84 protein-coding genes (1 of these 84 cut by a window edge) are annotated in these 115,343 nt (G+C 41.9%); 37 read left to right on the forward strand and 47 right to left on the reverse strand.

Annotation, left to right across the window (positions count from 1 at the left end; all coding sequences use genetic code 11):
- Nucleotides 1–571: 571 nt before the first annotated feature.
- A complete protein-coding gene (locus AK823_RS07765; protein ID WP_068328004.1) occupies nt 572–1,777 on the forward strand; it encodes a transglycosylase SLT domain-containing protein in 1,206 nt (401 codons plus the stop codon).
- Between the two features lie 122 nt (nt 1,778–1,899).
- On the opposite strand, the gene AK823_RS07770 is transcribed toward AK823_RS07765, so the two are convergent.
- The 3 genes from AK823_RS07770 to AK823_RS07780 all read right to left on the reverse strand — a co-directional run bounded on the left by AK823_RS07770 (nt 1,900) and on the right by AK823_RS07780 (nt 7,359).
- A complete protein-coding gene (locus tag AK823_RS07770; RefSeq protein WP_068328005.1) occupies nt 1,900–4,896 on the reverse strand; it encodes a LysM peptidoglycan-binding domain-containing protein in 2,997 nt (998 codons plus the stop codon).
- A gap of 299 nt (nt 4,897–5,195) precedes the next feature.
- Nucleotides 5,196–5,690: a hypothetical protein gene (locus AK823_RS07775; protein WP_068328008.1), complete on the reverse strand. Its 495-nt coding sequence runs from the start codon at nt 5,688–5,690 to the stop codon at nt 5,196–5,198.
- A 364-nt stretch (nt 5,691–6,054) separates the two neighbouring features.
- Nucleotides 6,055–7,359: a hemolysin family protein gene (locus AK823_RS07780; RefSeq protein ID WP_228138830.1), complete on the reverse strand. Its 1,305-nt coding sequence runs from the start codon at nt 7,357–7,359 to the stop codon at nt 6,055–6,057.
- A gap of 512 nt (nt 7,360–7,871) precedes the next feature.
- Here AK823_RS07780 and yajC point away from each other — a divergent pair.
- The 6 genes from yajC to AK823_RS07810 all read left to right on the forward strand — a co-directional run bounded on the left by yajC (nt 7,872) and on the right by AK823_RS07810 (nt 14,487).
- Nucleotides 7,872–8,150: a preprotein translocase subunit YajC gene (gene yajC, locus AK823_RS07785; RefSeq protein ID WP_068036063.1), complete on the forward strand. Its 279-nt coding sequence runs from the start codon at nt 7,872–7,874 to the stop codon at nt 8,148–8,150.
- 345 nt (nt 8,151–8,495) lie between these two features.
- Nucleotides 8,496–10,373: a protein translocase subunit SecD gene (gene secD, locus AK823_RS07790; protein WP_068036066.1), complete on the forward strand. Its 1,878-nt coding sequence runs from the start codon at nt 8,496–8,498 to the stop codon at nt 10,371–10,373.
- Between the two features lie 9 nt (nt 10,374–10,382).
- Nucleotides 10,383–11,666 carry a protein translocase subunit SecF gene (secF, locus tag AK823_RS07795; protein ID WP_068328011.1) on the forward strand — a complete coding sequence of 428 codons (1,284 nt, stop codon included), beginning with the start codon at nt 10,383–10,385 and terminating at the stop codon, nt 11,664–11,666.
- A 209-nt stretch (nt 11,667–11,875) separates the two neighbouring features.
- Entirely contained in the window at nt 11,876–13,276 is a 1,401-nt protein-coding gene (locus AK823_RS07800) for an MATE family efflux transporter (protein WP_068328014.1), read from the forward strand.
- Between the two features lie 217 nt (nt 13,277–13,493).
- Entirely contained in the window at nt 13,494–14,135 is a 642-nt protein-coding gene (locus AK823_RS07805) for an AzlC family ABC transporter permease (RefSeq protein WP_227514154.1), read from the forward strand.
- Nucleotides 14,128–14,487: an AzlD domain-containing protein gene (locus tag AK823_RS07810; RefSeq protein ID WP_068328017.1), complete on the forward strand. Its 360-nt coding sequence runs from the start codon at nt 14,128–14,130 to the stop codon at nt 14,485–14,487. Before AK823_RS07805 ends, AK823_RS07810 begins: the two co-directional genes overlap by 8 nt.
- A gap of 111 nt (nt 14,488–14,598) precedes the next feature.
- On the opposite strand, the gene purF is transcribed toward AK823_RS07810, so the two are convergent.
- From purF to AK823_RS07865, 11 genes are all read right to left on the reverse strand, one after another.
- Nucleotides 14,599–16,134, reverse strand: a complete 1,536-nt coding sequence (gene purF, locus AK823_RS07815; protein WP_068036077.1) for an amidophosphoribosyltransferase — start codon at nt 16,132–16,134, stop codon at nt 14,599–14,601.
- 352 nt (nt 16,135–16,486) lie between these two features.
- On the reverse strand, nt 16,487–16,984 hold the full coding sequence (locus tag AK823_RS07820) for a CvpA family protein (protein WP_068328020.1): 498 nt from the start codon (nt 16,982–16,984) through the stop codon (nt 16,487–16,489).
- 36 nt (nt 16,985–17,020) lie between these two features.
- A complete protein-coding gene (locus tag AK823_RS07825) occupies nt 17,021–18,055 on the reverse strand; it encodes a quinone-dependent dihydroorotate dehydrogenase (RefSeq protein WP_068328022.1) in 1,035 nt (344 codons plus the stop codon).
- A gap of 194 nt (nt 18,056–18,249) precedes the next feature.
- On the reverse strand, nt 18,250–18,768 hold the full coding sequence (locus AK823_RS07830; protein WP_228138831.1) for a hypothetical protein: 519 nt from the start codon (nt 18,766–18,768) through the stop codon (nt 18,250–18,252).
- 198 nt (nt 18,769–18,966) lie between these two features.
- Entirely contained in the window at nt 18,967–19,533 is a 567-nt protein-coding gene (gspM, locus tag AK823_RS07835) for a type II secretion system protein GspM (RefSeq protein ID WP_068328024.1), read from the reverse strand.
- Between the two features lie 165 nt (nt 19,534–19,698).
- Nucleotides 19,699–21,024, reverse strand: a complete 1,326-nt coding sequence (gene gspL / locus AK823_RS07840; protein WP_068328025.1) for a type II secretion system protein GspL — start codon at nt 21,022–21,024, stop codon at nt 19,699–19,701.
- 52 nt (nt 21,025–21,076) lie between these two features.
- A complete protein-coding gene (gene sixA, locus AK823_RS07845) occupies nt 21,077–21,535 on the reverse strand; it encodes a phosphohistidine phosphatase SixA (protein ID WP_068036087.1) in 459 nt (152 codons plus the stop codon).
- A 43-nt stretch (nt 21,536–21,578) separates the two neighbouring features.
- On the reverse strand, nt 21,579–23,033 hold the full coding sequence (locus AK823_RS07850) for an NAD(P)H-dependent glycerol-3-phosphate dehydrogenase (protein ID WP_082785673.1): 1,455 nt from the start codon (nt 23,031–23,033) through the stop codon (nt 21,579–21,581).
- A 95-nt stretch (nt 23,034–23,128) separates the two neighbouring features.
- Nucleotides 23,129–23,782, reverse strand: a complete 654-nt coding sequence (locus AK823_RS07855) for a nitroreductase (protein WP_082785674.1) — start codon at nt 23,780–23,782, stop codon at nt 23,129–23,131.
- Nucleotides 23,783–23,968: 186 nt separating this feature from the next.
- Nucleotides 23,969–25,075 (reverse strand): cell division protein ZapE, encoded by a 1,107-nt coding sequence (gene zapE / locus AK823_RS07860; RefSeq protein WP_068036089.1) that lies wholly within the window; start codon nt 25,073–25,075, stop codon nt 23,969–23,971.
- 81 nt (nt 25,076–25,156) lie between these two features.
- Nucleotides 25,157–25,810 (reverse strand): alpha/beta fold hydrolase, encoded by a 654-nt coding sequence (locus tag AK823_RS07865; RefSeq protein ID WP_068036091.1) that lies wholly within the window; start codon nt 25,808–25,810, stop codon nt 25,157–25,159.
- A gap of 339 nt (nt 25,811–26,149) precedes the next feature.
- Here AK823_RS07865 and AK823_RS07870 point away from each other — a divergent pair, with 339 nt between their 5' ends.
- From AK823_RS07870 to xseB, 3 genes are all read left to right on the forward strand, one after another.
- On the forward strand, nt 26,150–26,518 hold the full coding sequence (locus AK823_RS07870) for a hypothetical protein (protein ID WP_068328027.1): 369 nt from the start codon (nt 26,150–26,152) through the stop codon (nt 26,516–26,518).
- 188 nt (nt 26,519–26,706) lie between these two features.
- Nucleotides 26,707–28,212 (forward strand): exodeoxyribonuclease VII large subunit, encoded by a 1,506-nt coding sequence (gene xseA, locus AK823_RS07875; protein ID WP_068328029.1) that lies wholly within the window; start codon nt 26,707–26,709, stop codon nt 28,210–28,212.
- Between the two features lie 241 nt (nt 28,213–28,453).
- Entirely contained in the window at nt 28,454–28,699 is a 246-nt protein-coding gene (gene xseB / locus AK823_RS07880) for an exodeoxyribonuclease VII small subunit (RefSeq protein ID WP_068036097.1), read from the forward strand.
- A 7-nt stretch (nt 28,700–28,706) separates the two neighbouring features.
- Here xseB and pncB read toward each other — a convergent pair whose 3' ends face one another.
- The 6 genes from pncB to AK823_RS07910 all read right to left on the reverse strand — a co-directional run bounded on the left by pncB (nt 28,707) and on the right by AK823_RS07910 (nt 37,369).
- Nucleotides 28,707–29,933, reverse strand: coding sequence for a nicotinate phosphoribosyltransferase (gene pncB / locus AK823_RS07885; protein ID WP_068328031.1), 1,227 nt, complete (start codon nt 29,931–29,933; stop codon nt 28,707–28,709).
- Between the two features lie 312 nt (nt 29,934–30,245).
- Nucleotides 30,246–31,574, reverse strand: coding sequence for an erythromycin esterase family protein (locus tag AK823_RS07890; RefSeq protein ID WP_068328034.1), 1,329 nt, complete (start codon nt 31,572–31,574; stop codon nt 30,246–30,248).
- A gap of 4 nt (nt 31,575–31,578) precedes the next feature.
- A complete protein-coding gene (locus tag AK823_RS14150) occupies nt 31,579–32,229 on the reverse strand; it encodes a protein-L-isoaspartate(D-aspartate) O-methyltransferase (RefSeq protein WP_068328037.1) in 651 nt (216 codons plus the stop codon).
- 221 nt (nt 32,230–32,450) lie between these two features.
- On the reverse strand, nt 32,451–33,401 hold the full coding sequence (locus AK823_RS07900) for an ATP-binding cassette domain-containing protein (protein WP_068328039.1): 951 nt from the start codon (nt 33,399–33,401) through the stop codon (nt 32,451–32,453).
- Between the two features lie 106 nt (nt 33,402–33,507).
- The gene (locus tag AK823_RS07905; RefSeq protein WP_082785675.1) at nt 33,508–35,451 is read right to left on the reverse strand and encodes a glycine betaine ABC transporter substrate-binding protein; all 1,944 of its coding nucleotides are present in this window, start codon (nt 35,449–35,451) and stop codon (nt 33,508–33,510) included.
- 439 nt (nt 35,452–35,890) lie between these two features.
- Nucleotides 35,891–37,369, reverse strand: a complete 1,479-nt coding sequence (locus tag AK823_RS07910) for a coniferyl aldehyde dehydrogenase (protein ID WP_068328041.1) — start codon at nt 37,367–37,369, stop codon at nt 35,891–35,893.
- 325 nt (nt 37,370–37,694) lie between these two features.
- Between AK823_RS07910 and AK823_RS07915 the strand changes: the two genes are divergently transcribed.
- From AK823_RS07915 to AK823_RS07930, 4 genes are all read left to right on the forward strand, one after another.
- Nucleotides 37,695–38,579 carry an octanoyltransferase gene (locus tag AK823_RS07915; protein ID WP_068330229.1) on the forward strand — a complete coding sequence of 295 codons (885 nt, stop codon included), beginning with the start codon at nt 37,695–37,697 and terminating at the stop codon, nt 38,577–38,579.
- A gap of 236 nt (nt 38,580–38,815) precedes the next feature.
- Nucleotides 38,816–39,346, forward strand: coding sequence for an inorganic diphosphatase (locus AK823_RS07920; RefSeq protein WP_068036108.1), 531 nt, complete (start codon nt 38,816–38,818; stop codon nt 39,344–39,346).
- A gap of 360 nt (nt 39,347–39,706) precedes the next feature.
- The gene (locus AK823_RS07925; RefSeq protein ID WP_068328043.1) at nt 39,707–40,174 is read left to right on the forward strand and encodes a hypothetical protein; all 468 of its coding nucleotides are present in this window, start codon (nt 39,707–39,709) and stop codon (nt 40,172–40,174) included.
- 123 nt (nt 40,175–40,297) lie between these two features.
- On the forward strand, nt 40,298–40,711 hold the full coding sequence (locus AK823_RS07930; protein WP_228138940.1) for a DUF1622 domain-containing protein: 414 nt from the start codon (nt 40,298–40,300) through the stop codon (nt 40,709–40,711).
- Nucleotides 40,712–40,756: 45 nt separating this feature from the next.
- Here the strand turns inward: AK823_RS07930 and dusB are convergent, their stop codons facing one another.
- From dusB to AK823_RS07945, 3 genes are all read right to left on the reverse strand, one after another.
- Nucleotides 40,757–41,794, reverse strand: a complete 1,038-nt coding sequence (dusB, locus tag AK823_RS07935) for a tRNA dihydrouridine synthase DusB (protein WP_082785676.1) — start codon at nt 41,792–41,794, stop codon at nt 40,757–40,759.
- A gap of 136 nt (nt 41,795–41,930) precedes the next feature.
- On the reverse strand, nt 41,931–43,976 hold the full coding sequence (locus AK823_RS07940; protein ID WP_068328044.1) for a BCCT family transporter: 2,046 nt from the start codon (nt 43,974–43,976) through the stop codon (nt 41,931–41,933).
- Between the two features lie 283 nt (nt 43,977–44,259).
- On the reverse strand, nt 44,260–44,703 hold the full coding sequence (locus tag AK823_RS07945; RefSeq protein ID WP_068328045.1) for an HIT family protein: 444 nt from the start codon (nt 44,701–44,703) through the stop codon (nt 44,260–44,262).
- A gap of 244 nt (nt 44,704–44,947) precedes the next feature.
- On the opposite strand from AK823_RS07945, the gene AK823_RS07950 reads away from it, so the two are divergent.
- The 3 genes from AK823_RS07950 (at nt 44,948) to AK823_RS07960 (ending at nt 49,310) form a co-directional block, all read left to right on the forward strand.
- On the forward strand, nt 44,948–45,694 hold the full coding sequence (locus tag AK823_RS07950; protein WP_068328046.1) for a hypothetical protein: 747 nt from the start codon (nt 44,948–44,950) through the stop codon (nt 45,692–45,694).
- Between the two features lie 217 nt (nt 45,695–45,911).
- Nucleotides 45,912–47,798 (forward strand): dihydroxy-acid dehydratase, encoded by a 1,887-nt coding sequence (gene ilvD / locus AK823_RS07955; RefSeq protein ID WP_068328048.1) that lies wholly within the window; start codon nt 45,912–45,914, stop codon nt 47,796–47,798.
- 261 nt (nt 47,799–48,059) lie between these two features.
- Entirely contained in the window at nt 48,060–49,310 is a 1,251-nt protein-coding gene (locus AK823_RS07960; RefSeq protein WP_068328051.1) for a cation:proton antiporter, read from the forward strand.
- A 7-nt stretch (nt 49,311–49,317) separates the two neighbouring features.
- Here the strand turns inward: AK823_RS07960 and AK823_RS07965 are convergent, their stop codons facing one another.
- The 4 genes from AK823_RS07965 to AK823_RS07980 form a co-directional block, all read right to left on the reverse strand.
- A complete protein-coding gene (locus AK823_RS07965; protein WP_068328053.1) occupies nt 49,318–50,715 on the reverse strand; it encodes a serine hydrolase domain-containing protein in 1,398 nt (465 codons plus the stop codon).
- Between the two features lie 149 nt (nt 50,716–50,864).
- Complete coding sequence (locus AK823_RS07970) at nt 50,865–51,380, reverse strand: sulfur transferase domain-containing protein (protein ID WP_068328055.1); 516 nt, start codon at nt 51,378–51,380, stop codon at nt 50,865–50,867.
- A gap of 51 nt (nt 51,381–51,431) precedes the next feature.
- Entirely contained in the window at nt 51,432–52,346 is a 915-nt protein-coding gene (locus tag AK823_RS07975) for a MaoC/PaaZ C-terminal domain-containing protein (protein ID WP_068328057.1), read from the reverse strand.
- Between the two features lie 328 nt (nt 52,347–52,674).
- Nucleotides 52,675–54,075, reverse strand: coding sequence for a 3-oxoacyl-ACP reductase (locus AK823_RS07980; RefSeq protein WP_068328058.1), 1,401 nt, complete (start codon nt 54,073–54,075; stop codon nt 52,675–52,677).
- A gap of 848 nt (nt 54,076–54,923) precedes the next feature.
- On the opposite strand from AK823_RS07980, the gene AK823_RS07985 reads away from it, so the two are divergent.
- Nucleotides 54,924–56,387 (forward strand): acetyl-CoA C-acetyltransferase, encoded by a 1,464-nt coding sequence (locus tag AK823_RS07985; protein WP_149031898.1) that lies wholly within the window; start codon nt 54,924–54,926, stop codon nt 56,385–56,387.
- A gap of 263 nt (nt 56,388–56,650) precedes the next feature.
- Entirely contained in the window at nt 56,651–57,664 is a 1,014-nt protein-coding gene (ppk2, locus tag AK823_RS07990) for a polyphosphate kinase 2 (RefSeq protein WP_228138832.1), read from the forward strand.
- 38 nt (nt 57,665–57,702) lie between these two features.
- Here the strand turns inward: ppk2 and AK823_RS07995 are convergent, their stop codons facing one another.
- The 10 genes from AK823_RS07995 to rsmG all read right to left on the reverse strand — a co-directional run bounded on the left by AK823_RS07995 (nt 57,703) and on the right by rsmG (nt 67,845).
- Complete coding sequence (locus AK823_RS07995) at nt 57,703–58,050, reverse strand: PilZ domain-containing protein (protein ID WP_068036132.1); 348 nt, start codon at nt 58,048–58,050, stop codon at nt 57,703–57,705.
- 84 nt (nt 58,051–58,134) lie between these two features.
- On the reverse strand, nt 58,135–59,247 hold the full coding sequence (locus AK823_RS08000; RefSeq protein WP_068330235.1) for a DNA polymerase III subunit delta': 1,113 nt from the start codon (nt 59,245–59,247) through the stop codon (nt 58,135–58,137).
- Nucleotides 59,248–59,368: 121 nt separating this feature from the next.
- Nucleotides 59,369–60,196 (reverse strand): 3-deoxy-manno-octulosonate cytidylyltransferase, encoded by an 828-nt coding sequence (kdsB, locus tag AK823_RS08005; protein ID WP_068328062.1) that lies wholly within the window; start codon nt 60,194–60,196, stop codon nt 59,369–59,371.
- A 74-nt stretch (nt 60,197–60,270) separates the two neighbouring features.
- The gene (gene lpxK, locus AK823_RS08010) at nt 60,271–61,428 is read right to left on the reverse strand and encodes a tetraacyldisaccharide 4'-kinase (protein WP_068328065.1); all 1,158 of its coding nucleotides are present in this window, start codon (nt 61,426–61,428) and stop codon (nt 60,271–60,273) included.
- A gap of 133 nt (nt 61,429–61,561) precedes the next feature.
- The gene (msbA, locus tag AK823_RS08015) at nt 61,562–63,343 is read right to left on the reverse strand and encodes a lipid A export permease/ATP-binding protein MsbA (RefSeq protein WP_068328068.1); all 1,782 of its coding nucleotides are present in this window, start codon (nt 63,341–63,343) and stop codon (nt 61,562–61,564) included.
- Nucleotides 63,344–63,457: 114 nt separating this feature from the next.
- Nucleotides 63,458–63,889 (reverse strand): biopolymer transporter ExbD, encoded by a 432-nt coding sequence (locus AK823_RS08020; RefSeq protein WP_068328069.1) that lies wholly within the window; start codon nt 63,887–63,889, stop codon nt 63,458–63,460.
- A 50-nt stretch (nt 63,890–63,939) separates the two neighbouring features.
- Nucleotides 63,940–64,674, reverse strand: coding sequence for a MotA/TolQ/ExbB proton channel family protein (locus AK823_RS08025; RefSeq protein WP_068036143.1), 735 nt, complete (start codon nt 64,672–64,674; stop codon nt 63,940–63,942).
- Between the two features lie 159 nt (nt 64,675–64,833).
- Entirely contained in the window at nt 64,834–65,979 is a 1,146-nt protein-coding gene (locus AK823_RS08030) for a ParB/RepB/Spo0J family partition protein (RefSeq protein WP_068036144.1), read from the reverse strand.
- Between the two features lie 138 nt (nt 65,980–66,117).
- On the reverse strand, nt 66,118–66,897 hold the full coding sequence (locus AK823_RS08035; RefSeq protein ID WP_068328072.1) for a ParA family protein: 780 nt from the start codon (nt 66,895–66,897) through the stop codon (nt 66,118–66,120).
- A gap of 231 nt (nt 66,898–67,128) precedes the next feature.
- A complete protein-coding gene (rsmG, locus tag AK823_RS08040) occupies nt 67,129–67,845 on the reverse strand; it encodes a 16S rRNA (guanine(527)-N(7))-methyltransferase RsmG (protein ID WP_068330236.1) in 717 nt (238 codons plus the stop codon).
- Between the two features lie 315 nt (nt 67,846–68,160).
- On the opposite strand from rsmG, the gene AK823_RS08045 reads away from it, so the two are divergent.
- The 3 genes from AK823_RS08045 to AK823_RS08055 all read left to right on the forward strand — a co-directional run bounded on the left by AK823_RS08045 (nt 68,161) and on the right by AK823_RS08055 (nt 73,061).
- Nucleotides 68,161–70,959 carry an ATP-binding protein gene (locus tag AK823_RS08045; protein WP_068328075.1) on the forward strand — a complete coding sequence of 933 codons (2,799 nt, stop codon included), beginning with the start codon at nt 68,161–68,163 and terminating at the stop codon, nt 70,957–70,959.
- A 262-nt stretch (nt 70,960–71,221) separates the two neighbouring features.
- Nucleotides 71,222–72,358: a WYL domain-containing protein gene (locus tag AK823_RS08050; protein WP_082785677.1), complete on the forward strand. Its 1,137-nt coding sequence runs from the start codon at nt 71,222–71,224 to the stop codon at nt 72,356–72,358.
- A 43-nt stretch (nt 72,359–72,401) separates the two neighbouring features.
- The gene (locus AK823_RS08055) at nt 72,402–73,061 is read left to right on the forward strand and encodes a TerD family protein (RefSeq protein WP_068328077.1); all 660 of its coding nucleotides are present in this window, start codon (nt 72,402–72,404) and stop codon (nt 73,059–73,061) included.
- Between the two features lie 101 nt (nt 73,062–73,162).
- Here the strand turns inward: AK823_RS08055 and AK823_RS08060 are convergent, their stop codons facing one another.
- Entirely contained in the window at nt 73,163–74,143 is a 981-nt protein-coding gene (locus AK823_RS08060) for an ion transporter (protein ID WP_068036150.1), read from the reverse strand.
- A 938-nt stretch (nt 74,144–75,081) separates the two neighbouring features.
- Here AK823_RS08060 and AK823_RS08070 point away from each other — a divergent pair.
- Nucleotides 75,082–75,717 carry an OmpW family outer membrane protein gene (locus AK823_RS08070; protein ID WP_068328081.1) on the forward strand — a complete coding sequence of 212 codons (636 nt, stop codon included), beginning with the start codon at nt 75,082–75,084 and terminating at the stop codon, nt 75,715–75,717.
- A 242-nt stretch (nt 75,718–75,959) separates the two neighbouring features.
- On the opposite strand, the gene AK823_RS08075 is transcribed toward AK823_RS08070, so the two are convergent.
- Nucleotides 75,960–77,714, reverse strand: a complete 1,755-nt coding sequence (locus AK823_RS08075; RefSeq protein ID WP_068328086.1) for a 2-oxo acid dehydrogenase subunit E2 — start codon at nt 77,712–77,714, stop codon at nt 75,960–75,962.
- 41 nt (nt 77,715–77,755) lie between these two features.
- The gene (gene aceE / locus AK823_RS08080; RefSeq protein WP_068328088.1) at nt 77,756–80,575 is read right to left on the reverse strand and encodes a pyruvate dehydrogenase (acetyl-transferring), homodimeric type; all 2,820 of its coding nucleotides are present in this window, start codon (nt 80,573–80,575) and stop codon (nt 77,756–77,758) included.
- Nucleotides 80,576–81,577: 1,002 nt separating this feature from the next.
- On the opposite strand from aceE, the gene AK823_RS08085 reads away from it, so the two are divergent.
- The 8 genes from AK823_RS08085 (at nt 81,578) to AK823_RS08120 (ending at nt 98,068) form a co-directional block, all read left to right on the forward strand.
- Nucleotides 81,578–83,209, forward strand: coding sequence for a hypothetical protein (locus AK823_RS08085; RefSeq protein ID WP_149031852.1), 1,632 nt, complete (start codon nt 81,578–81,580; stop codon nt 83,207–83,209).
- Between the two features lie 375 nt (nt 83,210–83,584).
- The gene (locus AK823_RS08090; protein WP_068328092.1) at nt 83,585–84,049 is read left to right on the forward strand and encodes a hypothetical protein; all 465 of its coding nucleotides are present in this window, start codon (nt 83,585–83,587) and stop codon (nt 84,047–84,049) included.
- Between the two features lie 60 nt (nt 84,050–84,109).
- The gene (locus AK823_RS08095; protein WP_068328095.1) at nt 84,110–86,167 is read left to right on the forward strand and encodes a DUF11 domain-containing protein; all 2,058 of its coding nucleotides are present in this window, start codon (nt 84,110–84,112) and stop codon (nt 86,165–86,167) included.
- 449 nt (nt 86,168–86,616) lie between these two features.
- Nucleotides 86,617–88,713, forward strand: a complete 2,097-nt coding sequence (locus AK823_RS08100) for a hypothetical protein (protein WP_149031853.1) — start codon at nt 86,617–86,619, stop codon at nt 88,711–88,713.
- A gap of 217 nt (nt 88,714–88,930) precedes the next feature.
- Nucleotides 88,931–89,395, forward strand: a complete 465-nt coding sequence (locus AK823_RS08105; RefSeq protein ID WP_068328099.1) for a hypothetical protein — start codon at nt 88,931–88,933, stop codon at nt 89,393–89,395.
- A gap of 53 nt (nt 89,396–89,448) precedes the next feature.
- Nucleotides 89,449–91,557, forward strand: coding sequence for a DUF11 domain-containing protein (locus AK823_RS08110; RefSeq protein WP_068328101.1), 2,109 nt, complete (start codon nt 89,449–89,451; stop codon nt 91,555–91,557).
- Nucleotides 91,558–91,705: 148 nt separating this feature from the next.
- Complete coding sequence (locus tag AK823_RS08115; protein ID WP_068328102.1) at nt 91,706–97,009, forward strand: SdrD B-like domain-containing protein; 5,304 nt, start codon at nt 91,706–91,708, stop codon at nt 97,007–97,009.
- A 111-nt stretch (nt 97,010–97,120) separates the two neighbouring features.
- Nucleotides 97,121–98,068 (forward strand): hypothetical protein, encoded by a 948-nt coding sequence (locus AK823_RS08120; protein ID WP_203226553.1) that lies wholly within the window; start codon nt 97,121–97,123, stop codon nt 98,066–98,068.
- A gap of 87 nt (nt 98,069–98,155) precedes the next feature.
- On the opposite strand, the gene AK823_RS08125 is transcribed toward AK823_RS08120, so the two are convergent.
- The 4 genes from AK823_RS08125 to glpK form a co-directional block, all read right to left on the reverse strand.
- Nucleotides 98,156–98,848, reverse strand: a complete 693-nt coding sequence (locus AK823_RS08125; RefSeq protein ID WP_068036176.1) for a TetR/AcrR family transcriptional regulator — start codon at nt 98,846–98,848, stop codon at nt 98,156–98,158.
- Between the two features lie 221 nt (nt 98,849–99,069).
- On the reverse strand, nt 99,070–100,098 hold the full coding sequence (locus tag AK823_RS08130) for an endonuclease/exonuclease/phosphatase family protein (RefSeq protein ID WP_068328103.1): 1,029 nt from the start codon (nt 100,096–100,098) through the stop codon (nt 99,070–99,072).
- A 386-nt stretch (nt 100,099–100,484) separates the two neighbouring features.
- Nucleotides 100,485–100,955, reverse strand: a complete 471-nt coding sequence (locus AK823_RS08135; RefSeq protein ID WP_068330238.1) for a hypothetical protein — start codon at nt 100,953–100,955, stop codon at nt 100,485–100,487.
- A 570-nt stretch (nt 100,956–101,525) separates the two neighbouring features.
- Entirely contained in the window at nt 101,526–103,118 is a 1,593-nt protein-coding gene (gene glpK, locus AK823_RS08140) for a glycerol kinase GlpK (RefSeq protein WP_068330240.1), read from the reverse strand.
- Between the two features lie 556 nt (nt 103,119–103,674).
- Here glpK and AK823_RS08145 point away from each other — a divergent pair.
- From AK823_RS08145 to AK823_RS08165, 5 genes are all read left to right on the forward strand, one after another.
- A complete protein-coding gene (locus AK823_RS08145) occupies nt 103,675–105,405 on the forward strand; it encodes a TolC family protein (protein WP_068328104.1) in 1,731 nt (576 codons plus the stop codon).
- Nucleotides 105,406–105,544: 139 nt separating this feature from the next.
- Nucleotides 105,545–106,408: a YihY/virulence factor BrkB family protein gene (locus tag AK823_RS08150; RefSeq protein ID WP_068328106.1), complete on the forward strand. Its 864-nt coding sequence runs from the start codon at nt 105,545–105,547 to the stop codon at nt 106,406–106,408.
- 154 nt (nt 106,409–106,562) lie between these two features.
- Nucleotides 106,563–107,717, forward strand: coding sequence for an efflux RND transporter periplasmic adaptor subunit (locus AK823_RS08155; protein ID WP_082785679.1), 1,155 nt, complete (start codon nt 106,563–106,565; stop codon nt 107,715–107,717).
- A gap of 3 nt (nt 107,718–107,720) precedes the next feature.
- Nucleotides 107,721–109,010, forward strand: coding sequence for an ABC transporter permease (locus AK823_RS08160; RefSeq protein ID WP_068328108.1), 1,290 nt, complete (start codon nt 107,721–107,723; stop codon nt 109,008–109,010).
- Nucleotides 109,010–110,218, forward strand: coding sequence for an ABC transporter permease (locus tag AK823_RS08165; RefSeq protein WP_068328117.1), 1,209 nt, complete (start codon nt 109,010–109,012; stop codon nt 110,216–110,218). Before AK823_RS08160 ends, AK823_RS08165 begins: the two co-directional genes overlap by 1 nt.
- A 78-nt stretch (nt 110,219–110,296) precedes the next feature.
- Here AK823_RS08165 and sthA read toward each other — a convergent pair whose 3' ends face one another.
- The 3 genes from sthA to AK823_RS08180 all read right to left on the reverse strand — a co-directional run bounded on the left by sthA (nt 110,297) and on the right by AK823_RS08180 (nt 113,456).
- Nucleotides 110,297–111,946, reverse strand: a complete 1,650-nt coding sequence (gene sthA, locus AK823_RS08170; RefSeq protein ID WP_068328119.1) for a Si-specific NAD(P)(+) transhydrogenase — start codon at nt 111,944–111,946, stop codon at nt 110,297–110,299.
- Between the two features lie 126 nt (nt 111,947–112,072).
- A complete protein-coding gene (locus AK823_RS08175) occupies nt 112,073–112,477 on the reverse strand; it encodes a DUF4377 domain-containing protein (RefSeq protein ID WP_068036191.1) in 405 nt (134 codons plus the stop codon).
- Between the two features lie 82 nt (nt 112,478–112,559).
- Nucleotides 112,560–113,456, reverse strand: a complete 897-nt coding sequence (locus AK823_RS08180; RefSeq protein WP_068036193.1) for a pyruvate, water dikinase regulatory protein — start codon at nt 113,454–113,456, stop codon at nt 112,560–112,562.
- Nucleotides 113,457–113,975: 519 nt separating this feature from the next.
- On the opposite strand from AK823_RS08180, the gene ppsA reads away from it, so the two are divergent.
- Nucleotides 113,976–115,343, forward strand: partial view of a phosphoenolpyruvate synthase gene (ppsA, locus tag AK823_RS08185; protein ID WP_068036195.1) — the 5' portion only. It continues 1,017 nt past the right edge of the window; 1,368 of the gene's 2,385 nt are visible here — the first part of the coding sequence; it begins with the start codon at nt 113,976–113,978; the stop codon falls past the right edge of the window.

Genomic DNA, 115,343 nt, shown 5'->3' on the forward strand with positions numbered 1-115,343 from the left:
TTGATACGACAAAACTCATATGGTTAATGATCAACATTGCTGGACATTAGTGTATTAGCAATATGCTGCCTTATCAGTTATTCATAGGCTGCTGAATCTGCTAGTGATAGTACAGTAGAATTAATTTTGGTTAAGATCAATATAGCCGCTTACTTTTACAACAATATTATTACTTATGCATTTGTCTCAATAACTTATTCATGACCTTACCTATGTTCAATATAGTATTTTAGTCATATTTTAGTCCGTTATCGGTAAAGGTGACATAACAGTCATTACTTGTTACCTTTATTTATGCTGCTTAGTTTATGTTACGTCTATAGCTTAAGCATACGGTTTATAAGGCTTTTTATGGGTTTATTATTAAACCTTATATGGAAAGCCTTTATGATAATAATATCTATATTGATACAAGATGCGGTAGTGCTTGTGCTATTAAAGAGCCTATCATCATTTAAGATGCAATCTTATCGTCTATCTGCTGTTTAGTTATTTAGAATAGCTGTTTGGATAGTCATGACGATAATTGCAGCTTTACGGTAAGTAGGATGGCTAAAATCAGGAGACATCCATGCAGCGTATTACTTATCGTGTCAAAGTATCTGCGCAAGGTGCTAAACGCCGTATTTCTTATTTACTGCGTCCTAAGCGCACACTTAGCACCAAAAGTAACATCGTTTCATCCGTTACCCCTACTAAGTCAAACCGTTTTGCCAAGACGAAAAAAATGGCACAAGTATCGAGTATTGCCCTACTCTCTTTGCCCGCTGAGAGTCTAACAATGATGGACCCAAAAGTGCCAGCGTATGATCACGTCATGCTGGAGGAGACGCTAACTATCGCAGCTGTCCCTGGAGATAGCACCTATTTTGCGACCGATGGTTTCCAACATGGCTTTGGTTATGATCTGGTACGTAGCTACGCTGATGAGCTGGGAGTGAAGGTTGATCTAAAGGCTTATGCGAGCGAAGAAGCAGCATTGCGAGCGCTAAAATCAGGTAATGCTGATATGGCATTAACCACGGCTAGCACGCAGCTAAAAAGTCAGCTTAATCTATCGTCGGTCAATGTCAGCTGCGGTTATGATACTAGCCTGACTAAAAATGGCTTGCATCCAAAAGTCAGCTGGACGTTCAACCAAGCTGATGATCCATTGTCACAAAAGGCCAGTTACTTTTTATGTGATAGCATCAAGCTCGAAAATACGCAAAAGCTTGCAGCATTCTATAATCAGAACTTGCTAAAAGATGCGTACAGTCAAAACCATTTTAAAAAGACTCTGACAGAAAAGCTGCCTGACTATCAGTCTTCTTTTAAAGAGCAAGCGCGCAACTACAATCATGACTGGGAGTTGCTGGTGGCAATGGGTTATCAAGAGTCGCATCTTGATGCCAATGCAGTATCGCCAACAGGTGTACGTGGTTTGATGATGTTAACCAACAATACTGCAAAAGCCATGGGGGTCTCAGATCGTGTAGACCCTTATCAAAGCATCGGCGGTGGCGCTCGTTATCTAGAGCAGATGAAAACTGACTTTGCTGATGTGCCAAAGACCGATCGGATTTGGTTTGCACTCGCTGCTTACAATATGGGTCCTAATGCTATTAAAGGTATTCAGCGCAAACTTAGTGACGCAGGTATTGATGATAAAAACTGGGCGAACGTCTATACCTATCTATCAGAAAATAGAGCCTCAAATAGCCGATATGGTCAAGCGATGCACTACGTAAGTAATATCAGAAGTTATCTTGAAACCATTAAAACTCGTATGGTCTAGGCCTAACCTCTGAGTTGATAAAAGGCGTAAACATAAAAAAAGCTGCTCTTAATAATAAGAGCAGCTTTTTTTGGTTAACATTTTGCCAATAGTACTTACTATTTAGTAAGTACTATTTAAAATCAACGATTAGGTACTGTCAAACGCTGACCACGTTGTAACATAGTATCTGCCGAGATTTTATTCATATCAGCAAGCTCTTGAGTTGAGACTCCATATTTACGTGCCAGCCCAATTAGACTATCGCCAGAGCCAACCGTATATCTAACTGTCGCCTTAGGCAATTTGATTGTCTGTCCACGCTGTAACTGAGCATTAGTCGCTAGGTTATTAGTTGCCGCTAAGTCTTCTACTGAAATACCAGAACGGCGCGCTAGAGCGATCAAACCATCACCTGACTGTACTTTGTAATTCTCAGTGTTACCAAGTTTTTTGCCAGTACTGGTGCTACTGCTGCTAGAAGCGGCACTACTACTGTTACTAGAGGTACTGACACTACCGCCACTAGCAGGAATAGTAATAGTGCGACCAAGTATCAAGTTTGAAGTCGTACTCAGACCATTCGCTGAGGCCAAGTCACTGACACCGATATTGTAGCGGCTGGCAACGCCCGTTAAACTATCTCCAGATTGTACTTTGTAGCTTATTGGCTGATCATTTAACTGACGATTCACTTCTGCCTTAGATACTGGTACTTTAATCGTCTGACCGCGTTGCAAGCGAGCTCTAGCATCAAAGTTACTATTAACTGCTGCAACTTCTTCTGCACTTACGCCGATGCTATTAGCAATCCCAATTAACGTCTCACCTGACTTTACGGTATAGCGACTAGTAGGGGTTGAGCTGCTAGCACTACTATTTGTACTTGTGCTACTAGAGTTGTTGCTAGCAGAAGTAAAGTCAACACTGGCAGGTATTTTCAACGTCTGACCCACGTATAACGAGTCTGTCGTGCGTATCCCATTGAGGCTAGCTAGAACATCAGTTGAGATATTAAATTGACGTGCTAAGGCAATCAAACCATCACCAGATTTAACTTTATAGTTCTTAGTTGCAGTGGTAGATTTACTAGGCTTAGAAGACGGCGCAGCAGGTGTGCTAGTCGGCGCTGTTACTTTACCGGGTATCAACCATAGCTTCTGCCCTCTCATTAAGTCAGAACGGCTACTTAAATTATTGTAACTTGCTAGCTGTGTCACGGATAAACCAAAACGATTAGCCGTACCGATGAGCGTATCGCCTGACTGCACTACATAGCTGTCTGGCTGGCTTTCAGTCGTTATATTAGCACTACTTAATGGCTCAATAGTCTTCGCATTATATAAATACAGGGTGCTACCAGACAATAGCTTTGCCTTGGCATCTATTTGATTCCACTCAGTGATATCGCGCCAGCTTACCCCAGCACGACTAGCAATATTCGATAAGGTATCACCACGTTTTACAGTATAAGTGGTACGTGTGCCTTGAGGTTTTGGCTTACTCACTGGCGTTTTTGCAAAGCTAAGTTTTTTCTCTTCCCCACTCGCTTCTAAGATAGACTGCTGAGTCTGTACCGCTGATAGATTGATATTACCGTCAGCATTGATTACATTGGTTTCAGTCGTTTTAGTTCGAATCTGATTGGCAATGAAATCACGCTCTTCTTTACTAAGAGGCGGCTCTTGAACAATGGTATTATTTTGTGTAATTTGAGCTGAAGTAGTTGGCAAGCTATTACTGCTTTGTAGCTCAGCATTAATCTTGCTGGTCTCTTTACTAGTAATAGGTGGTTCATTACGGATAGATGAGTTGCTGTTATATCCAGAGCTGCTAGTCGAGGTCAGCGTTGGCGAAATATAACTGGTTGTTTGCTGTGGCACGCTAGCAGTGGCAGCATAATCAGCCAAACCGCTACCAGTAGAAGGTAATGATGAGCTGGTGTACGGCTTGCCATTATAGCTTGGCGTCGTAGTGGTACTGCTTGAGCTACTCGTACTGCTTGAAGCAAGTATATTACCTGTACCATTCCCTCTCAACGATATCAGCTTAGCATCAAGGTTGGTATTAACATCATTAGGAATAATAATACGCTGCGGGCCTGATGAATCGATACGTCCTGACGTTAGCGCAGTATTCAATCTTTCTAGTTCGTCATAACTAACCCCAGTAACTTGGGCTACTTCAGCCAAGCTTACGCCGTAGTTAACTGGCACACTGCGAAAATGCTGACGGTTGGCAATGGCGGGTAAATAAACACCATATTGCTCAGGCTTAGCAACGATTTCGGCAACAGCCAAAAAACGCGGTACATAGTTCATGGTTTCAGTAGGCAGTCTGAGTGACCAGTAGTCAGTTGGTAATCCGTTTGCCGCATTGGCATCAATTGCCCTTTGCACACGACCAGGACCAGCATTGTAAGCGGCTAATGCTAACTCCCAACTACCAAACTGATTATGTAACGCTGTCAAGAAGTCATAAGCTGCACGTGTTGATTCAATGACATCACGACGACCATCGTAGGTGCTACTTTGATTCAGACCATAGATACGACCAGTACTTGGAATAAACTGCCACAAGCCTGCTGCTGCTGCACTACTTGTACCACTTGGATCATAGGAGCTTTCGATGACTGGCAGCAAAGCAAGCTCAGTGGGAATATTACGGCGCTCAGCTTCACGTACCGTATGATAAATATAACGACTTGCACGCGCAGTTAAGCGGTTTAGATAGTCTTGTCTGCTGGTAAACCAACTTTTCTGTCCTTCAATCCGTTGGTTATAGATAGGCTGACCACCATTCATACGATAACCAGCACGCAAGCGATTCCATAAATCACCGTACTGTTGAATAGCAAGTTTGTTATCTTCCACCATCGTCATGTCAGTAGCTTCTAATAAGTCCGCCAACTCATCTAAGCTCTCTGCATCCAAAAATGCAGTCGAGTAATCATCACTTGTGGTTGGCCGAGCAGCTCCAGACTGATTAGCTGGACGCTTAGTCACAACAGGCGAGCTATTGGTAGCGCCTGTACCTTTCACTGCTGACGTATTACTACATGCGCTAATAAGCAAAGTCGACACCGCAAGCGTCAGTGGTAAAGCAATAAATGAGCGGGATTTTAATGACACAGTAGACATGATGATAGAATTTTCCTAACGACAAAAAGTGATAAAAATAAAGTTAATCGACAGTATAGTATGCAATGCAAACCAAAAACTATACTTCTGTAGAAGATTGTCTATAAAATTTAGAATAATACGGTTAGATGTCTTATTTTTGGCTATATTTTTAGCGCTTACACTTTACTAGTGACGGTAATCACTAGTGACAATAACTGGCTTATTAAACAGTTTTTCAGCTAACGAATGCTAGTTGAATAATTACCTAGCCATTATTTACTGTAATAAATTAACAGCTATTTTAATAGATGATTACTTCAATCAATAGTTACCTGTGATACTGCACGTAATAACACAGCATTCCCAGTAGATAAAGTAAGCGTAACTCTTGATGTGGTCACAAACGAAACGTTTTTGCCGTCTTTTACCCAACTCTCAACCGTCTTAACGTTTGCTTTAGCTTGTGAGCCAGTAGTGACAATGTTATCAACGCTGATATCATAGCGATAGTTTGAAGTTTGATTCCAACTATCTTGCAGTAATTTTAAGTAAGCATTTTTGTCAAGGCTAGTAGATTTTCCTTTTCTAGATAATGAAATCAATGCATCATCAGACACTAGGGTAGCAACTTGGTTGATGCTTTTATTATTAGCAGCTAATTTCATTGCAGCTGCATAGTTCTGCACCAAGCCTTCACTCATCGTTGCTGCTTGGGCATTAATAGCAACCGTACCAACTACAGCCGCTAGCGTAGCTACGCTAGCACTTTTAATAACTAGAGCTAATAGCCCTTTATTCCATAATCGTTTCATTGTGATCCTTAGCGGTATCTCTTTTATTATCTAGTTTTTGTTAAGTAGATCTATTCTATTGATATTTTTATAATCGAATGAACTGTTTGACATATCAACTTTGATATATCGGCATAGTCATTATCTATACTTATTTGACGTCGTACCTGGTAAGAAATAATAGGTTGCCATGACAAGCTACACAGTACAGTTAATCCACTACTCAAAGTCAATTTAAGCTTTTTAAGAGGCAGTTTTAGCCTAGCATTAAATCCTCACACCCATGTAACGTCATGTGTAATTATTGCGTGCATACCTGCCTATTCTCCTACTACATATAGCCAATAACTTTTTTCAAAAACTTTCAGTAGCTTATCAATGAGTTTTAAGGTTTCGTATTATCATCTATCGTCTGTTCATCATCGTTAAGCTTCATGCCCAAACGCTCTACTCGTCTGTCCATCATTTGTCGTGCTAATGCTTGCATATCTTCAACACGATCTATCTCATCGACAATCTCAAGCCCTAATAAAGTCTCGAAGACATCCTCTAAAGTCACTAGACCTTTAACCTCACCATATTCGCCTACCGTGATTGCAATATGAATACGGTTTTTTAGCATTAATTCTAATAAATCGAATAGCTTCATTTTTGAGAATACAAAAGTAATCTCGCGTTGAAACTGCGTTAACGGCTTATGCATAGCATGATTGACTTTCGCTAACAACATATCTGTTTTTAATACAAAACCAGTAATATTATCTAGATCACCATCATAAATAGGTAACCGCGAAAAAGTCAGTTTTGGACGATCAGCCAGTACTTCGGCGACTGTTTTGTTCTGCTCAAACGCCAGCATCACCGAACGCGGTGTCATGATATCTTCGACTTTAATCGCGCCAAACGCGAGTAAATTACGAATGATTCGTGATTCTAATGGATCGATTTGACCTGATTCTTCGCCAATACTAGCAAGAGCTGCAAACTCGCGACGACTAAAGACATGAGTCTCTTTACCGCGCACAAGCAATTTGGTCAAACGCTCTGAGAACCAAATGAGAGGATATAGAAGAAGAATAATACCACGTACAAAGTAAGCCACCATACCGCTTAACTGACGCCAATATACTGTTCCTAATGTTTTTGGAATAATCTCAGATAAAAACAAGATTGCCAAAGTCATAATCGTAGAAAACAGTCCAAACCATGCGCTACCAAAGACAATCGTTGCCTGTGCACCAGCGCCAATCGAACCTAATGTGTGTGCTACAGTATTCAACGTCAAAATAGCCGCTAGCGATTGATCAATATTATCAATCTTCAGACGTCTTAGCATATTTGCTTTTTTGGGATTGCTTTCTTCAACATCAGCAATATATGAAGGGGTCATACTGAGTAATGCTGACTCTGCTAAGGAGCAGACAAATGACACACCAATGGCAATAGCAACAAAAAGTATTAACAGGGCAATGCTTGCAGCAGTTGGATCAGCGACGGCCGAAGCTTCAACAGCCAATGCCGAATGAGGTAAAAAAACCATTGGTACAGCTATCAGCGCTGATAAACCAAATGCGGACTTATTGCTAGGACATGTGTAATCATGTGTCGTCGGGGGAGGTTCAGCAGACGCTTCTTTACGATAAGCGCGCGGACGACATAGACGAGGTATAAACGAAAAAGTGGTGAACAAGTTAGGTAACCTAAACAAAAAAAAGAATGAAAAAGGATAAAATACAATGAGTTTTATTGCTAGTAAATATAATGACTGGTAGCGGTTAGCTCTCATCTAATAAAAATAGCACTGTGTAATAGAGCTACAAACCAGCTACTATCAGCATTAACAAGAAACATAATCAACAATTTGATATTAGCACCGATGCTTATATTTAACAATAAAATGTCATACTATCTACCTGTCTAGAAAAAATCCATTATAAATAAAAAGTTGTGCGATTAGCATGGCTATTCATGGTGTTAAACAGATGTAACTTCAATATCTGGTTACGTAATATAGTCTTATATACAGCCGCTTTTATTTTTATAGATAATGCTTTAAAAGGATTGTCGTAATAGATATCGGCTGCTAGTATGCCAGTGCGCCAAGGAAAATACACTCATCCCATGATTAACAGTTACCAAGCTTGGGATTTTTTGTTACTATGCGTTTAATTTTACTATTATCTATAATTTATTGAGAGAGATATGGAAGCATTTGGTCAAATATTATTACCAGTCGCCTTTTTTGCTATTTTTTACTTTTTAGTGATCCGTCCACAGTCTAAACGTACCAAAGAACATCGTGCCATGGTAAATGCTTTGACCGTTGGTAGCGAAGTGATTTTTGCTGGCGGACTTATGGGTCGTATCAAAGGCCTTGAAGGCGACTACGCTATTGTAAGCTTAAACAACAATACCGACATTAAAGTACAGCGCGCTTCTGTTATTTCAGTATTGCCTACAGGTACTATAGAGAGCGTATAAATGTTAATGGTAAAGCTTCACGCCTAACATTCATTATCTTAGTATCAACCAGTATATTGATAAAAATGGCCGTTAACGTTTTACGGTCATTTTCTGCTACTAGATTGTCAAATTAGTTACCTAACTGACTGACGATAGCGGACTTACCTTCTATCGTATATATTACGATTCATAGTGTAGTCGTTTTATGATGCTTAGCTTTACGTTCTCTTATCATAGCGGATGATCTCAATGGTGAATGATTACTCATACTAATTGCGGTAGTTATCCATTGTAATCACGAACGTCCCATCTGCTGACTTGTGGCCTGCGTCGCCAGTACTTTATCAACTTAAAGAAGTGATTATGCAATATCCCGCTTGGAAATACTTACTCATTACCGTCGTGCTGATCATTGCTGGTCTGTATGCTGCTCCCAACCTTTATCCTGATGAACCTGCTGTGCAGATTACTAGTGCTGCAGCGGGTACTCAGCTATCTGAAGGCATTTTGACCGAGTCAGAAAGCCTGCTAAAAGAAGCTGGTATAAGCTACCATGATGGCACTTTTGAGGGCAACAGCGCACTGGTACGCTTAGACAATCCAGTCTCTCAGCTCAAAGCACAAGAAGTCCTAAAGAAAAATCTTAGCGATGATTATGTGGTTGCGCTTAACTTAGCACAAACAACACCGCAGTGGCTCCGTGATATCGGCGCAAAGCCGATGAAGCTGGGTCTAGATCTACGTGGCGGGGTACGTTTCGTTCTAGAAGTGGATATGGACAAAGCCTTAGAGCAGCGTCTGACCAGTGCGAGTCGTGACGTGCGCCGTGAGCTAAGGGCCGAGCGTGTCGCAGTCAAAGGCATTAAAACTGAGGCTCAAGGTATCATATTGCATTTTGCTGATACCGACGCGCGTAACCGTGCGCAAAATGTTTTACAAGGCTCAATGGGGTTGAATTTTAGTTTGCAGTCCTCTATCGATGACCAAGGCCCTGCGCTAATCATGGCATATAACGATGCGACGCTGGATGAGATTAATAGCTATGCAGTTAATCAAAACTTAACGACCCTACGCAACCGTATTGCTGAGCTTGGCGTTACCGAAGCCTTAGTACAGTCACAAGGTGCTAGCCGTATCGTTGTCGAGTTACCTGGTGTACAGGATACCGCTGAAGCCAAACGTGTACTTGGTCGTACTGCAAACCTTGAGTTCCGCCTAGTCGCTAAAGACAGCGAAAACTTCATGGGTGGTATACCTCCTGCTGGTACTGAATCGTTCCCGTTCGAAACGCTTGATGGTCCGCCAGTATTACTAGAGCGTCAAGCTATCGTCACTGGTGATAAGGTCACCAATGCCCAGACCAGTCTTGATGAAAGCGGTCGCCCTGAGGTCAATATCACTTTAGATAGCGCTGGCGGGAAGCTCATGCAAAACGCTACCCGTACTGCTGTTGGTGACCAAATGGCGGTATTGTTTATTGAAAATAAGCAAAGAATCACTTACGAAGAAGACCCTACTACTGGTGAATCTGTCGAAGTACGCACTCCTTATGCTGAGACCAAAGTCATTAACCGCGCTAATATTCAAGCGGTATTAGGCTCATCATTCCGTATTACAGGGCTTGATAGTAATGCTGAAGCTGCTGAGCTTGCACTACTATTACGTTCAGGAGCACTGGCTGCACCGATGTATTTCGTTGAAGAACGGACGATTGGACCTTCATTAGGTCAAGAAAACATTGCTAAAGGTCTGTTTTCTACTCAGGTCGGATATCTATTAGTATTCGCCTTTATGATTATTTTTTATCGCTTGTTTGGGGTAATTGCCAACGTAGCGCTAGCAGTTAACGTCATCATTATCATCGCGATTATGTCAATTTTAGGCTCATCGCTTACTTTACCGGGTATTGCTGGCGTGGTCTTGACCATCGGTATGGCGGTAGATGCCAATGTACTAATCTTTGAGCGAATCCGAGAGGAGCTGGCGAACGGGGTGCGGCCAAAATCTGCAATCGTAGCAGGCTTCGACCGTGCTTTTAGTAGTATTTTCGATGCCAACATCACCACGTTGTTGGTCGCATTTATCTTATTTGCGATTGGTACTGGTCCGATTAAAGGCTTTGCGATTACTTTAGCTATTGGTATCGTCAGCTCGCTGTTTACCGCGATTTTGGTAACACGTGCACTGGTACAAATTGCTTATGGTAAGCGTAAATCTATCAAACGTTTGAGCATCGGCTAGGAGAATAACATGGCGATTGAACAGAATAATCCCCCAAAGAATGACAACACGCCGACATCTAGCAGCTCAGGTGGCGGTGCAGGTGACAGTCCTAACGAAAACAACAAGCGTCGTCGCCGTAACAAGCCACGCCGTGATGGTAAAGGTAGCAATACCCAAGCTAATAATCCTACGACTGCAAAAACTGGCAAAGATAAGTCTCGTCGTAGTGGACAAGGCACTAAAGATAATCAGGCATTGAGCACCCAAGCATCTAACGCTGCTGTTGATAACGATCATAACCACCTGATTGATAGTGCTGCTGATGACGCTGCTGTAAAAGAAGGCGGCATTAAAGCGGTTGGTAATCAGCGCATTATTCCATTTATGAAGATAGAAAAGCCTATGGCAATTTTATCTCTATTGATGGTGATTGGTAGTATCATTGCGATTGCTGTGAATGGACTTAACTTAGGTTTAGACTTTACTGGCGGGGTTTCAGCAGACGTGCGTTATGAGCAGCCTGCGGAGCAAGTCGAAGTCGTACAAGCGCTGGCTGATAATGGTTTTGATGATGCTGTCGTACAGTATCTAGGCACCCGTCAAGAGCTATTAGTACGTTTGCCACCACAATCTGATAATATTGACGGACTAAGCGCAAGTCTGACTCAAGCACTAGCCCTACCCAATAATAATGCTGATATCAGTAACGTTAATATTATCGGTAGCCAAGTCGGTAATGAGGTGTACTTAAACTCAGTAATGGCTTTAGTGCTGGCACTGGTTTGTATGCTTGGTTATGTGGCCCTACGCTTCCAATTTAAGCTATCGCTTGGCGCAGTAATGTCATTATTTCATGATGCTATCGTCACCATCGGTGTCTTTGCATTATTCGGCTTTCCATTCGACTTAACCGTATTAGCAGCTATCTTGGCATTGATTGGCTATTCATTGAACGATACTATTGTCGTCTATGACCGTATTCGTGAAAACTTCCGCCGTGTCCGTGGCATCAGTCCTTATCAGACGGTTGATCTGTCATTAACAGAGACCCTGCGTCGTACTATTATGACTATTTCAACGGTATTGTTAGTTGTATTAGCAATGATGTTCTTGGGCGGTGATGGATTGTATTGGTTCTCAGTAGCACTATTCATTGGTCTACTTGCTGGTACTTATTCATCAACCTATATCGCAAGCTCTATCCCTCTTCGAATGGGTCTATCACGCGATGATTTCATCGTTAAAGTGAAGCCTGAGTTTGAGGAAGAGATTGTTACTTTCAATGACCCAAAGATGTTTGAACAAGATTAATCTTAAAAAGTTGTTTGGATAATGCTGACTTTTAACAATAGCAGCATTGTCCTAAACATAACTAAAGCATTGAATAAAAGCACCTATTAGTTAGGTGCTTTTATCTTTATATAATTACCAAATATATCGAATAGTACAAGCTCATCCCGCACCTATGCAATACACTGACGGGTACTATCATCTGTGTTTTATGCACAAGCGATCATTTTATGCCAACGACTACCCCGCCAAAAGCTATGCCACCTATTGATACTCGCTATACGCGCATTATCGCGATTGCCGTTCCAGTATTACTAGCAAACTTAGCGATGCCACTACAAAGCGTGATTGATACGGCTATCGTCGGCAATATGAATGATGCAGCAAAGCTTGCAGGTATGGGGCTAGCGATACAGCTTTTGTCCCTATTACTCGTTAGCTTTAACTTTTTGCAGTATGCGTCTTCTGGTTTATCCGCACAGGCTTTAGGGCAACTTGCTGATAATAACGACTCTATAAACTTGCAGCATAAAGCATCACCGCTCCTGTCTATTTTGCAGCGTGCGCTCTTACTAGCCGTCGTCATTGGTCTAGTGCTCCTACTAGCGAAGCCTTGGCTCATAGATTTTGGCTTGCAAGCGTTGTCAGCCAATCCTGATAGTGGTGCTGCTGCAAAGATTTATCTAGATGTGCGCTTTTGGGGTGTCATAGCTGAGCTAATGAACTTTGCCTTTATTGGCTGGTTTGCAGGGCAAGGTAAGACTCGCTATATGCTCTATCAGCAAGGTTTTATTGCCATCCTTAATATCATTCTGACGCTATTTTTTGTCTATGGTATGCAGTTGGGAATAGCTGGCGTTGCTCTAGGGACTACTATCGCATTTTGGTCAGGGGTTGTATTAGCGTTATGGCTTAGTCGCCGGAATTTGCAATTGACTTGGATAGCCTTTTTTGAGGTTGATCCACAGCACTTTACTAAAAATAAAATGCTTAGGCTATTCTCGCTAAATAAAGATATTTTTATTCGTACGCTCATTTTAACAGTGAGCTTTGCCTGGATTACTCGTCTATCCGCTCAAAGTGGCGATTTGGTTTTGGCAGCCAATGCAATTTTATTGCAAGTATTGAGCATTTCAGCCTTCGCACTTGATGGTGTGGCAGTGTCAGCTGAGACCTTAAGTGGTCAAGCAGCAGGGCGGCGAGATTGGCCGCGCTTCCGTATTATCGTAAAGCGTACAGGCGTAGTCAGTTACGGTCTCGCCTTACTGTTAAGCGCGGTTTGGTGGCTTGCAATGCCTACCTATCTAGATCTCATGACCAATATTGAAACAGTCTTTACCTTAACCAATGCTTATCAATGTTATGCAATATTGCTACCACTCATTGGTGTGGGCGCTTATTGGCTCGATGGAATATTTTTTGGTCTAACCGCAGGCCATGTCATTCGTAATGCCGCCTTGATATTAGCCGTTATCTTTTTTCCGCTTAGCTGGCTGCTATATCAGCAGTGGGATATGACGGGTATTTGGCTCAGTGTTTGGTGCTTGTTATTATTACGCATGTTTATTCTCAGTGGCTTTTTATACCATGCACATAGAACAGGTAGCTATGAAAAATTACAGCCAATTTGATAGCCTACAAAAGAGGCCTAATTTGAAAGAAGCTTAGCTTGAAGGAAACATAGCTTGACAGTCATGATTTACGTGAACAAAAATTTGTAATGAAAAAATCTTTAATGAATAGCAAAGTCAGACAATCTTAGGATATCTCGTGAACACTTACTCTGAACAACATCAAGACTCTACCTATCAGTGGGCAGAGGGCTTCAAAAAAAGCATTCCAGTTGCAATGGGCTACCTACCTGCAGGTATCGCCTTTGGCGTTCTTGCTCAGGTCGCTGGAGTACCAATATGGGCAACTATTATGTTGAGTGTCGTCTTGTACGCAGGCGCTGCACAATACGCTTGTCTACCGATGCTTAGTGCCGGTTTGCCGATTGGTAGTATGGCGACCAACATTGCAGCCATCAACCTACGTCACGTGTTCTATGGGATGCCACTGCTACAGTATTTTCCTACGCACAAAATCGCTAAAGCTTACTGCTTGTTTGCCCTTACTGATGAGACGTTTTCAGTAATGACTAGCTTACCCAATGAGATGCGGCGCGCACTCATACTACCGATAAGTTTGTTTAACCAAAGCTGGTGGGTATTGGCCTCTATTATTGGAGTAATGATAGGCAGCGCTCTTAGCGACTTGGTGCCACACTTAGACTTTGCATTGGTTTGTTTATTTGCAATTTTGGCTTACGAGCAGTTTCAAAGTATTAAACGCTACTTTCCTATCGGTATCGCTGTCATTGCTTTGGCTATCGCCTCATTATTTACTAGCAACTGGCTGTTGTTAGTAGCAATTACCATTTGTATGCTGATGATTTTGGCACGTGGTTTTTGGGTACAGCGTAAAGTAACAGGAGAGACTAATGAATAGCAGCTATTTGATTGCAGCCACTTTCGCTATGGCCGGAGTTACTTTTATTACTCGTGCTATTCCCGCCTTGATACCCAAAAAGCTTCTTGATACGCCTTGGCTGCATCGACTAAATGAGAGCCTACCGCTATCAGTCATGGTGTTATTAATTTTAACTAGCCTCTCCTATCAAGACTTATCCGCTAGTACCGGGCTAAATAGCGCACAAGTACAATTATTACTGGCTCAGATTGGTGCATTAGCGCTAGTGCTCATTGTGTACCATGTCAGCCGTCAGTTATTGGTAAGCATGGTCGTCGGTATCGCAGCGATTAATGCTCTACTTTGGCTATTAAATAACTTTTTAAGTTGATAGTTTTTTTAAACTAATAACTTAAAATTAGACACAATAAAAAAGGCTGGATTCATAATGAATCCAGCCTTTTGTCTTTAAATATCGTCATCTCTTAAGCTATATAGCTGCTTAAAACTCTTCCACACCCATCATATCGACAGGAGTATCAGCGACAACTTGTACGCCTTTCTTGCCTGTTTTAGCGGTTTCACTACGCTGCTCTTGCAGGTGATCAAGGTAAGCTTCATTGATTTGACCAGTGATATAGCAACCGTTAAATACGGCACAATCAAAGCCTTCCACTCGGCTATGTTTCGTATCTTTTACCGCATCGATAAGATCATCTAAGTCTTGGAAAATCAGACGATCAGCACCGATAATATTACGCACTTCTTCAACACTATGCCCTGAAGCGATAAGCTCGCTACGTACTGGCATATCAATACCATACACGTTAGGGTATTTTACCGGTGGCGCAGCACTGGCGAAAAACACCTTTTTCGCACCTGCATCACGTGCCATTTGAATGATTTCATGACAAGTAGTACCACGGACAATAGAGTCATCAACCAATAAGACATTTTTGTCTTTAAACTCTAACGGTACTGCGCTAAGCTTTTGGCGTACCGACTTTTTACGTTGCTGCTGACCTGGCATAATAAAGGTACGACCGATGTAGCGGTTTTTCATAAACCCTTCACGGTACTTAATATTCATCTTAAGTGCCAGCTCCATCGCTGACGTACGCGAAGTATCCGGAATTGGAATCACTACATCAATATCGTGATCTTCGCCCCATTCATTAAGGATTTTCTGACCCAGTTTTTCGCCCATACGTAGGCGAGATTTGTAGACAGAGATATTGTCCATAATAGAATCTGGACGCGCAAAATAAACGTATTCAAAAATACAAGGCGTGTACTCTTGTTGCTCTACGCATTGATACGTATGCAGCTTATGATCTAAATCAATGAAGATAGCTTCGCCAGGTTTAACATCACGGATGATGCTAAAGCCACAACCTGTCAATGCGACTGACTCAGAGGCAACCATATACTCTGTGCCACCGTTGGCAGCTAAACGTTCACCAAAAATAAGTGGACGAATACCATTAGGGTCACGAAATGCTAATAAGCCATGACCCGTAATCATTGCTACTACGCCATAAGCACCTTCACAGCGAGCATAAACTGCTTTTACCGCTTCAAAAATATCATCAGGCGTTGGATGAGTTTTGCCTAAGTTTTGCATCTCGTGGGCAAGCACGTTTAACAATACTTCAGAATCAGAATCGGTATTTAAATGACGACGATCATCTTGATATAACGATTTAGCCAAGCTCTCTGCATTGGTCAAGTTACCATTGTGTGCCAAGGTAATCCCATAAGGAGAGTTTACGTAGAATGGCTGTGCCTCCGCACTGCTTGACGTGCCCGCAGTAGGATAGCGAACATGACCAATACCGAACTTACCAACCAGTCTGACCATATGGCGGTTCATAAAAACATCACGAACCATACCGTTTTCTTTACGCAAGTATAGGCGCCCATCCTGCAAAGTCACAATACCGGCGGCATCTTGACCACGATGTTGCAACATAGTTAAGGCATCATAAAGAATTTGGTTGACTGGCTCATGAGCTGCAACCCCAACGACTCCACACATAGTTATGTCCTATTTAAAACCATACATTAGTAACGCAATAACGGCAAACTTAGTGGCAGTGATATGTGCCAGTTAACCGATGACCTGATGATATTTATATACTGATAATTACTTCATTGACAGTAGAGTGCTACTATCTTTAAGATTCAATTGATATAAGAATAAAGATACCGTTTAATTTAAGAATATAGCTATTATAATGATGACACATAAGTGGCAATATTTAGATTATGCATTATCAACAATAGAAATTTATATTTTAAATATTGTGGATGCTAAATGATATTGAATGATAATTTATCAAGGTGTGCTATTAACGCTTATCTATCGAAGCTAACTAATTTTATCATAGCTAGGACTGATTTATCTGTTCCCAAGCACCGCCTAACACATCTGATGCTAGCGTTTTAGCCATCGGTGCGTAAGGAAGCAACTCAGGTGCTAATACAGAAGTTTGCCACTGCGGAAGCTGTACCAATAATGGTGCGCTGACACTAAGAACCACTAAAACCACAAGGACGTTTTTGGCAGCACCTAGTACACCGCCCGCCATTTTATCTACCACGCCCAAGCGTAAAGTTTTAAGCACCCCTGAAAATACAAACGCTACCAAATGCATAACAGCTAATACAACGATCACTACCAACAAAAAAGCCGTTGCCATTTGTAGCACAGGATTTTGTACCAATCCTGATAACTGCGGGGCAATCGAACCTGCTAGTCGAGTAGCAACAATCAAGGCAATGAACCAACCTACTAAACCTACTGCCGTTTTAATCAGACCTACTTGAAAGCCGCGCCATAAGCCAATAAGAACAACAATGGCAATTACGATATCTAAACCACTCATATTTACCACCTTATTATCCTATCGAAACTACTTCAATTAACTCTCTTGCGCATCATAATAGCCGCCAATCGCTTGAATACAAGACTGTACTAAGCCTGGGCCACGATAAATAAGACCCGTATAAAGCTGTACCATATCTGCACCTGCTTTAATCTTTTTGACAGCTTTTTCACCACTATCAATACCACCAACACCTATGATAGCAACTTTACCATCCAACTGATCTGAGAACTGTTGCAAAATCTGGGTACTAATATGACTAACTGGACGACCAGATAAACCGCCTGCTTGGTCACCATCAATCAGATCCTCAACACCTACTCGGCTCAAGGTCGTATTGGTCGCAATCAAACCATCAATTTCAAAGTCTAATAGTTGCTGCGAGATATAATCAACTTGTAGCGGGTCTAAATCAGGGGCAACCTTTAGTACTAGAGGCACATAAAAACCATACTCCGTCGCCAGCTGGCTATGGCGGTTTTTGATTACATCTAACAGCTGAGTTAATGCCTCACCACTTTGCAAATCACGCAAATTCTTAGTATTCGGCGATGAGATATTAATCGTAATATAGGAAGCATGCGGATAAACACGCTCTAAACAATACACATAATCATCAGCAGCGTGTTCAACAGGCGTGCTGGCGTTTTTACCAATATTAATACCGATATTGCCTTTATACTTACAGCGTTTAACATTGTCAATTAGATAATCAACACCCTGATTATTAAAACCCATCCGGTTAATAATCGCATCTGCTTGTTTTATTCTAAATAGCCGCGGCTTGTCATTGCCGACTTGTGGTTTGGGCGTCACAGTCCCCACTTCAATGAAGCCAAAGCTTAACTCGGCAAGCGCGTCAATATAGTCACCGTTCTTGTCCAATCCTGCCGCTAGACCAACAGGGTTAGAGAACTGCAAACCCATACAGTCGGTTGGTTGCATAGACTGACCATATACTAAACCTAAAGCACGTGCTTTATGGGCTTTAGCTAATAAAGACAAGGTCATATCATGAGCGTGTTCAGGGTCCATCTTAAATAAAAACGGGCGAAGTAAGGCGTAGGACATAGTGACGATAAACCCTGCTTGGATGAAAATGATGAATGGAATAACATGAGTGAAGCGTTGAGTGTCATAAAATGCTGCGATTATATCAGCTTAACAGGAGTAAAACCAAAGTTTCATACCTGGGATTCCTAACAAGAACTTAATATTAGAGCTACTTTGCCAAGCATCAATGACAGCATTAATAATTAACAAACTTATGGCACAGGACGCTTGTCAGTGAGCGCGATCCAACCTCTTACAATACGGTATAGATGCCAGATGAATGTGAAGGTCATAAGTAACACACCAAACCCAGCTAATAAAAATGAACCAATGGCTATATTACCGCTATCGGCTAACATGCTGACACCAAAGCCACCTAATGCAAAGGTGATGATAATAGTACCAATGACAAAAAAGAAAATGCTATACCAAAAAGTCTTAATCTGCCAGTCAAAATGTGTCGCTAGCCATGTACAATCAGCATCACGACGTTTGCCGTAATTCATTACAATCGGCACAATCCATAGTAATCCTGCAGTAAAATAGCTGACCACGTAAAGCAAATAAGTAATGTGATTATAGGTGATTAATGAGCGCTGCTTTTCTTCACTCAACAGTTGGCCTCGCCCATGCATAAGGCTGTGCGTCGCCTGTGACTCAATAAAAGATTCAGTCTTTTGCGTCCGAGTACCTGAATGCTCATCGAGATTATGATTAGGAGACTGGTTCATAATAAATATCCATAACTGACAGTAGCCATTAACTACTCAATTGTGGCAAATGCGACCGTTTTCAAGATGCAAGTCGTTAATGCCTGAGCTATGCTCATGAATGATCTGATCTACGATGAGCGTTTGATATTGATGAATCTACAAGTAGTTTTTAACAAGAGCTTTCAAAAGTAGTTTTCAGAGTAGCTTTTAAAAGTACTAAGAAGTGACAGTCGCTTGCACTTGCATCTGCTTGGTAGCCAAATCCTGCTGCATCGATAGCTGAGTGAACTGCCACCCTTGCTGTTCAAGCTTACCAAGGGCGGCACTTACAATCGCTTGGCTAGGATGACTAAAGCTCAGTTGCACTCCTTCGCCATTAGCAACCACTTGCGCATTATCGATACCAGAATTATTTAACGTAGCATTCACACGACTAGCTGGTGGCATCGTATCAGCACCATCTTGACTATTGGCAGCATTTAATGCATTTGGATCAATGTTACCTGCCTGCGAGCGTAGCCAAAAATAATCAGCGACCTGCTCTTGGTAATCGGACTTACTGTCTTTAGCAGCTTGATGGACGCTATAGCCACCGTAACCACCAATGAATAATAGTAGAAATAATAGCAAAACAGCTAATGCTAACTGATCACGAGGAGATAATGCCTGCCAGCGCGACCACAGTGCATTTTGGTAGTTACCGACGCGTTCTGATAACGCATTGGTGACTGGCTGATTATGGGTAGCACGGCTAGGTTTAGCACGGCGCTGTAATAGTTTCATTACCTGACCTTGATGGATGGTATAAAATTTGTCTATGAATTCGTAGTTAATAAATGAATAGTAACTGACTATTAAACACAATGGGTAGCAACCAAATTGGCGCATGACTATAACTGTCAAAAACTATGATCGTCAAACCCTCATAAATTTATAAGCTATAAAAACTTAAGATTGAGCTGAGCTATCTATGGCAGCAGGATCATTTTCGATATTAACAGTAATCTGGCCACTAAACTGCCCCTGCTCATTACTATTGACCCGCTCTAAATTAGCAGCGATACCTTGGCCAGTCAATGTGCTAGCAAACTGATCGAGACTACCACGATCTGGCGCTATCAATGTAAAGCTCAGCGCGGTTGGTTCCATAACCAACGCCTGTGCATGTAACGAGGATTGCTTAATAAGCGGTGATATCCGTGCCAATACTGCTAAATGTGAAGCTGATTCTTGGCTGTCGCTACGTAGTTTTGGCTGCATCTGCACTTGCAGCTTAGTACGACTGGTATTGAGCACTTCATCAGGGAACCAAGATTGGTACTGAGCAGCGATTGCTGTCTGCGTGGCATCGGTTGCAATATTATAGCGATAGATTTGCAAGCCATCGGTCGCCATTTGCAAGACTAATGCTGACAGTGCGACCATCATAGCTACCCGCAAATAAGGTGATAGCTGGGTATCTGATGACTTAACAAAGAAATTAAGCGCGTGGCGCTCTGGAGTTTCAATTGGCATGGGAACAGTGGATAGCGGTGTCAATAATATCTGCTGTTCAGTCAATAAAGCAGCTGTTTCTGTCGCGATATTAGAGTCTAGTGTCGATTCTGTTGCTGGCTCTAAAACAGTCTTCTGCAAATCAACATGATTGTCCACCATATTATTAAATGCATCAGCTGGAGAGCTGACAGTTGTCTTAACAGTTGACTGTATCGAGCGTAGTAAACAGACTTCACTTAAATGCGGTAAGCGCTCAAACATTAACGGTAAATAACTGACCGCTAACCCCTGGCGCTGCGATTGTCGCAATAGAGCGGTATATTGATCTTGATATAAGACTACTTGCTGGCCTGCCCCTTCTTCAGGAATAGGCAACAGCAAAAAATCTGGTAGTAACGCATTGATACTTAAGCCAACCAAAGCGGCGCTCTGTTTCCATGCTTCTATATCACTCTCAGCCAATGCGTACAGATGATGTGCATGGGTATCACTAATCTGGCGAACGGCTAACTGCTCAACTGGTGCTAGTGATGTCTCTTCAAATAAATACTGTTTGCCTGTGCTACCGAGCTGCTTAAGCTGGGCTGCATTAAGCTTGGTATCGACTTGTAATAAATGACTGGAAGGAAAATACAGACACAGTGATGTATGGCTACTTCTACTATTGCCGTAGATATCATACAGTTGCTGCCAGCCGCTAACAGATTGCCACTCTTTTGCATCAGCATGCCAAACTGCTAACGGACTATGTTGCGCTCTTATCCAAACATGTAACACCAAGCGTGTCCTTACTTATGAGACTAATTATTAAAATAAAACCAACCATTAATTAATACGGCTGCTGCGGCACAAAACGGTCTATTTCTGTTGCCATACCGGTCATGACAAATTCCATCTCAAAAACGCGCGCTTCAGCCAAAGCAAATGACTCAGGACTATCGCCAGTCAGTAAACTGGCAAGATAGGCGATGATAGACATATGGCAAACCACGACCAAAGATTCTGCTTCAATCTTTGCAATATCTGCTAACGCTACATGGGCATCATCAGATGGGGTAATATTATCTTGTATCGTAACTGGCACTGTAGGAGCGCGCGATTGCAACTCAGCTAACGTTTGCTGCGCTCGTTTGTAAGGGCTCACTACAAAGTGGTCTGGCGCATAACGCCCAATAATATAATCAGCTGTTTGTGAAGCTTGCTGTTGTCCATAGTCGGTCAGTTGACGTGCACTGTCTGGACGAGTCTCATCTTCTGCTTGCCCATGACGCATCAATATAATTTTCATAATATTCCTTTAGCAAAGCTTCTTATGTGCTGTTTTATCGAACTCACTTTTTGTCTTTATTAACATCATCTTTGTTAGCAGTATCTTTTTTAGCAACTTTATTTTTAGCTGAATCATCATCAGTATTAGTAACGTTTTCAGAGTCGTTTTCAGAGTCTCGTTCTTGTTCTTGGTCTTGATCTTGGTCATCTGAATTCTTAGCAGCCGCTTGCATCTGGGCAGTAAGCGCAGCATTACTATAATCATGTGGCATTACAAATTCGACATCGCTACGGAACCCTGCTTCCATCAAATGCAATGCAACACCTAATGCCGCTTTATCTTCATAGATAACAGCATAGAGTGCATGGGTAATCGGCATATATATGCCTTCTTTAGTCGCTTTTTCATGCACTTGCTGAATGGTATTGACCCCTTCAGCAGTTTGTCCAAGTTTCTTTACTGCCGCATCAATGCTCATTCCGCGTCCGAGCATATTACCGATTTGATAGTTACGGCTCAGCTCTGAGCTACAGGTGGCATATAAATCACCAACCCCTGATAAGCCTAAGAAAGTTAATGGATTAGCACCAGTCTCAACTCCGAAGCGACTCATTTCTGCTAACGCGCGCGTCAACAGCATAGCTTTAGTGTTCTCGCCTACATCGTATGCAGCAGCCATACCCATGGCGATCGCATAAATATTTTTGAGCGCACCGCCAAGCTCTACCCCATGAATGTCATCGCTGGCGAATACTCGAAAGAATGCACTATGCAACGCTGCTTGTACCGCATGACGCAATGGCTCTGAATGACTAGCAATTACCGTAGCCGACGGCATATTTTTCATAATCTCAATAGCAAGGTTTGGCCCTGACATAACCCCAAAATTCACTTCTGGCAACTCATCTTTGATGATATCGCTCATCAGAGCAAAGGTATCTTTTTCCATACCTTTAGTTAGAGATACAATCGATTGCCCCGTAATAAATGGGGCGATATTTTTAAGAGTTTCACGGAAAGCTAAGCTCGGTACGGCAAGAAATATAATATCTTTATCTTTAACCGTTGACTCTAAATCATGGCTATACTTAAGGCGATCATCCAACTTGTAACCTGGCAGATATTTTTTATTCATCTGCGATTTAGCCATGGCTTTAACCGTACGCTTATCGCGAACCCAAAGCGTCGCATCACAACCATTACGCGCCGCTAAGTTTGCCATTGCCGTACCAAAACTACCACCACCTAAGAATGCTAAGCGCAATTGAGCTGGATTATCACGTACCTGCTCCATATTCTTAGCGACATCTGCTTCAACGGAACTAGGGTTAAGCTTTCTACGTCCAAGCCCTGATTTGGTAGCACGCTCGATAATGCTTGCCAGCAGCCCACTAGATTTTTCAGCATTGATTTGGTCTGAATCTGTATCAGTGGCCTTTTTATTAGGAACTACTTTATCAATAGCCTCTTTCTTAGGCTTTTTATTAGAAGTATTGTTTTCAGTAGAGCTTGTCATATCTAGTTATCCGTGTTGACTGCTTATTTCATTTAGGCAGATTACACTGTCTGCTTAAAAAGGTATAGCGTTATGTGAGGCTTTGAGTTTGACACTTATGATTCGAAGCGTACTAACGGCTCGATATCAATAGATTTACGTGTAGGTTCATCCTTAGGACTGGTGCCAGTATAAACAAAAGCCGTCACATAATCATCTGGACCTACATCGAAATATGCTTTTACCGCTGGTTCGTTACATAGTAATCCAGTGCGCCACACCGTACTGAAACCTTGCGCTTTTAAAGCTAAAATTAGATTTTGCACAGCGGCGCCCGCACTTAACATTTGCTCAAAAGGAGGAACTTTTTTATGCGCCTGCATGTGGGTGACGACAGTAATGATAAGCGGTGCACGTAACGGCATCGTATGGGTCTTTTTTATGGTTTTTTCAGACAACTCTTCACCATCTTGCAGCGCTTTTGCTTGTGCAGCCTCAACAAGCGCACAACCTAACTCATGACGAGCATCACCTTCAGTCACTATAAAGCGCCATGGACGCAGCTTTTTGTGATCAGGAGCTGTTGCAGCGCACTCAATGGCAGCTTCGATCTGAGAACGAGTCGGCGCTGGAGCATCCAGATTACCCATACTGCGTCTTGAGTTAATCCAGCCTATCATCTCTTCGCTCGTGAGCGGGACGCTATCAGTCGCTATATTCTCAACAAGTATTTTTTTATCGTTTTTATCTTTATTGTCGTCAGGTTCCATTATTTATCCTTGCTTATTATTGTGAAATGCCAGCGCTATTTTATCGATTAAAGCTATTTTTTTATGAATGTAATATTGTTATAGAAATCATTTAAAATACTCACTCATAAATGCTATGAGTTGAGATTAAGACCAACAGTAAACAAAGACAGCCACCTTTAACGGCTGTCTTTCAAAGAATAGTAATTACGCAGCGTCAACATCTTCAACGCGATGCTCCATTCTTAGGTAATCTTCTGATTGCATTTCAAGCAAGCGTGAACGCGTACGTTCAATCTCAAACGCCAGCTTCTCCCCTTGATATAACTCAAGAATTGACTGCTCCGCGCGTACCAACAGCTTGACGCGGCGATCATAAAACTCATCTACAAGATAAATAAAACGGCGAGTAGGATCACGTAAGTCATCATCTAATGCTGGTACTGCATTGACCAATACCGTATTAAATTGCTTAGCGATTTCAATAAAGTCCGAAGCGGAACGCGGCTCCATACATAGATGACGAAAGTCGCAGAACAAGATATCTTCGGTGCGGGCATTGATTTTGATTTCACGACCATTAATGATGATAGGCTCGTTACTGATTTTTTGATTATTAGATAAGCTGGCAAAACGGTTGGCTAACCAATGGTGATTGGCTTTGGTCATAGGCGACTCGTACAACTCCGCTTGCTGCAATACGCGCAAACGATAATCAATGCCAGAGTCAATATTCATTACAGTGGTATGACGCTCAACTTCAGCGATAGCGGGCATAAAACGATCACGATGCAAACCGTCTTTGTACAGTCCTGATGGTTCAATGTTTGAAGTCGCCACTAAAGTAACGCCGCGATTAAACAACATGGTAAACAAATCGCCTAAAATCATAGCATCAGAGACATTGGAGACAAAAAACTCATCGAAACAGATAATCACTGCTTCTGCATAAATAATATCAGCAACTTTTTCGAGTGGATCACTCTCGCCTTGTATCGCATTTAACTCGCGATGCACGCGCTGCATAAAGTGATGAAAATGCTGACGCATCTTGCGATCAATGGTCAATGAATCATAAAACATGTCCATCATCCAAGTTTTACCACGACCAACCCCGCCCCACATATACAGACCTTTTGGTGCGGCAGGCTTGGATTTTAGAAAGCTGAAAAAGCCTTTTTTCTGTTCTGCACTACTATTGAGCTGATGATAAAGCTCATCAAGGTAGCTCATGGCCTGATATTGCTGCTCATCTCGAGTAAACTCATCAGTATTGATAGCTTGCTCATAGCGTTGCAATGGGGATAATCTCATAATGCGACTCATCGTTAGACAAAATAATTAATTGTGTTTGGACTACTCTATACAGTTGACACGGCTTAATTTAAACCATACTTACTGACTAAAACTGTGCTGTTCAAGCAGCTTCTTCAATTCGGATAAGCGTCCATGGAAAAAATGTCCTGCGCCGTCCACGACACTGACAGCAAGCCCTAAGCGGTCAGCAAAAGCCTGCATATTCTCAGGGTCAATAACCTCATCAGCATTACCGTAAATCTCAAAAGTTTTATCAACTGGTAAGCTCAAATCGCTACTGTCGTTCTTTTCTACTGATGGCGCAATAAGGGCAACTTTTGAAATCTCAAAATCACTCAACCCCCAAATATGCGAGGCATCAAGCACCTGCTCAGCAACGCGCGCTGTGACATAACCGCCAAAAGAAAAACCACCAAGCCACAGTTTGCGGGCATTGGTTTGTTCTGCAATCCATTGTAGCACGGTCATTGCGTCCACTACTTCACCTTCAGCATAATCATGCTCACCAGTTGACTGCCCCACACCGCGGAAGTTAAAACGCACCACATGCATGCCATTATCGCGTGCAAAACGGTACATAGTCGTGACTACTTTATTATTCATCGTGCCGTCGAACAGCGGATTGGGATGACAAAGTAGTGCCACCGTATCAGTATTCGCATCATTCGGATTATCTTGTTGCCATAGTGCGTCAACTTCGAGCACGCCAGCAGGAGCAGGAATCAATTGCATAGACTTACTTACTAATTAAGAATGGATACGTTAATTATCCTAGATATGATTTATATTTCAAGTGATTTGCTGTGTACTGGTGGTGTTTGTCTTGTTTTTGCTCTATCACAATTAGCAATCTTATCGCGTTTTCAATTAATTCAACGGCAAAATGCAATATCACTGCAATATCGAACACAATAACCGCCTAGACACTTAAGAGTCGAATAGGTTAGATTTACGCTGTCTATGAATAAACTGATTAGATGACGAGATAGTTGCCTAACTCATATTTGATTTTTATACTTAAGTTTGAATGTTTGATTTTCATGTTTAATTTACAGGAACTAGGAATAATTTATGAATACTTTTAATAAAACCGCAACCTTAACGGCTACTTTAGCCGCAGCTCTCGCATTGAGCGCTTGTCAAAGTACGCCTTCATCTCCTGTTATCCAGCGTGCCAACTCTATTTATGAGACAACTGGCATTGCAGATACCAAAGTAAAAGCTCAAAAAAATGCGATAGACAGTGCGCAAAAAACTTGCCGAAGCAAACAAGTTATTATTGTCGATGACAAAGTCAAATATAACGGTATTTTAGATGAACGTACTGGCCGCATGGTTGGGCAGGCCGGTGCAGTCCTCGGTTCAATTTTTGGTACTGGCTCGCCAGACTTGTCACGTAGCGACGACTATGAGTATACGATCAACTTCCGTTGCCAATAACGTTAACATTGCTCAGAAAAACACTGTGATTTAGCATTTAGCCAATAAGTCTGCGAGAATAATAATATATTAATCGCAGGTTTGTTGGCTTCTCTTTTTGTATGTGCATTTTTAAGTTAAACTATCCTGTTCAATGTTTAGCACCCCCTAGTCAACCTGTAAGTCTTAACTACCTTTGGTCTACTATTATGCGTAAACCCAATCTTTCAAATGTTAAACAAGCTAAGGTCTTAGCGCCCGCAAAAGATTTAGCGACTCTAGAGGCCGAACTCGCTGAGCAAGAGAATAGTCTAGAATTAGAAGACACTGTCTTGCGTTTAAGTGACTACTTGTCAGCGGTTGAGATGGTTATCAAGCAGACCTTTGACCATCGTGTATGGGTAAAAGCAGAAATTCGTAATCTGTCTAGCAAAGGTGGACATTATTACTTTGAATTGGCAGAAAAAGATGACGATGGCAAAGTCATTGCCAGCTGCCGTGGTAACCTCTGGCGCTTTAAAGCCGCACGCGTCTTAGCGAAGTTTGAGCGTGCAACCGGTATGCCGCTTGACCGTGATTTGACGGTACTCCTTAAAGTATCGGCAGGTTTTCATGCGCAATATGGCTTCTCGCTCACCATTGAAGATATTGACCCCAGCTACACGTTAGGAGACTTGGCGCGTCAATATGCGGAGATGGTCGACCGTTTGACGGGTGAAGGACTATTACACCTTAATCAGCAGCTGCCTACTCCATTTGATATTGAGCATGTGCTGGTCATCGCCCCTGAAAAGGCTGCCGGATTGGGCGACTTCCAAGCCGATGCAGATCGCTTAGCGAGTACAAGTGCTTGTCATTTTCATTATCATAACGCCACTTTTCAAGGTAATCATGCCCCGAGCGAGATCCGTCAAGCGATCGTCAGTGCTCAACAGCAATTCCAAGATACTTATCAGCGTTTGCCTGATTTGTTAGTGATTATTCGCGGTGGTGGTGCAGTAGGTGATCTGGCTTATCTCAATGATTATGAGCTCGCCGCCCTAGTTGCTGAGCAGCCTATCCCTGTGTGGGTCGGTATTGGTCACGAGCGTGACAAAGTTATCTTAGATGAGGTGGCACATACTAGCTTTGATACGCCATCTAAAGTGATTGCAGCTATAATGGCGCATTTAGCCCAGCTAGTCACTCAGACGCTGCAATACCAAGCGCAAATCAAACAAGCAGCGCAGCGGCAATTAAACACTGCTGAGCAACAGACGACACGCCAGTTAAGCCAAATACAATCGCAAACTATCGGCCAGCTAACGGCACTGCAAAAAGATAGTGATTATGCGTGGCGTAGTATTCAGCAAAGCGCCCAGCGCCAAGTTAAGCAAGCAGCAAGATTAACAAGTGATCTGCGCGCGCAGACTCAATCCTCTGCTTATCAGCAGTTAACAATCGCTGCTACTTATAGTCAAGACTATCAAAAAACTGTTATGCAAAGTGCTCAGCAACAAGTCATACAAGCACGACGGGACAGCGAACATCTGCGTGATATTGTACTCTTGCATCGTCCTTCTCGCGTGCTCAAGCAAGGCTATACCATGCTTACTGATGCAAAAGATAAGCAAATACTGACCAGCAGTACGCAGCTTTATTCTGAGCAAACGGTACATATTGTCTTAAAAGATGGTAAAGCAAAAGCACAAATTATTGATGTGGTGGCCAAGTAGTTATAGTCTATTTACTATAAAAGATACAGGTCTACTGGGATAAATTTTGCGCAGCCTCTGGAGTGACGAAGTCGCACAGCAAGCAAGGAAAATTTGTACCAGCAGCCGATTACAATGGGTGTGCTTCTTTTATTTAGGATCAACCATAATAAGTAATATCAACAACCATTGAAATCAAAACTTTTAATGACTATTTATCCACCTTTTTTCTTAACCTTAGACTTGAATATTAGGAAACCTTATGACAACCCCTACTCGCCGACGCAAAAAATCCGCCCCAAAAACCTTTAAGGCGGCTTACGATATTCTAAAAACTAATGCTGCTGAACTACAGCAGCAAGATGAGCCGGATATCGATAATTTGATGACCACGGTTGAAGAGTCGATTGCTGCTTATCGCGTTTGCGAAACCCGTATCAATGCCGTACAACAAGCACTAGATGCAGCTTTTGCAGAAGAAGTAAAATCTGAGGAAATAGATAGCTAAATTATATCTACTCTGGCTCATCAACCTCAAAGACTTGGCGCAGATAGGCAAGATAGGTATCATTATTGATCATGGTCTTGCCTGGGCTGTCAGACAATTTAGCGACTGGCTGCCCATTGCACTCAACCAGTTTGAGGACGATATTTATCGGTGTGATGCCCATATCATTGGTGAGATTGGTACCAATGCCAAAGCTGGTCTTGATTTGACCCTTAAAGTATTGATGCAACTCCCAAGCATTTTCAAGATTCAAACCGTCACTAAAGGTCAAAATCTTAGTCTTAGGATCTATCTTTAACTTTTTATAATGAGCAATTGCCTTATCACCCCAGATATATGGGTCGCCGCTATCATGACGCAAACCATCAAATAGCTTGGCAAAATACAAGTCAAAGTCACGTAAGAACGCGTCCATTCCGACAACATCTGTCAGCGCAATGCCTAAATCGCCACGATACTCATGCACCCACGCTTCAAGGGCGGCTTTTTGTGAATCACGCAAACGCACATCCAATGCCTGAAACGCCTGCATAAACTCATGCGCCATGGTACCGATGGGTGTCATTCCTAGCTTTTTTGCCAAATAAACATTTGATGTACCGCTAACGATATTTGGTTCAGCTTTGTGCAAGGTCTCAACCACATGAGCTTGCCAAACTTTACTAAAGCGTCTACGAGTACCAAAATCAGCGACGATAAATGGTGGTGTATCATGACTATACTTTGCTTGTTCCTCTGCATATTGATGCAACAACGCAACTTTTGCGTCCAGTCTACGCTGTCCTTCTTCAATGACACTAGGATCTGATAAGGCATTGAAATATAACTCATTTACTATCGCTAATACAAAAACTTCGAAGAACATCGCCTGAATCATAGGCCCTTCGATATCGATGCATAAACGGCCTTTGCCATCGGTACTGACAGTAATAAAACGACGCTTCAGCTTAAACAATTCCAAATAATCAACGAAGTCTGAACGAATAAAGCGCAAACCACGCAAATATTCCAATTCATCTTCTAAAAATCGTAACTCACACAAGCTATCTAGTTGATGCTCTAACGAGTCTTTGATGTCGGCTAACGGATAAGCCGTGTCTTTATTATTGCGGCAGCGAAAGCGATAAACGCCATGCGTCTGCGGAAACTGATGCAACATGGCTTGTAACATCGTAAATTTATACAAATCGTTATCGAGTAACGAGGTAATAATAGGTGCATAGGTAACGGTCATGCTATGGCCTTAAAAACGCAAAAATAAGAAATAAACGTCACCAATATGTAAAGCGACATAATATAAGGGCGATAAGCTTACAACGCCTACTAAGCGTGAGTTATCAGTAAAAAGTTAAGTATAACGAAGTTTGTTGTTTTTTTCAGAATTCGCTCTTGATTGCAGCAAAATTACTACGCTTGCCTATGGCGGGCTTGTCCTCAATCTGCACCTTAAGCTAGACCTCTTGAAAAAGTAGCACTTCATTGAGCTTTATGAACGAAGCTTCAAGGCTTAGCACTGACTTATGTAAGAGGTCTTACACATTCATATTTATAAACCAAACGGGAAGGTATCGAATGTTCCTTCCCCTATCTCTTTCGTCAAAGCTTCAACCGCACGCGTTTTATCAAACCAGATATACTCATCAAACTGAGAGGGCAAAGAGGCATAAAAATAATGACTCTGTCGCTCAGTTTCAGGTCTATAAATGACGCCTATCGCTCGTTCTAAACGCTCTGGGAGTAATTCTTTACGTAAGTATTCATTCAGTGGATAACGCAATGGTAAAATAAAATTATCAGTAGATACCTCATGAAAAATACGTTCATAACTGTCAATATGTGAGGGCTGTACTTGTTTTACCTCCATTGGCCCTCCCCATCTAGATGCAGCGGCAACGGTACCGTGATCGGTGCCAAAACCTATATTATAGGCTTCGTCGCCATATTCTTGCCGTGCCAATTGGCCTATATTTAATTCGCCACGTGCGCTCATTTGAGTTGCCCGAGCATCACCAATATGGGAATTATGCGCCCAAACGACCGCCTTTGATTTGGAGCCTCTAAACTCAAGTACCGCCTGTAGTGTTTCAAACATATGTTGATCACGCTGATTCCATGAGTTGTTTTCAGCAGAATACTTTTCATCGTAATACATAGTGCGGTAATAACGTTCGGCATTGACTATCAGCTTGGCATTTTGTTCGGCGTCAAAAAATTGTTCTTTATTGGCTATAGAATACTCTAAATATTTCTTCAGTAAATCCTGTAGGTTTTTTAGTACTTCTGCTTCACAACTTTTATGCTGCTCGGTCATCACCGCACGGCTGTACAAAGCAGGGTCATTTGCCCAAGGCATCAGACAGCCATAACGCTCGCGGGCAATTTCTGCAGTCTTAGGATCTACTTGCTGTAAATAGTCCAATACCGCTTCAATAGAACTGTATAAGCTGTATAAATCCAGACCATAAAATCCTACTTTTTCTTCTGAAGATTCTGTTTTATCATTGTATGCATGAAGCCAATGGGTAAATTCAAGCATGGATTGATTGGCCCACATCCAAGTAGGAAATCTGGAAAAAGGCTTATTTTGAAGCAAAGCATCCTGTTCTCTGCCATGAATATAACGATGGATATGCGCGGCATCTGGCCAGTCAGCTTCAGCAGTGATAATAGTAAAACCTTTCTTTTCTATGAGTTCTTTAGTTATACGTGCCCGCATTTCATAAAATTCAGCCGTTCCATGTGATGCTTCGCCAAGCAACACAACACGGCTGTCTCCAATACGCTCCATGAGATTATCTAGATTGACGTCATCAATATTTGCAAAATGTTCACTTGATTGATCAATTAATTCAGGCAAAGTCCTATAATTTTTCATTACTTTACTCTCCCCAACCTGCTGCACCAATCAGAGGTACAAAACGAACGCCTCCCAAATCTTCTGTCTTATATTCATCTTTACTGATACGCCGAATACGTACAAGTTTTTGTGACTTCAAGGACTTACCAACGGGAATGACCATGCGTCCGCCAATGACTAATTGTTCTTTAAGTGTTTGCGGTACTTCAGGCCCTCCTGCTGCCACTATGATGGCATCAAAAGGTGATTTTTCAGGCCATCCAAGGGTACCATCGCCATGCTTGACCTGAACATTGGTATAGCCCGTTTCTTTAAGTTTTACCTGAGCAGTATCTGCCAAAGCTTTGTGGCGCTCAATCGTATAGACAGTCTTACAGATCTCCCCAAGCACGGCTGCGGCATATCCCGACCCTGTACCGACTTCAAGTACGCGGTCATCTGACTTCAACTCAAGTGCCGCAGTCATCAATGCAACAATATAAGGCTGTGAAATGGTCTGATCTTCCTCAATAGGTAAAGGTGAATCTCTGTAAGCAGATTCGATGAGATCGGTAGGCGTAAATGCTTCACGTGGTACCGCATTTAGCGCATTAAGTACTGTTTGATCATGTAAGCCGCGAGCCACAAGTTGGTCATTTACCATTTGCTGTCTTAATTTTTTAAAATTACTCATTATGGTCTCCTTAATTTTCATTTTAGAAGATTCAGTATCACATACAGACACTCCTAAATAAAAAAGGTATAACAATGTGTAACTGAGAAAAATTCATTCGCTGGCTGTACGTCGTCCCAAAGCCTTTAAGTCGTACCAAAGATTGTCAGTTGTACCAAAGATTACATAAAAGAGCTTCTTGTGATTCAAAATTTTTAACGGTTATAAATGTTTAACTCACTCTAGGCTTTAGCACTCATAAATTGCGCCACATAATCATCAGCCGGATTATGGCGTAACTCATTAGGTGTACCCGTTTGCACTAAACGCCCACCATTCAAGATACTGATACGCTGACCGACTTTTACCGCTTCATCGATATCATGGGTGATAAAGACAATGGTCTTATTCAGCCGTTCTTGTAGCTCAAGCAATTGATCTTGCAGCTGGGCACGAATGAGCGGATCAAGCGCGGAGAACGCCTCATCCATCAGCAAGATTGGATTATCTGTTGCCAGTGCGCGTGCCAGCCCGACACGCTGCTGCATACCACCTGACAGCTCATCAGGATAGCTATGCTCTAAGTTTGGCAATCCAACTTCGTTAAGCCAATGTCTTGCAACTTCATGGCGTTCGCTAATACTCATCTTACGCACACGCAGACCATAAGCGACGTTTTGCATGACGGTCATATGTGGCACTAGGCCAAAATGCTGAAACACCATGCTGACCGTTTGCTGGCGATAGTGCTGCAACTCTTTGTCATCAAGCTCTAACACATTAATCGCAGAAGGTGACTTTTCGTTTCCCACTGGATCTTTATTGATATCGGTAGTCGTTGCAGTTGACTGAATGTCAGTGGTAGGTTTTTTCATATTGGCAGGATTTTTTGTATTAGTAGGCTTTTTTGCATTAATAGAAGTATCAACCCATATTTTGCCGCTGGTTGGATCGATTAAGCGGTTAATATGACGTATCAATGTTGATTTTCCAGAGCCTGACAACCCCATAATACAATGTAGTTCACCCGCTTTAATATTTAGATTAATATCATATAGCCCAACCGAATAGCCAGTTTGCTCTTTTACCTTAATGCTGTCCATACCCTCAGCCAATAATGCCAACGCCGACTGTGCTTGCGAGCTATTGGCATTATAAATCTTACTGATGTTTTCTAATTGGATATGATTCATCATTGTTCTCGCTGTTTATATTTTTTTATTTTCGTTATTGTGGTTTTCGCTGTTTGTTACGCTCACTTTTAACTGGTCATGCTCACTCTTAACATTAAGCAAACGACTAACCAATCGGGCGTTTACCTGCGTCAATGGTTTTTTGACGCGCACGCTTGCCCTGACCAAATGCTTGCGTGATACGGTCAATAATAATAGCGACAATGACGATAGCAGTACCTGCTTGTAAACCCTGACCGATATTGAGCGTTTGGATAGATTGCAATACATCTTCACCAAGACCAGGTGCACCAATCATGGAGGCAAGTACTACCATAGCAAGCGACATCATTACTGCTTGATTAATCCCTGCCATGATACTAGGCAGTGCTTGCGGTAACTTAATCCAGATGAGTAGCTGCAGATGCGTACTACCGAACGAGCGTCCCGCCTCGACCATTTCATGGTTGACTTGAGTGATACCCAAAGTCGTCAGACGAATCAGTGGCGGCAGTGCATAAATGACCGTAGCGAATAGCGCTGGCACTTTACCAATACCAAACAGCATAAGCACCGGAATGAGATAAACAAAGCTTGGCATGGTCTGCATAACATCTAGTACCGGAGTTACAACTTTTCGCAGAATTTTACTGCCTGACATCGCAATGCCAATTGGAATACCAACCACTACCGTAACTAACACCGATACGATGAGCAGCGCAAAGGTATCAATCAACGCGCCCCATAGTCCAAACGCGCCAATGAGAAATAACCCTGCTCCGCATGCCAGCGCAAACCATATCTTACGCACGCCAAACCATGCTAACACCGTCACAAGCGCAATAATCAGCCAAGGTGGCATGATAGTTAAGAGACGCTCAATGGGTAGCAATAGATAGGTTAGCGCCATCGTACTGATGGTACGAAACACATCACCGTAATTTTGAACAACGCTTGCTAATGTATTATTAAGAGGGGTTTCAAGTGACCATGAAGGGAAGCTTGATGATAAGCCAAATCGATTATCACCGGCTGCACTTTTATTAACAATACCAGTATTAGCAACAGCAGTACCTGTTAGGCTAATACCTAACTTAGCAGCAAGACTTGTGGCCGCTTCCTCAGACAACCACTGTTGCCAAACGTTGGGGTTATCACGCAAAAACGCTAATGCTTGCTCATCCCCACTACGTTTGCTTTCGCTCATCTCCAAAATAGCACCATTGAGCTCATCAGAGGTGAACTGTATGTTTTTGAAGACATCGGCCAGCTCAGGATTAGACTCAATAAATGGTGTAGATACGGCGATACCTAAAGGTGATACAGGGAATCCAGAGACACAGTCGGCTGTGCCATCAGCTCGTAGCAAATCTTGCCAACAGACGTCATTATGGGCAGGGAATTCTAATGATGCAAAGTCATACTTTGCCATCAAGCCCGTAGGCTGCCAGTAGTAGAATAATAGCGGTTTATGCTGTTCAAAAGCGGAGGCAATCTCGGCATCGAGAGCAGCACCCGTTCCAGGATGGGCGTTGTTAAAAACACTATCCAAACCAGTATTCTTAAGCAAACGAGTGTTAAAAATCTCACACGTCCAACCAGACGGACAATTCATAAAGCGTGACTTACCGGGTTCTTCGGGGTCTTTAAATAGCTCAGCATACTTAGGCAAATCTTGATAACTGCGTAGACCTGGGTTTTCTTCTAGTACATATTTAGGAACATACCAACCTTGAGTTGCGCCGCCCTTGAGCGTATCGCCAATGACCGCCACTTTATTTTGTTCAATGGCTTGTTCCATGATTGGTGAGCGTCCAACCCATTGCTCCCCAATTACTTGGATGTCGTTTTGAGACAATGCAGTTTCAAGCGCAGGACCAGCACCCGGCACCTCTTCGATCGTACAATCATAGCCATCTTCAGCGATGTACTTGAGCACTCCAGAGATGAATTGACCGCTCTCCCATGTCAGTGCGCCAAATTTGATTGGTGATTCGCAAGCTGCTGATGCCGACACCGGCAATAACAACGCGCTCATACACAGTAAACTTAACGCAATCCATTGGCGCATGTTATGTCCTATTTGTCGTTACTTTAGCTGGTCATTATTATTGAAGTTTGTTTCTAATCAGAAATATAAATTTACCACAACTACCGTCTAGTAATATTACGAAGTGTAGCGATTTATAGTATTGATGACAAATGCTTATTTATCAATCACTAACGCTAATCCTTAGACCGTTGTGCATATGGAATCTCAAATACTACTGAGATGAATAACATCGCAAAATCGATACAGCAATCCACGATAAAACAAATACAGTGCTGCTTAAATGAATTTTGCGCAGTCTCTGTCTGGCATAGCGCACAGCAAGCAAGGTAAATTTATACCAATAGCACGTTCTAATGGCTATAGCTTTTTCTTGAATACTGACTGTATTTCAAACAAAAAAATAGCGCCTATGTTAATAGACGCTATGATACTTTGAATGGCAAAACTCAAATATTGGTTACTTTAACAGCAGAGCCATACCTTTTCTAAACAGCTCGCCATAAGGCGGTAACAGCAAGTTCATACCATTAAGTTTAGATTGTACGAAGACAGGCTTCATATGACTTAAGCGCTCAAACCCTGCTTTGCCATGATACGCACCGACACCTGAATGTCCTACTCCGCCAAACGGCAAATCATGCTGGGTCACATGCAAGATGACCTCATTAATACAGACTCCGCCCGACACCGTATGCGTACGCACCTTGTCGATATCGCGATCATTGTTACCAAACACATATAGCGCCAATGGACGTGGACGCGCATTGATAAAATGAATCGCATCATCAAGCGTCTCATAATGCATCAGTGGCAAAATCGGTGCGAAAATCTCATTTTGCATTACTTCACTATCCGCCTCAGGATCAGCAACGACAACTGGTGGCATTAAGCGCGTCTCAGAGCTTGCCTCAACATCAGTAAGCGGCTGCACACTATCAGCTGGCAACTTTTGCAGATAACCTGCTACACGCTTAAACTGCTCATCATTGATAATGTGGCTATAGTCTTGGTTATTGTCGATATTGGGATAGTGTTTTTGCATCCACTCTTTTGCTAGGCTAATAAAGCGCTCGTGATGTTGACGTTGAATCAATACATAATCAGGCGCGATACAAGTCTGACCCGCATTAAGGGTTTTACCCATCATTACCCGATTAACCGCATTTTCAAGATTCACATCATCAAGCACGATGACCGGTGATTTACCACCAAGCTCAAGAGTCACTGGCGTTAAATTCGGTGCCGCAGCCGCCATGACTTTTTTGCCCACTGCAGTAGAGCCAGTATAGAGTAGATGATCAAAAGGTAATTTACTAAAAGCCTCGGCAATATCGACTTCTCCCAGTACCACACAGACCATATCTGGTGAAAAATAATGCGCGACTGCTTTAGCAAAAGCTTCGGCAAATTTGGGCGCGGCCTCACTCATCTTAACCATTACCCGATTACCAGCGGTGAGCGCATCAATCATCGGTCCTATTGCCAAAAATAGCGGATAATTCCATGGCACCATAATGCCAACCACTCCTAATGGCTGCGGCTGAATCTCATTGTGCGCGGGCATATATAATGCTGAAATAGAAACGCGGCGGGTTTTCATCCATGCCTTGCCATGTTTTTTGGCATGACTGATACCAGTAAAGCTAGGGAATAGCTCTGCAAACTGAGTTTCTGACTCGCTACGATAGCCAAAATCTGCACTGATAGCCTTGGCCAAGTTTTTTTGATTATCGCTAAGTAGAGCTTCTAGATTGTCTAACTGAGCCTCACGAGTTGCCCAATCAGTAATAGGATGGGTGCGACTTAGGGTTTGCAGGTGTGAAAATTTCGCCTGTAATTGTTCTATAGTAGTAATAGTGCTCAGCGAGGTATCAGAGCTGCTTGTCATTTGAGTATTTATAGCTTGGTCGTTTATAGTTTGGTCATGATCTGTCATGTGTCGTCCTTGTCGTACACGCTAAAGTGAAAGCACCCTAGCCAGTTGCTATTTAATGTAGCGCATTGATCAATGAATGAAAAGGTCGATTCACATACTGGTAGGTTTGCATAAATTATTTTTTGAAGCAGCATCTGTATTATCTAAGAAGGAAGCATTCGCCTATTTAAGGTTGGGTGATAATAGCAAAAACTGCTAAACTCGTTATTATCATTAATTATTTAATATTCTTACCTATTTAGTATCATTATCTATCTTACCTAAAGCAAATTGCTCATACAACAATAAGATGCTGACCGTCATGCAAAAACCCATACCAGAAACGATGCAAATAACATCATCAGAAACGTCGCAACAAACCTCACAACAAATAAGCGATATGCTCGTCAGAAAATCGTTGTCATCTGCTGACTACAATCCTACTCATGACGCGATGCTAGAGCGCACACTGGAACGTATCGCCTTAAAGAAAGAACAAAGCTTGCGTACGCCTGACGAGTTATGGGTAATTGATCATAACGATGTCTATACCCTTGGGCAGGCAGGTAAAGAAGAACATATTTTGCAGCATACAGACACACCCATCATTAAGACCGATCGCGGTGGACAGGTGACGTGGCATGGACATGGACAACTGGTCGTCTACTGGCTATTTGACCTACATAGTCTCGGCTGGAGCGTCCGCAATCTCGTGTCACATGCCGAGCAAGCGATAGAAGATGTAGTCAACGACTGTTTAAAAAGTCTGGCATCATCTGACATTAATAATGACAATATTAATGGCAATATCAGCGCTCATTCGCGTCGCGATGCGCCAGGTGTCTATTTATATGCCAACATGTCTCATACGCAAAATGGCGATGCTGACGTTGATAGAAATGGTGACAACCAGTCTGTCTCGCCAGCAGAAGACGCCATTATGTTAGGTAAAATCGCTTCACTAGGTTTTAAGATTAAGCATGGCTTTAGCTATCATGGCATTGCGTTAAATCTAAATTGTGATTTATCAGCATTTAATGCGATTAACCCTTGCGGTTATGCTGGCATGCAGATGTTGCGATTGGCTGACTTTGTGGCGATGAGTGAGAAACAGAATAAGCAAACAAACGAAGCATTAAGTTATGAGCAAATTACCCAAAAGCTCATCGATAACATTGCCAAACGTCATGCAGGCCTGATTGAATTACGTCCAATCGCCTCCTATAAATAGCAGCTAGACTTAACGTCTTGAGTTAATTGTCTCATGTCAATTTGCGTTATTGAGTCTTATTTTGCATAATATCGTGCCTTCTTGGACTTAAGCTTAATGAGAAAACTTAAGCCAAACTTGTTATACTGCAGGCGGCACAGATTAGGCATAGCGATAAACATACTACGCCAATATATGACCCTTTAATCATTTTCCGCTAACCAAGCATTTATAACAAAAGCAAATAGGAGCATTCTATGGCAGACTTCAATAAAATCTTAGACGCAGGCGACGTTGATGGCGGCATTATTAATGTCGTAATCGAAATCCCAACTGGTAGCAGTCACAAAATCGAATGGAATCGCGAGTTAGCCGTATTTGAGCTTGACCGTATTGACCCACAGATTTTCGCCAAACCTTGCAACTATGGTTTTATCCCACAAACGCTTGATGAAGATGGTGATGAGCTTGATGCGCTAATTCTTACTGAGCAGCCTTTAACGACTGGTATTTTCTTAAAAGCCAAAGTTATCGGTGTGATGAAGTTCGTTGATGATGGTGAAGTTGATGACAAAATCGTCGTTGTACCAGCTGATGATCGCAACAATGGTAATGCCTACAACAGCTTAGCAGACCTACCTGAGCAAATCATCAAACAGTTAGAGTTCCATTTTAGTCACTATAAAGACCTTAAAAAACCAGGTACTACTGTGGTTGAATCATGGGGTGATGTCGCAGAAGCGAAAGAAGTGATTAAAGAGTCTATCCAACGCTGGAAAGATATGTAAGTTATCGCTTTAGGTGATAAGTAAGCATTATTTAAAATACCGCAATCATCGTTATGACGGCGGTATTTTTTTGTGTAAATTTAGGTCGTATTGAAAAACTATCAAGTTATAAAGGTTTTACCTTATAGTCAGGTCAATACAAAAGAGATTCAGTGAGACTGGGACAAATTTTGCGCAGCCTTTGTCAGCGTAGACACAGCACGCAAGAAAAATCTTTCCCAGTCTCGCGTCATAAGCTAGTGTATCCATTTAATCTAGCATCAACTGTACCATCCAACAATAATTTTATAGAGATAATATTGCTATAATGGTCATCATTCTTTACCAGCGCTTTAACGTCATTAAATAGCAAGGACTACCATGTTTAACTCCGACCCAAACTTAAAACCTATCAGTGCAAAGCTGCCAAAAGCTATCATTATGATGGTCGAAAAAGGCAATTTAGTCATGGCGATTAAGTCTTTAGCGGAAGATGAGAATATCAGTATGGACGAAGCAAAGTTGCGTATCGATGCTTATGAGACTGAGCTTAAGAACAAACAACAGCAAAACCTTACCACTATTGCTAATAAACAAGGCATTCCAAACGAAGCTCTCAGCTTTGATAGAGAGCCAGAAGTAGAAATCGTACCTGAATCATTAATCAAGCATCGCGTCAAAACGACGAAGTCTGAACAAGGATTTAAAAGCTTACAAAAAGGCGTTGATAGTAAATTAGATGATATAGGCTATAAAAAACCGCTCCTCCCTTATTGGGCTAAGCGGCTAATAGTCATTGCGGCCATTATGGCAGGATTGTTTTGGATACTATGGCGCGTATTTGGCTAACACTTCAAATTATTAACAAATAACACGACAATTTAAGTTAAGCGAATATCTGGATTGTAGAGTATTGACTATATTCAAGCTAATTAACCCTGCTTAATGATGAGGATGAATATTTTGATAGAAATGTTAGCCCATTACATTGATGTGATTGCCAAGATAGTCGAAGTCATTGGTGTACTTATTATGTTCTTTGGACTATTTTTTGCTTTTTATCGAGGCATTCGTTTAACTGGCGGTTTCAATCATGATACCTACGTCGAGATTAGGCAGACCGTTGGCAAGTCTATTTTGCTAGGTTTAGAGGTACTCATCGCTGCCGACATTATGGCAACTGTCGTTACAGAACCTACGTTACGCAGTGTTCTAGTATTAGGCTTTATCGTACTTATTCGAACTTTTTTGAGCTTGTCATTACAAGTCGAGCTAGAAGGACGCTTCCCTTGGCAAAAAGAAAAATCACCACAGGGGTCACAGCGTGTGAATCAAAAACTTCACAATAAAACCTTTGATACCTCAAATCTAGATTTAGACCCTTGACCTCAAACTCAAAAGACGCATTGTAGATAATGACATTTATTTAAGTCATTCGTGCGCTTGCAAAAAAGCCTCGACCACGCGAAACTGCCCAGCGGTGCTCTCCTCACCATACATCGCTTGGCGAAAAGCATTAGAGTTAGGAATACCCGTGGTATACCAAGCAATATGCTTGCGGGCGATACGGCAACCAGAGTATTCACCGTAAAAGCCATATAGCTCTTGCAGATGTGCCAGTACAATCTCTTTGATTTCGCTAACACTTGGCGCAGATAGACTCTCACCAGTACGCAGAAAATGCCCGATATCACGAAATAACCACGGTTGCCCTTGAGCAGCACGGCCAATCATCACCGCATCGCAGCCTGTTAACTCGTAAACACGCTGAGCCTTTTGCGCGCTATCAATATCACCATTGGCAATGACCGGAATGCTGATACTTTCTTTAACTTCACGTATCAGCTCATAACGCGCTTCGCCTGTATACATATCCTCACGAGTGCGCCCATGAATAGCAATGGCAGCAATACCCGCTTGCTCTGCTCGCTTCGCCACGCGCAAAATATTCTCGCGTCCATTCTCAAAACCCAAGCGCGTTTTTAATGTCACAGGTGCATTTACGCTATTTACCGCAGCATCTAATAAACGCGCGACCAAATCTTCGTCTTGCAGCAATGCAGAACCCGCTAGCTTGCGACAGACTTTTTTGGCGGGACAGCCCATATTGATATCGATAATCTGCGCACCATTATCAATCTGATAACGTGCTGCCTCAGCGAGTTTGTCAGGCTCAGCACCTGCTATCTGCGCAGAAATTGGCGCGATTTCGTTATCAAAATTGGCACGATAGAGAGATTTTTTGCGAGCATAAAGCGCCGTATCAGCGATTATCATCTCGCTGACTGCGTGACCGGCACCAAATGATTTGCATAATCTGCGAAAGGGATTGTCCGTCACACCTGCCATCGGCGCCACCATCAGACGGTTTTCAATCGTCAGACCACCGATAGTTAACGGTTGTAACAACGGATGATCATTGGCGATTTGTGCTGACGACTCAGAAGAAACTGGATTATTTATAGGCATAAAAAACGGCTTGATTCATGGTGAAAACAAGCCGTTATTCTAAGGGTTCTTGACTTTATTGCAAGCCATTCAGATGAATAACTTGCAACAATAAATACTCAGTTTTAATAATTAAACCAACTATTTATCAAACGCACTACTTATCAAACACACTACCCTGCTCTAAAGTGATATCTTCATCATGCTCTTGCATGCGCCACGGTAAACTATCTGGCGAGACATTTAAGAAGTGTAGGTATTTTTCAAACTGATCAATAATATCATTAATCACCGATTCTGATTGATAACCATATAAATCATAGGTTTGACCGCCACGGCGCAGATATACCTCAGCACGATGATGGTGCTCTTGTGGTAATTCATTGGCCATATCTTCAGTATAATAGTCAGGAATCTCATGCTCTGACAAACGAACCTCGTACCAGAATTCAACGTTATCACCACGTCTTAACTCCAATACAGCACGATCATTAACCTCATCATAGTTAACATCAGGTAACCAACCTGTTTCGGCAAACTTCTCTGCAACTTCACGCATTGACGATAGAACCGTGCCTTTGATATAACCAAGCACTTTATCACGCGTTGGCTGATTGGTTATATAATCAATACGGTCACGCCATGCGTCGAGTTTGAGTAGATGTGGCGGAAGATGATTGTCATTGGCTAGACTCTGATTGCGATGTCCTTCAATACGTAGCGCACGCCACATACCAAATGTCGAAATCAATATAATGACTGCAAAGGGTAAGGCGCTGACGATAGCGGCTGTTTGCAAAGCGCTTAGACCACCAGCGATGAGTAGAGCTGCGGCGACTGCCCCTTCAGTTATCACCCAAAACGAGCGCTGCCACCATGGCGTATCACTACGCCCGCCCGCAGCGAGCGAGTCAATAACCAATGACCCTGAATCCGATGAGGTCACAAAGAAGGTAATAATTAATATTACTGTCAATGATGACACTATCTGGGTGAATGGCAAGTTCTCTAACAATTTAAATAACGCTATCGCTTGGTTATTCTGCACTTCACTAATCAAGGCGTCGTAACCATCAACCATAATCATATGTAACGCGGTATCACCAAATACCGAGAACCAAAAAAAAGTAAATAGCGTTGGCACCAACATTACGCCTAATACAAACTCACGAATGGTGCGACCACGACTAATCTTAGCAATAAATAAACCGACAAAAGGCGCCCATGCAATCGTCCATGCAAAGATAAATAGTGTCCAGCTACCAATCCAATCACTCGATTGATAAGCTTGCAAGCTAAAGGTACGCTCAACGATATTACCCAAATAGCTGCCTGTATTTTCCATAAAAGCATTTAGAAGAAAAACAGTAGGGCCAACGATAAATACAAATAGCATCAGAGCCGTTGCTAGCAACATGTTTAAGATAGACAACCGCTTTACGCCTTTATCCATACCTGCTAACACAGATACCAAGGCAGCAGCTGTCACTAAGGCAATGATAATAACTTGCACAGTCGTATTAACTGGAACCATATCTGGTAGCAAATAATTTAGCCCAGCGTTAATTTGCGCCACCGATAAACCTAGACTGGTGGCGATACCGAACATGGTACCCACAATTGCAAACACATCAACAGTATGCCCAATAGGGCCATAGATCTTGTCACCAATTAATGGATATAAGGTTGAGCGCACTGACAATGGCAAGCCATGACGAAAGGAAAAATACGCCAGTGATAAACCTACCACGCCATAAATAGCCCAAATATGAAAACCCCAGTGAAAATAAGCAATTTGCATGGCTTCTTTGGCCGCAGCTATGGTTTGAGGCTCTGACAATGGCGGCGTTGCAAAATGTAGCACAGGTTCGGCGACACCATAGAATAGCAAGGCAATACCATAGCCTGCCGAAAACAACATAGCAAACCATTCAAGAAACTTATACTCAGCCTCTGCATGGTCAGGACCCAGCTTAATACTGCCATAAGATGAAAATGCTAAGGCAACAATAAACACTAAGAATATAGCGACTGCTAACATATAAAACCAACCGAAAGTATCGGTGGTAAAAGCCAGTACTGTACTAAATAACTCGCCAGCAGCTACTGGATTAATCGCTGTGCCAATCACCAGCAACAGCATGATGGCAGCTGCTGGTAAAAATACTGGCAGCAAAATGGTAGAGCGAGGTAATTTACTCATAAAAAATAATGTCCTCAAATTAATGCAGCGTTATTGAACAAAAAGGTCATTCGTAGAAGCAATGTAGAACCGATGCGCCCAACAAAATATAGTTTGTACCATACTCTTTGTCTGAACCCCAGATGTAGCACTGACTTGTAACACTACTTTAACGATTGTTACATGACTATTACCAAGCAATAAAAAAGGCAGCTTGCTAGCTGCCTAGTTATACTTATTGAGAATAACCTTAATATATAACGATCAAACTGGCTTTACCAGATTAAAAAACAGTGTTTTTATTTTATGAATCGGAAATTATCGCTGCAAGTTGTTTGGCAGTTTCAGCAAGTTTTTCACTATCTGCCTGCTTAACTGCATGGCGACCTAGCTCATGGATGCTTGATGGAATCAGATGTACATGGTAATGAAATACCGTCTGCCCAGCTTGCGATCCATTCAATTGCATTTGAATAATACCTTCACGCTCAAATACCTGACGTTGCGCTTGCATGACCTTTTTAGACGTCATCAAAACAGCTGCGGCATATTCTGGTTCAAGATCCACTAAATCAACGGCTTTTTGCTTAGGTATTACCAGTACATGACCCTCTGCTTGCGGCATAATATCCATAAAGGCGAGGGTTTTATCATCTTCATAAACCTTGTGATATGGAATATCACCGTTTAGCATTTTGGCAAAAATATTGTTTTCATCGTATTTGGTTTTCTGATTAGCTTGTGTCATTATTTTTTCCTTAAATATTTATTAATGGTTAATGCATCATCGTATCTGGTTACATATTACCTGCCATATATAGTGGACGAAATATAGTCTGAGTACAAGACACATCTAAAACTGTTAACGTGCAGGCAAGTCGCTACTTGATAGCTATCTTCTAACAATATTAGCAATCTAAACACTCTATTTTATTGGCGTGCAAGCCCTATTCAATGCTATATTAAGCCCTCACTTTGTTAATGTTAGGTTTATGAATTTGACTACTTTACCTACTCAGTCATCATCTAATTCTGATTCTGATACACCATTATCTGCAGTGTCAGATCATGTAGAATCACTGGAAAATAGCGCCAGTCCAAAAACTATCGCCCCAAACACTATTATCCTAGCTGAAGCACTAACCGATACGACTATCAGTTGGCAAATTCACAACTGCAAAATCAGTGAAAAGACGGTTACACAAGATGTTCCAATGCTGTTCTTGTATCATTACGATAGTTTAGATGATAGTGTCAAACAGACCCATCCGTTGACACCTGCTCTGCTTGCACAATTTAATACGCCTATGACGGCCGATGCTGCTGCCAAGCTTATTGGGATTGCAGACGGTTTATTAGCAAGCCCTTGGCACGTCAAGGTAATCGGCTCGCTGGTTGTCTTTAGTGAAGCCCTGCAATTAGCCGTACGCCTACATTGGACGAATACAGGCAAAGCGACGCAGCAGGTATACACCAAGGACGCGGATGATGCTATGACAGCTGCTTTTAAAGATTGGCAATTTTTTGGCCGTGTAGATGTTCTTTATAAAAATGCTAAGCAAACCCTAGTCAGTATTGATGAGCAGAGTACAAGCGATGAGCCGCTACTCACTATTGATGCTAGTACTGATTATCAACAGCTATTAGCCCCTCACGCTTTAGCAATTATTACCAAATTAGAAGCCGACAAAACAGAATTACCTTGGTTTGAAACGGCAATTTTAGAACGGGTTGGGTAGCACCTTACCTTCAGGCTCCTTATTATGATATTACAATCGAAGTATCATAATCGACGAATTGTTTTTAGTTACTCATATCTAATGGTATGGTAACGGCCTAGTATTATTCACTAGTACTCAGAGGCTATAAAAAGCACACTTTAAAAAAGCACACTATCAACATCAAAGCTGAGGCTAAATTTTTCAATAAACCTCGCCTATTTGTAAGGAATATCAAATGGATTATCGCTCAAAAACCTCTACCGGTGGTCGTAATATGGCAGGTGCACGCGCACTATGGCGTGCAACTGGCATGACTGATGGTGACTTTGGCAAACCTATTATTGCCATTGCCAACTCATTCACTCAGTTTGTGCCCGGTCACGTGCATTTAAAAGACCTTGGACAACTGGTCGCACGCGAGATTGAAAAAGCTGGCGGTGTCGCAAAAGAGTTTAATACTATTGCAGTCGACGATGGTATTGCGATGGGTCATAGCGGTATGTTGTATTCACTGCCAAGTCGCGACTTGATTGCCGACTCTGTCGAATATATGGTCAACGCTCACTGCGCTGATGCGTTAGTTTGTATTTCCAACTGCGATAAAATCACTCCTGGTATGTTAATGGCTGCAATGCGTCTAAATATTCCAGTAGTGTTTATTTCAGGTGGGCCGATGGAAGCGGGCAAAATTCTAGCCAGTACGGTTGGTAAAAGTCACAATAATGAAGACAGTAACGGCAGTGCGGTTCGTAAACTTGACCTTGTTGATGCGATGATGGACGCCGCTGATGATAGCATTAGTGATGAAGATGTGGCGGCTATTGAAGCCTCAGCCTGCCCTACTTGCGGTTCGTGCTCTGGTATGTTTACTGCCAACTCGATGAACTGTTTGACCGAAGCCTTAGGATTGGCCTTACCGGGTAATGGCTCGCTGTTGGCGACTCATTCGCTGCGTCGCGAGCTGTTTTTAGAAGCTGGGCGTACCATTGTCTCGCTTGCCAAACGTCGTTATGAGCAAGATGATGATTCGGTATTACCGCGCTCCATCGCCAGCAAGGCGGCTTTTGAAAATGCGATGACATTAGATATCGCGATGGGCGGCTCGACCAATACTATTTTGCATTTATTGGCAGCAGCTAACGAAGCAGAAGTCGATTTTAAAATGTCAGATATTGATCGCCTAAGTCGCGGTGTGCCTTGCCTTGCAAAAGTTGCGCCTGCCTCACAAAAATACCATATGGAAGATGTGCATCGTGCCGGCGGTGTCTTTGCATTATTGGCCGAGCTTGATCGTGCAGGATTACTGAAGACTGACGTGCCGACCATTCATAGTGCGACGATGAAAGAAGCTATCGATAAGTGGGATATTATGAATCCTGATAATTCTGAGGCGCGTGCACGATATATCGCCGCCCCTGGTGGCGTACGTACAACCGAAGCGTTCTCTCAGTCAAAAGAATGGTCAAATCTAGACGTTAACCGTGAGTCAGGCTGTATCCGCAGTGCTCAGCATGCCTATTCAGAAGATGGTGGCCTTGCAGTGTTGTATGGCAATATCGCTGAGCGTGGCTGCGTGGTTAAAACCGCAGGCGTCGATGAGAGCATCTTAACTTTTACCGGTCGCGCACGACTCTTTGAGTCACAAGATGATGCCGTCGCCGCCGTATTGGCTGACAACATCGTAGCAGGTGACGTCGTTATCATCCGCTATGAAGGACCAAAAGGCGGTCCTGGTATGCAAGAGATGCTGTATCCAACGACTTATCTTAAATCTAAAGGTCTAGGTAAAGAATGCGCCCTACTCACCGATGGCCGTTTTTCTGGTGGCACATCAGGTTTATCAATTGGTCATGCCAGCCCTGAAGCGGCTGAAGGCGGTGCGATTGGTCTGGTTGAAGAAGGCGATACTATTCATATCGACATCCCGAACCGTACCATCAATATGCAGGTCAGCGATGCAGATTTGGCCACTCGCCGCGAAGCCATGGAAGCTCGCGGTCGCGATGCTTGGAAGCCAGTAAGTCGTGAACGTCATGTCTCTCCTGCCCTACGTGCTTATGCTGCCATGACTACCAGCGCTGATACTGGCGCGGTACGTGATGTGAGTCAAGTCGAGCGTTAATTGCAGACAAACAATTTAATTTTTTAAATCAAGCCTGCGCTATGCAGGCTTTTTTTTCACCAAAAAACAACGCAGCTATCGTTTTGATAACGATTTTTTGCGGAACTAATTCTATTTTCCAGTCATGATAGATTTTTTCAGCCGCCTTATTAGCCGTGTTGGAAATCTTATAACTTTCTACTTTCACCGATAACTATCATTAACCTTCCATTGAAAGACGCAAAAATGTTTTAGATGGTTCTAGGGGCATACACAAACCTAATGATTGAAAATTATAATTTATTCTTATTGGTCTGCGGTATCGCTTTTTTATTTGGGGCATTGTTCCCAATTATGTTTAAGCGCCTACCCATATCTCTACCTATGCTTCAAGTAAGCTTTGGCATCATAGTCGGTTATTTATGGCTCTCATTGTCATTTCTGGATCCTATGGAGAATGGCGTCGTTATTGAGAAAATCACTGAGATTGTAGTGCTCGTATCGCTCGTTGGTGCTGGTATCAAGATTGATACACCACTATCATGGCGCTTGTGGCGCCCTACTATACGTTTACTGCTTATTACTATGCCTATTGGTATTTTTGCAATGGCTTTTTTGGGCTATTATGCGTTTGGTCTAAGCATGGGTGCAGCGATTTTGTTGGGATCAGTACTTGCGCCTACCGATCCCGTATTAGCGTCAAGCATTCAGGTAGGCCCGCCGAACACGGGCGGTGAAGATACGCCGCGCTTTACCTTAACGTCAGAAGCAGGTTTGAACGATGGACTGGCTTTTCCATTCGTTTATTTGGCAATTAAAATAGCAGAGGCGTTTAGCGAAGATAAACGCTTTACCAGCGAGATGCTGTGGTCATGGTTTACACATGACGTGTTATGGAAGATTGGTGCCGGTCTAGTAGTCGGTATTGTCGTTGGAAAAGTCTTGGCGAAACTGGTGTTTTCAAAGCATACTCGTGAGACTACTATCTCTCAAGGCTATGTGGTCATTGCATTGACATTACTGGCTTATGGCTTAGCTGAGTATGTGCACAGTTATGGCTTTATTGCTGTATTTGTCGCTGCATTTGCGTTTCGTCGCTCAGAGCATAAGCATAGCTATCATGAAAAATTACATGATTTTGCTGAGCAGTCAGAAGGTCTGTTAATGTCTTTAGTACTGGTAGCTTTTGGCATGCTAATTGGTCAAGGTTTGCAGTCAGGTGTTGAGTTGACATGGCGAGTCTATATAGTTAGCTTTACCTTTTTGCTATTGATACGTCCGATTGGCGGCATTATTGCGTTATCAGGATTAAACCTACCCCGAACAGAGAAATATGCGATATCCGCTCTCGGTATTCGGGGTATTGGTACCCTGTATTATTTATCGTATGCGCTTAATCAGGGTTTTTTCGGTGAAGAAGATGCTCTAAAACTTTGGGTTGTATGCTCTATTGTTATCTTGGCGTCTATTTTTATGCATGGGTTAAGTGCCCCGAAATTATTACAGATGACATCAACTAAGCCACATGCATAAAATATATTTAAGCTATATTTTTATCAACTAGATTTAATATAGCCTCTGTTAGCGCAAACTGACGGATATCATTTAACATAGTCACATCAAAATTATGTATAAAGGCAAAAGACAGTTGTCGTGTAGGATCACACCATGCGACTGAACCGTTATAGCCCATGTGCCCAAAACCCGATTCAGTATCAGCGCAAACGCTAAATAATCGATGATATCCCAAGCGCCAATTCATATGCGCTGGCATTACCGCATCCATTCCCATGACTTGCGGAGTAGATAGCTGCTCGAATGTTGCCGCGTCGATTAAGGTCTGTCCTTGCCATGTACCGCCATTGGCTAGCATGGCATAGATAGTCGCTAATGCATTTGCTGAAGCCACACCGTTAGCCGCTGGAATGACTGCTTGCAGTGTCTGTCGATTATAGTAATCAATAGGTTGTTTGTTGGCAGGTATGAGTGCTGACTTATAATTTTTTAAATTTAGCTGGCTGGTATTGAGATACAAGCGATTAATCTGTGCCGTATCTAATGTAGATAATTCATCTATATTTTTGTCATTATTACTCTCTACAACTGCATGAGGTGTTGCAGCATGCTGCTTCCAGCAACGATAGTTTGGTAGATTTGCATAAATACGCAATGTATTTTCAGAATCAGCTTTCAATACTGGCTTGTTACGGCGAGAACGAAGTTGAGGTTGTTCTGCCTTATGATCTTGCTGTGATATGTCGAAATTCTTTACTAATCGGGCAACTCTATCTACTTTGTCGCCTGGAACGCCAAAATAGCAACTGTCTGCAATATCTAAGGGCTCAGTTAAATAATAGCGCAGCGCCCCAGCTAGAGACATGTCAGTGACCGACTCTATTACGCCTCCTAACACCCAGCCATAAACTAAAGCACTGTAAGCACTGCTATACAATGATAAGTCTTCAGGTAAGGTTGTGGGCATCGCAGCAATCTTATCTAGCATGGTATCCCAATCAAGCAAAACCTCGCTATCAGCATCAATACTGGTAATCGAAAACAAATTGGCTTGATGGGACATTAGCGTGCGTAGCGTGATATTTGCTTTACCATTAGAGGAAAATTCAGGCCAATAACTAGCAATCGGCTTATCATAATCCAGCAGCTGCTGCGAAACCAACACATGAACCAGTGTTGCCAATACTCCCTTACCTGTTGAAAAATTCAAAGATAAAGTTTCCGGCTGCCATGGTATGTTAGCCTGCGCCATACCAACATTTGCTTGCACAATACACCTGCCAGCTTGATAGACGACTAATGAGCCACCTGCTGGCGCATCATCTAATTGTAAATCTGTCAATAATTGTTGTAGGCGCTGTTGAAACTCACTATTGATATGTTTATCAAGATTCTGATTGTTTTTTTTATTATTGACGATCATGGTTGTCCTGCTCCGTTCTTTTTAGAATCGCTAAAGGTTATAAAACTTTTTAGCATTGAATACTGATGATTCATATCATAAATACAAATATATTATTTGCTAATAAAAAAGGCCACCTATTGGTCGCCTTTTCGTTACTCAGTCATATTCTAACGCGGTACTAACAGACGCTTATAAACTTCGTCTTCCAGCTTCGTCAACCCATGACTGCGACCACGTTCCATAGCAGTATCCATCTTACGCCCACGTAGCCAACCTGCACGCAGAGCAATCGCTGCTCCTGCTCTGTTACCAGAACCACAGTGCATGGCTATTTTTTTACCATGATGCTGACGCAAAATATTGTCAAATGCCAATATCTTAAGCTGCTTTAAATCTGCAACACCGCTGATAGGCAGCTGCTCATAAAACATACCTGCCCGCTCAACCGCTGCTGATTCATCAAAGCTCAACTCGTCATCAGGCTGCAAATTAATAATTAGCTCAACCCCTGCATCTGCTAGAGCTTTCACTTTGGCTTCATCAAGTGCTCCGCAAACGATCGTCTGTTCATCAGGGCGAAAATAAGGCTCAAGTATTGTAGCGAGATTAATACCATTGTCAGCTATCGAAGCTTGATTATCATCTGCATTAGTAAGGGGTTGGGCATTTGAATTTAGAGTCATAGTCGTATATATATTAGTTAGATATTAAGATTAAAGTTAAGCTTATACTGATTAATCTTCTGCGATTAATTTAACAACACCAGCAAGATGCGGCTTATCATTTTTGGCACTATATAACCCAAAATTACAGGTGTTATCACTGCTTTCAAGTTTTGCTACCGATTCAGCAATCAACTCGACTTCAGATGGCAAAAATATAGGGAGCTTGAATGATACCTCAGCAGTATACGCATCAGGTAATTCACCCATCATTGCTAAACACTTAGCCTTAGACCACATACCATGAGCGATTGCTTTAGGAAAACCAAAAGCACGTGCGGATAATGGATGTAAATGGATAAGATTAAAATCCCCAGATATAAAGGCATAACGACGGCCAATATCTTCTGGCACTTCAAAGATAGCATGTGTGCCTTCTTCATCAACCATAGGCTTGACAGTCAACGGACGTGGCTTGCTTTTACTACTGGCGTTACTATCAGGCTTTTTACCACGAGCCAAATAGGTTGAAATCCCTTCCCAAATAACATTTTCTTGCGATTTAACAGTAGTGACAAAGTCGAACTGTTGACCTTGGGCATGATCGCGCAAGTTATCGAACGCCACGGACATAGCAACTGTCTCACGTTCGCCAATAGGACGATACTGCGTGACACTATTATCTACATGCACTAGCCCCAACATCGCAAAAGGAAATGGCTCTTTTACCATCATGTTCATCTGTAGCGCTTGTGATAGCACCGAAAAGTAAGTAATCGGAATTTTACCATCATCAGCGAAACCGCAAATCTTACGGTAATCTTTTAAGTTACCCTGATCAATGTGCAGATCGTCCACATAGTAAGTCGCTTGTGGCAACTCATCTTTGCCGACTTTCGCATTATCACCGATAGGTAATAGGCTTTTGATAATATTGGCGTAAGTGGTATGCGCTTTTGGCAACGCATCATAGTGTTTATCTGACATAAATCTATCCTGATTGGGGCTTAAGCAAATTTTCTTAGCACATCCATTGGCTACTGAGTCGCCTATTTTGCAGCATCTTGCCCCAAAAATACAGGACAAAAAAGTTACTAAATAAACATATATAAAAGTAATGGTTAGACAACAAATCTTTCTGCTTATTTTATTTATCTTGTGGTTTTATCATAAAAAAGCCACCCATAGGCAGCTTTATTACAATAAATCAGCAAATTTTTCGTAAGCACTTATTATAATTACAACAAATCAATAGTGATATCAATGATTTATAATCTGACTAACGTCACCATTGTTTTGATACAGTACGAAAATATTATGCACCGAGCAAGCTTTGACCACAGACACGTACCGTGTTGCCATTGAGACCAGCAGACGCAGGAGACGCTAGCCATGCGATGGTTTCAGCAACATCGACTGGTAGTCCACCTTGACTCATTGAGTTCATGCGACGACCAGCTTCACGAATCGCAAATGGAATGGCTTCAGTCATTTGAGTCTCGATAAAACCAGGAGCCACTGCATTGATCGTCATACCTTTGTCATTGGCTACTAGCTGTTTAGCAGTCGCATCGACCAATCCAATTACCCCAGCTTTAGAAGTAGCATAGTTGGTCTGACCAAGATTGCCTGCGATACCCGAGATTGAAGACACACAAACGATGCGCGCATCATCTTTTAATACATCATTTTCAAGTAAGTAACGATTAAGCTTGGCAATACTGGCAAGATTAATATTAATTACCATATCCCATTTTTGCTCATCCATTTTGGCAAGCGTTTTATCACGAGTCACGCCAGCATTGTGAATGATAGAATCCAGACCACCACGCTTTTCAGCAGCTTCTGCGATCTGTACGCCTGCCTCATCGCTAGTGATATCAACCATTAAAGTAGATCCGCTAATCTCGCTTGCAACTTTTTGTAAGTCGGCTTGTTGTTGCGGTACATCTAGGCAGATAACATGCGCGCCTTCACGAGCTAGAACGCGAGCAATCGCTTCGCCGATACCACGGCTTGCGCCAGTGACTAGCATGGTTTTGCCGCCTAAAGGCTGCGTCCAGTCGACTTCAACTGCACTACCCTTGCCAACACGTACTACTTGTCCTGATACATAAGCTGAACGTGCTGAGGTAAAGAAGCGCAATGTCGAATCAAGATTGCTTTCTGAGCCTTCAGCGACATAAATTAGCTGCGCGGTAATACCACGTTTAAACTCTTTGCCGACAGACTTCACAAAGCCTTCAAGCGCGCGCTGAGCTAATGCTGTCTCTACATCAGTAATCTCTTCAGGTGGACGACCAACGATAATGACGCGACCTGACTTCTCTACGCGGCGTGCGACAAAATGAAAGAACTCGTATACTTGCTTTAGCTCATCTGCATTATTGATATTGCTAGCATCAAACAACAACACCTTAAACTTATCTTCGCTACCTGTATTGGCTTTTGCTTCAACATTGGCATCGGCAAGCGTATCTTTAATACTATCGCTGCTATTAACAAAGACTTCAGCATGCAGCTCAGACAAAATACGGGCAATAGATTCGCTAACGCGGTTATCATTGCCGGTAGCTGAACCTACCAATACACTACCTCGTACAAGGCGCTGACCACTCTCAAAACGATCGAGACTTACTGGTAGCGGTAAACCTAAATTTTTAGCGACTTTTTTACCAATAGAAGATTGAACAAAATCACCATAACGGTCTGACATAAAATACTCCTGTGTTTGAAAATTTAAACAATCAATAACGAATAGAAAAAAGAATGTGTCTAATGAATGCGCTTGGTATAAATAAACATACCTATTATGAATACACTTATTATAAAGGCTCACTGCTATCATAATAATGAATAATTATTAGTCTTTAGTAAGTGAGCTTTAACCTGCCACAACTATACACGCCTAGGGTAAACAAGTCCAAAAGTCAACGATATAAACAAGGATTAACGAGCTTACTTACAAACGCAGCAGTTACTTTCTCTATATTTAAAAAACAAATGTATATGTTAAAATAAAATCTAGAAGTTATAGCTTAATTGAATACCGATAACAATATATTATCAAATAACTATCTAGGCAATACTAATAAGTAATACTGTCCAGTCTACATGTTCATTGTTTACTCAAACCTGAACACCTGTTACCTGACTTGCCAAAGGCATACAATAACATGGTAAAAATTACGATGATAAACCGCTAACATCTTATATATTGGTGATCTAACTTATTTATCACAATATTTTATTGCCTTATCATTTACTACATTCACTCGTTTTAAGGATAATTCTATGAGTAACAAAAAAAATAGCCCTGTTATCGAAAGTACTGTCGTTAAGGGCAACGGCACAGCAACTGATAATACCCAAAAAAACACTCAAACCAAAAATAATGACCAAGATAGTAATGCTCATTATGATTCAATTGCTGAGCTTAAAAAAGCAACTGTTATCGTTGATGCCGATGGCAACCCAGTCGATGACGACTCTAAAAACGCTCAGAATGACGCGCAAGCTCAGAAAAAAGCGAAAATCAAAGAAGATTTAATTGACGAATCTAATATGAGCGAGTCAGAAGATCTTAATGTGTTTGATACTACAGCTGAATCTAATACAGCGGAAAAGTCGACTAAGAGCAGCAAAAAAGACAGCAGTCAAGATGACAAGAAAGTTGATGAAGCAGCGGCTAAGGCTAAAAAATCAAGCGCAGCGCCCAAAAAGAGCAGTGCTACTACATTAAGCTCAGGCCAGCATCGCGTTGCTATCTTAGGTGGTAACCGTATTCCGTTCGCACGCTCAAACGGTCCTTATGCGGATGCTAGCAATATTGATATGTTGACTGCCGCCCTTAATGGCCTAATCGAACGCTACAACTTGCAAGATGAGCGTATGGGCGAAGTGGTTGCTGGCGCAGTATTAAAGCTTAGCCGCGATTTAAACCTGACCCGTGAAGCAGCATTAAATACTGCCTTAGACCCGCACACACCTACTTATGATGTCTCTCAAGCTTGCGGTACTGGCTTACAGTCTACTTTTGCTGCTGCAAACAAAATTGCCTTAGGCGTGATCGACTCAGCTATTACTGGTGGTGTCGATACGACTTCAGACGCCCCTCTCGCCGTTGGTGATGGCCTTCGCAAAGTGATTTTAAAGTTAGGTGCTGCGAAAAATAACAAGCAACGCTTGCAAGCATTAATGGGTTTAAATCCAAAAGACTTAATCGAATCACCACAAAACGGCGAGCCGCGCACTGGTCTATCTATGGGTGATCATCAAGCAATCACTGCTCTTGAGTGGAACATCAGCCGTGAAGCACAAGATGAATTGGCTTTTAATAGTCATAAAAACTTGGCGCGCGCCTATGATGAAGGCTTCTTTGATGACCTCATCACTCCATATAAAGGTTTGACTCGCGACAACAATTTGCGCCCAGATTCTACTCTTGAAAAAATGGGTAAGCTTAAGCCAGCATTTGGCAAAAAGAACGCTAATCCAACCATGACTGCCGCTAATTCTACCCCATTAACTGATGGTGCCTCTTGTGTACTATTAGCAAATGATGAATGGGCAGAAGCACGTGGACTTAAGCCATTAGCGTACATCGTTCATCAGGAAACTGCCGCTGTTGATTTCATTGGTAAATCTGGCAACAAAGAAGGTCTGTTAATGGCGCCAGCCTATGCGGTACCACGTATGCTTGAGCGTGCTGGTCTTACTCTACAAGACTTTGACTTTTACGAGATTCATGAAGCATTTGCCTCACAAGTGCTTTCAACCCTTGCTGCTTGGGAAGATGAGACATTCTGCCAAGAGCGCCTAGGCCTTGATGCGCCATTAGGCTCTATTGACCGTAGTAAGTTGAACGTTAATGGCTCATCACTTGCCGCTGGACACCCATTTGCCGCAACTGGTGGACGTATTTTAGCGACAGCAGCTAAATTGCTAGATCAAAAAGGTTCAGGTCGCGTGCTTATCTCTATCTGCGCAGCTGGTGGCCAAGGTGTGACTTGTATCTTAGAAAAATAAGTTATAGATTAAGTTGTCCTAGCTACATTAATAGGTTAACCGTTAATTAGCGATAAACACCCTTTAATTTTTTGATTAGAGGGTGTTTTTTTGTCCATTTTTTATTAGTTATTAACTGTCATTATTATGCTAAAAATTGGATGTAATAAGGCTTTAAAGCGTTTAACCTATTAATGAAACGGTATATTAATATGATAAAGTAGAGGCTTAGAAGAACTAAAAATTAATGTGAATGACCATACATAAATGAAAAGGAGTTTGGCATGGCAAAGATACCTTCGGCAATTGATCCAAAATCCTTAACACCGCAAGAACATCATGAACTAACTAAGCCTGAACAAGGAAACTTCATTGGACGCATGGATAAAGAAGTCTTCAATGATGAGCTACGCCGCAAGATGCATCAAGACTTAATCGATGCTTATGATGAAGAGCTTGAAAATGAAATAGACGATTATGTACGTGATTTTCGTTTTGATGGGCTTGAGATGACGGAGCAAGAGAAGCTTGATCGTCGTATCTACTTTCAAGAACTGGTGCGCCTGCAGCGTGAGCTAATTAAACTACAAGATTGGGTAGTCGATCGCGGTGAGCGCATTGTAGTTATATTTGAAGGGCGCGACTCAGCAGGCAAAGGCGGTGCGATCAAACGCATCACTCAACGTCTTAATCCACGCGTTTGTAGAGTGGCTGCTCTGCCCGCACCAACTGAGCGCGAACAGTCACAATGGTACTTTCAGCGCTATGTGGCACACTTGCCAGCGGCTGGTGAGATTGTATTATTTGATCGAAGTTGGTACAACCGTGTCGGTGTCGAGCGTGTGATGGGATTTTGTACCGATGCGCAATACGAGGAGTTTTTTCAATCCGTCCCAGAGTTTGAGCGTATGTTAGTACGTTCCGGTATTAGGTTAGTTAAATATTGGTTTTCTATCACTGATGACGAACAGCACTCGCGCTTTATGAGCCGGATTCATGACCCGCTTAAACAATGGAAGCTGTCGCCAATGGACTTACAATCACGGCGTCGCTGGGAAGACTACACCAAAGCCAAAGAGACTATGTTTGAGCGCACTCATATCCCAGAAGCGCCTTGGTGGGTAGTTGAAGGTAATAATAAAAAGCGTGCGCGCCTCAATTGTATCGCTCATCTGCTTGAGCAGATACCATATAAAGAAGTACCGCGTGAAGAAGTAGAATTACCTGAGCGTAAGCGCGACGATGAGTATTATCGTGAACCTATTCCAGACGATATGTACGTGCCGCCACGTTACTAGATTATTAGAATATAGCAGCTACTAAACCAATAATAAGTTTACATGGTATAAGTCGCTTGCTGGCTATCAATTTTACCTGCTAGCAAGCGCTCTACTTCATGTTTTATTTTTTGACCAGCCGCATCGGTACCAATCTGCACTGCGAAGCCTGCAGGACGATTAGCTTGGGCTTTATGATTAATCCAAACCACTTTACCATTCATCGGTAAGCGTTCGCTAGAATTAGGTAAAGTAATCGCAATAAAGACCTCGTCACCCATTTCCTGTACACGACTGGTAGGCACGAACAGTGCGCCATTATCTACGAAAGATAAATAGCTAGCATATAACTTTTCGACATCTTCAATATGACAGGTAATAATACCGCCACGTCCTGGCATTGCCATAATCAAATCCTTAGTTCAAATATACGGTTAGATAGCGGTTGGTGGTCTTTATATTTTTAATATAGCGTGTCTGTAAGCTTTAGCTTAAAGATACGCTAAGTCTTGCATCAGCTTATCATAGGCGAATTTTTCTTGCACATTCTGTTGCAGCGCCGTTTTTGTTTGCTGCAATTGGCTTACCAATGCTTCTAATGCGCTATCTGTCGGCTGATATTTTTCTAAAGCCGCTGATAAAGCAATATCTTTATGGCTACTATCAAGACCGAGACAGACGCGCCGGATATCGATTAGCATCAGCTCAGTGAGTTTGAGAAAATCTGGAAGACTAAGCTCAGCTTGCCAATAGTCGCTGGCCGCTGTACTGCTACGCTTGCCGCTACGTAGAGCCTGCCACGTAGTCAACCATAATGAGCGCTTGCTATACCATGCAGCCTTTGCCAAATCTATTGCGGCAAGCGGCGCACCGTTTGCTAATTGTAGTAATTGCGCAATTTGTATCGGACTCACCACTTCACGATTAATCGTACTGCCAAGCTCATGTGCAACATAGTCATTTGCCATAGAGGACACAATAGTTTGTAGCGGTAACTGCTGCACACGACTTTTAATCGTTGGCAACAGCTTTGCTGGCATGTCACTAATCAAAAATAAATGGACTTGTGCTTGCGGCTCCTCTAGCGTTTTTAAGAGCGCATTAGCCGCTGCAATGGTCATTTTTTCAGCATGATCTAATACGCAAATACGCATCCCCTGCCCACCTTGATAGATGAATGGTTGTAATGCGCGGATATCATCCACTTTTATTGTCAGCGCAGCATTGCTGGTTGCTTTTGCAGATTTAGTATCAGCTTTCGTCTTTTTAGCGGTACTACTTGAGGCCTCATTAATCTCTCGACTCTCGGCACTGACAGGCATGCTAGTAATAGGCAATACTTGTAAGCTTGGATGCGTACCAGATCTAAGCCACTGGCAACTCTGACAACCACCACATGCGCCAAGCGGATGCTGATCGTGCTCACGGCACAACAGCCAAGCAACCAAACGCCAAACGAAGGCACGCTTGCCCATCCCTTGCATACCAGCAGCGAGTAATGCATGCGGCAGATTGTGTGGCGGTGATAGCACACGACTAGTGAGCTGCGTCCACAGCGCTTGCTGCCATGGTAATAGCGGCGCAAAGTAAATACTGTCTGTCATCTGATTCACGCTTATTGCCTACTGTTTTTTAGAATTTATTGAGCTTAACACTTATCTTGTAGGTAACTTTTAAAAGTTAACCTTTAAATGCTAACTTTTAAACTATTGCTTAGGCTATTTATTATATATCACTTTTAAATTCGTTAAGGCTCATAGCGTTTAAGCGATCCAAATCTTCTTGCGTATCCACGCCAGCAGGTAGCTGAACTTCTGCTGCTGCGATAGCAATATTGCCACCGTTTTCTAAGACGCGCAGTTGTTCTAAGCTCTCAAGCGTTTCGAGCGGTGTTTGTGGCCAATGGACGAATTGCTGTAGTAAGCTTACCCGATAAGCATACAGTCCTAAATGTCGGTAAGCATCTTTTGGTGCAAGTAGTTCAGTTGTGTCTAGATTACCAGCTTCTACTGCTAGCGCCACATCACGATCACAAGGAATCGGCGCACGACTAAAATATAGCGCGCGCTGTCTATCATTAACCGTTGCACTCACGACCTTGACTACTGATGGTCTTGTAAAGGTATGATAGTCTTCAATAGGTTCGTATAAAGTTGCCATAACGCTATCGCTATCTTGTACTAACAAATTTTTAACTTGTTCTAATAACAGCGGTGGTACCAGCGGCTCATCGCCTTGCATATTGATAATAATATCATGCTCTTCCCAACCCTTAATCGCTGCAACTTCAGCTAAGCGATCTGTCCCTGATGCGTGATCAGCGCTGGTCATCACTACCTCATACCCTGCATCTAGACAAACCTTGGCAATGCGTTCATCATCGGTAGCGATACACATATCATCAGCGAAGTGCGCTGCCTGAGCCTTTTCAGCGACCCAAAGTATCATAGGTTTACCATGAATGTTTAATAATGGTTTACCTGGCAGACGAGTGCTTTTAAAGCGTGCAGGGATAACAATATGAGTTTTGGCAGGCACAGGTGTAGTCGACATAGATGATTCCTATAACAGGCAATATATAAGCTTAAAAGCGAGATTGAATAATAGCTGAAAAAATGAGGTTTATTTTACTTATCTCTAAAACCTGACGTAGGCATATCAATACCAAATGCTTCTAATTGCTGCTGTAACGTTTGATAGCAAGCATTAGAGAGTTCTGCGGTTACGGGTAGTACCCATAGTCTATTCACTAAGGCTTTAATATCATCATTAATTAATTCATCAGGTTTTATAGAATTAATTTTGTTGAGTTCTGCTAATAGTAACGTACGGATTTTTACAGCATCTTTAGTCGTCACAATAATAGGATGCTCGGTATATTGTAGTAACTCGACCAGACTAAAGTCATAATGATCAGGATAGGGATGTTCTATCACATCAAAACCAAGCGTCCTGAGCGTTGCAAAAAAACGCTGCGGATAGCCGATTCCACTAACCGCATGCACGCTACCCTGCATCGGTACTATCGCAGGAGATGAAACCATAAATATATTTGAATTATCCAAACTATGCCCGTCATCGTCAGATAATAAAGGATATAAGCTACTGGGTTGTAACTGCATGGTCAAACGTTGCGCTGAATTTTCATTGTTATTGAGATCAGATACTGCATTTGGTTTTTTATGATAAATAACGGTTGCATCTGTTAATCTTGCCATCGGCTCACGTAAAAAACCTGTTGGTAGGAGCTGCTGATTACCAAATCCGCGCGCTACATCGACCACAATCCATTCGATATCACGTTGTAGAGCATAATGCTGCAAACCATCGTCAGCAATGATAAGTTGTAAATCAGAATGCGCGTTTAGCAAAGTCGTAATCGCTTGTTCTCGGTTCGGGCACACTGCCATCGGTACGGCCGTCACATTGACAATCAGACAAGGCTCATCTCCTACTGTACTTGGCAGGCTATCTTTGGTTACCAATGCTGGCATCTGGCTACTATCACCGCCATAACCGCGGCTAATTACCCCAACCTTTATCCCTTGTTGTTGCAAATAACTGACCAAAGTAATAATTAAAGGTGTTTTACCACTACCGCCAACCGTAATATTACCTATGACCATAATGGGTACAGGCGCACGGTAACTTGCAAACACCCCTATTTTATAAGCCTGACGACGCAATAAAGTAAGCAAACCATATAGCCAGCTGATAGGCAGTAATAACCATAACCAAGCTGCTTTTCGTTGCCAAGCACGAGTAATCGCGGTCTCAATACTCATTATTTAGCATCCATCCAATTTTGCCAATGATTTGTTGCTTAATATAGTGCGTTGTTGAATAGTATAAAAGTAAAAGACTTGATGATATCAACATCGAAGCCTTTTAAACAGAAAATCAAAGCTCATCTCGCCTTCATGATTCAAAATCGCGCGCATACATTTGGGCATAATGGCCTTGCTTTTGCATGAGCTCAGTATGAGTACCAATCTCAACGATTTGCCCACCATCTAGGACTGCAATGCGGTCAGCAGATTCAATCGTCGTCAAGCGATGCGCAATGACTAAGGTGGTACGGTCTTTCATTACATTGTCGAGTGCTTGCTGAATATAATACTCTGACTCATTATCAAGAGCACTGGTCGCTTCATCCAATATCAAAATCGGTGCGTCTTTTAATAGTGCGCGTGCTATCGATAAACGCTGACGTTGACCACCAGATAACTGTAAGCCTTCTGCCCCAATCTGACTTTGATAGCCTTGTGGCATTTTCATAATAAAATCATGAGCAAAGGCATCTTTAGCAGCAGCTTCGACCTCAGCTTGTGACTTGCCTGCCAAACTACCATAGGCGATATTATTAAAGACCGTAGTGTTAAACAGCACGACTTGTTGATTAACCATCGCAATCTGTGCGCGTAGACTCTCTAAAGTAATATCTTCGATGGGCATACCATCCATCGTAATTTGCCCTGAGGTCGTGGTTAAGGTACGCGTTAACAGATTAACCAGTGATGACTTACCAGCGCCACTACGCCCAACTAAGGCTACTGTCTCGCCTGCACGTACATCTAAGCTAAAGTCATGTAACGCCACAGTTGAATCGGGATAGACCAAGCTAACCTTATCCAATTGAATCTCACCTGACAACGATGGGCTGAGCGTACCAGTATCCTTCTCTTCAGGCTCATCAAGCAATGCAAATATAGACTCACCCGCCGCAATACCTTTTTGCAGTTTTTGATTGATATCGGTTAATGAGCGCACAGGTTTACTGAGTAGCCCTGCTGCTGCAATATAGGAGATAAACTCACCTGCCGAGATATTGTCGATCACCGATGGACGTAAAGCGAGCCATACTACCACTGACATCGCCATTGCCATCAATAACTGTACAGCGGGTGTATTAATACTATTGGTAACTACCACTTTCATACCTTGGCGCAAGTTCTTTTTTGAAGTAGCGTTAAAGCGCTGAGCTTCATAAGCTTGGCCGCCGTAATTTTTGACCACTTGGTAGCCGCCGATTACCTCATTGGTAATATGGCTGACGTCACCCATGGTTTCTTGAATACCTTTGGATAGCTTTAAATAACGCTTAGAGGCAAAACGAATCAGCCACAAAATCGGTGGCAGTACTAAAAACAAAATCAAGGTTAAACGCCAGTTGCTATAAAGTAAAAAACCAAGCAAAGCGACAACTGTTAAGCCATCACGTAACAAGGTTTTCATGGAATCAGTACTAGCAGCCGTCACTTGCTCTACATCAAAAATCAATTTTGATGAGATAGTTCCAGCAGGATTGGCTAAATAGAACGAGCTTGGTAGACGTAACAGCTTGTTAAATACCTGTACTCTCAACTCATACACCAAATTTCGTGAGACTAAAGCAGAGTAATAGTTACCCAAAAAGCTACCAACACCGCGTATGAAGAACAACGCGATAATCAAGACTGGAAACAGGTTTTGTTTCGCTTGATCGTTTTGATTAATAGCGTCGGTGATATATTGTAATAATTTGGCAATCCAGATCTCTGTTGCTGCATTAATAGCAAACCCTACTACTGTTAAAAGCAGCGCCCACCAATAAGGCTTCAAATAGCTCAACAGACGCAATAGCGTCCTACGCTTAGGTGGGCTTGACGGTGGCACAAGCTTAGTGTTAATAGGAGTTTGAGTTGTATCAGATTGGCTCATAAAAGCCTCAGGTCAAGTATTAATAGATGAATTTATTAAACAGGCAGCGCCACTGCATAAAGAAGAGGTATAACGGCGAGATAGAACCCAGTAGTTAGCTTAACTGTCTACTACCTAGTGCGGTAGTGCTTGTCCGAGTGGCATTACAGTGCTGATATTTAAATTTAAAAAGCCCAGTTTGCCAGCAATGTCCATTACCTGTACCACAGATTGATGGGTAGCATTAGCATCAGCAGCAATCACAAATAGGATATCACGCTTACTGCCCGCTTCTTGCTGTAGCATGTTGGTCAGCTCAGCCTCACTGTTGTTAGCAAGGCTAATACCATTAACCATGTAACTGCCATCTTCTTGTACTGCCACCTCAATACTGTTCTTCTGCTCGACAAGTGCAACGCCTTCCGCTTCAGGCAAAACAATATTTAAACGGCTAAAATGATTAAATGACGTCGCTAATAGCAAAAACACAATCAAAAATAGCAAACAGTCAATCATTGGCGTTAAGTTGATTTCTAGCGGTTCAACGGTAGGCTTTCTAAAACGCATAGCTATTTCTCTGATGGCCTAAGGCTGGAAGATAAAAATATTAGGTTTCTCTATGCAGGTTGATGCTTGGTTTCAGAGTCAAACCCTAACGTATCACTCAACTGCTCATCACTTGTCTCTGCGCTTTGCACTGTCGTAGTAGGCAAATTAGTCAGTGGTAGATGAGCATCTGCTAGTAGCTGATAATCGTAAAGCTCTTGAATCATAAGCCCAGCTTCAGTCTCAAATCTGGCATTAACATCTACAACTCGGCGCTGAAAATAACGGTAAGCTACTAGTGCTGGTATCGCAACAACCATACCTGCGGCAGTTGTAATCAATGCTTGCGAGACTCCTGCGGCAAGCAAGGTAGGATCTTGCATTGCACCATCTGTAATGGCTAAAAATGAAGATATAATGCCCAATACAGTACCTAATAGGCCAAGTAGTGGGGCAATTGCTCCTATCGTACCTAGCATATTGATATTTTTTTCCAATTGATGGATCTGTACGCTCGCTCTATTTTGCATATGCATAGTCATAGAGTCTAGACCATACTGACGATACATCAATCCCGTCGCTAAGATGTCACCTAATGGCGTTTTCTCTTTGACATTCATCAACTGGGTACGACCGATGTCACCGTTTTCACGTAGGCGGGTTATGAGCTGTTCACGTAGTCTACCAGGTACGATTTTGTTAAACTGTAGCGTACTACTGCGCTCAATAATAATGATAAGCGCGACTATCGAACATACGACGATTGGCATCATTAACCAACCGCCTGCTTTTACCAATTCCCACATAATGACTCTCTTGTATATCGTTTGAAACGCTCAAAATCTTGCGACTATTACATAATGAAAGCCACGCATAATATAACGCGCATAATAGCAAAAGGCTTTTAGACTTAATAAGTATGTTATTCAAGCACGTTATTTAAGTACGTTGGTCTAATGAGTGTATTAACGTTGCGCTTCTAGATGTTTTATTAACGCTGATAACTCATCTTGGTTGTGAAAAAATATCTCCACACTACCCTGACCATCTTTTTTATGTTTAAGCTTTACTTCTGCTCCCAACATATCTGTCAGGCGCTGTGTTAAACGTTCAGCATCATGAGACTGTGATTGTTCAGTACGATCAGCTTTAGGTGCAGGATTTAAGATTGACTTAACCAGCTTCTCAGCCTCCCGTACAGTCATCCCACCATCAATTATTTTCTGTGCAATGATAGGCTGCTGTTCAGAAGATAAGGCAAGCAGTGTACGCGCATGACCCATATCTAAAGCACTGTTCGCTAAATGGTCTTTTACCGTATCGTGCAGCTGATTGAGACGCAGTAAGTTCGAAACTGTCGTTCGTGCTTTACCGACTACATCTGCAATCATTGCATGACTCATGCCAAATTCAGTATGAAAGCGCTGCAATGCCGCAGCTTGCTCAATCACTGACAAATCTTCGCGTTGAATATTTTCAATCAGCGCTAATGCAATAGCTAGTTCGTCCGATAATGCGCGTTCAATTGCTGGAATAACCGATTTACCTGCCATTTTTGCGGCACGCCAGCGTCGCTCACCAGCGATAATTTCATGAGTGACATCTGCTGTACTTTTATCTTCGTTTGCCAATAGTGGCCGAATAACAATAGGCTGCATGATTCCATGCTGCTCAATAGAAGATGCTAGCTCTGCTAGTGCTGTTTCGCTCATATCGCGGCGCGGTTGATATTTACCAGCTTGCAATTGTGTCACCGCGATTTGCACCAAACTTATCTGATCTTCAGACGTATTACTATCGATACTCTCATTAGCTGTTCTAGTACTATTTTTAGCATGGTGGCGGATTTTTGTGCTGTTGCGGATAGTACGTGGTGCACGACTACTTGCACCAGTAACGGCTTTTGCACTGGTTTTCGCAGGATCATTATTGACCTGTGTAGCAGATAAGTCTGGTATTTGAGCAATAGACTTAGCATCAACCGTTGCGTCGATATCACGCACAACGGTATCGTCTTGCAAAGCAGAGGCGGTAATTTGCTTTTCTTTTTTGATTGATCCTAATAAGGCATCTAAACCTCGATTGGAAGCCAATCCTCGTTTTTTCGCCATGATTACCTATCCTCTAACGCTAAAATAAAAGCCAAATGGTTGTTAATAAGTACTTACTGATAAATATGGTATCTAATGCTTTATTGGCTAGCTAGTGTCTATTCACTTGCTAGCTTTTACGACAGTGACTGGCGTCTGTTAGCAGCTCTGTTTGATAACTTCAGCTGCTAATTTTTGATACGCGCGCGCACCTTTTGACCACCTCTCATACGCAATTACTGGTAGACCGTGCGCGGGCGCTTCTGCCAAGCGAATGTTTCTTGGAATGTGGGTTTTATACATAATATCGCCAAAGTGAGCCTCAAGTTCACCGGATACATCGCGGGCTAGCGTGTTACGTGCATCGAACAATGTTCTTACCACACCACGAATATACAGCTTAGGATTAAGCTCAGTTAAGCGCTCAATTGTCTGTGATAAATCGGCTAGACCTTCCAATGCATAATATTCACACTGCATAGGAATAATGACGCTATCGGTTGCCACCAAAGCATTGATCGTTAGTAAGTTTAAACTGGGTGCACAATCCATAACGATATAGTCGTAATGCCCCTCTTTGGAGCTAACTTGCGCATCGACTAAATGAGTCATTGCTTTCTTTAATAGCTCATGACTATTGGTTTGACCCATCAAGGTAACGTCCATACCTGCCAGCTCACGATTGGCTCCGATAACATCGAAACCTGCTGGGCTCATAACAGTAGCATCCTGCAGTGAAACGCCATCGAGTAAAACATCTGCTATTGTCAGCTCTAAATTGTTTTTATCTAGACCAGTGCCACTAGTAGCATTACCTTGTGGGTCTAAGTCAATCAGCAGTACGCGTTTACGCTTTGCAGCTAAGCTAGCAGTCAAATTTACTGCCGTCGTCGTTTTTCCAACGCCGCCTTTTTGATTCGCAATTGCTATGATTTCCATACACTTACTCAATTTGATTAGGGTCTATTACTGATTTCCACTCTGACAGTCTTTAACTCTAAATTTTTATTATCATGTTTCACAAAAAATCTGATAGTCATTTTAATATATTATAGATGCGATAACGAATGAAAACCTTGCGAACACTAGACTAATTATTTCATGCATTATTTCTAATTTGAGTCCAATTAGCTACGTTAATTGTTTCATAGCTACTCAGGTGCTCATAGCTTAGACATTTTTGGAAGATAATTCAATTAAATGACGACTATCATATAAACGTGGCACTTTAAGCTCAATCGTTTTAATTTGCCATTCCTGATTTAGCGCCTGTAGCTCATCATCGGTTGGCGCTTTGCCTTTCATCGCACATAATTGCCCCCCCTTTGCCAAACGTGGCTCTGCAACTTCGACAAAGTCTATAAGGCTTGCGAACGCTCTAGAGGTGACCACTTCATAGCTAGTCTCATGCGCTTCGATACGCGAAGCAATCGGTTGCACATTGCTCAAACCAAGCTCACTACTAATTTGCTTAATAAAGCGAATTTTTTTCTGATTACTATCAAGTGCGGTACATTGGCGCTCAGGCTGACAAATCGCGATAATAACAGCAGGCAACCCTGCTCCCGTACCAATATCTAGCAGTGACCCTGACGGCAAATGCGGTATAATAGCCAAACAATCGATGACATGTTTGACCAAAGCCTCTACCGGATCAGTAATGGCGGTCAGATTATACGCTTTATTCCATAATAAAAGCTGGTCTAAGTATAATAATAACGTGCGCTGCTGCATGCCACTTAGTGATAAACCGAGCTCTTGCGTTGCTTGTGCTAATATATTCGCAAGCGTTGGCAACTGCGACCCAAGCTTTGTAAAGCCAGTCGGATCAACATTGATATTATCCGTGCTAGTAGAAGGTGAAGAAGTTTTAGCAGAAGCTGACATACGACGAATCATCCAGTTTTGGCATGTGAACCTTTTATTTTATCATGCAGGCTGCATATTGAATAGTTGCAGATTGCGCTAATGTCCGTCATCTTATACTATCTTCGCTAGCATTGAGGTTTTATTCTTCCTTTCTACCATTAAATATGGCTTTGGATATAAGCGCAGTTTTATCATTGTTGGTTTAAAGATTCATATCTACATGATACAAAACTGCGTCTAATGACTGATTAAAAATGTTAAGACATCTTGTAAGATGTATCTATTAAATTATTCACTTTCTTCAACTTCTATAAGATGACTTACCATACGCCTATGACCGAACAGCCCATTGCTCCTAACATGCAAACTTCAGAAGATACCGACTTAATGATTGCGACTACTATTGTGACAGACAAGGTATCAGTAAAAACAGATACTGCAGAAGACAAACAGGATATCTCATCACCCCATCCAATATTCGAAGCGGTTAATCAACGCTGCCTTATCACCGCTAAGCAGCTAAAGCGTTATAGTGCTGCTAGTAACTTGCCTACTGATACACGTACTGCACCAGATTTAGATATTAGCTTTGGGCAGCAGCGTGCGCTCAAAGCCTTGCACACTGCACTTGATATCAAAGCTAGCGGCTATCATGTCTTTGCAGCTGGTGAAAACGGGCTTGGTAAACGCACAGTTATTAGTCGTCTATTACAGCGTATTGCTATGGATGCACCAACGCCAAATGATTGGGTTTATGTACACAATTTTACTGACCCTCGTACGCCTTTAGCAATGCACTTACCTGCTGGACAAGCGGTAGTGTTACAGCAGCAAATCAATGATTTATGGTTACAGGCAAAAAAACGTTTGAGCCAACGTTTTCGTAGTGATCAGTATCAAAGCAAAATAGAAGCGATCAAAAACGATACTCATCAAAAAGAAAGCCTTGCTTATGATGCCCTAAACGCTGAAGGTAAACAGTATGATTTGGCGCTGACGTTTCGCTCGTTCGATAATAAAGCGATGTTTGTACATCCAAGCCAACTGCCAGTAGATGAAAATAATAAAACAACATTTGCCACTTCTATATCTGCGTCCACTAATATACCTGAAAATAATGAGGCCATAGATAGGGCTACAATAAATCATGATTCAATAGAAAACAGCCCTGACACTACCAATCTAACAGACATTAACACGCAGAGTGACTATGAGTCTGAGCTGAGTAATTTTACGCAAAAAAACCACATGCAAAAGCGACTTAGTCAACTGACCATTGCCTTAGAACAACTAGAAGATGAGGCCAATGACGCCATAGAAGATCTACATCGCAATATTGCCCGCCGAGCCCTACAACCTTTATTTACACCTATACGTGAGCAGTTTGCCGAACTCCCAGCTATCGTTACTTATCTTGATGCGATATTTGCTGACATGGTTACCCATGTAGAGCGTATCGTTAATGGTGATGATGAAGAGTTTGTCACTGCCGTACTGGCAACAACTCCTAGCCGATATGCAGTCAATGTCATGGTTAGTCATGAGCCTGAAAGCGGCGCACCTGTCATATTTGAAGACTTGCCGACTCACCTTAACTTGTTAGGACATGTCGAGCAAATTACTCAGTTAGGTACCGTGACAACTGATGTCAGTATGATACGTGCCGGCGCACTACACCGAGCAAATGGCGGATATCTGTTATTAGAAGCCAGCCATGTACTTGAGCACCCTTACGCTTGGCAAGGTCTAAAACGTGCCCTACAATCACGTAAAATTAAGCTATCTAGCCTTGAGCAAATGTTGACGTTAACAGGCAGCTTGTCATTAGCACCTGCTCCAATTGACCTTGATATTAAAGTAGTTTTGCTCGGAGAAGCAGATTTATATTATGAGCTATTAGAGCTAGAACCAGAGTTTGATGCGGTATTCAAAGTTCGTGCCGACTTCCATGATGATGTCACTCGCACACCTGATCATGAGCTGGCCCTCGTTGCCAAAATGGCAGATATTATTGATTATGCAGACCTTTATCCTTTTGATAATAGTGCGCAAGCGGCACTTCTTGAACATCTAAGCTTACAGGCTGAAGACCAAGATCGTCTAAGCCTACACAGTGACCGTCTCATTAAGCTCTTGCATGAGTCCAATCGCCACGCACGTCTTACTGGAAACAACATCGTCGATGCGAGGCATGTCGCTCAAGCTATTAGCGATATGGATGAACGTTCAGGCTACTTGCGCGATTTGTATTGGGATGAGCTCAAAAACGGTCAACAGCTGATCAACACTCAAGGTGAGGCCGTCGGACAGGTCAACGCCTTGACTGTCGTCAGCTATGCTGATAGTGAATTTGGCATGCCAGCACGTCTTACTGCTGTGATTCAGCCTAATATTGGTGCTGGTGAGATTCTCGATATTGAACGTGATGTCGATTTGGGCGGCAGTTTACATGCGAAAGGCATGTTAATTATGACCAGCTACTTGCGTGCTCTATTTAGCCAACATCATTCACTGAATTTTAGTGCCTCTCTAGCCTTTGAACAAAGCTATGCTCATATTGATGGCGATAGCGCGACAGTTAGTGAAGCTTGTGCGCTCCTCTCGGCCTTAGCCAACGCGCCTATTAATCAGTCCTTCGCTATCACTGGCTCAATGAATCAGCTGGGAGAAGTACAAGCAGTCGGTGGTATTAACGCTAAGATTGCTGGTTTCTTCGATGCTTGTCGCGAGCAAGGTATGACGGAGCAACAAGGCGTCGTTATCCCAATGGCCAACGTCAAACAGTTAATGCTGCGTGACGACATTATCGCAGCAGTCGAAGCAGGTAGCTTTCATATTTATGGTGTGAACACGATTAATGAGGCCTTGACACTGATGACAGGCCTACCCATTGATACGATGAATAAAAAAGGTCGTTATCGTAAGGACACTCTATTTGGCAAAGTCTTGCAGCGTTTGATGTTGTGGGATGAAAATCAAGATACAGATGATGTTATTGACGATAAAAAGTCAAAAAAGAAAGCCAAAAAGAAGCGAAAAGCCAAACGTCAAAAAAAAGATGATAAGAAGAAAGATCAGTATAAAAAAGACAATAGCAAAGAAAGCATAATTCGTGATGGAATTGAACAGTAGTGATTGGGATTCAATATCGTTCTTCTAAAGAACACTCTTTGCTCATATTTTTAGATAAAACTTTTAGAAAATTGCCAGATGATTGAACCCTAAAAGCTGCATTTAAACTTCCTAGACGCTACGGCTATTTTCTGCGATGATAAATGTCTTCGATGCTGAGCAAGCAAGATACGCTTTAATATGATACTGTTTTTAGTATGACACCCTGTAATCGATAATATCGATTCAACATTATGACAGACTCTATATAGGTTATCTCTTAATGACTGTGCAAAACGCTAACGCAACAGACGGATCTACCTCCAATGCTCAGGATATACAGGAAGATAAGCCTTCCGTATCATCTACTGAGGAGGCTGACAATGTGGCTGCCGATACAGCAGCTAGCCGTCATGGGGCAGCGACTACTGCGCGTCAATGGCAAGTACTCTCACAGCTTCAGCGTAACCGTTGGGTTGGTACGACGCATATCTATGAACAGCTTAAGCTTGCAGGATTTGATATTAGCTTACGTACGGTACAAAGAGACTTAAATGCTTTGGCTAAACGCTTCCCAATTGAGAAAAATAATGCCAACCCGCAAGGCTGGCGCTGGAAAGATGACGCGCCACTACAAAGCCTGCCACATATGAATCTATCGCAAGCGGTCGCCTTTAATATGGTCGAGGCCAATCTCACTCAGCTACTTCCTCCTGCTATTTTAGATGAGTTATTTCCCTGGTTTGACTTGGCACGGCGACAGCTTAAAAATAGTAAAGTCACGCATTCTTGGATTGATCGTGTACGCATTGAGACTGCAACTCAGCCGTTGATTGCCCCGCATATTGATTTGGACAGTAAAGATAATATTTATCATGCTCTGTTTTATCAATTACAAGTCAAAGCCTGTTATACACGCAGTAATAAGTCAGAGGCTAGCGAATATATATTGAACCCTATTGCTATCATTCAGCGTGGCGTAATTATTTATTTGCTAGCGACTCGTACTGATGATCCAGAAGCTATTATCCGCACTTTTGCCCTGCATCGATTTGCTAGTGTGGAGATACTTAAAAGCACAGCACTAACACCACAGAACTTCCATTTGGATAGCTATTTGGACGCTGGTAGCATGGGCTTTACTCATCCATTATTGAGCCAATTGCCTGATCACGGTAAAAATACCGCGATTGAGCTAAAATTTACTACGAGAGCTGGTAAAAGCCTGACTGAAAGCAAGCTTAGTGATGATCAGACAGTAATGTTCAACGACGATGACACCTTAACTATCCATGCGACAGTTAATCTAACGTCACAATTGGTCTGGTGGCTACGTGGTTTTGGCAAAGGTTTATTGGATGCCAAGCCGCAACTTCTTCATCAAGTAGTGTTGGATAAACAACTAGATGATGAGCAATAGTCAAATTAACTAATAAGAAACTTAAGCATCAACAAGGAATACCATGCCATCCACTGCCTCATTACCCCTACTTTCAGAAAGCTTAAGCGCTTTAGGCTTAACGGCCGATATGTTGTTTTTTTCGCTAAATTATGAGTTTACTAAAACCGAACCTAAAGGCATGATGAAGCGCTTTAAAAAAAACCAAAGTGCGATTGATATCGATATTGCTTGCGTACTATACGATGATAATTGTACGATTAACGATATTGTATGGTTTAAACAACTGCGTGATAAAGCTGAGTCTGTCTGTCATCAAGGCGATAGTCTTAATGGAAAAGATCGTGGCGAGCAAGCCTTATATGATGCACCAGTAGATCAGGAGCAAATTCGTCTTTATCTAGACAAGATTCCTGCTCATATTAGCCATATTGGTCTGCTTGCTAGCTCATACTATGGACAGCCATTAGGCAAAGTAAAAGCAGGTGAAGTACATCTTAGCGATGACGAAGGTAACCGTGCTTTTGAGGTTAATTTAAAGCAAGTTCCGCGCGACTGTAGTGCGATTTGGATTGCTAGTTTGCGCCGCCAAATAGATGATTGGCATCTCACTCTACAAAACTTACCGCTTTCTGAAAATGACTTACAAAAAGCAGCTCAACAAGTCGCGCATGAATTAGCACGTTCTTTACCTATCCTCTCACCGCAAATTTTGCCCACTTAGCTGAGAATTATAGATAAAAAAGCTGGCGATCTTGTAGGTCGCCAGCTTTTTTAGTTTTCGATAGTTGTCGTTTTACCGTATGACTTTACGTCAATTTTTTTCTACTCTAACGCCTCACCGCAATGGGGACAAAAGTTCTTTTTACGAACTTCTTGCTCGCGGCGTTCAAGCTCTTGTTCACGTAATACTTGTAATACAATATCTTGTGCTTGTTCTTTATCCAGTCCAAGCTCACGACGAATCTTATCAATCATCGTTTGATTCTGCACTAAGTCAAAATCACTATCCACCAACTGTTCACGAAAATCTTGCTCCAACTCATCACGACGTTGGGCAAGCTCGTTAGCAAGACCTGTCGCTAAAATACCAGCTGGCAGAGCCGCCAAACCCACACCCAAGATAGTAATAACTGCACCTAATATCTTGCCTGCATTGGTTATTGGCGTCACATCACCATAACCGACAGTCGTTAGCGTTACCACGGCCCACCACATTGCTTTCGGTATCGATTCAAATTCTTCTGGCTGCGCGTGGTTTTCTACTAAATAAATACCACTAGAGGCAGTCACAATCATGATAATTAAGATAAAAATAACGGCTTGGAATGAGCCTTTCTCTTTACTGATGACCACTAGCAAGATACGCATTGAGACAAAATAACGTGTAAGCTTTAAAATTCTAAACAGGCGTAGAATTCTGAGGAAACGCAGATCGAAGCTGACAAAGAAGTTTAAGAACGCGGGTACAATCGCTACCAAATCAATCAAAGCTGATGGGCTTCTTACCCAGTCCCAGCGTTGACGCCATGTAGTGTTATCTGGCTTGGCTTCAGCAATACTCCAAAAACGTAGCAAATACTCAATAGAGAATACGACTATTGAGAAGTTTTCAAATAAAGTAAAATATTCTTGATAAGGGTAATACCATTGGTCAACAGATTCAGCAATTACGGCAGCTACGTTCGTCATAATTAAAAAAATCAGAAAGTAATCGACATAACGACTAAATAGGGTGTCGTGGTCATCATTTTGCAAAATATCATAGACAAAATGACGTAGGCGCCGTATAGACTGGAATTGCATGCCGTCCCTATGCGGTGTAACACCGTGATTAAATGAATGAAAAATGAATGGTAAAGTCTTCAGTCCATCAAGTTAATAAATAGATACAGCTATATAAGAATAGGGTCATTTATGTAATCAAACAATCAAACATCGAAGTATCAGTATAGAAGCATTATTTATCATTTCCCTGTTGGTCTCAATAATAAGAATAATCTATAGCGTATCTTTGATATATCTATCCTGAACTTTATTAGGCTTTTTAAGATTGGATTGACTATACAAAGTTTGCGTAAGATATATATATTAAGGCCAGTAGTAATAGAATTATGATAGCTAAGCTAGCATGTAAAAACTGCAACTCCATACGAGAGCTACTACTCGAGTTATCAGCAGGCACCAATGACAAGCCACATTGAGGACAGCTATTGTCAGCTTGGTTCAGTACGGTCATCGAGCGTGCATTAGTACAACGCATGGGAGAATTACTACAATAGCCAGTCATAAATATATCGCCATTTCTCTGATTAACATTATCTTTATAAAAATATTTCAATAAGTTTTGTCTATGATATCTCTATCTGTGTGAGTCAAAAATATAAAACAAACATTAAAACTAACCTTATAGCCTATAACACTCTTATATGGGTTACCACAGATAATTTATTTAAATATTAAGAGCATATCCTCAACGTTAAACCTTATAATTATAAGAGATATTTGAATATCATTGTATAAGCACAAAATGTTATTCGCTACTGAAGTCATATTTACTACCACATATCAGTTATATCGCCTATTAGACTTTAGTACACTACCCTCAGTAAAGGAAATGTATTATAATGCAACTGATTAGTTACTTTTTATTTCATGAATGTAACTTGTTTTATAAGTAGTTGATGTCATCCCTCATTGAATACTTATTTTTTTTATTACTTATTATGTTAAGGATCTACAAGATGAAGCTACAATCCCTAGTTTTAGCTACTGCTGCTGCACTTACTATGACTACTGCTTTTGCTGTACCTGCTGGTACTTGGTCTATCGCTGCTGGCGCCCATATGGTTGATCCTAAGAGCGACAATGGTACTCTTGCTGATGGCGCATTCTCTGTAGATGTTGATGATGACATCCGTCCTACAGTTAGCGGCGAATATTTCATTGCTAACAACGTTGGTATTGAATTACTAGCTGCCATTCCATTTGAACATGACATCACACTGACTACTGCTGATAATGTTGAAATTGAAGGTAAAACACAACATTTACCACCTACTTTGTCTATCCAGTATCACTTTGATGGCTATAATCTGCCTATGAATGTGAAGCCTTTTGTTGGCGTTGGTGTGAACTACACAACTTTCTTTAAAGAAAAATTATATCTCCCTGAAGGCCCAGCTAAATTAAAGCTTGATGATAGCGTTGGCGTTGCAGGTCACATTGGCTTAGATATTCCTTTTGCTCCAACTGAGTCTTTCCGTATTGATGCACGTTACATGGATATCAAAACAGATGTAAGCTTGAATGGTAATGATCTTGGTGAAGTTGATATTAGCCCTTGGGTCTATGGCGTAGCTTTTGTTAAAAGCTTCTAATTAGAAGTCTGTTTTATTTAGCATTACTTATAGTAAGAAAAAAAGCCGGTATCTGCCGGCTTTTTTGTGCCTGTTGATCAATAAAACTAAAAACATCCAATGTTCAAACGTATTGAACATTCGCAAACAATGCCTACTTGAAAATGCTTAACACATTCTAAAAAATCTAAATTTACACCATAAAAAAAGACCATCCAAGGACAGTCTTTTTGTTCGATCATTATATGAACCGTTTACACAATTTATAGCAAGATACGACGTGGATCAGCAAGTAAGCTTGCGACATAACGCGTAAATACGGCGGCATCAGCACCATTAATGACACGATGGTCATAAGACAATGATAGTGGCAACATTAGACGCGGCTCAAAAGTCTGCTTGTCGGCATTCCAGCGTGGCTGCATTGTTGCTTCAGAAGCGCCTAATATACCTACTTGCGGCCAATTCACTAATGGTGTAAATGAAGTCCCACCTAAAACGCCTTGGCTTGAAATCGTGAAACTAGCACCTTGCAAATCTTTGGTACTGAGTTTTTTATCACGAGCTTTCACTGCCAGCTCGCCAATCTCAATCGCAATCTGCTTAATACCTTTATCTTGAGCATTCTTAATTACTGGCACAATTAAGCCGTCATCAGTCGCCACGGCAATACCCATATTGACACTTTTACGCAAGATAATCTGCGTATTATCATCATTTAGATGGCTATTAAAGCGTGGATGCTGCGTAAGCGCATAAGCGGTCGCTTTGACAATAAATGCCAAGATGGTCAGACCAATACCTTGCGCTTTCATACCACCTTTTAACTCACCCCGTAGCTTTTCAGTCTCCGTGATATCTGACAAATCAAACTGCGTTACTTGCGGTAGCAAAGTATTGTAGTTGAGCTGTGGTATTGAGACCTTTTGTAGACGGCTAAGGTCTTGAGTTTCTGTTTCGCCCCAGATATCTGTATTGCTCATGTCAGGCAGTTTTGGCAGACTTGAGCTTGCTACGTTGCTACTAGCAGCAGGTGCAGATTTTTGCGTAGTTAAACTGTTTTTGACGTGCGCAAATAAGTCTTCTTTTAAGATACGGTCATTTATCGCTGTGCCATTTACCTGAGTAATATCTACGCCTAGCTGACGAGCAAGCTTACGTACAGCAGGACCCGCATAAACCTCGGTTAATTTTTCATTAACTTGAGCTTCTGTTAGCTTGCTACCACTAGAGTCACTCGCTGCAGGCGCAGACTTAGTGGCAACTTGCTTGGGCTCACCAGTAGTTTTGCTTTCAGGCTTAGTGCTAACGTCTTGATCGTTAGAGCCAGCTTTCGTTTGTGACTCAGTATCTTTTGACTCATCTGCACTATTATCAGCAGTATCTGAACCACTACTAACAATAACGATGAAATCTTGACCATTAGCAACCATATCACCAGCTTCAACAAGTATTTTTTCAATCTTGCCTGCTTCTGGAGCTGGCACTTCAACTGAGGCTTTATCAGACTCAATTAATAAGATTGACTGATCAGCACTGACTATGTCACCTACGCTAACCATGATCTCAGCCACTTGCGCTTCATCAACCCCTAAATCTGGCAATGCATGCGTGGTAGCTTTTCCTGCTTTTTCGGCAGGTTTAGACGTATTTGACTGAGCTGATTCAGTATCGTCTTGTTTTTCTTCTTGCTTAGTATCTTGAGGCTCGTTTTGTTTTTCGGTTTCAGGTGCTTCTTTACTCTCTTCATTCGCACTTTTACTGTCGTCTTGGTTATCATCTTGACTGTCAGTATCAGCATCAAGCTCGATAAGCACCATACCTTCACTAACTTGATCGCCGATAGCAACACTAATTTTAGTGATCTTACCAGCAGCTGAGCTCGGCACTTCGACCGAGGCTTTATCAGATTCTAGCAAGATAATATTGTCGTCTTTGGCAATAACATCGCCGACTTCTACCATAATCTCACTGACTTCGGCGCTATCAACACCCAAATCGGGGGCTTTAATTTCCATCCTTGCTCTCCTTATCTTGTATTTGTCTTATTTTGTGAATCTCATTCTTTGATGTCATCATCATTGAGCAAATTGGCATCGGCTTTATCTTCAGCGCGGCCTTCAGTGCTGACTTCATCATCATCTTCATCGACAAACTCAGGTACAGGATTCGGGTTAACGTTATCAGGTGCTGGTGCTGGCGCATCTGGGAAATGATCATAATGAGGTTGTTGCTGCCATGCAGGTGGCTGGTCCACTTCGATGCCAAAGCTTGAAATAGCATCTTTTACAAGGCGCATCTCAACTTCACCTTCATCAGCTAAGCGTTTGAGCGTTGCTACCACAATGTGAGCGGCGTCCACGTGGAAGAAGCTACGTAAGTTTTCACGGGTATCAGAACGACCATAACCATCTGTACCTAGGGTAGTATAAGGACGATTATCTGGTAACCAACCACGGATTTGCTCTGAGTAGTTACGCATATAGTCAGTTGCGGCGACTACAATACCTTCATGAGGGGCAAGCTGCTCGGTCACCCATGATACTTTCTCTTCTTCCATAGGATGCAGACGGTTGTAATCATCACAAGCCATACCATCACGTGTCAGCTCATTAAAGCTAGTCACGCTCCATACGTTAGACGAAATATTGAACTCGTCTTTTAATATCTGCGACGCTTTTTGTACTTCACGTAAGATAACACCAGAACCCAACAGCTGAACTTGTGTTGATCCATTATCTTCAAGCAAGTACATGCCTCGTTTAATACCTTCCTCGCAACCTTCTGGCATCGCAGGTTGTTCATAGTTTTCGTTCATTAAAGTTAAATAATAATAAACGCGCTCGCCTTCGCCATACATGCGGCGTAGGCCATCATGCATAACTACTGCTAGCTCATAACCAAAGCAAGGATCATAAGTTACACAGTTCGGTACAACGTTAAATAAGATTTGCGAATGACCATCTTGATGCTGTAAGCCTTCGCCATTTAAGGTTGTACGACCCGCTGTCGCTCCTAATAAGAAGCCTTGTGCCTGACAGTCACCCGCCGCCCATGCTAGATCACCGATGCGCTGGAAACCGAACATTGAATAGTAAATATACATCGGAATCATCGGTAACGCATTCACAGAATAGCTTGTTGCTAACGCAATCCAAGTACTCATCGCGCCTGCTTCGTTGATGCCTTCTTCTAACATGTGGCCGTCGATTGCTTCTTTATAACCCATCAAGGCTTCGCTATCTTCTGGTGTATATTTTTGCCCAACAGCAGAATAGATACCTAGTTGACGGAACATACCTTCTAAACCAAAAGTACGTGCTTCATCAGGTACGATAGGAACGACGCGATCTTGGATATCTTTATTTTTGAGCATTGCTGATAGCAAACGCACAAACACCATAGTGGTAGATTGCTCTTTACCGTTGCTGCCTTTCAGTACACGATCAAACATAGACAGTTCAGGAATGTTCAGTGGAATGTGACCACTACGACGATTCGGCAAGTGACCACCTAAGGCTTCACGGCGTCCTTTTAGGTACTTCATCTCCGCAGAACCTTCCTCAGGACGATAAAACGGTAGGGTCTCTAACTGCTCATCAGTAAATGGCAAATCAAAGCGATCACGGAAATACATTAGGGCTTCTTGATCTAGTTTTTTGACTTGGTGCGACTTATTAACGGCTTGGGTCTGAGCAGATAAGCCATAGCCTTTAACTGTTTTGACAAGAATAACTGTAGGTTGACCTTTCGTCTTCATCGCTTCACTAAAAGCGGCATAGACTTTCATCGGATCATGACCACCACGATTTAAACGTGAAATATCTTCATCAGACAAGGCGTCTGCCATCTCTTCTAATTCTGGATATTTACCGAAGAACTCCTTGCGGGTAAATTCAGGGGTACGAGCTTCATATAGCTGATACTCACCATCAACTACTTCTTCCATACGATATTTAAGAACACCAGTATCATCATTAGCCAGTAAACTATCCCACTTACCGCCCCAAACGACCTTAATCACACGCCAGCCAGCACCGCGGAACACAGACTCTAACTCTTGAATAATCTTACCATTACCACGTACTGGTCCATCAAGACGCTGTAGATTACAGTTGACGACCCAGATTAAATTATCAAGCTTCTCACGACCAGCAAGTGATATTGCACCTAAGCTTTCTGGCTCATCCGTCTCACCGTCACCTAAGAACGTCCAAATCTTGCGACCTTCCTTCTCAAGCAATCCACGGTTTTCCATATAGCGATGCACATGCGCATGATAAATTGACATGATTGGACCCAAACCCATTGAAACAGTTGGGAACTGCCAGTAATCAGGCATCAGATACGGATGCGGATAGCTTGATAAACCTTTGCCACCTACTTCACGGCGGAAGTTGTCTAACTGCTCCTCATCTAAGCGACCCTCTAGATAAGAGCGCGCATAAATACCAGGTGCTGAATGACCTTGATAATAAATCATATCACCGCCGAAATGATCGCTCGCCGCACGGAAGAAATGGTTAAAACCCGTTTCATACAATGTGGCACTCGATGCAAATGTGGCTAAGTGACCGCCTAAGTCATCGTCATTTTTGTTTGCGCGCATCACCATTGCCAAAGCGTTATAGCGAATTAAAGCGCGAATCTTACGCTCGATAGCCAAATCACCAGGGTACATCGGCTCATCTTCTACTGCGATAGTATTGATATAGGCAGTGTCTAAACGATTGAAAGGTAGGTCTTCCTGTACGGCCATGTTATATAACGCTTTTAATAAGAACTGTGCACGATCCTTATCAGCATGTTTGATGACGGACTCAAAAGCTTCCAACCATTCTTGCGTTTCGGTGCTATCAGCATCCTTATAGTAATTCATCTTTGTTCGTCCTTTTATATCAGTCATTCCTACCTAAAGGTAGGGTGTTATTTAATAGTGTGTAATGAGATAACGGGCTACTTTACGACGTCCTTGCTACGCTTAAGCATTCCATTGTCTTACGCGGTAATAGAGATAATATTATGCCAGTTGAGTGACTAATAAGCACAATTATGACATTGGCTACATAGTGACTTTAATTTGTCAAAGCCATTTGCTGACCATACTAGTGACATCTGTATATATGATCATAAAATAATTACAGTCGTTCATTATAGGCTCTTATGACTCAAATGTTTATGGCTGTAGAGAAATGACAACATAACAAGTATTTCGTAGATAAATAGCGATTAGTTTTTTTAAAAATGACAGTGAGAAACATACTTAGCTTCCTATCTACGTATCCTGATTTCCTCAGCCATCAATTGCATTCACCCTATAACTAAAGAGACCCCATCACGTTAAATCAACCGTTGGTAACCATATAGATGGACGCTATATTACATATCTTCTAACATCATATATTAAACAATTTGCACAAATGTAATCAACAAATATACAAATTAGGCCAATATTCGGTTTAGGAATAGTCATATGTATCAAGCTCAACGCTTTTTAGGTTCAATAAGTAGCCATCCATTCAGTAACTATAAACATCGAATGCTAGCGTTGATAGCCTTTGTTACTCTTCTATTCATCAGTAATACATCTTTTGCTCTTGAGCCAAACCTTTTTGAATCTTCTCCAACTTCCGAAATAGCTAGCTGTCCATCTGGACACAAAATGTATTACATAGGCGTAAGTCCACCAAAACATACTCCTATAGAAACTCAACCGCTGAGTTGGAGTACAGGAAGTATTACAAAGGACTTTACATTTATTGAAGCTTCAGGTAATAAAGTCTTTAACATTAACTTTCCTCTTGCAATAGATCTAAACAACGATTATGGCCAACCACCATTTTATGGATCCGTCAGTGGTGTTACTTCGTCGGCCCTTAACTTGTCTCATAACTCTACTGGTGTAAAAACCAATCATATTTTAGATATAAGTATTAATCGTTCTATAAGTAAAACAGGCTATAAAATACAAGATTTAGACTCTACAAAGGTTAATTACTATTTTTTCAGTTTTATACCCTATATTGAGCAAGTAGATGTATCGACCAATAATGGAAAAGTAACATTTAATAGTATTTTTCAAACTATCAATTCTAATAATAATATAGTAACGGCAAAAGAGGGTGAAAACTGTGGGATCGGAGAATGTAACATCGATACCAGTTGGAATTATAACCTTGCTAATACTCCTCTTAGTTTAAAACATAATAATACAAAGCGTGAAATTAACGGTGCACATATCGTAGGCTACTCAGACTTCTACTTCTGTCTTGCACCGCCAAAACTTGTCGTAAAAAAGGTACTCGGTGGTACACGTGTCAATGATACCGAAGCCAAGCGCGATCAATTTGAGATAAAGGTTACTGGTGGCTCTGTCGCTAGCAATAACGTTACAACTACTGGCACAGGCACAACGATTACTAACGGTAGCAGCAACGTCATAGATTTAGCAGAAAGCACAACATATACGATTACTGAAAGAGTTATGAATGGGACTACGCTTGGGGACATAGCAAATTATAATGCCACCTATACCTGTGGCAATGCTACAACTGGTAGCAAAACCGCTATGCCAACTACCGCGATGAAATATGATGCGACTGCCAAAACTCGCTCATTCACTATTTCTGGTACTACTTACGGCGATGAGATTACTTGTACCATCACCAACAGTCCAGCAACCTACACTTTCTCAGGAATAGTCTTCAATGACAATGGCGGTATTACCGAAGCGCAAGCGGATATCAGAAACGCTACTATAGACAGCGGCGTCTATAACAATGCTAACTACTTCGACGGATTGTTTAATATTCCTTCTGAAAATGGTATAGCAGGTAGTACAGTCAGTCTAGTGAGTTGCACCAATACCAGTACTGTCTATACTACAAAGGCTGTGGAAAATTCTGGTAGCAATATAGGCAAATATCAAATTACCGTGCCTAATGCCACATTAGCTGGCAACAATCCTGTCTGTCTTATAGAAACTAATAATAACACAAGCCCCACTTATCCCATTCGTACAACTACTGAAAAGCGAAGCATTGCGCTAACAGCGAATAATTACAACTATCCAAACAATGACTTCGGCAGAGTCATTGCTAATAATGCAGCGCTGGTACTCGAAAAAGAACAAGCGGCTAACGATTGTAAATTCACTAACTTTACTAGCTTAACTTATAGCAAAAACCCTCTTTCCAGCTCTACAACTGGTGCAGGTGTAGACATCAAGCCAGGTCAGTGTATTGCCTATAAAATCACTGCCACTAACCGCTCGAATGTCGCTATCGGTAACTTTGTCATGCAAGACGTGCTACAGCGAAAAGATCCCAATAATCCAGCAGATCCCACGGTTACCTCTGTACTAGCAGGACCAGCACGCGCAACTGGCATCTTTAACGATGGGTTAAACAACGGACAAAATGGCATGATTACTACTACATCTGCTACTTTACCCAAAAAAGAGAAACGTATTTTTTACTTTAATACCCAATATGGTTCGACACAGTCCAAGTAGTTGCTAATGTTAGCTATTAGATTAATTAGCTTGAGCTGATCAAGCTGGTCTTATTTTAACTACAAACCTGTGATTATAGGATTGATAATAAAAACTTAAACAAGGCTAAATTTTAGCCTTTACCGCTTAACTATCTCAAAACTCCACCTATCTGACTTTAGTCGCAATGTTAGTGTTTTCTCTTTATATTCCGTATAAGTAATACACAAATATCGATAGCACAATAAAAATACACTTTATAACATAAAGAGTATGAACTCTTTTTGCTTGCAGAAATGTGCAACCGTAAATCTCCTGTGTTTAAACAATCTATATTTGTCCTACATTGAGGCTTTTTGACTGGTTGATTAGGGTAAAGGAAGAAAGGAAAAAATCATGAAATCTAGACTTTATCTAAAAAAACTTATAACTACCATGATGGTATCTGCTGCGTTATTCAGTAGCGCACAGGCGACAGACGCTTTAAAGATGGAATTACAAGCTAATAAAATTATAAAGACCGCTGATGGCAAGCTTAGCTATATCACCGCATCAAATGCTCAAAAGGGTGAGACCGTACAATACCGCGCTACTTATACCAACGTCATTGATCAACCTATTAGCGATGTCGCTGTGACTTTGCCGATACCTGCAAACATGATATTCACTGGTGAAGCACAACCAAAAAGTGCGCAAGCAACAATCGATGGCAAAAACTATGCGGACATGCCGCTTATGCGCAGAGTAGACGGCAAGGTCGTCAAGGTTCCATTGGCTGAATATAAAGCACTTCGTTGGAATATTAAGTGGCTTCCTGCGAACAAACTAGCAGACGTATCTCTTAATACCATTATTAATTAATAACCTTTATCAATTAACAACTTTGATTACTTTGCGCGACACTTTTTGGAGATTTACCACATGAAGTCTAATACATTCAAATATTCAATATTAACCGTCGGCGTTGTAGCCGCTATGAGTTTAACTACTGCAAACGCTGCCGATGTAGTATATGACAAAGAGAATGCTTTTTCTGTGACGAACAAGGCAACGGCTACTTATACTGTCGCTGATAACACAGGTAATCAGCAAAGAGCCGAGTCAAATGAAGTCGTCGTCAATGTGACTGAAACGGGAGCATTTAGCTTAGTTGCCAAAAATGATGATACAAGTAGTGGTGGTGCTATTGGTGATGACCTAAACGAAAACATCGCAATCCACCCTGCCGCTGGTTCTTCTGTAGACTTCAACCATACGCTCAGTAACGATGGTAACATCTCTGATACGTATACTATTAGTTTAGCCAATCCATCAAACAGCTTACCTGCTAGCGCTACCATCAAGTACCAAATAAAAGAAGGTAATACCAATGTTGGTAACTCTGAGACCATTGCAATTGGTGGAACGATAACGCTTAAACCAGGTCAAACTGCTGACATTACTATTACCGCTACTACAAGTTCTGATCGTGTTATCGGTAATAACACCTCCTTTACCGTTACAGCGACCAGTGCATATCTAACAAACAAAGGTCAGACAACAGCAGACCAAAAAGCGCTTAACACCAACAACGCTATTACGACTACCCCTGTTTATGCCATTACTAAGTCTGCTACCACCAATCTTAACAACAAAACATTCGATACCAATAATGCTAACGCCTATGTTGACTATACGATTACTGTGAAAAACGAAGGTAACATCGATGGTACAGCAGTAAGAATTACTGACGCCTTACCTGTAGGTTTGGTGGCCATAAAGTCTGGAGAGACTAACTATATAACGCCGACGGTAGTCGCGTCTGGTACAAGTACGGCTAAGGATGCAAATATTTCAACCACTGGCAAAGAGATAACTGTTAGTGGTCAAGATATCAAAATGAATGAAACCATTACTGTTACTTTCCGTGCGAAGAAAGATACGACTACGCCTGCTACTGGCACTAATATCACCAACTATGCCCTCGTTGAAGATGATGTTGATGGCAATGGTTCTTTTGATCTTGTTGATAGCTCAGGTGATTCGGCAGGTGGTGTTACTGAAAAAACCTACGAAGATACCACTGCTACCAACTACAAAGGTAAAGATAGCAACTCTAACTCTACTATTACCACCAGTAGCCAGACTCGTAACCTAACGATTACTAGCGATACTGATGACAAAGAAGTTGGACTTATAAGTCAAAATAATACTTATATCTATACTATCACTAACGCAGGTACAGATATAACCGAAGCCGCTAGTGCTGATAAAGTTTACTTTACGGTAGCCCCAACTACTAATCATGCCAACATCACTATTGTTGAAACAGAAGTGTTTGTAGATGCTAACGATAATGGTAGCTATGATAGCAGTGAGACCATTTTGACCAAAACTGCTAAGGGATATGACCTTAATGAAGCAGCAACAACTGGTTTATTGCCTAACGAGTTTGTAAAGATTGGCGTAAAAGTAAATACAAGCGGTTCAAGCAGTAACCTTACAGGTGGCACGAATGATCTTGGTAGCCTTGAAACCATGGCTATTACTGTATTGCCACAAGGACCAGTTGCCGACACACCTGCACCTGCTAACGCTAGTGTAAGCTCTACTACCACTATGGAAGGTATCAATTTACTCAAGTACCAAGCAGTAGCAGCTTGTGGCGCAGCCTTAACTTCGCTTAGCTGGGCTGATACTACTATCAGTGGTGGTGAAGCCAAACCTGGTAACTGTATCTACTATAAAATCACTGCTGAAAACACTTTCAAAGATACTGCTAAAATCATTAGCGGTCTTGCAGTAACGGATGTGTTAGAGACACCTAAAATTATCTATGAAAAGGACTTTAGTTCTGAGACTTCAGGAAGTTCACCTGCAGCTACAGCAACTTATACTGCTCCAAACTTGATAGGGACGTTTAGTAGCCTAGCAGCAGGTGAAACAGGTACTGTTTACTTCTCTGCGAAGATTTCTCAAACAGGTACTAACCAACCTTAACTCAATTCTCATATACTGTATTTAAAGCTTAAAGAGCTATCTTAATCGCGTATTAAGGTAGCTCCAATTTCAGTTTGCTGACTTCTGCTTTCTAACTTCCATTTTCCTACCTAGCTTTTATTAATACTTAAAGCCTATCACTTTATTATCCACATACCCTTTTCAGAATACAAACCTAAACCTCAGGTTTGCGTAGCCGATTTTGTGTGAATTGCCAATTTTCGTCAAAGAAACTGAGGAAATTTTTGCCTCATTCTTTATCTCTAAACCTAAGCTTTAATAGCGCCACCTTAAATCAATATTTAATTTTTGGCATATATTTTGCACATTCCAATCTAAATTCGGTGATTTTTTGCCTTTAGTCATGCTTTAGTTACCGTTTACGGTATAAGCACTTTAATCATTCCACATTGTAATGTTTAGAGTAAATTTAGCTCCGAGGGAATAAGATGCAAGAAAGTAACCATGCGACCCCCAAAAGACATATAGACATAAAACCAGTACTAGGCCTAACTATATCTACTCTCTTGTTCGTTGGAATGAGTATAGGCAGTCAAAATGTCTACGCTAACCCATTCTTACCATCATCTACCCCAACCTCTACAGCAGGCAGCTGCCCAGCTACTCATAAGATGTACTATATTGGAGCAAGCCCGCCAGCATATAGCCCTATAAACTCTCAAGCTCTCAGCTGGACGACAGGCAATCCTTCCAATACTTTTACGTTTGTAGAGACCTCCGGTAATAAGACTTTTTTAATAAACTTCCCCCTACTTTTAGACTTAAATAATAACTATGGTGGTACGCCTCCCTTTTATGGATCTATCAATGGCGCTACTACATCAGCGCTGAATTTAGTTCACGACTCTCCTGCTACCAAAATCAACCATATTTTAGATATCAGTATCAATCGATCAGTGAGTAAAGTTGGTTATAAAATACAAGATTTGGATTCGACTGGCAGCTCTGGGCAAGTGCCCTATATCGAACAGGTTGATGTTTCTGCTAAGAAAGGACAACTGACCTCTAATCCTAATTTTCACACTATCAATACTGCTAAAGATATCGTAAAAGCTCGTGAAGGACTGAACTGCGGTACGGGAGGATGTACTATTGATGCAGCTTGGAGTTATAACATTGCTGATGTTTTTCTTAATCTAAAGCATAGCAATACGCTGACGCAAAGAAATAGTCCCCATGCTATTGGCTATTCAGATTTTTACTTCTGTCTTGCTCCTCCCAAAATTATTATTAAAAAACAGCTTGATGGTAATCGCGTCAATGATACTAATATCAATCGCGATCAGTTTTCTATCAGTATCAACAATGCCACAACATTACTCAAGACATTTGAAACGACTGGCTCAGGACAAGTTGTTACTAATGATAATAGCGGTGTCGTAGAGCTTGCAACCAGTACGACTTATACGATCATTGAGCGTGTTACGAACAATCAAAACAATGGCGATATCATTGCCTACAATGCGGCTTACACTTGCAACAACGCTACGAATGGTAGTACGACCGTCATGCCTACTACTGCGATGACTTATAACGCGTCTGCCAAAACTCGCTCATTTACTATATCCAATGCCACTCATGGCGACGAGATCACTTGTACTATTACTAACAGTCCATCTGCTAGTGTCCCATCGAATTATACCTTTGCAGGTATCGTCTTTAATGACAATGGCGGTATCACAGCTAGCACCAGTACTAAGCAGGATATTTCTGCGGCCTTTACAGGTAACGGTAATTATTATAATGGTGTATTTGATAGCAATGAATCAGGTATCTATGACCCTAACTTACGTATCAGTCTCACTGATTGCAATGGCAACAATATCGTATCCACTTCACCCAATCCGCAAACCGTCTCAAGTGCTGCAGCAAGTTTAGGTAGATATAGTTTCAGCGTCAGCCCAAACACCCTTGTAGGTAGATCAAAAGTTTGTCTAGTCGAAACTGAACCAAACCCTTGGGACTATAGTGAAGATACGACTATTAATACTCAAGAAGTCGCGCTAGTCGCTAACGTCTATAACTATAAAACTGAAAAGAACAGCTCAGGTGATGTCACACGCAATCTTGATTTTGGTGAAGTAAAAGCAGACAACACAGCGTTGGTACTCAAAAAGCTCCAGTATGTACATACCTGTAATGACACGCTTAACTACTCTAGCATCACTAATACTAGTCAGCCGACTACAGGTTTTAGTATCAATCCAGCCAATGATGTTAAGCCAGGAAACTGTATCGCTTATAAGTTAGAAGCTTACAATCGCGGTCATGTTGACTTGAATGAAGTTAAAATTAACGACTCTTTACAGCGTACGCCCGTCGAGTCTGTATTTAACTTGCCAAGACCGTTAGGAAACCCTTCATCAGTATTCAGAAGCACTAATACATCGGCACCTATAGGCGTAAACGGTGTAATTATTTCTGATGCCTTTGATTTATTAAAAACGTCTGTATCTTCAACGGAGCCAACTAAGGCAATTTTATACTTTAATACTAAATATGGCTCTAAAAATACAAACCCTTAAATGACTAAGGCTTTGATTTTTTAAGTAATTCACATCCCACTGAGGAACTCGTAAACGTCATTTATCGGTTATTTGGTGACTATTTATCGGTTCTCTGTGAGAATAAAAAACAAAAAATTGTTGCACCTTTTACTAGCAAACCATTGTTCGTACTCACATTTCTGTGTAGGTTGGCAAGGATATTGCACGTAGAATTTACCCAACTGAGGAATTTGATATGAAATTATTTCAATTTTTACGCCACGCTCTTATCGCCACTGCAGTATCTGCATGCTTAATCAATATATCGTACGCAGCAGATGCTCTAAAGATGGAGCTACAGGCCAATAAGATTGTAAAAACGGCTGACGGCAAGGTCAGCTACATCGCAGCATCAAATGCTCAGAAGGGTGAGACTGTACAGTACCGCGCTACTTATACCAATGTCATTGATCAGCCTATTAGCGATGTTGCTGTGACTCTCCCTATTCCTGCCAGCATGATATTTACTGGCGAGGCAAAACCAAACAGCGCACAAGCAACTATCGATGGCAAAAATTATGCTGATATGCCGCTTATGCGCAAAGTAGATGGCAAAGTCGTCAAAGTTCCATTATCTGAATACAAAGCGCTTCGTTGGAATATTAAATTACTTCCGGCGAACAAATCAGCAGATGTATCACTTAATACCACTGTCAACTAAACCTTTTAACTTTGACCTTAGCTATTCATTTTTTTACTCAGGAGAATCTCTGGATGAAATCCAGCACCTTTAAGTACTCAGTATTGACAGTCGGTATCGCAGCGGCTTTTGGCATGACTAATGTTGCGAATGCAGCTGAATCAATAGCCGCATCGACTCCTACCATTAAAAACATAGCCAGTGCTACCTATAAAATAGGCACTGTTGCGCAAACTGCGGTTCAGTCTAATCCTGTAACTGTTAACATCACGCAAAGTGCAGCGTTTAGCTTGACCGCCACAAATGAAGATGGCGAACTTAAAGATGATCTTAATAAAGCAGCAATAGTGACCCCGAAAGGTCGTGTTGCCTTTAACCATATCTTAACCAACTCAGGTAACGTAGAAGATACTTATAGGCTTAACTTAGCTCAGGGCGGTACTATTCCAGGTAGTACGCAAGATGCAAGCTCTTATGATCTAGACGCTACCAATGTCACTTACATTATCTATAATGCGGATAATTCTGTAAAAAGCACTACCACTGTTACTGGTAGCGTTTTTCAAAACACTGACATTAAACTCAAACCTAATGAGCGCGCTGAGATATTAATTTCGGCAAAGACAGCAGGGAACGTTGGCGGTAACTCACAGAATTTAACGTTATCAGCAGTTAGTGAATTCTTTACAGGTTCTGATGCCACTAAAGCCACGTTAACCAACATCGACAATAGTATTACTAAGGTAGCTGTATTTAAAATTACCAGTAAGGTAAGCAGCACCCTAAACTTAAATGATCCAACATCGAAGGTCACTTATACCGTCACTGTCCGTAACGATGAGACTGCACCTTATGCCGCCAATGCCAACAACATCGTTGTTTTCGATGGTTTACCAGAGGGCTTACGTCTAGCAGATCAACCGAACTTAAGTGTCAGTAATAATGCCACCATCGTACCGGGTAGAGAAGGTAAAGGTACTAGCACTTCTAACGATAGCATTAGAGTTACTTTATTGAATTTAGCACCAGGTGAAACAGCCACTATTACCTTCGATGTGCAAAAAGATCAAGCCGAACCACTTGCTGATCCTAAAAAAATTATCAACCACGCCTCTATAACTCTCAATCTTGGTGAAAACCAAATCATTTATGACACTACGGATAGTACTGACCCTAAACAGAATACCAGTAACTTCTATCCAGCTGCTGATGATAGTGAAGTTACAGACGGTACTGTTAGTACAACTACTGGTAGTGACTCAGCAGCACCTTTAGTTTCTAACCAGCGTGCTATTAACATATCGTCACCTACTACTAAAGAGATACCAACTACTACGACAGATACGACGCAGATTACACATTCAGCTGTCATAAGAAATACTGGTAGAGAGACTGAAGGCGATCAAGTAGGTGAAATTAAATTCACTATCACTGAAGGTGCCAACGACCAAATTACCCGAGTACCGAACACGGTAGAGGTGGTATATGATGCTGACGACAACCCAGCAACTCCCAACCTCACCTACACAGTCACACGGGACGGTAATGGCGATTATGATCTAAGTACAGCCGTACCCAAAAATGGCGGAGCAGCATGGACTGGTATGGCACCGAACTCAAGTGTCACTATCAACTACAAAGTAGAGTCTACACAAGCAATCATTGACTCTACTGAAAAAACCTCAGTTACGTTAGTCGCTGGTGGACAGGATGCGCCTACGGTAGGTGCTCGCTCTGTTGAGAATACGACTGTGGTAAAAGGTCTCAAGTTGGTCAAAAAACAAGCACTAAATAAAACGTGTAACGCCAATGCTTCTCTGGTATTTACACAAGGTGATGTCGGTGCTGAACCTGGTGATTGTATCGTCTATAAAATTACAGCCTTTAATAACTTTTCAGCATCGGATACACGATTTAACTTCACTGACCTGATCGTAACGGATACGACAGATCGCTTTAATAATAAAGCTGAAGTACTAACTTCAGGTACCACTCCTGCCTTTACTGTCAAGCTAGCCGAAGTAGCTGACGCAGATGCATCACCTGCAGACAATACTTATGGGGCATCAGCTAATTCTACTGCTGTTAGTGGCACGGTACCTAGCTTAGCACCGCAAAAATATGCAGCATTAGTATTTTCGGTAAAAATTAATCCTGACGGTGCTGCTCCTGGCTCACTTTAGCATTACGTAAATTACTTATTTTTATATACCGTTATCTGTGATTAAGCTTATAGATAACGCAAAAACTGTCTTTGCTTAAGTTGCTCTACAAGTAAGCAAAGCAAAGACAGTCCCTCTGTTTTTGGATTTGATTGGATAATCACGTAATATGACATTTCACTGTATCGCTCAGTCTACTCGTCTATCGGCTAAAGCAGCCAAGCTATCTGCATTAACGGCAGCTATACTGATTATGCAATCAAATTCCGCTGCGGCAGCTACGTCTGATGTACTCAGCATCATCGATAATATTGCCAATGCTCACTATTACGTTAGTAATGACAAAGCAGTATTATTAACCAGCACCTCAAACCAAGTAAAAGTCCAAGCATCTGCGTTAGAGAAGTATGACCTTCGCCTAAGCCAATCACCATTGCAGACTGTAGCGTCTGGCAGTGAAGTAATATGGAAAAACCTATTAACCAATAATAGCTATAGTGATGAAACCATCGCTCTAAGCTACGATATTCCAAGCAGCCTATCTAACTTTACAGTCTATCAAGATATCAATAAAGACGGTCTGATTGATTCAAATGACTTATTGATCACCAATCTCAACTCAATCAAAATTGGGCAAGGTGAGAGTATTCAGCTCATCGTTCAGGCTCTTACTGATAGAAATGCAAAAGATGGTGATACTGCTGATATTAAGATTGGTGCAGTCGTCGTTGAAGATGCGTCAGTAAAGGCAGTTGTGACCGATAGTTTAATTATCGTCGAGCCTAGTATTAATTTCACTACTTGGAACTTTAACGGTAGCAAAAGAAATTCACAAATTGGCGATGACATCTATGTTGAAGCCAGCTACGCCCAATGTAATGTACAGCCTGATAAGCCAGATCAAATTTGGGTGACCATTACCTCACCTTTAACAGGCGATACCTACTCTCTAAAAGCCATAGAAACGGGCAATAACACGGGAAAGTATCGTTTATCAGCGCCAACACAAAATAATGCAAATGCGCTCGATGATAATATTCTTCAAACCTTACAAGACGACACGCTACAAGCTAAACTGGTCGCCTGTCTTGACAAAGAAGTTGGTCTAGACGAGCAACCCAATAATTCTGATTTTAACTATATTGACGAGCAAATCAGCAGCGAAATTGCCATTACTAACGAATCTCCTAATTTACAAGTGACTAAAGAAGGCGATGTAAAATCTGCCAATCTTGGTGACTATGTTAATTATAATATCACCGTCAAAAATGATGGTGCTGCAACTGCTTATGATGTCCAGCTAAAAGATGCGCTACCACGTGGTTTTGATTACGTGAGTGGTAGCTTACGCATTGATAAAGCTCAAACCACTGAATTTAAAGCAGATGGTAAGTACCAAGTCTTAGGTCTAGGTGATATGGCGATTGGTGAAAGTAAAACCATCAATTATCGCGTATTGATTGGCTCATCTGCCTTAGGTGGTGACGGTATCAATCGCGCTATCGCTCAAGGTCGCAATGAAAACGACCAAGTATTAGTCTCTAGAGAATCACAATGGAAAATTGATGTCAGCCGCGGCGTTATGAATACCGATGGTATCATCGTTGGTAAAATATACCATGACATCAACCGCGATGGTATTCAACAAAAAGATAATGATGAGCTTGGTGTCGCTGGTGTTCGTATTTATATGGAAAACGGCAACTATATCGTCACAGATCCTGAAGGAAAATATAATTTCTACGGTATCAGCGCCAAGACTCACGTACTAAAAGTTGATCGCACGACTTTACCTATTGGTACTGAACTCATTACTCAAAGTAATCGTAACGCAGGCGATGCCGGTAGCCGTTTCGTCGACTTAAAATATGGTGAAATGCATCGTGCAGATTTTGCGTTGGTAGGCGGCATGGCCGATAGTACTGAACGTTTAAATCAAGAACTCATCACACGTAGCAAAAATATTAGTGCTAAAAATGATGCCCTTGAGCAAGCCGTCAAGAGCGAGTTGGCTTTGGAGCCTGATTACGACCTCAATAATGACGACAATGTCGATGCTAGTGGCTGTAAGTCTAATGATGAATTAGACCGTGGTATTCAATGTGACTCAGCAATTGTTGCTGATATGGCTAACCCTACTGCCGAGCGTGTTAACTTAACGGTCAATACTATCGCACCTCCAAAACAAAAAGAGCTTGAAGAATACCTGAAAAAGGTGGCTAATAATGATGTAGCCTTCATTAACTTGAGCTCGGGTCAACAGTTGAACTCGTACAAGCAGTTGGTTCAAGTTCAAGCACCATTAGGCTCAAACTTTACCCTATACGCTAATGGTAAAGCCGTATCAGAAGAAAAAATCGGTAAAACAGCTGAACAAGCCAATCAAAGCGTTACTGCTTTTGATTATTATGCTGTTGATTTTAAGCGTGGTAGCAATACCTTACGCGGCGTTGCCACTGACGTAACAGGCAAAGTTATCTCAGAGCAAACCATCGACATCATCGCGCCTGACAGCTTACAAGCGATTAACTATCGTACTCAAGAGCGTTTGATTGAAGCTGACGGTGTGAGCGAATACCAAGTAGTCATTAGCCTAAAAGATCGTAACAATCTTCCTTACATCCCATCAACACCTATCACTATCGATACCAATATTGGACGTATCAATCTAAAAGACAGTAATAAAGATCAAGCTGGTACCCAGTTTAGCGTAGACGGTGGCGAACTACTGATTCCAGTAATTGCACCAAATGCGCCAGGTAAAGGTGAGCTGATTATCGATACTGGTAGCAGCAAACAAGTGATTCCGCTACAATTTACGGCAAAGCTACGCCCGCTCATCGCGGTTGGTATTGTAGAAGGCGCTATATCATTAAAAGACTTTGATAGCGGCAGTATAACCGATGCCCAAGGCGCATTTGAAGAAGAGCTACATGAATTTGCAGGTGGTGACGACTATTCAGCAACTGGTCGCGCAGCCATGTTCCTAAAAGGCAAAGTACGTGGAGACTATCTGCTGACCCTAGCTTATGACAGCGACAAAAAAGGCGAACGTCTGTTCCGCGATATCGATCCAGGTGAATATTATCCAGTATACGGCGATTCATCAGCCAAAGGTTTTGACGCTCAGTCTACGAGCAAGCTATATATTCGTTTAGATAAAGGTCGCTCATTTGCTATGTACGGCGACCTAAAAACTCAGATTGATAACGACGATGGTATTAAGCTTGGTAAATACAGTCGCACTTTAACGGGTATTAAAGCTCAATTTGAGGATACCGATACCCGTATCACGACTTTCCTCGCTGAAACCAGCTCATCACAACGTGTTAATGAAACGCGTGGTCTCGGTATTTCGGGTCCTTATCCACTCGCTGGCGACTTTGACGCAGTACTCGAAAACTCTGAAACCATCGAAGTCATTACTCGTGATGCGAATAACCCTGGCCTGATCATTAGCCGTGAAACACTAACGCGCTTTGCTGACTACGAAATTGATCCTATTAGTCGCAGCCTGTATCTTAAAGCCCCTATTGCTAGTCAAGATGTTGATGGCAATCCTATCTATTTACGTGTCACTGTTGAAGTGGACGAAGGCGGCGAAAACTATTGGGTCGGTGGCGTGGCAGGCAAACAACAATTAACAGATAAAGTCTCTGTCGGTGGTAGCTACATCAATAGCGATGATCCACTAAATAAAGAAGAGCTTGCCAGCGTTAACAGTGTGATCAAATTTAACGACAAGTTAAAACTGGTTGCGGAATATGCCAAGAGTAAAGCTGAAAACCCTGACTATGAGCCTAGCAATCAGATCAATGTAAAAGAGCTAAAAGAAGGCGACGATACTGATGGTGACGCCCTACGCATTGAGCTAAACTACGATGACAAAAACCGCACGCGCGCCAAAGCTTATTATAATAAAGCCGATGAAGGCTTCGTTACTGGTGCCTCTCCACTAACCGCTGGACGTACTGAATCTGGATTAGAGGTCACTCATAAGTTAAAGAACAAAACAACTGCGCTAAAGTTTGAAGGCATACGTACCGAAGATCATACTACCGAAGCCAGTCGTGAAGGTATACAGGCAAGTATAGAACAACGCCTTAGTCAAAATATCGTTGGTGAGATTGGACTACGTTATTATAAACAAGAAGCGACTGCTGCCTCACGTAATACGCAAGCTGCAACTGATGTCATAAACACTGATATTGTAGATGAGGATGAGAAGCCAATATTTAATGACAGTCTGATTAACCAGTCGGCACTTAATGGCGTAAATACCTTAGAAAAAGATATCGAAGGCATGACCGCCCGCGCCCGTATTACTGCTCGCTTGCCTAAGCTTAATAAAGCGTTAGTGTTTGCTGAATATGAGCAAGATATTGATCATAGCGCACGTAACGCAACCTCTATCGGCGGCGAAACTCCGCTAGGTAATTTAGGTCGTCTTTATGCGCGTCATGACTTAATCAACAGCCTATCAGGCAGCTACGGTCTTGATGATACCGATGAGCGTCAGCGTACTGTTGTAGGTTTTGATGCCACCTATATGAAAGATGGTAAGGTCTATAGTGAATACCGTGCTCGCGATGCTATTAGTGCACGTGAAGCTGAAGCAGCTATTGGTCTAAAGAACAAATGGTATGTCCAGGAAGGTCTGACCTTAAACACTTTATTTGAGCGTGTTGAATCGCTTGAAGGTGAAAAAGATAGCACTGCGACCGCAGTTGGTTTTGGTGTTGAATACCTTGCCAAAGAAGACTACAAAGCATCAGGCCGCCTAGAAAAACGCTGGGGTGACACTAGTGATACGCTGCTCGGTAGTGCCGGTATCGCCTATCGCTATACTGATGACATTACCCTACTGGCAAAAGACATCTACTCACGAGTAGACTATGACGATGGTCATCGTACTATCAACCGCTTTCAGCTTGGTGCTGCCTACCGTGACTATGACAGTAATCAGTTAGACATGCTAGCCAAGCTTGAATATCGCTTAGACGATAATGACACGGGCACTGATCCGTATCAAAAAGACTCACTAATATGGTCATGGAGTGGTAACTATCATCCAACACGTCCATTGACGTTATCTGGACACTATGCGGGTAAATACAATCAATACCAAGCTGATAATCTCGAGAGCGAAAACACAGCTCATGCCGCCTATGTGCGCGGTCTATACGATATTGGCGAGCGTTGGGACGTTGGCTTGCAAGCAGGTACATACTGGAATAATCAAGCCAACGATTTAGCTTATATGTTAGGTGCTGAGGTTGGTTATAGTCCAATGACTAACTTGTGGTTGTCACTTGGCTACAATTTCATGGGCTTTGAAGATGAAGATATCGCTTATGATGATAGTACTCAAGAAGGCGCTTACTTTAGACTGCGCTTCAAGTTTGATGAGGACTTGTTCAAACGTGATGATCCACGTAAAAACAAACGCCTAAGTACTGAGCCTAAGTACTGAGACTAAGACTTAAGCGATATGTAGTGGATAAAATAGTCTTAAAAATGACAATAGCTGATAGAAATTATAAGATAGCTCGTAAATGGATTACCATACAATAAGGCTTGCGTTATGCTAAATACTTCACAATTGATAGCGACAGTATCGGCTTATAAACGCCATACGCGTACTATATTGTCTGTAATGACATTATTAACGCTATCACCATTAGTACAGGCCGCAGGTAACAATCATGCTGATGATAGCCTGAATAAAGATTTTGTTATTCCAATAAGCTATTGCTACAACGGTAATGCCACGCAAAATGTTCGCCCAAAACATAAGATGGTTGAGCAGCAAACTATCGACTGTATGCTGACTGAGCTGGCTTTATACCAAAAAAACTCTCTAACCTCACGCCAGCAATATTTTGCTTATAAAGCCCAAGCTTGGCTCAACTATGCTTCTCATGAAAATAGTATTAAAAGCAACACACAGGCTGGTAGCCAAGCATTAAAAGCTGGTGCTCATATTCTACAAAAGTTACGAAGCAATGCTGATGAAGAATTGAAGTTAACGACTGACATTCCATCATCATCTGCTTTGATGAGGCCTGATTTGTGGGCGACAGTAAGCGCTCTAAAAGATAGTGCTTCAAAAGACAGCACCTCAACAGATAGCAACAGTATAATTATTGCGCCACGTGAGCTAGCATTTAGTGAGGTGGCTTTGATTTGGGCAGCAGCTGATCAATGTGCACACGGTTGGCGTCAGTCTGGTACGCATTTTCGTATGGCTGAACGCTGGTTAGAGCAAGCACGTGAAGCATATGTCAATGCTCACGACTCAAAGACTAACGTAGCACTTGAAAGCTCAATTGTTGATTATTACAAGCAATATGCACCGTTAGATCCGCATGATGATGTTTGTCATGGTCAATCATTGCCTCCAACGACTCAAGTTGCTGACAGTAAAAGTGATAATAGTGTACTTTTAGTACACTCTACAACGATACCGATGCCAATACCGACCGTCACTTATCGTATTGGATATAAGACTATAAACCATTTAATTAATTAGAGTACTGATTGTAAGACACAAAAAAGCTGGCATCGCGCCAGCTTTTTTATTATGTCGTACTAACAACCGTATTTTAACCATTAAAACTTAACGGTTTTTGCGTGGTAACTTTTCTGGCAAGTAGCAACGCAGGTAAGCAATAGATGCAGTGGTCGCTTCTTGCAAATAATTATCTGTGATACTGGCATGACGACGATAAGATAAAGTAAATACGCCGTTGATGATACTATAGGTCACTAGAAGTATATCTTGTATATCTTCAAACTTTGGCATCTCATAGCGCTCTGATAAACGCTTATAGACTAGCTCAACGATTTGATGATCCATATCTTCACCGAAACTATCACCTTCAAAATCTGGCGTGTTAGTATCATAAATCAGTTTAGCTTTGGTTTGATCATCATGAAAGATATTCACACAGCGTTGGATAAGCGCAGTTAAATAACCCTGCCATCTGTCATAGTCTACCGTCTCAACAGTGGTTAGTATTTCTAAAATTTCAATCGCATTTAAGAAACGCAGTGCTAAAAATATCGCTTCAATATTAGGAAAAAAGTGATAAGCAGAAGCTCGCGGAATACCCGCCTCTTCACACACATCAGCTAAACTAATATCATTAATAGCGCGAGTCTCGCTTAGCTTCTTTGCACCCATCAACAGTTTTTGACGGCGTACGCGGCCTTGCTGACTAGTAAACTTAAACTTATTAGGCACCAACTTCTTTGCCAATTCTGAATCGACCAATATGTCTTCTATTTTGTCATCTCTATGATCACTCATTATAAACCTCTTAGTATTACGCCCTATTATGTATAAATACGATCTTCATCGAATAACATTAGCACTAAATCAGCATGCTAATGTCAGTTTAGTGGTAAATATTGTTACTACTATATCCAATGAAGAAGCATCATAAACACTTGCACATTATCAAACAAGGGGCGTGAACGGATTAGAATGATAATGTGCCAATTAATAATATAACCAACTGCAAAATATGATTAATCGTAAAGTTTTATCTTTGCTCGGACAATGCCATGATCAATTACTCTATCTGAATAATCCCACTTTAAATGATCGTTAAAGTAATCTACTCGCTCAACATGACCTAGCGAAAACTTGCTATCAGGTAAAAACTCTTCTGATACGAATAGTTGATCAATGACCTCTGGTATACCTTGATAGATGTGCGTGTAAGCGACATCTTTCATCCAACCATAGCGAGCTTGGATACGAGCGGCATCGAACAATGCAACATCACGCATACTTTTGTCATAGTTCACCTCGCCAGTCTCGGCCATTAGTTGCGTCGTTACGCTACCAGTGACATCATTCATATCACCCAACAATATCAATGGCTCACGAGTATGTTGTAGCCGCTTGATAATAGACATACGTATTGATGCAGCCTCTGCCGCTCGCATACACAAGCTGCGCAGCTTGGCACGAACACGGATATTAGGGTCATCCATATCTTCTAACAAGTTGCCTGACTCATCACGTAAAAAATAAGCACGTTTACTTTTAAGGTGAGCAGTAACAATCGTTATTGGTTGACCATACGCATCAACACGTAGTAACAATGGTGGACGATTAAATTGACGATAAGGTCCAACATCAGGGATATCAATTACCGCTGCAGGGACTATGTTCTCTAACAACGTAGTTTCTAACTGAGCAAAGCGGCTAATAAAACCAACAGCTGGCGTTTTTTGTGCGCCATGGCCTTGAGTATATTGACTAGTATGGTCATTACTAGCAAGTGGAGCAATCACGTGTTCTGCTTTAAAACCTAACGAAACAGCTAATGCTTCTAGAGCGTCACTATCCCATACCTCTTGTACCGCAATAATATCTGCATGGGCTTTAGAAAGTAATTCGGTTATTCCTTGCAACTTATGCTGGTAAGCCTTACGGTCATATGCTGGTGCATTGTCATAATAAATTCGATCAGGATTGGCAAAATTAAGTAGATTAGCAGTAGCTATGTAAAATTGCTTTTGTTCATCATTATTCGCATGACGATTCATAGTTTACCTATTCTTATTTTTATTTGGTTTTATATTATTATATTGCACTAAAAATATCACTCTACTAAGAGGTCAAAATTGTCTCATAATCCTTTGTAGTTATGCTGTCTTCTGGCAGTTAATCATAAGATATTAGAAAATAAAACAATGAGCAAATAAAAAAGCTTCCAAAGTCATCTTTGGAAGCTTTAACATAGCATAAATTACATTAGTTGGGGCTGTCAGTCAGGCTACGTATACATTTATCACCTTGTAATTCACAAAGCGGTAAGTTTCTGTACACTATGCTTACCACTTCTCACTCAATTGAAATAATACGGCTTATATTTGAACAATCCATAATTATATATTAGCAAATGAGATGGTAAGCTAGTTTCAAATAATAATTAACTAACACGATTCCACGCATCACGTGATGCATGACGAGCATCATCCCAAGCTAGACGTGATTCGCCTTTTACTTCTTCCCATGAACGCTGCAAATCTGTTTCATGATCTTCGAAACGCGCGTCACTAGGATAGCGTGCTCGGTTAGCATAGCCTACTGCATAAGCTGGATGTAGATCACGGTCAAAATCGTGTCCTTGCTGATAATAACTAGCATTGGCATGTTCTGCACGCCAGTAAGCTTCTTCACGGGTTGGGTCAATAGCTTCTGCTGCTGCATGACCTGCGCCGCCACCAACGATAGCACCAATAGCACCACCAATTAATGTACCCAATGGTCCTGCCATCGTGCCGATAGCTGCGCCTGCTGCGGCACCACCGATGCCACCAATACCTGTTCCTACTGGATGTGATCCTGGCTCACCAGTAATAGGATCTGCATTAAGGTCTTCTCTCGCTTCTTTAGACATGTGCTTGACAGCAGTACGATCAATCGCATCATGATCCTCTATAATATTGTCATTTTCATGCCTAATGACAGTATTGTTGATAGTATGATCACTACCAGTTAATCGGCGCTCGTTGTCATCGATGATACGCTCTCTATCACCAACTTCAAGATAGTCATCAGTGAGGACACGGTCATTGTTATCGATTACGCGGTCATTTGTAAGATCATTGTCATGTTTATTCATAATATTATCCTTAAATTGATAGTTATATACTTATTAGTTATTAATTTGAAATGGATTAAGTTGTATTAATCAATCACATTTGAAGTATAAAAAACTATCAACACTTATCGATAGAACGTTTATGTAAATTATGTCAACACTGCGATGACCTTATGTTACACGGTGTATAGTTATAACGTGTGTATATAAATCCATGCTAAATATAGTAATTAAAGAGCATATTATTAGGTATTTATGTTGATACTGATATGGTCGTTAATACAGTGTTTTAGGTATCTTTGATAATATTCTTTGCCTACTTATACCTAATGAAAATTTTATATCTAATACATTTTGAAAGATATTTTAGATATCCATTAACGCCTTAGTAATAACGCGTTGCCACTTATCAAGATGTTGGGCACGTCTCTCAGCTGACATGTTAGGCTCAAAGATACGGTCTACTTGCCATGATTCTTTCATAGTTTGATCATCATACAATCCACTTTTTAAACCAGCAAGAAGCGCTGCGCCTTTAGCAGTGATTTCAGTATCTTTGGGACGCAAAACAGGTACACCAAGCAAGTCTGCTTGAAACTGCATCAACAGATCATTATTAGCAGCGCCTCCATCGACTCGTAGCTCGGTTAATGGATGCGGACTGTCTTTTTGCATGGCGATAAGAACGTCATAAGTTTGAAAGGCAATCGCCTCAAGAGCAGCACGAGCAATGTGTGCTTTGGTAGTGCCGCGACTCATGCCACTAATACTGGCATGAATATCAGAGCGCCAATAAGGTGCTCCAAGACCAGTAAACGCGGGAAGCAACACGACATCCTCGCTACTTTCTACCTGCCGAGCTAAATCTTCGACATCACAGCTTTGTTTAATCATCCCCAAATTATCACGTAGCCACTGTACGATAGCCCCTGCCATAAACACGCTGCCTTCTAGCGCATAATTTACTTCGCGTCCAAAGAAAGAAGTGGGTGTTTGTAGCATACGTTTACCGGATTGCACAATGTCACTAATAGATAAGTTTTCTACACGATTTATTGGTTCTTTACGCTGCCAAGCTATCGTAGTCAATAGTTGGTGTTCACTAAGCTTGGGGGTCTGACCAATATTCATCAGCATAAAACAACCCGTTCCATAGGTGTTTTTAGCCATACCAGGATCGAGACAACCTTGACCAAACAATGCTGCTTGCTGATCGCCCAATACGGCATGGATAGGAATCTGCTTGGCGAACAAACCCTTTTTGGTTTTACCAAACTCACCATCTGATGGCAGCACTTTTGGTAGTATCGCCATCGGTATATCAAAGCGTGCGCACAGCTCCTCCGACCACGCCAGCTTATGAATATCATATAATAGTGTACGTGAAGCATTGGTGACATCGATGACATGCTCGCCACCTGTCAGCTGATAAATCAACCAGCTATCAATAGTACCTACTGCTATCTGCCCAGTTGCAGCGCGGGCTTTAATCTTAGGATAGTGCTCAAGCAGCCAAGAAATCTTGCTGGCACTAAAATAAGGGTCCAGTCGTAAGCCTGTAATCTGCTGCACCCTCTTTGACAGACCTACCGACATATTACCCATACTATCGTTAGCTAAGTCCTGACAGTATTTTGCTGTGCGCCTGTCTTGCCAAATAATGGCTGGTGCCAACGGTGTGCCCGTTTGCTTATCCCAAATGACGATAGATTCACGCTGATTGGTAATAGCAATGCTAGTAACATCAGTTGCGAGTAATCCTGCTTGATTAATGACATCGTGAGCACAGCTGATTTGAGTTTGCCAAATTTGCCGCGCATCTTGCTCTACATAGCCAGCTTTTGGCGTTTGCAGCGTGGTGGGCTGTTGGGCAATCTCAATAGGACGCGCGTGATCATCATATAAAATCGCCCGACTCGATGTTGTTCCTTGATCCAAGGCTAATATATATCCTGCCATCATTTACCTCTCACTCTTAATTCGCAATATCGCTTGCTATATTTGTCCAATATTTTTAACAGCTGTCTATATTTTTCAGTATCTATTTATATATAGCGGTCTACTTTAATAGTAGTCTCTTCTCATAATAGGTTATAAAATAAAACATACATCATCATTTTGTGAAATTTATAGTCTTATAATACTACATAGCGCTTGCCTCTCTATACTGCTTGCATTACTGCTTACATTGAAATCTTTTCATTAGTCTTTTGCCTATCTTCTATTAACAAAAGACTCTTATTGAGAAGCAGGTTTTTATCTTTTTTTATAAATAATATAGTGTTTTAGGTTAAAAACCCTGCTTAAGTATAAGAAAACTCAATATTGAATGAATAACAAGTAAATAATAAGCATTGACCCGTCATGGTTGTGGCTCTACAGTGTACGCTTTATTATCAGTGCTAAGACTTATACTATAAATGATGATTAATTCAATCCTTGTTATTTAGGTACTCTGTATTAAAACATCTTATACGACAAAATTTTGCTTCCTGATTAACGGTTTATATCTCTTATGAAATTTGTTATCTCATCTCTACCTAGTGCTATTGCCACTATTATGCTGATAGGAATATCAACTCATACCGCAGCGAACAGCAATATAGAAATTATGAGTAAGGATAAAAACCTTATTTCAAAGGACGAAATATCGCCTATTGCTACTACTCAGATTATAGACACAAACTATACATCTAATGCCAATGCAACCAACAACAGCACGGTAGGCAATAGTAAAAAGTTAACGGCTGATACTGAGGCCGCCAGCTCTGTTTTGGTACAGCCGTCAAGCACCCTCACTCTAGATACTCTCGTCGACCCTATTACTCATAAAAGCATCGCTAACAGTTATCCTTTAGAGGTAGCTAGCTTTTTGAGTCTTGAACAAGCCCAAGAGATTTTGTTGCAAGTCTCACCTAAGCTCGCGGCCAATCAAGCTGCGATTGCAGCCAGTGAATATCAAACCGATGCACTTAAAACGATAGACAATCCTTTTGTATTTGCGCAGCTATCAGCCAGTACCTACAACGTGCAGGAAGATATTGATTTATCAACGCTCAAGAATGGCGTAATCAACGGAGTAAATAATGCTGGTGCTAATACTGGTGATATTGTTCCTCCTATCCCGCCCTTACCAGATTTGCCAAACTTTGGTGAGATGGTCGGCGATCGTATTCCTGATTCCTATGACTTTAAGCGTTCGGGTTCAACGGCGGGAGCAGGTATAGGTTTTGCTTGGCCTGTTTATACTGCTGGGCGTACTACTGCGCTTACGGGTGCATCAGATGCACGCACTCAAGAAGCAATGGCTGACAGCATACTCGATAAAAACGAGCTTTATAATACTTTGATTGAACGCTACTTTAAGGCACAGCTAGCCATCATCGCCGCCTACCTACGTGAAGACGCCTATGACACGTTGCAGCAGACTGACCATATGGCAAAGCGACTATATGAAGAAGGATTTATATCACGTGTAGATCGTTTAGAAGCGCAGTCTGCACTGGCAGATGCAAAGAGTGAAGCAGTTAACGCAAATAATGACGCCCGCCTTGCTATGATTGCGTTGCAACGTCTGTTACGTACTGACTATCGTATCAAACCTACGACTCCTTTATTTGTCTCCAGCCGGCCTCTACCAGATGTGAGTTACTTTCAAAATTTAGCACTCAGCCATCATCCTGGCTTACAGAAAGTCGCTGCTAAACGCGCGCAAGCCCAAAAACTACATGAGCTATCTGATACCGGTTATAAACCCACTGTTATGTTATATGGCTATGGACAAGTTGAGAAGGATCCTAGCTGGATTGCAGGTCTATCAGCCAGTTGGAAGCTATGGGGCGGACTTGATAAAACAGCATCACTGGCATCCAGTAATGCTAAAATTCGCCAAGCTGATCTATCCGAAATTGAAGTGAGCGACAATCTACTACTACTGGTGGAAAAAAACTGGAACGATGTCAATAATGCTCAGTCGCGTTATCAAGCATTACAAAGCAATGTTGATTTGGCTACAGAGGTATTACGTTTACGACGCCTCGGACTGCAAGAAGGCGTAAATACTACGATTGAAGTGGTACAAGCACAAACACAAGCTCTCAAAGCTCGCACCGAACAAGCACAAGCTGCAAACGCTTATGTACAAGGGTTAGCTGCTTTAATGCAAAGTAGTGGCACGCCGCTCGCTTTTAATGCTTATCTAAATGCGGCTGACATAAGGCTGCCTACTTTGTATTCTGAACAATGATTTGATATTAAGAATGATAGGGCGTGTTGATAAGCGCTTGTACTGATTATAATTAAATTGCTAATGCCTACATTATTACTCACCTTACTTTACTGCTACTAATCTTACTGATACTAACCCTACTGCGAATAACTGTTTTATGAAAAAACTGATTTCTAAATTGACAAGTTGGCTTCAGCCCTTGCTACAGACATGGCGTATAGCGAACAACTCTAATGTTTGGGCACATTGCGCTAGCGTAGGGTTTTTTGGTTTTTTATCTATTTTTCCAGCAATGGCCGTGTTTGTGCTGCTTTATGGTCTCGCTTTCTCACCCTCTGAGATGCAAGAACAGATTTTAATTTTGCGTCAGTTTATACCTGATGGTGTATATGAAGTCCTTAATTCACGTTTAAGCGAACTGGCCTCTAACACCGCGTCAAAACTGACTTTTGGTCTGATTGCATCGACATTACTGGCCCTTTATGCTGGCTCTAAAGGCATCAAATCCCTAATTATTCTTGTCAATCTTGCCTTCCACATCACGCAAGAGCGCAACTTGATACAAGGTACGATCCGAGCGGTTGGTTTAACCTTTGCCGCGGTAGTTGTCCTAATAATAGCAATCTCGTCTATCGCTATTATTCCTTTAGGGGCGGCCTATTTCCCCTTCCCTCAAATAGCGAAGACGATTGCACTTTGGAGCAGATGGCCTATATTAGCTGGCATCATATTCTTAAGCTTCTTAAGCCTATATCGTTTGGCGCCAAATCGTGACGCTATACCGCTAAAAAAACTGGTGCCAGGAGCATCTCTTGCGACCGTTCTCTGGATTCTATTGTCTGTGCTGTTTTCGATTTATGTCCAAAACTTTAATAACTATAGCGCTGAGTTTGGTGCGCTTTCAGCAGCCGTAGTCATTATGCTGTGGCTTTACTATTCAGCATTCATCGTAGCCTTTGGTGCTATTTTTAATTTCGAAGCCATAGAAAGCTCTAAACCTCATGCTGTTCGCGTGTACTGATAAACTGATAATTCATTAAAACGCCTTTAGGGTAGTACCTCTGATCGTTATTGATTGTTATCAAGATTAGAGAACTGCCTTGCAGCCTTTTATGCTGCTACCTTTACAATAAACCCTTCATTCTCAACTTTATTGCTTTAGGAATACCATTTTCATGACTGAACATCACAACGACTCGGATGCAGAAAACACGCCTACTGAACCTATGGATAATATTAAATCTGAACAGCCAGCACCTGATTATCAGCGCCTAAACTCAAAGGCTACATCAGCGAAAAAAAAGGCGACAGTCAAAAAATCTGTTATTGCGTTAGTCGTTATCATGGTGCTTGGTGTCATCGCTTACGGATTGTTTAGAAGCGCCCAAAATAGTGAACCGCAAGTCATCACCTTGCAAGGGCAGATGCAAATGCAGCAAACGTCTATCGCAGCCAAAGTGCCTGGACGTATCGCTCAAATCATGGTCACTGAAGGTGATAGAGTAACTGCCGGTCAGCAGCTAATTGAGATGGATTCGCCTGAGATTAACGCGAAGATTAATCAAGCTCGTGCTGGTAAACAAATGGCACAGAGTCAGTTGGATAAAGCAGAAAATGGCGCGCGTCCTCAAGAGATTGCTCAAGCAAAAGCTGCTTGGCAAGCCAATAAAGCTGCCTCTGATCTAGCCGCCAGTACCTATGAGCGTATCAACCGACTTTATGAAGAAGGTTTGATGGCTCGGCAAAAATGTGATGAGGCATTCGCACAATATCTTGCGACTAAAGATCAAACAATAGCGGCACGTCTACAATATGACTTAGCGGTAGAAGGTACTCGTAGCGAAGATAAGTCAGCAGCTACTGCACAAGTGGCACAAGTCGATGCCCAGTTAGAAGAAGCACTAGTCGCCAAAGAAGAGGCCAATCTAAAAAGCCCTATTGCAGGAATTGTAAATAATGTGATTGTCAGCACTGGTGAAGTCATCGGTCAAGGTGTACCTCTCCTAACACTCGTCAATACAGACGATCAATGGGTAGTACTTAACGTCACCGAAACCTATCTCAATCAATTTGCAATCGGTCGGCAGTTTACTGGCACTATTCCAGCACTATCATCAGCTAACAACCCACATACTAAACAATTCATCGTTTATGCAACCTCAACATTGTCTGATTTTGCGACTTGGCGCCCAACCAATAATGACGACGGTTTTGATGTACGTACTTTTGAAGTCAAAGCCCGACCTATGACTCCTGACTCGCGCGTCCGTTCAGGGATGAGTGTCATTGTGAACATCGACCCCACTTCTATTAATCAGACTCCAGAGTAGGTTATGCGTCTGTTCAAGGCTTTTCTGCGCAGTGCTGCGTACGAGCGTCGTTTTTTAACCAAAAACCATTGGGACTTCTCCGTGGTGGTCTGGATACCTTTGGTCACGATATTACTCATTTGGTGGATTTTTGCGCAAACCCAAATTACGGATTTACCTATCGGCGTAATTGACCAAGATAATAGTCCTGTCGCCAACACATTAGTACGGTATTTGGAAGCCAGTCCGGATATTACGGTTAGAAAGCTATATCCCTCGCCAGCAGTAGCTGAAGCAGCTATTTTGCAGCGCGATATTTATGCAGTTGTCATTATCCCAGAAGACTTCGAGCGCAACATTCTATCTGGCAAGCCTGCGCCTATAGTCTTGCAAGTCAATGCTCAATACGGTACTCATTCTGGCATCATCCAAAAAAGTGTACAAACGGTAGCTGGTACTCTATCAGCTGGGATTGAAATTCAACGCTTAGTCAAACAAGGCATGGCACCATCACAGGCGACTATCGCTTATTCGCCTATTAGTGTTCAACGTATCAGTTTATTTAATGCTGCAACTGACTACCAGCAATTTTTGGCCTCAACTGTTATTCCTGCCCTACTACATATTTTAGCAATGGTAATCGGTGCGACAACCATTGGTCGTGAGTTACGTGATAAGCAGATCGGTCGTTGGTATCGTTTTATTGATACAGGTAGTCCTAACCTGACGTTACTAAACAACAGTCATAGACAGTTAACAGAACTTGATAGCCAAGTTAATAATGCTAACTTCAAATCACAATCTACTCAAAACATCAGTATTCCGGTGCTACTATTTGGCCTGACAGGCAAGTATTTTTGGCCTATATTAGCTTATAGTATCTGGTCGATATTGGCATTATGGCTTGCTACACCGCAGCAGACGATTGCGTTAACTTCTTTGCTAGCTACTTATATTGGGCTTGTTCTGTTGATGATATTGTCATTTTGGCTCGGTGCTATATTTACGGTAGCTTCATTTTCATTGCGTGCAGGCTTATCTGCAACAGGCTTTGTATCTGCGCCCTCTTACGCTTTCGCTGGTGTCACTTTCCCTTATATCGCAATTAGCGATAGTGCTAAGCATTGGTCAGACGCCCTACCTTTAACTCATTACCTAAAACTACATATCGCGCAATTACAAATGCAAGCACCAGTGGCTATTTCTTTACCGATTGTTTACGGTCTAATGATTGCGACCATTATCGCGATGGTAATTACCACATTGTTAACCAAACGCGCATTGGCGCATCCTGAACGCTGGGGAGCCCGCTAATGTCATATATACAGAAGCACAAACCATCAAGAGCAACTCTACCTTCACAAACATCGTTACAAACTTTTTTAGGTAGCTTTTTACAAACGCTAAGAGATATCTTTACCGATAGCGGTGTCATTTTGATGCTGCTTATTGCGCCCATTATTTATGGTTTTTTTTATCCGTGGCCGTATTCAACTGAAGTAGTCAATCATGTACCTGTCGGTATTATTGATAAGGACAATAGCGACCTATCACGTACTATCGTTCGCTACGCTAGTGCCAGTCCGCAGCTTGATACTACACGCTTTCTTAATGAACAACAGGCTAAAGAAGCAATATGGTCAGATGAAATTGCAGGCTACCTGATTATTCCAAGCGGTCTTGAGCAGCAAGTACTATCAGGAAAGGCAGCCAGTGTTAGCGTACTGGGTAATGGCGGCTACTTTCTTTTGAATAAAAATGTTCAGATGGGATTTCTACAAGCGGTTAGTACGGTATCAGCGGGCATTGAGGTCAAGAAAAGCATTGCACAAGGCGCTTATTCGTCTACTGCTGTGCAAAACACGCAAGCTGTACCGCTACGGATTATTCCTTTGTATAATCAAACTGAAGGTTACGGGGCTTACGTAGTGCCCGCGGTATCTATTATTATATTGCAGCAAACATTACTGATGGCAACTGCCATGCTTATTGGAACTTGGTATGAGCAACGTCGTCATATGACGACTATAGGCGGTTGGCTTGGTAGAATTGCTGCATTAAGCTCGTTAAGCTTTGTCATTGGTTGCTTTTATTATGGCTGGGCTTTTGAGCTCCATCATTATCCGCGTGGGCAAAATATGCTTGGCAGCTTGCTATTCTTGCTTTTATTCTGTCCAACAGTAGCTACACTTGGCTGCGTGCTCGGATTATGGTTTCGTCAGCGGGAGCGTAGTCTACAGATTTTGATCTTTAGCTCGCTACCGATATTCTTTGTCAGTGGCTATCCCTGGCCTGCCAACCAACTTCCAGAAATACTACAAATTGTGCGCTGGCTAGCACCTACCACTCCTGCTATCAATACTTCTGTACAGCTTAATCAAATGGGTGCAAGCATCTCGCAAGTCTCCATAGGATTTTATGCACTTGCTGCACTATGGGTGTTTTATTTCGTTTTACTGATGCTGTTTTGTTGGCGTACGGCGAAAAAACAGCCCTCTTTGAAAATCACAGAACCCTCTTGAAAATCATTTGGTCAAAAAAAAGCGCCTGTTAATTCAATAACAGGCGCTTTTTTATATTAAATTAAGGTGTACTGAAATCTAGAACACTCGGTTAAGACCATTTAATGCTGCTACCCGGTAAGCTTCTGCCATCGTTGGATAGTTGAACGTCGTATTTACAAAATACTCCAGCGTATTATTACACTTCATCACAGCCTGTCCGATATGGATAATCTCTGAAGCATGATTACCGTAGCAATGGATACCCAAGATTTCAAGCGTCTCACGATGGAACAATATCTTCAATACCCCAGAACGTTCACCAATAATTTGCGCTCGCGCCAAGTGTTTAAAGAATGCTTGACCCACCTCATAAGGGACTTTTTCGTCCGTTAATTCTTGCTCAGTTTTACCAATACTTGAGATTTCAGGAATCGTATAGATACCAGTTGGTACACTCGATACTGGCTCTGCATCACTATCGCCAACCATAAATGCCGCCGCACAGCGTCCTTGGTCATAAGCAGCTGAAGCCAGAGATGGCCAACCGATAACGTCACCAGCGGCATAAATGTTTTCAACATCTGTACAGTAAGTATCGTCTACTTTAAGCTGTCCACGGCCGTTAGCCTTTAAACCAATGGCTTCTAAATTTAGTCCTTCAGTATTACCTGAGCGACCGTTTGACCATAAAATCGCATCGGACTTGATTTTTTTACCGCTCTTTAGATGCAATATGACATAGTCGTCATGAGTCTCCAAATAGTCAATCTCTTCATTGCTACGAATGACCACACCAAACTGTCTAAAGTCATGCGCAATAGCATCACTAATCTCACTATCAAGATAGCTAAGTAGTTGGTTTTGGTTATTGATTAGATCAACTTTATAGCCAAGGCCAGTGAAAATTGAAGCATATTCACAGCCGATGACACCCGCGCCATAAATGATGATTTTTTTGACTACATAATCCATTTGTAGGATTTTGTCAGAATCAAAGACCCGCGGATGATCAAAATCTAAAATTTCAGGACGATAAGGTCGACTACCAACCGTGATGATCGCTTTATTGAAGGTAATGTTTTCAAAAATATTTTCATCAGTCTCAATGCGCAAAGTATTGGCATCTAAAAAACTTCCCCAACCATGAATGACTTCAATTTGATTGCGCTCATAAAAGCGCGTATGGGTGCTGACCTGATTACGTATTACTTTACGGGCATTTGCTAGCACCTTATTTAGAGGTACTTGCTTATATTCCATAGCTTTAGTGAACATCGGATCACGGCGGAAGTTAATCAAGTTGAATACTGATTGGCGCAGCGCTTTGCTCGGAATCGTACCTACATGCGTAGAGTTGCCACCGACCTGATCACGCGGGTCAACAACCACTACTTTTTTGCCAGACTTAGCAAGCTTCATAGCAGCAGCTTCACCAGCAGGACCTGCACCTAATATCACAGCATCGTATTCAAACTTATGCTTATCACCTTTTATACGTTGCGAATCTTTAGTGAAGCCTGATTTGATATCAATACGCGTATCATCTAGCGGATTGACCAAATCAGGGTGATGCATAACATCTTCAGTGACTTGGTCGTGGGTTTGCTCAATTTGTTCTTGCTTATTTTTATCTTCGGTCTGCTCAGGAGATGTGACAGGTGCAGCACCACTGTCTTTATTTGATACTTCGGTATGAGTGTCGCTACCAGTATCATTAGTTGTATCATCTTTGCGTTTGCTTCCCATGATATCCTCTTTAGTTATTTATTTACTACTTAATCATTAAGCTATTTATGTGAGTCATAAGCGATCTATGTTAGTCATAAACAATCTGTGCATGAATCAATATATACATGAGTCAAGATCATGATGTTATGGCGTGCCCACCATACGTTGTGACAAGATATTTTGCAATGTCCAGTGCCCGTTTAAACTCTGACGCTCTTCATCAACTTGTGGACGTGCGCTAATCACATATTCTGTACCAAGGCTTGGCGTAAAGTCATCAATCCAATCATAAGGAATCTGAAATACTGAACCATCTTTACTAGATTTGGCTAGCAAACACTGCATTGGTAGTGCCGATGCACAAGCCACTCGCTCTGGCATAATCGTTAAAGTCTGTGCCTCACCTAAAACAATAGTAGGTATATAGCGCGGTTCAGGGACTGGTTCGCGTGCGAAGGGAGATGATTGACAGGCACTGAGCAAAACTGTACTGCATAGCAAGCCCATCAATAATAAGGGAGATTTTTTAGATTTATGGGATAGACTCATAACACTCTCTATTTGGTGATAAATATATAGCAACGTTTATATAGTTTGTATGGTATGGCGAAGAAAACAACCGTAAGCGAAATTAACCAATGCGGCGTTTGAGACCGGTCATCTGCAAGATACGAGTAGCAATCTCTTCAACCGACATCTCTGAGACATCTAGGCTTGGAATACCATGAGTGATATAGATACCTTGTATGGCACGCTGCTCTTGCTGACACTGCTGATAGCTCGAATAACGACTGCCCGCACGGCGTTCTTGACGGATTTTTACCAAGCGGTCAGTATCAATTAGCAAACCAAATAGCTTGTCTTTATGCTCACGCAGCGCTTTTGGCAGCTGATTATCATACAGATCATCTTCAGTTAACGGGTAGTTGGCAGCGCGAATACCGAATTGTAGAGCTAAGTATAGAGATGTTGGTGTCTTGCCTGAACGTGACACGCCAATCAATATAATATCTGCCATACTATAGTGGCGGGTGCGTGCTCCATCATCATTGTCTAAGGCAAAATGTACCGCATCAATACGTTCTTTATAAGTTTCAGAGTCGACATTGTCATGAGCATGGCCAGAGTGACCGTCAGGCTCTACTCCGGTCTCTTCAGCGATACGTCCAATCAAACCCTCATACATATCCAAGTTACAGCTGTGCGCAGAGTTGATCTTCTCACGGATTTCAGGACTGACAATAGTATCGAAGACTAATGGTAATAATCCATCGCGCTGATAGGCCATGTTGATCTTCTCAACTGCATCTTCCGCGCGCTCTATGCTATCAACATAGGGTAATACACATGTTTCAAATGGTACCGAGGCAAACTGGCTCAATATAGAACGACCCAACGTTTCGGCAGTAATGGCAGTACCATCAGAGATAAAAAAAGCACTTCTTATAGTTTGTGAGTTATCTAAACTTAAAGCGTGATGATTTTGAATAGTAGGCTTATTTTGCTCGGACGGATTGTTAGAGTACATAACTTGAAAACCTCAGTGTAAACCTCAATAGTAAGCTTTAATTGACTCATTATACTTATACTAATTAAGTACGATAATTAAGTCGCTGTGTGACGCACATTCAGTAAGCAGCTATAACACATTCCTATAATATAAATAGGTAGATTAATAGTTACATTGTCATATACGCCTGATATTTCATGCTCTACATTATACTCATAATAGCGTCTTAATAGGAATCAAAGTTAGCATAACTAGCGAACCTTAATAGCGGGTTCTTGCTACAGATTGTCATAGACCTTTTGCACTATTAAAATATTATGCGCTACATATAGGCATATAATTTATAGGAACATTTAGACTGAATTAGCTGCTTTATATTCGGATAAGTGAGACAATAGTGCGATTGTTTATTGCAGAACTCTATAATTTGTATCTTTTTCATAAGTTTTTTGGCTTAACCCCTCGAAATTGTCCAAATATAGCGGTATAATTTACCGTTATAATCCTTACTAAATAACCTTATTTTCTGGAGTTATCATGGCAGCTCAATCTACAGCACTTGTGATCAATCTTGATCAGTTAGGAAAAAACGACATTGACATGGTCGGTGGTAAGAATGCTTCGCTTGGTGAGATGATCAGTCATCTGTCTGATTTGGGCGTTAGTGTCCCAGGCGGCTTTGCTACAACTTCAAATGCTTTCAATCGTTTTTTGACTGAAACAGGTTTGCTTGACAAGATTAACAGCGAGCTTAAAGAGCTAGATGTTAACGATGTTAATAAGCTTACTGCTACGGGTAAAAAAATCCGTACGTGGATTATTGAACAAGAATTGCCAAAAGATCTTGAGCAAGAGGTGCGTAAATCATTCGAAGAGATGAGTGATGGCAAAGATATCGCGGTTGCTGTACGTTCTTCTGCAACTGCTGAAGATTTGCCAGATGCTTCATTTGCTGGTCAGCAAGAGACTTTTTTGAACATTCGCGGTATTGATAACGTCCTTATCGCTATTAAAGAAGTATTTGCCTCCCTTTATAATGACCGTGCTATCTCTTATCGTGTACATAAAGGTTTTGAGCATGAAGGCGTTGCCTTATCTGCTGCTGTACAACGTATGGTACGCTCAGAAACAGGTGCTGCGGGCGTTATGTTTACCCTAGATACCGAAAGTGGCTTTGATCAAGTGGTCTTTATCACATCAAGCTATGGTCTAGGTGAAATGGTTGTTCAAGGCGCGGTTAACCCTGATGAGTTCTATTTATCGAAACGCCTACTTGCTGATGGTAAGCCTGCGATTATTCGCCGTAACCTAGGCAGCAAGCATAAGAAAATGATTTATGGTGATGAAGGCAGCACGACTAAATCGGTCAAAACTGTCGATGTCGAAAAAGAAGAGCGCATGCAGTTCTCATTATCAACTGAAGAGCTGACTGACCTTGCCAAACAAGCAGTGACCATCGAAAAGCATTATGGTCAAGCAATGGACATCGAATGGGCAAAAGACGGTGATACGAATGAAATCTTTATCGTTCAAGCCCGTCCAGAAACGGTAAAAAGCCGCCAAGATAGCAATGTCATGGAACGTTATATCATCGATACTAACAATGCAAAAGTATTATGTGAAGGTCGTTCAATCGGTCAACGTATCGGCGCAGGTAAAGTACGTATCGTTAGCAACTTAAATGAGATGGACAAAGTACAAGACGGCGATGTCTTAGTTTCAGATATGACCGATCCGGATTGGGAACCAGTCATGAAGCGTGCTTCTGCGATCATCACCAACCGTGGTGGCCGTACTTGTCATGCTGCTATTATCGCGCGTGAGCTTGGTGTTCCAGCTATCGTTGGTTGTGGTAATGCCACCGAATTGTTGGTTGATGGTCAAGACGTCACCGTTTCTTGTGCT

Origin of the sequence: Psychrobacter sp. P2G3 (assembly GCF_001593285.1) — a bacterium.
GTDB lineage: Bacteria > Pseudomonadota > Gammaproteobacteria > Pseudomonadales > Moraxellaceae > Psychrobacter.

What these genes read in the sequence shown, in the direction of transcription:
- AK823_RS07765 (WP_068328004.1), top strand. Translation starts at nt 572, where the DNA reads ATGCAGCGTATTACTTATCGTGTCAAAGTATCTGCGCAAGGTGCTAAA.
- AK823_RS07770 (WP_068328005.1), bottom strand. Translation starts at nt 4,896, where the DNA reads ATGTCTACTGTGTCATTAAAATCCCGCTCATTTATTGCTTTACCACTG.
- AK823_RS07775 (WP_068328008.1), bottom strand. Translation starts at nt 5,690, where the DNA reads ATGAAACGATTATGGAATAAAGGGCTATTAGCTCTAGTTATTAAAAGT.
- yajC (WP_068036063.1), top strand. Translation starts at nt 7,872, where the DNA reads ATGGAAGCATTTGGTCAAATATTATTACCAGTCGCCTTTTTTGCTATT.
- secD (WP_068036066.1), top strand. Translation starts at nt 8,496, where the DNA reads ATGCAATATCCCGCTTGGAAATACTTACTCATTACCGTCGTGCTGATC.
- secF (WP_068328011.1), top strand. Translation starts at nt 10,383, where the DNA reads ATGGCGATTGAACAGAATAATCCCCCAAAGAATGACAACACGCCGACA.
- AK823_RS07800 (WP_068328014.1), top strand. Translation starts at nt 11,876, where the DNA reads ATGCCAACGACTACCCCGCCAAAAGCTATGCCACCTATTGATACTCGC.
- AK823_RS07805 (WP_227514154.1), top strand. Translation starts at nt 13,494, where the DNA reads ATGGGCTACCTACCTGCAGGTATCGCCTTTGGCGTTCTTGCTCAGGTC.
- AK823_RS07810 (WP_068328017.1), top strand. Translation starts at nt 14,128, where the DNA reads ATGAATAGCAGCTATTTGATTGCAGCCACTTTCGCTATGGCCGGAGTT.
- purF (WP_068036077.1), bottom strand. Translation starts at nt 16,134, where the DNA reads ATGTGTGGAGTCGTTGGGGTTGCAGCTCATGAGCCAGTCAACCAAATT.
- AK823_RS07820 (WP_068328020.1), bottom strand. Translation starts at nt 16,984, where the DNA reads ATGAGTGGTTTAGATATCGTAATTGCCATTGTTGTTCTTATTGGCTTA.
- AK823_RS07825 (WP_068328022.1), bottom strand. Translation starts at nt 18,055, where the DNA reads ATGTCCTACGCCTTACTTCGCCCGTTTTTATTTAAGATGGACCCTGAA.
- AK823_RS07830 (WP_228138831.1), bottom strand. Translation starts at nt 18,768, where the DNA reads ATGAACCAGTCTCCTAATCATAATCTCGATGAGCATTCAGGTACTCGG.
- gspM (WP_068328024.1), bottom strand. Translation starts at nt 19,533, where the DNA reads ATGAAACTATTACAGCGCCGTGCTAAACCTAGCCGTGCTACCCATAAT.
- sixA (WP_068036087.1), bottom strand. Translation starts at nt 21,535, where the DNA reads ATGAAAATTATATTGATGCGTCATGGGCAAGCAGAAGATGAGACTCGT.
- AK823_RS07850 (WP_082785673.1), bottom strand. Translation starts at nt 23,033, where the DNA reads ATGACAAGCTCTACTGAAAACAATACTTCTAATAAAAAGCCTAAGAAA.
- AK823_RS07855 (WP_082785674.1), bottom strand. Translation starts at nt 23,782, where the DNA reads ATGGAACCTGACGACAATAAAGATAAAAACGATAAAAAAATACTTGTT.
- zapE (WP_068036089.1), bottom strand. Translation starts at nt 25,075, where the DNA reads ATGAGATTATCCCCATTGCAACGCTATGAGCAAGCTATCAATACTGAT.
- AK823_RS07865 (WP_068036091.1), bottom strand. Translation starts at nt 25,810, where the DNA reads ATGCAATTGATTCCTGCTCCTGCTGGCGTGCTCGAAGTTGACGCACTA.
- AK823_RS07870 (WP_068328027.1), top strand. Translation starts at nt 26,150, where the DNA reads ATGAATACTTTTAATAAAACCGCAACCTTAACGGCTACTTTAGCCGCA.
- xseA (WP_068328029.1), top strand. Translation starts at nt 26,707, where the DNA reads ATGCGTAAACCCAATCTTTCAAATGTTAAACAAGCTAAGGTCTTAGCG.
- xseB (WP_068036097.1), top strand. Translation starts at nt 28,454, where the DNA reads ATGACAACCCCTACTCGCCGACGCAAAAAATCCGCCCCAAAAACCTTT.
- pncB (WP_068328031.1), bottom strand. Translation starts at nt 29,933, where the DNA reads ATGACCGTTACCTATGCACCTATTATTACCTCGTTACTCGATAACGAT.
- AK823_RS07890 (WP_068328034.1), bottom strand. Translation starts at nt 31,574, where the DNA reads ATGAAAAATTATAGGACTTTGCCTGAATTAATTGATCAATCAAGTGAA.
- AK823_RS14150 (WP_068328037.1), bottom strand. Translation starts at nt 32,229, where the DNA reads ATGAGTAATTTTAAAAAATTAAGACAGCAAATGGTAAATGACCAACTT.
- AK823_RS07900 (WP_068328039.1), bottom strand. Translation starts at nt 33,401, where the DNA reads ATGAATCATATCCAATTAGAAAACATCAGTAAGATTTATAATGCCAAT.
- AK823_RS07905 (WP_082785675.1), bottom strand. Translation starts at nt 35,451, where the DNA reads ATGCGCCAATGGATTGCGTTAAGTTTACTGTGTATGAGCGCGTTGTTA.
- AK823_RS07910 (WP_068328041.1), bottom strand. Translation starts at nt 37,369, where the DNA reads ATGACAGATCATGACCAAACTATAAACGACCAAGCTATAAATACTCAA.
- AK823_RS07915 (WP_068330229.1), top strand. Translation starts at nt 37,695, where the DNA reads ATGCAAATAACATCATCAGAAACGTCGCAACAAACCTCACAACAAATA.
- AK823_RS07920 (WP_068036108.1), top strand. Translation starts at nt 38,816, where the DNA reads ATGGCAGACTTCAATAAAATCTTAGACGCAGGCGACGTTGATGGCGGC.
- AK823_RS07925 (WP_068328043.1), top strand. Translation starts at nt 39,707, where the DNA reads ATGTTTAACTCCGACCCAAACTTAAAACCTATCAGTGCAAAGCTGCCA.
- AK823_RS07930 (WP_228138940.1), top strand. Translation starts at nt 40,298, where the DNA reads ATGTTAGCCCATTACATTGATGTGATTGCCAAGATAGTCGAAGTCATT.
- dusB (WP_082785676.1), bottom strand. Translation starts at nt 41,794, where the DNA reads ATGCCTATAAATAATCCAGTTTCTTCTGAGTCGTCAGCACAAATCGCC.
- AK823_RS07940 (WP_068328044.1), bottom strand. Translation starts at nt 43,976, where the DNA reads ATGAGTAAATTACCTCGCTCTACCATTTTGCTGCCAGTATTTTTACCA.
- AK823_RS07945 (WP_068328045.1), bottom strand. Translation starts at nt 44,703, where the DNA reads ATGACACAAGCTAATCAGAAAACCAAATACGATGAAAACAATATTTTT.
- AK823_RS07950 (WP_068328046.1), top strand. Translation starts at nt 44,948, where the DNA reads ATGAATTTGACTACTTTACCTACTCAGTCATCATCTAATTCTGATTCT.
- ilvD (WP_068328048.1), top strand. Translation starts at nt 45,912, where the DNA reads ATGGATTATCGCTCAAAAACCTCTACCGGTGGTCGTAATATGGCAGGT.
- AK823_RS07960 (WP_068328051.1), top strand. Translation starts at nt 48,060, where the DNA reads ATGATTGAAAATTATAATTTATTCTTATTGGTCTGCGGTATCGCTTTT.
- AK823_RS07965 (WP_068328053.1), bottom strand. Translation starts at nt 50,715, where the DNA reads ATGATCGTCAATAATAAAAAAAACAATCAGAATCTTGATAAACATATC.
- AK823_RS07970 (WP_068328055.1), bottom strand. Translation starts at nt 51,380, where the DNA reads ATGACTCTAAATTCAAATGCCCAACCCCTTACTAATGCAGATGATAAT.
- AK823_RS07975 (WP_068328057.1), bottom strand. Translation starts at nt 52,346, where the DNA reads ATGTCAGATAAACACTATGATGCGTTGCCAAAAGCGCATACCACTTAC.
- AK823_RS07980 (WP_068328058.1), bottom strand. Translation starts at nt 54,075, where the DNA reads ATGTCAGACCGTTATGGTGATTTTGTTCAATCTTCTATTGGTAAAAAA.
- AK823_RS07985 (WP_149031898.1), top strand. Translation starts at nt 54,924, where the DNA reads ATGAGCGAGTCAGAAGATCTTAATGTGTTTGATACTACAGCTGAATCT.
- ppk2 (WP_228138832.1), top strand. Translation starts at nt 56,651, where the DNA reads ATGGCAAAGATACCTTCGGCAATTGATCCAAAATCCTTAACACCGCAA.
- AK823_RS07995 (WP_068036132.1), bottom strand. Translation starts at nt 58,050, where the DNA reads ATGGCAATGCCAGGACGTGGCGGTATTATTACCTGTCATATTGAAGAT.
- AK823_RS08000 (WP_068330235.1), bottom strand. Translation starts at nt 59,247, where the DNA reads ATGACAGACAGTATTTACTTTGCGCCGCTATTACCATGGCAGCAAGCG.
- kdsB (WP_068328062.1), bottom strand. Translation starts at nt 60,196, where the DNA reads ATGTCGACTACACCTGTGCCTGCCAAAACTCATATTGTTATCCCTGCA.
- lpxK (WP_068328065.1), bottom strand. Translation starts at nt 61,428, where the DNA reads ATGAGTATTGAGACCGCGATTACTCGTGCTTGGCAACGAAAAGCAGCT.
- msbA (WP_068328068.1), bottom strand. Translation starts at nt 63,343, where the DNA reads ATGAGCCAATCTGATACAACTCAAACTCCTATTAACACTAAGCTTGTG.
- AK823_RS08020 (WP_068328069.1), bottom strand. Translation starts at nt 63,889, where the DNA reads ATGCGTTTTAGAAAGCCTACCGTTGAACCGCTAGAAATCAACTTAACG.
- AK823_RS08025 (WP_068036143.1), bottom strand. Translation starts at nt 64,674, where the DNA reads ATGTGGGAATTGGTAAAAGCAGGCGGTTGGTTAATGATGCCAATCGTC.
- AK823_RS08030 (WP_068036144.1), bottom strand. Translation starts at nt 65,979, where the DNA reads ATGGCGAAAAAACGAGGATTGGCTTCCAATCGAGGTTTAGATGCCTTA.
- AK823_RS08035 (WP_068328072.1), bottom strand. Translation starts at nt 66,897, where the DNA reads ATGGAAATCATAGCAATTGCGAATCAAAAAGGCGGCGTTGGAAAAACG.
- rsmG (WP_068330236.1), bottom strand. Translation starts at nt 67,845, where the DNA reads ATGTCAGCTTCTGCTAAAACTTCTTCACCTTCTACTAGCACGGATAAT.
- AK823_RS08045 (WP_068328075.1), top strand. Translation starts at nt 68,161, where the DNA reads ATGACCGAACAGCCCATTGCTCCTAACATGCAAACTTCAGAAGATACC.
- AK823_RS08050 (WP_082785677.1), top strand. Translation starts at nt 71,222, where the DNA reads ATGACTGTGCAAAACGCTAACGCAACAGACGGATCTACCTCCAATGCT.
- AK823_RS08055 (WP_068328077.1), top strand. Translation starts at nt 72,402, where the DNA reads ATGCCATCCACTGCCTCATTACCCCTACTTTCAGAAAGCTTAAGCGCT.
- AK823_RS08060 (WP_068036150.1), bottom strand. Translation starts at nt 74,143, where the DNA reads ATGCAATTCCAGTCTATACGGCGCCTACGTCATTTTGTCTATGATATT.
- AK823_RS08070 (WP_068328081.1), top strand. Translation starts at nt 75,082, where the DNA reads ATGAAGCTACAATCCCTAGTTTTAGCTACTGCTGCTGCACTTACTATG.
- AK823_RS08075 (WP_068328086.1), bottom strand. Translation starts at nt 77,714, where the DNA reads ATGGAAATTAAAGCCCCCGATTTGGGTGTTGATAGCGCCGAAGTCAGT.
- aceE (WP_068328088.1), bottom strand. Translation starts at nt 80,575, where the DNA reads ATGAATTACTATAAGGATGCTGATAGCACCGAAACGCAAGAATGGTTG.
- AK823_RS08090 (WP_068328092.1), top strand. Translation starts at nt 83,585, where the DNA reads ATGAAATCTAGACTTTATCTAAAAAAACTTATAACTACCATGATGGTA.
- AK823_RS08095 (WP_068328095.1), top strand. Translation starts at nt 84,110, where the DNA reads ATGAAGTCTAATACATTCAAATATTCAATATTAACCGTCGGCGTTGTA.
- AK823_RS08100 (WP_149031853.1), top strand. Translation starts at nt 86,617, where the DNA reads ATGCAAGAAAGTAACCATGCGACCCCCAAAAGACATATAGACATAAAA.
- AK823_RS08105 (WP_068328099.1), top strand. Translation starts at nt 88,931, where the DNA reads ATGAAATTATTTCAATTTTTACGCCACGCTCTTATCGCCACTGCAGTA.
- AK823_RS08110 (WP_068328101.1), top strand. Translation starts at nt 89,449, where the DNA reads ATGAAATCCAGCACCTTTAAGTACTCAGTATTGACAGTCGGTATCGCA.
- AK823_RS08115 (WP_068328102.1), top strand. Translation starts at nt 91,706, where the DNA reads ATGACATTTCACTGTATCGCTCAGTCTACTCGTCTATCGGCTAAAGCA.
- AK823_RS08120 (WP_203226553.1), top strand. Translation starts at nt 97,121, where the DNA reads ATGCTAAATACTTCACAATTGATAGCGACAGTATCGGCTTATAAACGC.
- AK823_RS08125 (WP_068036176.1), bottom strand. Translation starts at nt 98,848, where the DNA reads ATGAGTGATCATAGAGATGACAAAATAGAAGACATATTGGTCGATTCA.
- AK823_RS08130 (WP_068328103.1), bottom strand. Translation starts at nt 100,098, where the DNA reads ATGAATCGTCATGCGAATAATGATGAACAAAAGCAATTTTACATAGCT.
- AK823_RS08135 (WP_068330238.1), bottom strand. Translation starts at nt 100,955, where the DNA reads ATGTCTAAAGAAGCGAGAGAAGACCTTAATGCAGATCCTATTACTGGT.
- glpK (WP_068330240.1), bottom strand. Translation starts at nt 103,118, where the DNA reads ATGGCAGGATATATATTAGCCTTGGATCAAGGAACAACATCGAGTCGG.
- AK823_RS08145 (WP_068328104.1), top strand. Translation starts at nt 103,675, where the DNA reads ATGAAATTTGTTATCTCATCTCTACCTAGTGCTATTGCCACTATTATG.
- AK823_RS08150 (WP_068328106.1), top strand. Translation starts at nt 105,545, where the DNA reads ATGAAAAAACTGATTTCTAAATTGACAAGTTGGCTTCAGCCCTTGCTA.
- AK823_RS08155 (WP_082785679.1), top strand. Translation starts at nt 106,563, where the DNA reads ATGACTGAACATCACAACGACTCGGATGCAGAAAACACGCCTACTGAA.
- AK823_RS08160 (WP_068328108.1), top strand. Translation starts at nt 107,721, where the DNA reads ATGCGTCTGTTCAAGGCTTTTCTGCGCAGTGCTGCGTACGAGCGTCGT.
- AK823_RS08165 (WP_068328117.1), top strand. Translation starts at nt 109,010, where the DNA reads ATGTCATATATACAGAAGCACAAACCATCAAGAGCAACTCTACCTTCA.
- sthA (WP_068328119.1), bottom strand. Translation starts at nt 111,946, where the DNA reads ATGGGAAGCAAACGCAAAGATGATACAACTAATGATACTGGTAGCGAC.
- AK823_RS08175 (WP_068036191.1), bottom strand. Translation starts at nt 112,477, where the DNA reads ATGAGTCTATCCCATAAATCTAAAAAATCTCCCTTATTATTGATGGGC.
- AK823_RS08180 (WP_068036193.1), bottom strand. Translation starts at nt 113,456, where the DNA reads ATGTACTCTAACAATCCGTCCGAGCAAAATAAGCCTACTATTCAAAAT.